This is a genomic window from Xanthomonas albilineans (genome assembly GCF_009931595.1).
Lineage (GTDB): Bacteria > Pseudomonadota > Gammaproteobacteria > Xanthomonadales > Xanthomonadaceae > Xanthomonas_A > Xanthomonas_A albilineans.
Genome location: NZ_CP046570.1, coordinates 3,423,907 through 3,539,249, shown reverse-complemented (window position 1 = coordinate 3,539,249; position 115,343 = coordinate 3,423,907). Strand labels below are relative to the sequence as shown.

Below are 115,343 nucleotides of genomic sequence, written 5' to 3'. Positions count from 1 at the left end.
CGCCGTTGTTCCGTCAGCCCGGCAGCGTCACCGCCGGTAACGCCTCGGGCATCAACGATGGGGCTGCTGCGTTGTTGCTGGCGACGCCGACCCGGGCCCGCGAACTGGGGCTGACGCCGCGCGCGCGCGTGCTCGGCTTCGCCAGCGCTGGCGTGGAACCGGACTATATGGGCATGGGCCCGGTGCCGGCGACGCAGGCCTTGCTGGTACGGTTGGGCCTGCGCCTGGAGCAGTTCGACGCCATCGAACTGAACGAGGCCTTCGCCGCGCAGGCGCTGGCGTGCACGCGCGCGCTGGGCCTGGACGACGCGGCGCCGCACGTCAACGCCAATGGTGGCGCGATCGCACTCGGCCATCCGCTGGGCATGAGCGGCGCGCGCCTGGCACTGACCCTGCTGCGCCAGTTGGAAGCCAGCGGTGGCAAGCGTGGCCTGGCCGCCATGTGCGTTGGCGTCGGCCAGGGCGTGGCGCTGGCGATCGAACGGCTGTAGCCGGCTGCGCGTGCGGACCTGCATGATCCACTTCCAGTCAACCGGCTCCGCCTGGAGCCCGCGAGAATACGACGATGCACGACGATTCCCCGATTGATCCCTTGCTCGGCTACCGTCGCCCGTACCCGGGCACGCAACCGTCCTATCGGCATCCGCCTTATGCCTCCACCGTCAGCCGTGGCCCGACCCGCGACCCGATCATGATCGCGGTGACGCTGTCCGAAGCCACCGGCCCCACGCTGGACCGGATCACCTTGGGCGCGCACGCCGCCGACCTCACCGCCGGATTCCCGGGCGCGCCGCTGGGCGAGCGCATCAGCGTCGGTGGGCGTGTCCTCGACGAGAACGGCAAACCGGTGCGCAACCGCGTGGTCGAAGTCTGGCAGTGCAATGCGGCCGGCCGCTATCTGCATGATGGCGACCGCCACGATGCGCCGCTGGACCCCAACTTCACCGGCACCGGCCAGGTGCTGACCGACGCGCATGGTCGCTACCGCTTCACCACCATCAAGCCGGGCGCGTATCCGTGGCGCAACCACTACAACGCCTGGCGCCCGGCGCACATCCATTTTTCGCTCCACGGCGACGGCATCGGCCAGCGTCTGGTCACTCAGATGTACTTCCCTGGCGACCCGCTGCTGGCCTACGACCCGATTTTCAACTGCGTGGACGACCCCAAAGCGCGCGAGCGCATGGTGTCCGCGTTCGATTGGGAACACGCGGCCAACGAGTATGCGTTGGCCTACCGTTTCGACATCGTCCTGCGCGGACGCAAACAGACCCCTTGGGAGTAAGCGCGATGAGTTTCCAGGCAACCCCCTCGCAGACGGTCGGCCCCTACTACCGGATCGGGCTGGAACCGCTGTATTGCACCGAGATCGCGCCAGCACAGGCGCAGGGCACGCAGGTGGAGGTCGCCGGCAGCGTGTTCGATGGCCTTGGCGCGCCGGTCGGCGATGCGTTGCTGGAGATCTGGCAGGCCGATGCCGCTGGCATCTACGACCATGTCGCCGATCCGCGTCGTGGCGACCACGACCCTGCCTTTCACGGCTGGGGTCGGGTGCCGACCGACGTGCAGGGCCGTTTCGCCTTTCGCACGATCAAGCCCGGTCGCGTGCCCGGACCGAAGGGACCGCAGGCGCCCCATTTGGTCGTGCTGGTGTTCATGCGCGGGCTGTTGCGCGCCGCACCCACACGCCTGTACTTCGGCGACGACGATCTGGACGGCGACGCGATCCTGGCGCAGGTGCCGGTCGAGCGCCGTGCCACGCTCATCGCGCAACTGCGCACGCCTGGGCGCTACCAATGGGACGTGCGCATGCAGGGCGAAAGCGAAACGGTGTTTTTCTCCTACTGACTACGGCGCGCAGCGGTTACGCTGCCCGCCTCGCCATTGCCATTACGCACGATCCGATGAGCGTTTCCGATTCGCTATTGCGTCCGTTGTTCGGCGACCCCGCCGTCGATGCGTTGTTCGACGACCGCGCCCGTCTGCAAGCCATGCTCGATGTCGAGGCGGCGCTGGCGCGTGCGCAGGCGCGTTGCGGGGTGATTCCGACAAGCGCCGTGGCGCCCATCGCCGCCGCGTGCGAGGCCGCGCACTACGACCTGGACAGCCTCGCCGCCGCCACCGCGCTGGCCGGCAATCCGGCCATCCCGTTGGTCAAGGCGCTCACCGCGCAAGTGGCCGCCACCGACGCCGAGGCCGCACGCTGGGTGCATTGGGGCGCGACCAGTCAGGACATCATCGACAGCGGCGCGGTTCTGCAACTGCGCGCCGCGCTGGACCGTGTGGAAGCGCAACTGGAGGCCTTGTGCACCGCGCTGGCAGCGCTAGCGCAACGCGAGCGCGACACCGGCCTACCCGGACGCACCTTGTTGCAACACGCCGTGCCGGTCACGTTCGGGCTGAAAGCGGCCGGTTGGCTGGACGCACTGCAACGCAGCCGTCGTCGCCTGCACGCATTGCGCGACGATGCGCTGGTGCTGCAATTCGGCGGCGCCGCCGGCACCCTGGCGGCGTTGCAGCAGTGTGGGTTGCAGGTGGCCGATGCTTTGGCCCAGGAGCTGCGTTTGCCGCTGCCCGCATTGCCGTGGCATGCGGCGCGCGATCGTGTCGGCGAGATTGGCGCGGCGTTCGCGCTGCTGGCCGGTAGCCTGGGCAAGATCGGTCGTGACGTTGCCTTGCTGATGCAGTCGGAAGTGGCCGAGGCGTTCGAACCCGCGGCAGCGGGCAAGGGCGGTTCCTCGGCGATGCCGCACAAGCGCAACCCGGTCGGCTGTGTGGTGGCGATTGCCGCTGCCACACGCGTGCCGGGTCTGCTGTCGACACTGTTCGCGGCGCTGCCGCAGGAACACGAGCGCGCCGTCGGCGGCTGGCATGCTGAGTGGGAGACCCTGCCGGAGATCGTGCGCTTGAGTGCCGGTAGCCTGGCCCAGATACGCGTGTTGACCGAAGGTCTGCAACTGGACCGTGCACGTATGGCCGCGCATTTGGACAGCCATGGCGGCCTGCTCTATGCCGAAGCGGTCGCGGTGAATCTGGCCGGGCAGTTGGGTAAGGCCGCCGCGCATGCCCTGGTGGAGAGGGCGGTCCACCGCGCGCTGGAGACGCAGCGGCATCTGCGCACGGTGTTGGCCGAGGACGCGCAGGTCGTTGCCGTGTTGTCGCCGACGCAACTGGACGCATTATTCGGCGACGACAGTTGGCGCGGCATGGCGGCGGTGTGGATCGAGCGCGTCCTCGCCGCGCAGGCGCCTGGTTGAACGGGGGGCGATGGCGCGATCTGGGCGGAAAGCCGACTGCAACGCGCCGAGACGGGGGTGCGGCATTTGCCTGGGTGGCACACGCCTTGTCTCAACCCGCTCCAGGTGGCGGCGTACACATTCCAAAGTACATAGCACGCTCTAAAATGCAAGCATCGCCGTCTGCCTGCGGCGCCCCCTTTTTCTGCGAGCTTATCGTCCATGCCCATCCTCGAGCTGCCCGCGCATCGCCTGCATTACCGCATCGACGGCAGCGAAGGCCGTCCGTGGCTGACCCTATGCAATTCGCTCGGCACCGACCTGCACATGTGGGATGCGCAGATCGCGGCGCTGGCACCGCATTTTCGCGTGCTGCGCTACGACCGCCGTGGCCATGGCACTTCGACGACGGCTCCGGGGCCGTATCGCCTGCAGGATCTCGGCGGCGACGTCTTGGCGCTATGGGACGCCCTGTCGATCGAGCGCAGCCATTTCTGCGGTCTGTCGATTGGCGGGCTGACCGGGCAATGGCTGGGCGTGCATGCCGGCCAACGCCTGCTCAGCCTGACGCTCTGCGCGACCGCAGCCAAGATCGGCAGTGCCGAGAGCTGGCAGGCACGCATCGAACAGGTGCGTGCCGAGGGTATGGCGTCGCTGCGCGAGGGTACGTGCGTGCGCTGGTTCACCCCCGCTTTCGTCGTGTCCCAGCCGGCGACGGTCCACGCCATTCTGGACACGTGCCAGGCCACCGACGTGGAGGCCTACATCGCCTGTTGCCACGCACTGGCCGAGGCCGACTTGCGCGACCACCTGGGTGCCATCGAGGTGCCGGTGTTGGCGCTGGCCGGACACGACGATCCAGTGTGCCCGCCTGCTGAATTGCAGGCGATTGCCGCGCGGGTCGCCAACGGCAGTTTCACTGAAGTGCACGGTCGACACCTGTGCAATGTGGAATCTCCGCATGCCTTCAACGACGCGCTGCTGCGCTTTCTGTTGCAGTAGCCGCGCGGCGTGTGTGCTTTCCACTGTCGAGGAGCTATACCGATGGACGAGAACGACCGCTACGACGCCGGCCTGCGGGTGCGCCGCGCCGTCCTCGGTGATACACACGTGGACCGCGCGCTAGCCGCGCGCACGCCGTTTACCGAGGAATTCCAGGATTTCATCACCCGCACCGCGTGGGGCACGGTGTGGACCCGCGAGGGATTGCCGCGGCACACCCGCTCGCTGTTGACCCTGGCGATGATGGTGGCGTGCGGCCACGACGAGGAATTCAAATTACATGTGCGCGCGGCGCGCAACAACGGTGTCAGTGCCGACGAAATCAAAGAGGTGCTGTTGCAGGCGGCGATCTACTGCGGTGTGCCCGCCGCCAATCATGCGTTCGCCCTGGCCGCGCCGATCCTGGCCGAGCAGGCGGCCGAAGGCACGGAGTGACCCACGCCCGCGGGCGTGTTGCCATCCGCGTTGTGCTGGCTGTCAACGCCGATTTAAATCTGACCCACCAGGGTCTTCTTCATCGCGCTGCTCGGCTGCGCAGGGCAAAGCCCTTAGCCGCCCAGCAGCACTACGCCGGTCATGCTGCCGTATGTCCGGCCTTGCGTTTGTCCTTCAATCGGTAGTTCTCCCCGCTGATCTGCACGATGTGGGCGTGGCGACTCTAAGTTGCTGATCAGCGATCAAGGCGGGTCAGTTTGAGGTTGTTGTTGAGGTTGCCAGAAATCTTTATAATTTAAGGGATTTTGGGGCGCATATATTTCCGATTTACTCTTGGTCTGGCTTGCAGTAGCAATTGCCGTCAGTTTGATCACTATTGCGCGGGCATTTATAAAAATGGCCGCGGGACAAATTATTTATATTTCCATGAAAGACAGTTTCCTCGCCAACAGCCCATCGCCGCAGTCGTTGTCCCGCCCCTTGTTCGCCGTCGCCGCGTTGACGGCGACGATGGGCACTGCCCTTACCGCCCACGCCCAGAGCGCGGAGGCCACCGCGCCATCGGCCACCACCACGGCGGCCGGCACGCTGCCCTCGGTGCGGGTGCTCGACGGTTCCGACAGCGACTCCCGCCAAGTCGGCGACCGGTCAGACATCACTCTCAACCCGCAGGCCCTGCCCACCACCGTGCAGCACGTCGGTCAGGAAGACATCGCCAACACCAATGTCGGTCGTGACGTTTCGAATATATTTCGCCGGGTGCCGGGTGTCCTGGCCAACAACATCGACCAGGGGGACACCGGCAATGGTTTCCGGATGCGCGGCTTCGCGACCCAGGGCACGCATGGAGCCGACACGGCCGTGTACGTGGATGGTGTTCCGCAGAATATCCCGTCGATCCAGAGCATCGCTAGCCACGGTGCGGTGTTTCTCGAATGGCTGACACCCGAGTTGATCGGCGGCATCGACGTCATCAAGGGCCCCATCTCGGCACTGTATGGCGACCAGAACCGGGCCGGCGCGGTCGACATCCGTACCCGCGACGGCGGCGACGCGACCCCGTCGAGTGTGAGCGTCAGCGCCGAGCGCTACGGGCTCAGGCGCACGACTCTGGTGCTGTCCAATAAGCTCTCGGAAGTCGACTCCCTGCTGGTGGCCGACCGGTATCGCAACGATGGCTACCGCTATGCGTCCAATACCGACCGGGACAGCCTCTCCTGGAAGCTGTCCACGCAACAAGCCAGCGGAAAATACAGCCTGCGCCTGACACGCTATGTGTCGGATTTCCAGGCCGCTGGCTACTTGGCGCTCTCCGACCTGCAGAAAGGCCTGGACCCGCGCTCGACCCAATTCAACAACCCGGGTTTCGGGGTTGCGCGGCGCACCAGCGTGGTCGTGAATCGGGCGCCGACGACCGGGGAAGAGGGCTGGTACGCGACCGCCTACGGCGAGAGCCTCTACCGCCAGCGCGCCGTCGCGACGAGTGCGACCCGACATCTCCTGGGCGAGGACGACCGCGACATGTATGGTGCCCGCGTCTACCACAACACCGTCTTCGGCGACGCCAGCCTGGCGGTGGGTACCGAACTGCGCAAAGACTCGGGCAGCGCCTTTCGTCGCATCTACGTGAACCGGCTGCCTTCCGCGAACTACCCGAACGACGTCGACCTCGATTTGGTCACCTACGGCTTTTTCGCGCAGGGGCAGTGGAGGGTGACACGGGATCTCAAACTGAGCGCCGGGGCCCGGTACGACCGCTTCGACTACGACATCGCCAACCTCAAACTTCCGGCGGCCAGCACGGGGTACCGGAAAGGCGTCTTCACGCCGAAGCTGGGTGCTTCTTGGACGGCGCTGCCGCAGCTGGAGCTCTTCGCCAACGTCGCCGAGGGGATGCGGTCGCCAGCCACCGAGCAAATCAGCAGCAGCGGCGCGCCCGGACCGCTCGGCGCGCCCGGCGGCGTCATCAGCCTGGTCAAGCCGAGCAAGGTGCGTTCCTACGACATGGGATTCACCGCGAATCCCGCGACGGACGTGATGGTTTCGGGAGCGGCCTATTACATCCTGAACAGCGACGAGATCGTCTCGCAGGCCGACGGCTCGTTCAAGTCAGTCGGCGATACCACGCGCAAGGGCGTGGAACTTGAGACGCGCTGGAAGCTCGGCACCGCATCGAGCGTGTATGCGAGCGTCGGCCGCATCCTGGAGGCCAAGGTCAACAACCCGGCCGCCAATACCGGCGCGAAGCTCTCCGTTCCCGGCGTGCAGTTAAAGGCCGGTGCGCAGCACAAGTTCGGCCTCGGCGCGGGCCAGATGACGCTCAATGCCGACGCGTACCTGATCGACGACATCCCCTACTACGTCGGGACACCCACGACGCAGGAGCGAACCATGCCGCTTTACACACGGTACGACGTACGGTCGACCTACGACTATGGTTCCGCCCAGTGCTCGTTGTACGCGACGTTCCAACCCCAACGTTACGGATCGGAAATCGCCTACGGTACGGCGGCAGGGCTGTTGGTTTCGCCGGTTCCGAAAACCACGGTCGGTGCCACGCTGCGTTATTTCTTCTGATGGGCGACGACGCGACGCTTCAGGCACGCAAGCTCACGGTTCGCCGGGGCGGCAAAGACACGCTCGTCGCGTTGGACTTGCGCATTCCCGCAGGCCGCGTGTATGCGCTCCTCGGCGGTAACGGTGCAGGCAAGACCACGACGCTGAACGCCTTTCTGGGCTTTGTTCCGGCATCGCAGGGCTGCGCTCTGGTGGACGGGATCGATGCGTCGCGGCAACCCGAAGCGGCGCGTGCGCGCCTGGCGTACTTGCCCGAAAACGTGGCGTTGTATCCCTATCTGTCGGGCGTGGAGAACCTGCGGTATTTCTGCGCCCTGTCGGAAGTCGCGCTGACCAAGTCGCAGGCCAGGGCCCTGCTCGACGGCACCGGCCTAGCCGGCGACGCGCACGACCGCCGGGTGGCGGTTTACTCCAAGGGCATGCGGCAAAAGGTCGGCCTGGCCATCGCCCGGGCTCGCAAGGCCACGGCGATGCTCCTCGACGAGCCGACCTCGGGCCTCGATCCGTCGGCATCCAACGAATTCGCACAAGGCATCCTTGCGGCCAAGGCGGGGGGCATGGCGATTCTGATGGCGACGCACGATCTCTTCAACGCGCTCCAGGTCGCCGACCAGATCGGCATCCTGTGCGAGGGTCGGTTGGTCGCAGAGTTGGAAACCGCGGATGTCGCCCACGCCGAACTCGAGCGCATCTACCTCGCGCATGCGCGGGGCACGCCGGAGGCGATGGCGCGATGATGGCCTCGATCGCGCGCAAGGAAACCCTGGCACTGCTCCGGGACGGCCGGCTGTGGGGCCTGGGCCTGACGTTGGCGCTGCTCTTCATCGCGATGCTGTTCACGGCAGCCGATCGGCGCGATAAGGCCGAACAGGAACGCAGCGCGGTAGAACATGCGGTCCGCGACCAGTGGGACCACCAGGGCGAGAAGAATCCGCACCGCGCAGCTCATTTCGGCCTCTATGCATTCAAGCCCAGGACCGCACTTTCCAGCGTAGAACCGGGCGTGGATGCACAGACAGGCCAGGCCCTCTGGCTGGAGCCTCACAAACGCAACATGGCGATGTTCACGCCCGCGGCTGATGCAGCGCCCGCGCTGGGACTGGGGGCCTTCACGCCCGCATTCGTTCTGCTCGCGCTGGTCCCGCTGCTCATCGCGGTGTTGGGGCACAGCACCGTGACGCAGGAGCGCGAACTCGGCACGCTGCGCATGTTGCATGCCTGTGGCGTGCGCGCGACCCCGTTGCTCCTGGGCAAGTGGCTGGGGTTGTGTGCCGGGTTGGCCCTGGTGCTCGCTCCGGCCCTGGTCGTGAGCGCCTGGGGCATGATGGCGGAGCCGCGTGGCATGCCGGCGGCGGCGGTCCTGGGTGCAGCCCTCTTGCTCTATTACGCGACCTGGGCCGCGGGCACCGTGCTCGTCTCGGCTTTCTGCACCAGCTCGCGCGCGGCGCTGCTGGTCATGATCGCGTTCTGGGTCGCGGCTGTCTTCATCGTTCCCCGGTTGGCGGCATCGTGGGTGGAGCGCATCGACCCCCTCCCGACGGGCGAACAGTTCTGGTCGGGCATCCACGACGGTATCGAGAACGGTCTGCCCGGAGACGGCGCAGCCGCAGCACGGCTCGGGGCTTTCGATGCGCGCCTGCTGGCCGAATACCGGGTGGCCCGCCTCGAAGACTTACCGTTCGGCGCGAACGCCAAACGGCGCCTGTTCCGGGATGCGTATTCGACCAAGGTACACGCGCTGCGGTTCAAGGAACTCGCAGATGCGCAGTTGGCACAGCAAGGCCTTCTGCGGTGGTGCACGGTCTTGAGTCCCTACGCGGCGATGCGGTCCGTGGCCAGCGCGCTGGCCGGCACCGACCTGGCGCACCGCCAGCATTTCGAGGAATCGGCCGAAGCGTACCGGCAGCAGTTCACTACGCGGATGGACGAATGGGACCTGGCCGCGACCCGCGGCGTCACCTCGCTCGAAGACAAATACGCTGGCGACCTGCAGTGGCAGGCGATCCCGCCCTGGCGGTACGCAGACCCCGGCCTGGGATTTTCGCTGCGTGCGGTCGTTGCCGACGGCGCCGTGCTGGTGGCATGGTTCGTGGCGGTCGTCGGCGTGCTGTGGCTGGGTTCGCGGAGACTCGACCCATGCAGCTGATCCCGTCCCGGCACTACTGGCGCGCGGAAGGTTCGAAGCTGTGGCGACAGCCCCTGGCGTGGATCGCGCTGAGCGCTTTGTTCGCGGTTCTGCTGGCCTCGGCCGTCTCCGCAGGGCTCGACGCGCGTGCATGGCGCTCTGCAGCCGCGCTGGATGTAGCAGCGAGAGCCGCCGCGATCGACTCCGCAACGGCGCAGTTGCAAACCCCGCCAGGCCCCGCCGCCGCGATCGCCGCCTACGAGCTGGGCTGCGGCGACCTCGGTGTCACGCGCATACCGGTCCAGGCAGGCCTGGGCTTGGGCGTGCAGCGGCTCTCGGTGCTGCCCACGCGTCTGAAGGCTTCGCTCGACAACCGGCTGGTCGAATCGCGGGACCCGGGACCTCTGCGCAATCCTCTTTTGAACGACACCGGCCTGCCCGGCGTACCGGCCATGGTCGCGCTGCTCCTGCCGCTGGTGGCGCTCGTGCTGTGCGGCGGCCTCCTGCAAGAAGAGCGGGAGCACGGTCGCCTCGGCCTGCTGCGTGTGCAGTCGACGCACGGCATGTGGCCCCTGGTGGCCGCAGCGCTGGGTTGGCGCTGCCTCTGCATCTGGGCCGTCACGGCGGTGGCCACGCTCCCGGCGCTGCTGCTGGATCCGGGTTCGAACGCGCCAGTGACGCTGGCCTGGATCGGCGCACTGGCCGTATTCACGTCGGTGTGGGTCGTGCTCGGTGGATGCCTGTCGTGGGTACCTGTCTCCGGCGCAAGCAGCATGCTGGCCGCGCTGGGTCTCTGGCTTGCCTTGACCTTCGCAGTGCCCGCTGCGCTGGCGCTGGCGGCAGAACGCGCCGCGCCGATGCCCTCCCGGCTGCTGTCCATCGTGCAGATCCGCACAGCCCAGCAGGAAAGCGAAGCGCACGAACAAGACCTGGCGAAAGCCTGGTACGCGGCACACCCCGGCGTGCAGGCACCGGCCACCGCCGTCTGGCCTGCGACCTTCGTTGCACGCGCGCTGGGCCAAGAAGCGGCACTCGGGCCGCTCGCGCGATCGTTCGATGCGCGCCGCGCCGAGCAGGCTGCCTTCGTCAACCGCTGGGCCTGGGTGTCGCCGGGCCTGGCCCTGGTGCTGTGGGGCGAATTTCTGGCCGGCACCGACGCGGCGAGCCAGCTCCGGTATCGGGACCAGGTAGACGCATTCGAGCAGCGGTGGCGGCAATTCTTCATGCCCGCCGTCATGGAACGGCGGGGCCTGTCGGCGGAGGACTTGAAAAAGCTGCCGGCGTTCGGGCCTGCGGATTGAGGGTGCAGCAGCCCAAGGCCGACTTTTTACTTCGGCGCTAACAGCTGGTATCCGCCTTCGTCGCCGCAATATCGGGCGAGGATCAATCCAGCACCAGGCGTAACTGCTGTGCCGCGTGTTTCAGCGCAGGCAACACTTTGCTTTGCAGGTGGCCTAGCGTCATCCGCGTCACTGAAGTGCCGACGTTGAGCGCGGCGACCACGCGTTCCTGACGGTTGCGCACTGGCACCGCGACCGAGCGCAGGCCGATCTCCAGTTCCTGATCCACGATTGCATAGCCGTCGCGCTGCACGCGTTCGAGCAGTGTTTGGAACGGCACGCGTTCGGTGATGGTGCGCTCGGTACGTGGACGCAGCGGGTTGCGCTCCAGATAACTGTGCAGGGTGTCAGGTGGTTGCGCGGCGAGCAGCACTCGTCCCATCGAGGTGCAATACGCCGGTAGCCGGCTCCCCGCACGCAGACCGATCGACATGAGCCGCACCGTCTCCGCGCGTGCCACGTACAACAGATCGTCGCCATCGAGCACGCCCAACGAGCAGGACTCGTGCAACGTGTCGCGTAGTGCATCGAGCACCGGCTGTGCCGCCACCGACAGTGCCGCAGTGGACAGATAGCCGCTGCCGATCCCCAGTGCGCGTGGCAGCAGCACATAACCGCGGCCATGCACGCCGACGTAGCCCAGCTTTTCCAGGGTGTACAACACCCGTCGCACCGCCGCGCGGGGGATGCCGGTGTCGGCGCTGAGCTGGGCCATGCTGACGTCGCGGCTGTGCTGACCGAACGCGCTGAGCACCGCCAGGCCACGCGCCAGCGAGGTCATGAAATTCGGATCGCCTTCGCAGGCACCGATGCGGCGCATCAGCTCCGCGGGCAGACCGTGTTCCGGCGTCGTCGCTGACGGGCGGGTACGTGGGCTGCGGCGCACACGGGGTGGAGCTGGAGAATCGGACATGAAAAAGGCAACGGCGGCGTTATCACCGATGGTAGTGTCTGGATTGGGTGGCCTCAAGATTCAACTGCAACGCATCATGCCGAAGGCGAGGATTTTTTCCTGACGTCTCTCACCGAGCGTGTTCCTGTCGAACAAACGCCATGACTTGTAAATCCACCCGCCTACGATTTGACCTCTGCGTTGTACGTGGATGAAACGCGAGAACCCTGGTGCGTCGAATCGAAGTTGATCGATTCACCACTGGCGCGGATATAGAGAAGATAACCCGTCGCACCACAGGATCCGTGCAATGCAGAGCAATGCAATGAGCACAAGCACGTTAGCGGTTTCGATTTTCTTATTGCGGTTGGCATCCACGACAGCGACGCAGTAGTTTTGTTAGCTACTCTAAGCTGCGGACTCGATAAACAGCATGTATGGTGTCGTGGGATATCGCCACCGCATCGCGCATTGTCAGTCGTCTGGTGCTGTCGGTTGGATTGCGGCTACACGTTCAGCCGCACCACCAATTTGCCGAAGTTGCCGCCATCAAGCATGTCGATGAATGACTGTGGCGCGTTCTCAAGCCCATCCACCACCTGTTCGCGGTAGCGCACCCGGCCCTCGGCCAGCCATGCGCCCATCTCGCGCAGGAACTCCGGATAGAGCATGACGAAGTCGCCGACGATGAAGCCGCGCACAGTCAGGCGCTGGCGCAGTATCTGGTTCATCAGTGCTGGTAGCCGATCCGGGCCGGGCGGCGATGCGCCCTCGGCATTGTAGGTGGCGATGGTGCCGCACACCGGTATCCGCGCGAAGTCGTTCAACAGCGGCAGCACCGCGTCGAACACATGGCCGCCGACGTTCTCGAAGTACACGTCGATCCCGTCGGCGGCGGCGGTGCGTAACTGCGCGGCGAAATCCGCGGCGCGATGGTCCAGGACCGTGTCCATACCCAGTTCCTCGCGCAGGTAACGGCACTTTTCCGCGCCGCCGGCGATGGCGATCACGTTCGCGCCGCGCAGCTTGGCGATCTGCGCCACGCTGGCGCCAACCGGGCCGGTGGCGGCGGCGACCGTGACAGTTTCGCCGGGTTGTGGTCTGCCGATCTCGTGCAGGCCGGCATATGCGGTGAAGCCGGGCATGCCGTAGACGCCGAGCGCGGTGCTGGGCGGGAGCGGCGACTGCGGATCGAGCTTGCGCCGCAGGCTGGCACCTTCGGCGACCAGGTGCGTCTGCCAGCCGCCGTTCTGCACCAGGACCAGATCGCCCGGGGCGAGTGCAGGCGCATGCGAGACGAGCACCTCGGCCACGGTGCTGCCGACCATCGTCTCGCCCAGTTGCACCGGCGGCGCATACGAAGGCGTCTGGCTCATGCGACCACGCATGTAGGGATCCAGCGATAGCCAGCGGTTGCGCAGCAGCACCTGGCCCGGACCAGGCGGCGCCAGGGGCACTTGTTCGAGGCGGAAATTTTCCGCGCTCGGCGCGCCCTGCGGGCGCGAGGCGAGCACGATGCGGGTGGTCCAGGGGGCCGTGCTCATGCGCTGTCTTCGCTGGCGGCGTTCAATTGCGCGATGTCCGCGGACGACAATTGCAAGCGCGCGGCGGCGAGCAGGTCTTGCAGTTGCGTCAGGCTGGTGGCGCTGGCGATCGGTGCGGTGATGCCGGGACGCGCGATCAACCAGGCCAGTGCCACCTGGGTCGGGGTGGCGGCATGCTTGCCGGCGAGGTCGTCGAGCGCCGCCAGGATGCGCAGGCCGCGTGCGTTGAGGTAGCGCGCGACCACGCTGGCGCCGCGCGCCTGGCTCTTGTCGGCGTCGCCGGCGTTGCGGTATTTGCCGCTGAGAAAACCGCTGGCCAGCGCGTAGTAGCACAACACGCCCAGTCCGTGTTCGTGCACCAGCGGTTCCAGTGCGGCCTCGTAGCCGGCGCGGTCGTACAGGTTGTACTCCGGTTGCAGCGTCTCGTAGCGCGGCAGGTGGTATTGCGCCGAGATCTGCAACGCTTCGGCCAGGCGTGCGGCGCTATAGTTGGATGCGCCGATCGCGCGCACTTTGCCTTGCTCGATCAACCGCCCGAACGCCGCCAGCGATGCTTCCAGCGGTATCGCATCGTCGTCGGCGTGCGCCTGGTAGAGGTCGATGACGTCGGTTTGTAGACGTTGCAGGGAATCGTCCACCGCTGCGGCGATGTTATCGGCGGATAAACCTGGACGCTCGGCCCATTTGCCGACCTTGGTCGCGATCAGTACCTTGTCGCGCTTGCCGCTGCGTTTAAGCCACTGGCCGATGATGCTTTCCGATTCGCCGCCGCGATTGCCCGGCACCCAGGCCGAGTAAATGTCGGCGGTGTCGATCAGGTTGAATCCGGCATCGACGAAGGCATCGAGCAGGGCGAACGAGGTCTTGGTGTCGGCGCTCCAGCCGAACACGTTGCCGCCGAACGCAAGCGGTGCTGCATGCAGGCCGGAACGGCCGAGTTCGCGTGTGTGCCACATGGCGAAATCCTCCAGTGTGGGGACGGCGACAGGCGTGTCGCGTGTGCTTTCGGAGATGCTGCAATGTTGGCAAGCATAACGTTCTGTCTGCGTGATCTGCGCACGTCGCCGTCGGCGGTGACGCGCATGCGTGCTAGGCTCCTGCCACCTTTGTGTGGACGCCTGCCATGACGCTTCGAACCTCGCTTGCCTGTGTCTGTACGCTGGCCGTTGCCAGCACATTGCTCGCGCCTATGGCGCAGGCGCTCAAGCCCGCTCACAGCACGGGCTTGCCCGCAGCGGATGCGGGGCTGCGGGCGGCCATCGATGGCCGCTGGCGCGCCCCTGCCAACGTCGCGCGCGATGCGTATCGTCACCCCGGCCAGACGCTCGCCTTCTTCGGCATCAAGCCGTCGCAGACAGTGATCGAGATCACTCCCGGCAGCGGCTGGTATGCGGAGATCCTGGCACCGTATCTGCGCGAACGCGGCCACTACATCGCCGCCGTGGTCGATCCGGCGGCGGTACCGGAAGGACGCCGCGATTATCAGCAGAAGGCCCGCAGCGGCCTGGAGCAAAAATTCGCTGCCGCGCCGGCGCAGTACGACCACGCCCGCATCGTGGCGTATTCCCCGAGCGCTCCGGTGTTCGGTCCGCCTGGATCGGCGGATCTGGTGCTGACGTTCCGCAACGTGCACAACTGGCGCACGGCCGGACAGGCCGAAGGTATGTTCAAGGGGTTCTACCAGGTGCTCAAACCCGGTGGCGTGCTCGGTGTGGTCGAACATCGCGCCAAGGCCGACGTGCCTGCCGAAGACAAGAGCGGCTACGTGGGGCAGGCGCAGGTGATCGCGATGGCCGAGGCGGCGGGTTTTGCCCTGGTCGGCAAGAGCGAGATCAACGCCAATCCGCGCGACACCAAGGACTATCCGGGCGGCGTGTGGACGCTGCCGCCGAGCAACCAGCACGATGCGGCCGACAACGCCAAGTACCAGGCGATCGGAGAGAGCGACCGGATGACGTTGAAGTTCGTCAAGCGCTGATGCGGTCGTTGCGTATGGCGGTATGCGCGCGTGCGACATGCCCCGCACCGTGCCGTGCGGCGCGGGTGTAGCGCGGTCCCCACCGTCGTGCTGATTGCCTTCAACAAGCCGTTCAACGTGCTGTGCCAGTTCACCGACCGCAACGCGTCGCCGCGGCGGACGCTGGCCGGATTCGGTCTGCCTGGTGGTGTGTATGTCGCCGGGCGGCTGGATTACGACAGCGAAGGCTTGTTGCTGTTGACCGACGATGGCGCGCTTGCGCATCGTCTCACCGACCCGCGCCACAAACAGCCCAAGACCTACTGGGTGCAGGTGGAGGGCGTGCCGCAGCCGGAGCAACTGCAACGCTTGGGCGATGGTGTGGCGTTGAATGATGGTCCCACCGCGCCGGCTCAGGTCAGCCGGTTGGATGCCGCACCGGCGTTGTGGCCGCGCGATCCGCCGGTGCGTTTCCGCAAGACCGTGCCCGATGCCTGGTTACAGATCGTGTTGCGCGAGGGCCGCAACCGCCAGGTGCGGCGGATGACCGCTGCGGTCGGCTTACCGACCCTGCGCCTGGTGCGCGTGGCGATGGGGACGCACCGGCTCGACGGCCTGGCGCCGGGGAGTTGGCGCGCGTTGTAGACGCTGCTGTGGATGCCTGACGCGATCGCGCATGGATCGTTCGCATCGCAGTGCGTCGTTGTGGGCAATGCGCTGCTGGCGATGCGGGCTGGGCGAGCACGGCAGCAAACAGTATTTCGGTAGCAAAAGCCCGGACAACGGCCTGGTCCCGCATCGCTTCAGCGAAACGTCGCAGCGCTACGTGGATCACCAGACCGCCTTCAAGCATTTCAGCCGCGAGTTGTTTCACGAACGTGGCGCACTGTCCCAGGCGCTGCGCCAGATTTGCGCGCACTCCGGTCTAGCCATCTGCCAGCGGACATCCAGCGGCAGGTGAGCGAATATGTGGCACTCAACGCGGGCCCGTCACTGCACAATGCCATGGAATATAACGCGTCGGTGCAGGATGCGCACACGTCCTGCACAACGACGGAAATTCCATACACGTGATTGGAATTTCCGTATAGTGTATGGGCGAACATGTGGCCTCGGTTGCGCACCAAGCCCGCGCCGCAGCTTTGTCGGTGAACCCTGTCGCGCCGCTGGTTGGGCGAGCGCCAGGCCATGAACACCCCGGCCATAGCCTCGTCGCCCCAGACCGTTGCGGCATCGGCTGCGTGGCGTAAGATCGCAGGTGCAGGGGAGAGGCTTGGTCCAAATCAAAAGGAGAGGTCACGCGCGATGAGCCAGGACACCGACGATCAAGACGATCACAGCGACAATCCCTATCGCCCGCGCAAACTCAAGGTGCGCGATCCGCTGCACGATCTGCAACTGCTGCGCGATATGGCGATCATCAATGCGCGGGTGCGCGCCGAGCTGGGGCCGCTGCCACCCGGCGGATTGCCGGTGGAACCCAAGCGCAAACCCGCACCGTGGCCGTACCGGCCTGCCGCCGCATCCGCGACCCATCCCCCCGAGGACGACCCGATGAAACTGCACCACCTTGCCGCCACCGCCATCATGCCCCTGGCCCTGACCGCTGCGGGCTGCTCCAAAGGCATCGATGTCGGCAATGACGGCGCCACCGGCCACCTCAATCCGCACCCGGTCAAACGCTACGAAGTGATTGCCACCTCCCATGCACCGGGGCCGTGGGATACGATTGAGGCGTACATCGGGTATGACGTCATCAATGAAAAATGCGTGCCGCTGGCCCCGTTCCTTGGTGTACGGCAGACGCCTAATACCGGACTCGATGTTCCTATGACACAGGTGGACGATCACACGTGGAAGGGATATTTCTACCGCGACGCCCTGTTGGACGAGGACTACTTCAAGCTTGGTGTGTGTCACTGGGATGCGACCGGTGCTGGCATCTCGGCGATTGCTAAGGGGGTTAGGTTCAATTGGGGGAACGGGCTTGAACCTCTATTACGTGATGGTGAGCGGCCCTTCTACTTCAGGAAGAGCGCATACGGTGATCGTTCTCTGCACTATCCCCCTCTAGCCCTTACCGCAGAAGACGATGAGGTGATTCAACATCCAGATACTCACTTCCAAGTCACCATTATTGTCAGGGAAGCCAAGCCATGAACCCTGCCGATCAAAAGCCCGCCGATGCGGCCATTGATTCTTATAGAAACCGCTCTCAGAGCGAAGTCGGCAGGCCCAAACACATACCTCTTGGCGGTCAGTACTACACTGTCTTCGGCTACGCGAACGATCCTATCAGCGGTTTTCATGCCACGGCATATCAGACTGTGGAGAAGCCACATCGCATCATCATCGCCTACCGCGGCACCGATCCAGGTCTATTTTCCGGCGAAACCAAGGCGGAAAAGTTGGACCATGCGCTCACCACCGTCCAGGACATCGCCGTCGATGCCACGATGGTGCGCGATGCCGTCAATCCGCAAAAAGCTGCCGCCGATGCGTTCACGGCGCAGATGCTCGCCAAGGCCGCTGAGCAGGGCATCCCCAAAGACCACGTGACCGTGGCCGGCCACTCCCTCGGTGGTGCGCTTGCGCAGATTGAGGCGGCGGAATTCGGCCTACGCGGCGCGACCTTCAACGCTTACGGCGCGGTGAGCCTGCGTCACCACGTGCCGGAAGGTGGCACGGCGGTGACCAATTACGTCCTGGCAGGTGATCCGGTGAGTGCGGCCAGTCGGCATTACGGCACGGTGGTGACCCTGGCGACTCCAGAAAATGTGCAAGCGCTCAAAGACGCGCACTACCTCGACGTCAGCCACGGCGCATCGTCACCCAATCCGTTGCGGGCCATGCGCCTGGGCGATCACAGCGGCACACACTTCACTGGCCCGCAGAGCATGCTGTCCCCGGAGAGGCTGGTGCAGCTTCAAGCCAACTACGCGCACAACAAGGCCGCTTTCGATCATTTCCGCCAGGATGTCCATCAGGACCGCGAGCTACTGAACATGGCCCTGAATCCTGGCGCGACTGCCGCCATGGTGGCGAAGGTGGAAGCACTGGCGGTGCAGGTGCGTGCCGAACATGCCTACGATGCCGATCGTCAAGCCGTGGAGCGCGGCATCCATGCGGTCGAACACACCGCCGGGCAAGCCTACGACACGCTCACCCATCCTGAGCAGTGGTTCCAGCACAGCGGGCCGACAGCGTCCATGCCTCCAACATCGACGAACGCGGACACGTCCTCCTCTTCATCTGCCTCTTCATCCTCATCCTCATCCTCATCCGCTGCCGCGTCCATGCCGCCTCCGGCCATGGACAGGCACACGGCCCAGCAGGAAGAGCATGCCATCCAGCAGCGCCAGGAACACATACGGCAGGCGCAGCAGCAGGCGGCGCACCTGGCGCAAGCACACCGGCATACACAACAGCCACCGGCTCACAGCAACCCGGCCCATGAAAAACCAGCCAGCGTGGACATGCAGGAACAGGCGCGGATCGCGCAATTGCAGCAGCAGGAACAGCAAGCGCAGGCAGTGCGCGAGCAGCAACACCAGCTCGCGCAGCAACATGCGCAGTTGCATCGTCAGGCCGTGGACGCGCAGCAACGCGAACACGAACAGCGCCACAACCAAGACACCCGGTCACATCCACACGAACAGCGCCAAGCGGGCGAGGCGATGTTGTATACCCCGCCGACGCGCCCACCGCGTTCGGATGAGCATCTCCAAGACTTCCGTCAACCGGACCATCCAATGCACTCGCGCTATACGCAGTTCAAGAATGCGCTGGAACAGTCCCATACATTGCCCAGGAATGGCGATAAATTGCCCTACGGTCCGGCGCAGCAGGAACGGTTGGCGGCCGGGTTCACTGACGCCCTCGGCATCGATCCGCAATACGAACATAGCATCAGAGGTTTCAAGCAGCATCAGGGCCAACTGCTGGCTTATGACCAGCCGTATTCGTTCACCGAAAAGAGCCATGTGTTGAGGATCGATCCCGAACAGGCGTTGGCGAAGTCGCCCGAGCAGCATGCCGCGAGTTGGAAGGCGCGTGAAGCATCCCCCCCAGAGCCGCCAAGCCGTGTCATTGCCCCGATCACGATCACCGCCGAGGACATGCGTCATCCCGCGCATCCGCGCCATGCGATGTTCGAACAAGCCCGTAATGCCATCGCCAATGCCAATGAAAGGTGGGGCCGACCGGCACCGGATCCTGAACAGTTGGACCGTCATGCGGCGCACGTGGTGGTGGAGGCGCGCAAGTTCGGTCAGACCGAAGTGGAGCGTGTCCACTTGGGGATGCCACAGGGGTATGCGACCCAGACGCCGAATTACGTGGTGCAATCGGAAGGAAAGATCGTGGCGCGTATCTTTGCGCCGGAACTGGCGCAAGCGCCAGACGTGGCCCAGGCCAGCCAGCAATTGCAGACGGTGGAGCAGCAGAACCTCGCCGAGCAGCAGGCCATGCAGGCCCAGCGCGCGGCGCAGATGCAAGGGCAGGGGCTGGTCATGAAGCTGTAGGCGGTAATCGAAGGTCATCCAGGTATGCCGCATGGACAGCCGTGCGCTGAACCGCACCGCGCCGACGACTTCACCCGCCGCAAGGCGTTGCAGCATCCCTCACGCCCGATTTCCCAAAAAGTTTCCCGCGCTGGCTAGCAATCTATCGACTGCTCGCCGGCACAGACATCAAGCCCGGCCAGTCGCTGCAACATTACCTGGGCGAACGACTCACGCAATCCATACCCAGGCGCGCAGGCGCGGACCGGCCTGAACAACCAGATTGGTCTTGTTTCGGAAACCTTTACCTCCGCCATCGAATCTGCACTGGCGGCGCTGAACATGACTCAGCAGCCCGATGGTGTGCGTGGCGATCCGTCGTAGGCAGGCGTGGTGGATCGCTGCGGAGGTCGTCGCTAGGCTTGGCAGCCGCTGTGCGCACAAAACGCCATCCCGTGGGATGGCCCGGTCGCGGCGCCGTGTCTTGGTGCGGCCGGGCGATGTCGCGACGGTGCGGCTTATTGCTCGGTGGCGTCCTGTGCGGTCCTGCGACGACGCACGCGGTGCGTGGCCGATGCGCTGCGCCGCGTGCCGCCGTTGCTTTGCTTGGTGGTTTCGGTTTCGATGCGCTGTGCCTTGCCCTCGATGGGCGCGGTCTTGTCGCGCTGGCGCTTGCGATAGATGGCATAACCGATCAAGCCCACGCCCACCGCTGCCGCTGCGATCGCCAATGCCGGATTGCGGCGCACTGCATTGCGCGTGGCCTTGCCGCCGGTCTTCACCGCGCCTAGCGCCGCGCCGGCCTTGATTGCGCCGATGGTCATGCCCGACTGTAGCCACTTGTTTGCCTGCGGGCCGAGATGCTTGAGGCTGTCGCCGGCGTGGCTGGCAAGATCCAGGGCGCGGTCGGTGATGATGGTCAGCTTGCTCATGGGCGTTCCTACGTGCAGGAAGGAAGAGGCGTAGTCTCCCTCGCACACCGTATACAGCACGTTAGCGCTGTGATCCCGATGGGTCTGCGGGCTGAATGCCGTTGCGCGCAACCGATCACGTGCTGAAAGTGGCTTGCAAAACCTCGCCAATTGCCGTTGGGTGACAGGTGGTACATGAGGATTCCGATCACTGTCCGCGCTCGTCCGGCAGCGCCGCAGTCGTTTTGTTAGCGACGCTAAGTGCCGCGCGGTTTAGCGCGGTGGCTGGCGGTGGCGGTCCAGGGGTCGTCCGGCCACGGATGGCGCGGATAACGGCCCTTCATTTCCTTTTTCACTTCCGGGTAAGTGTTGGACCAGAAGTTGCGCAGGTCTTGGGTGACTTGCAGTGGGCGTCCGCCGGGCGAGAGCAGGTGCAGTACCAGCGGCACGCGACTGTCGGCGATACGTGGGGTGTCGGCCAGTCCGAACAGTTCCTGTAGTTTGACCGCTAGTACCGGTGGCTGTGGTTGGCCGGCGTGGTCCAGCGCGTAGTCGATGCGCCGCTCCATGCCCGATGGCACGGCGATGCGCGTGGGGGCGTGGCGGTCGATGGCTTGGCGTCGGTCCCACGGCAGGCGTGTTTTCAATGCCTCGGCGAGCGCGTCCTCGCCGAGTGCGTCGAGCCGGGTCTTGCCGACGAAGGCCGGACGCAGCCAGTCCTCCAGGCTGTCCAGCAGCGCTGTATCGCTCAGATCCGGCAGATCCAGTTCCGGCATCCACGCGCGCAGCCCGGCCACGCGCGCACGCCATTGCCGCAGGTCCTCGCTCCACGGCAGGACTTGCAAGCCCAGTTCGCGCACCGCTTCGGTCAGTGCCGTCGCCGCATGCGCCGGGTCGACGCGACCGGCAGGGCGGCTGTCGAGCACGATGCGATCGAAGCGGCTCTCGCGCAGCGCGCTCAGCGCACGCCGTTCGGCATCCCAGCGCACCACGTCTTGCTGCACGAATCGTTGCGGAAACTGTGCACGCAGAGAAGTTTCGTCCACTGGCGCGGCGCGCAGCAGCAATGCGTCCTTGGCCTCGTGGCGCAGTTCGGTGGCGACCAGCCAGGGTTCGCCGCGCAGCTCGCTGTGTTCGAACAGGCGCGCGCTGCGCCCGTTTGCGAGCAGATAGCGCAGCGGATCGTGCGGGTGGCGCACGCCGATACGGTCGGGAAACGCGTGGGCGAGCAGGTCGCCCAACACATGCGCGTCCACGCTCTCCGGCGCGACGGCCTTGCCGCGCAAACGTCGCCGCCATTGTGTGGCGGCGGCGTCGATTGCGGCCAGACCATCACGGTGGGCATCGTGCGGTACGCGGCCGCGACGGAATGCGGCCAGCGCGCGCCAACGTGCCGCCAGCGCATCGCCGCCTTGACGCAGCGGGTCGCGCGCTTCGATCAGCGCGGCCAGGTCGCAGGCCAATGCTTGCGCGCGCGCATCCGTGGCGGCCAACAGCATCGCCGCCAGGCGTGGATGCGTGCCGAGTGCCAGCATGCGCCGGCCATGGGCGGTGATGATCTGGTTCGCGTCGAGCGCGCCGAGCCGCTGCAGCAGTTCGCGTGCGGCGGCCAGTGCGCCGGCCGGCGGCGGATCGACGAAGCGCACTCCGTCGCTACCCCAAGCGGCCAGTTCCAGTGCCAGGCTGGCCAGTTCCACTTGCAGGATTTCCGCGCGCCGCTGCGCCTCCAGGCGCTGCGATTGCGGCCATAGCCGATACGCCCAGCCGCTGGCAACGCGACCGGCACGGCCAGCGCGCTGGTCGGCGGAAGCCTGCGTGATGGTGGTCACGTCCAGACGCGAGAAACCGCTGTTCGGATCGTAATGCGGTTCGCGTGCCAGCCCCGCGTCGATCACCACGCGCACGCCGGGCAGGGTGACCGACGATTCGGCCACGTTGGTCGCCAGCACCACGCGTCGCCGGCCATGCGGATCGGCTTGCAGGACCTTGCTTTGCTGCTCGACCGGTAACTCGCCGTGCAAGGGCAACACGTCCACGCCGTGAGTTGCTCCCATGTGGAGCGCAGTGTGTACAGCATCGTGTGCTGACGGGGCCGCCGCCGGATGCGTCACGATGGCATCTGCGCTGCTGCCCGTCGCAATCCCGCCTGCTTCCAGTGCCGCTTTTACTCGCGCGATCTCGCGTTGCCCGGGCAGGAACACCAGCACATCGCCGGGATGCTGTTGCAGCGCGTGGTCGATGGCGCGGCGCGTTTGTACTTCCAGCGATTCCTCGCGCCGTGCCGGGAAATGCGCAATCTCCACCGGAAAGCTGCGTCCGGCGCTGGACAGCCGTGGTGCATCGAGGAACTGCGCCAGGCGCTCGCCGTCCAGCGTCGCCGACATCACCACGATGCGCAGGTCCTCGCGCACTTGCGCCTGCACGTCCAGCGCCAGCGCCAGGCCAAGGTCCGCGGCCAGGTGGCGCTCGTGGAACTCGTCGAACAGCAGTGCACCGACGCCATCGAGCAGCGGATCGTCTTGCAGCATGCGGGTCAGGATGCCCTCGGTGACGACCTCGATGCGGGTGCGCGCGGAGACCTTGTTCTCGAAGCGGATGCGGTAGCCCACCGTCTCGCCCGGAGCCTCGCCGCGCTGTCGGGCCATGAACGTGGCGGCGCTGCGCGCGGCGACTCGGCGCGGTTCCAGCATCACGATGCGACGGCCCTGTAGCCATGGCGCGTCCAGCAATGCCGGTGGCACCTGAGTGGTCTTGCCGGCGCCGGGCGGGGCTTCCAGCACCAGGCGCGGGTGGGCGGCGAGACTGTCGCGGATCTGCGGCAGTAGTGGATCGATCGGAAACACGGCGGACGTCATCGGCCAAGGATACGGGGCAGGCGCGCCGCTGTAGAGCGGCAGTGTCGGCCTGGCCCCGTACAATCGTCTGCTTTCTTGCTGATCTTCCGCGTATCCGTATGACCTTGATCGATATCGGCGCCAATCTCACTCACGCCTCCTTCGACCGCGACCGCGACGCGGTGCTACAGCGTGCCCGCGCCGTTGGCGTCGCGCAGATGGTGGTCACCGGCGCCAGCCGCGAACACTCGCCACTTGCCTTGCAACTGGCGCAGCAGTATCCCGGCCTGCTCTACGCCACCGCCGGCGTGCACCCGCATCATGCGCTGGAATACACCGCCGAGTGCGACGCCGAGCTGCGCGCGCTGCATGCACATGCCGAGGTGGTGGCGGTGGGCGAATGCGGGCTGGATTACTTCCGCGATTTTTGTCCGCGTCCGGCGCAGCACCGCGCCTTCGAGCGGCAGCTGCAACTGGCCGCCGACATCGGCAAGCCGCTGTTCCTGCATCAACGCGACGCACATGCTGATTTCCTGGCGTTGATGCGCCAGTTCGACGGCAAGCTTGGTCCGGCGGTGGTGCACTGCTTCACCGGCACGCGCGAGGAATTGTTCGATTATCTTGATCGCGATTGGTACATCGGCATCACCGGCTGGCTGTGCGACGAGCGTCGTGGCGAGCACTTGCGTGGGTTGGTCCGGCACATTCCCGCCGCACGGCTGATGATCGAAACCGATGCGCCCTACCTGCTGCCGCGCACGCTCAAACCGACACCGAAAGACCGACGCAACGAGCCGGCGTTTCTTGCGCATATTGCCGAAGAAGTGGCGCGCGACCGTGGCGAGGACGTGGCGACCACCGCGATGACCAGTACCGCAGCGGCGCGGGCGTTCTTCCGTTTGCCGGGCGTGGCGTGAGCAGTCCTTTGGGGCGGAATGCGATTTTCAATTCCCGCCTTTGTGCAAACCAGGCGCATGCACGAGTGGCTGGCGCCTCGGATGCTGCATGCGCTGTGTTGGCGCTCGGATGCGATCCGCTGGCGGCGCCAGTGCAACGCATGTTCTAGCGCTCAGGGAGACTGGCCTGGTACGCCTGCAGATGGCAGTACGCGGCCATCAGGAGCGGTGTGCTGTGACCGGCGCTGCGGGCACGCTCCAACATATCGCCGACGATGTGTTGCGCTTCCACTTGGCGCCCTGCTTCCAGATCGCGCAGCATCGAGGCTTTCATCGGCGAGCCGGGCTGGGTCAGCAATTGCAGCGCGCGGGCCTGCGCCGTGTCTGGGATCGGCTCGCCGGCTGTTTCGGCGACCGCGATGCACTCAGCATACAGCCCGCGCAACAGTGCCACGCCGTCATCGCTGGCGACGATCGCCCCGATTGGCGCGCGCATCAGGCAGGTCGCTGCGGCCAGCGTGGTCAGGAACGTGTACTTGATCCATTGCTCCTGTGCGATCCGTGGTGTGGCCAGGTGATCCAGTCCGGCTTGCGTGCAGGCGGCGGCGAAGGCGCGCACGCGCGCGCTGTCGCTGTCGCGTCCATCGCGCTCGCCGAAGGTGAGCGATGCGGGTTTGGCCAGATGTTGTACCGTGCCATCGTGGTCGAGCACGGCATTGATGAAGCACAGTCCGCCCAGCACATGTTCGGCGCCGAAGCGGGTATCCAGCAGGGGATAGTGGCGTAGGCCATTGAGGATCGGCAGCACACTGGTATCGGTGTGCATGGCTGGAACGACTGCCTCCAATGCGTTGCCCAGGTCATAGGCCTTGCAACTGAGCAGGAGCAGATCGAACGGTTGCGCATCGATAACCGACGCCAGCGTGTCGGCGGTGAGTGCGGTCACCGCGATCGTCGCGTCGCCACGTGGACTGCGGATGCGCAAGCCGTTGCTGCGCAATTGCGCAGCACGCGCTGGCCGCACCAGGAAGCTGACATCGACCCCGGCCTGTGCCAGACGTCCGCCAAAGTAACCGCCGGTCGCGCCGGCGCCGAGGATCAGGATGCGCATGCGGTCTTGTTCGCCCCTTTTAGCTGCGCAACCCGACCCCACGTCGTAGCAGCCACAACGCCAGTACCGCCAGTACGGCGACGAAGCCCAGCATCAGCGTATAGGCCACCCAAAGCGGCACGTCGCTGCTGCCAAGCAAGCCATAGCGGAAAGCATTGACCATGTAGAAGATCGGGTTGGCGTGGGTGGCGGCTTCGGCCCAGCCCGGCAGCAGCTTGGTCGAGTAGAACACGCCGCCAAGGTAGGTCAGTGGGGTCAGGATGAAGGTCGGTACGATCGCGATGTCGTCGAACTTTTTCGCGTATACCGCATTGATGAAGCCGGCCAGGGAGAAGATGGTCGCGCCGAACAGGACGGTGCTCAGGGTCACCAGGGGATGCGGAATGCGCAGCGGCGTGAAGCACATGGCGATGATCAGCACGATCACTCCGACCATCAGCCCGCGCAGTACCGCACCGGCGATATAGCCGCACAGAATCACCCAGTTGGGCATGGGGCTGACCAGCAGTTCCTCGACATGGCGACCGAACTTGGCGCCGAAGAACGAGGAGCTGATATTGCCGTAACTGTTCTGGATCACGCTCATCATCACCAGGCCGGGCACGATGAATTGCATGTAACTGTAGCCGCCCATCTCGCCGATGCGCGAGCCGATGAGCCCGCCGAAGATCAGGAAGTACAGGGTCATGGTGATCGCGGGCGGCACCAGGGTCTGGCCCCAGATGCGCAGAATACGCTTGACCTCGCGGCGTACGATGGTCAGCAGCGCAACCCAGTTGCGTTGCGCGGGTGTTGAATCGGAGAAGCGTTGCGGGGATAAGGGAGGCGTGGTCATGGTCGTCGCCGTGTGGTCAGGAGGAGGCGGGCGGTTGCGGCGCGGCGGTATTGCCCGATCCGGCGTTGCGGTGTTCGCCGGTGAGGCGGACGAACAGTTCTTCCAGACGGTTGCTCTTGGTGCGCATGGAACGCACGCGGATGCCGGCATCGCCGAGTGCGGCGAACACCCGGTTGAGGTCCATCGCGCGCGGCATGTCCAGGTCCAGGGTGTGCGGGTCCTGCGCCAACAGGGTGGTGCCTTCGATGGTCGGCAATTGCGTTGGCAATTGGCCATCGATGTCCAGCAGAAAACCTTCCACGTCCAGTTTGGCCAGCAATGTGCGCATCGGGCCTTGTTCGACGATGTGGCCCCGGTCGATGATCGCCAGGTTGCGGCACAGATTCTCCGCTTCCTCCAGGTAATGCGTGGTCAGGATGATGGTGGTGCCCGCCGCGTTGATCTCGCGTAAAACGCGCCACATGTCGCGGCGGATTTCGATATCCACGCCGGCGGTGGGTTCGTCCAGGATCAGCAGGCGTGGCCGGGTCATCATCGCGCGGGCGATCATCAGGCGCCGCTTCATGCCGCCAGACAGCGTGCGGCTCATCATCTGTGCCTTCTCCCACAGGTGTGCGCGGCGCAGTTCTGCCTCGGCCAGTTGTTCGGCCTCGGCGCGCGGCATGCCGTAGAAGCCGGCGTAGTTGACCAGGATGTCGAACGGTTTTTCGAACAGATTGAAGTTGATTTCCTGCGGCACCAGGCCGATCAGGCGCATTGCGGCGCTGCGCTGGCTGCTCAGGTCGGTGCCGAACACCTCCACCTGACCGGCGCTGAGATTGACCAGCGAGCTGATGATGCCGATCAGGGTGGATTTGCCGGCGCCGTTGGGGCCAAGCAGGGCGAAGAAGTCGCCGGGCATCACGTCCAGCGATACCCCGCGCAAGGCTTGCACGCCGTTGCCGTAGGTCTTGCGCAGGTCGCGTACCCGCAGTGCGGGCGTTGACGAATCCGAGGGCGGGGGGGATGCGGGAGTCAAAGTGGACCTTCGCGCCGCGTCGACGGCGCTGGAGAAGTGCAGCGGGTATTATAGAAGACCGCGTGGGGTTGCCCACGGCCATAGACTGTTGCAACGACGTGCCTGCCCAATTCCCGCTGAAGCTGGTCGAACGCCGTATGCTGGCGCCATCCGTCGGCCATTACCGCTTCGTTCGCGACGACGGAGAGCCTCTGTCGTTCCTGCCCGGCCAGTTCGTACAGGTGCATTTCCACTATGCCGATGGCACCGCGACCAAGCGTAGCTATTCGCTGGCGACTCGCCACGACCCGGCGCAAGCGGCCGATGCGACGGTGGAGATCGCGGTCAGTTTCGTCGCCGGTGGCGCGGCCACCGCCTTGTTCGAGGGGCTGGAGATCGGCGGCCAGCTGTCGGCCAGTGGCCCTTATGGGCGTTTCTGTCTGCAAGCGGGCGATGTCAACCGCCGCTACCTGCTGATCGCCACCGGTACCGGCGTCACCCCGTACCGCTCGATGTTGCCGTTGCTGGAGGCGGCGATGGCAGAACGTGGCGTGGAGGTGGTGCTGCTGCTGGGCGCGCGTACCCCGGCCGAGTTGTTGTATGGCGACGAGTTCCGCGCCTTTGCCGACGCGTATCCGCGTTTCCGCTTCGTGCCGTGTTTTTCGCGCGAATTGCCGCAGGCGCCGCATGCCGATGTGCGCCATGGATACGTGCAGCAGTGGTTGCCCGAATTCGCACCGCAGGCAGAGGGCGACATCGCGTATCTATGCGGCAACCCGAACATGGTCGATGCCTGCTTCGAGGCGTTGAAGGACGCTGGTCTGCCGGTGCAGCACATTCGTCGCGAGAAGTACGTCAGCAGCAAATGAGCGTGTCGCCGAAGCATCGCGGTGGCCCATCGTCATCGGTGGTGCGTTACGCTGGCGGTTGCGCAGCAACGAGTTGATGCCCCAGGATGGCATCCTGTGCGGCATGACCTCAAGGATGCGACCCATGCGATACCGTTCCACGCCGTTGGCGATCGTCGCGGCTACGTTGTTGCTTGCCGCTTGCCAGGCGAATCAGACGCCGGGACGTACCTATGGCGCGTTGCGCTTCCATCCCTGCACGCTGACCAATCCGCTCGCCGCCAACAACGTCGAGGCGCAGTGCACGCGCATGCCGGTTGCTGAGAATGCGCAGGTACCGAACGGGCGCAAGATCGCGCTCAACATCGCCTGGTTGCCGGTCACGGGGCAGGGTAGCAGCGACCCGGACCCGGTGTTCTTTCTGGCCGGCGGCCCGGGTCAGGCCGCCACCCAGGTCGCCAGCATTGTCGATCTGGCGCTGTACGAAACGCGCAAGCGTCGCGATGTGTTCCTGATCGACCAGCGCGGCACTGGGCAGTCCAATCCGTTGACCTGCCTCGGCGCGGACGGCAAGGCGTTGCCGCCGGCCGACCCGGTGCGCGCGCCCAGCGCTGCCGAAGTGCTCGATTACGCCAGGCGCTGCGCACAATCGCTTCAAGGTCGCGCCGATCCGCGCGACTACACCACCACCCAGGCGATTGCCGATCTGGATGCGGTGCGCGCAGCGCTGGGCGCGGACAAGATCAATCTCATCGGTGGTTCCTACGGTACCCGTGTCGCCCAGCAGTACGCGCGTGGCTATGCGGCGCATGTGCGCAGTGTGGTACTCGACGGCGTGGTGCCAAACGATCTGGTGGTCGGCGGCGAATTCGCCACCACCTTCGAAGATGCGATCACCCTGCAGGCACAGCAGTGCAAGGCCACGCCGGCGTGTGCCAAACGCTTCCCGGTCGATACGCGCATGCAGTTGCGCACGGTGGTGGAGCGGCTGCGGCAGACGCCGGTGGAGGCGGACTATCGCGATCCGGCCAGTGGGCAGAGTACGCACAACCGGGTCACTGCCGACACTGTCACCAGTCTGGCGTTTTCCTTCTCCTATGCGCCGCAGACTTCCGCGTTGCTGCCGCTGACCCTGGACGAGGCCGCTCATGGGCGCTATGCCCCATTGATGTCCTTGGCACGGATGATGAGTTCGCAGATGCAGGATCAAATAAACCGTGGCATGCAGTGGTCGGTGATCTGCGCCGAAGACGCCGACCGTTACCGCGAACCGGCCAAGCACGACACCCTGCTCGGGCCGGAGGTGGCGCGGATGTTCTTCGCGGCCTGCCCCGCCTGGCCGACGGGCACTCGTCCTGCCGACTTCACCGCGCCGTTGATCTCCAACCTGCCGGTGTTACTGACCTCGGGCGAACTGGATCCGGTAACCCCACCGCGCTACGCCGAGCGTGTGCTACGCGGTCTACCCAACGGCCGCCATCTGCTGCTGCGCGGACAGGGGCACGGCACCATGACCCTGGGCTGCATGCCCAAGTTGCTGGGTCGGTTCTTCGAAACCGCCGATGCCAAGCATCTCGATGCCAGCTGCCTGGACGCGATGCGCGGCGTGCCGGCCTTCACTTCATTCAATGGATGGGAACCATGAGCTACGCATCATTCGATCGGGAGAGCCGTGCATGATCGTCGCCGACAACTTGCATAAGGCGTTCAAGACCAAGGCCGGTATCGTGCAGGCGGTGCAAGGGGTCAGCTTCGAGGCCGCGGATGGCCAGATCACCGGCTTGCTCGGTCCCAACGGCGCTGGCAAGACCACGACCTTGCGCATGCTCTATACGCTGATGGCACCCGACCAGGGCCAGGTGCGCGTGGATGGCATCGACGTCGCTCAGGATCCGTTGGCGGTGCGTCGCGCGCTGGGTGTGCTGCCGGACGCGCGCGGCGTGTACAAGCGCTTGACCGCGCGCGAGAACATCGCTTACTTCGGCGAATTGCATGGTTTGTCGGCGGCGCGCATTGCCGAGCGCACGCGGCTGTTGTCGGCGGCGCTGGACATGGACGACATCCTCGACCGGCAGACCGAAGGCTTCAGCCAGGGGCAGCGCACCAAGACCGCGATCGCGCGCGCGCTGGTCCACGATCCGCGCAATGTGATTCTCGACGAACCCACCAACGGCCTGGACGTCATGACGACCCGCGCGCTGCGCGGTTTCTTGCGCGGACTGCGCGCGCAGGGACGCTGCGTGATCTTTTCCAGCCACATCATGCAGGAGGTGGCGGCGCTGTGCGATCGCATCGTTATCGTCGCCAACGGCACGGTGGTGGCCGCTGGCACCGCTGACGAGCTACGCGCCCTGACCGGCGAGGACAATCTGGAAGATGCCTTCGTCAAGGCGATCGGCAGCGAAGAGGGATTGCACGCATGAGCCTGCTCCATACCGTATTCACCGTGATGCGCAAGGAACTGCGCGATCTCGCGCGTGATCGTCGCACCTTGGCGCTTGCCTTGTTGGTCGGCCCGCTGCTCTACCCGACGCTGATTCTGGGAATGGGGGCGCTGGCCGAGAGCCGGGTCCGCACGCAGATCGACAAACCGCTGGACATTCCGGTGATCGGCCGCGAGCGCGCGCCGAACCTGGTGGCGTTCCTCGCCATGCAAGGATTGAATGCGGTCGCACCGCCCAAGGACCTGACCGAGGCGATCCGCAGTCAAGCTGTGGATCTGGTGTTGAAGATCGACGAGGACTATCCGAACGCCTGGCACCAGGGACGCCCGGCGCTGGTGGAGATCATCAAGGACAGCACCCGCCGCGATGCCGATATCCCGACCACCCGGGTGCAGGCGGCGCTCAGCATGTACAGCCAGCAGGTCGGCGCGCTGCGGTTGATGGCGCGTGGTATCGACGCACAGGTCGCGCGGCCGCTGGACGTGGCCACCCAGGACCTGGCCACGCCCGAAGCCAAGCGTGCGGCGTTGCTGGCGATGTTGCTGCCGGTGTTGTTGACCATTACCTCGTTCATCGGTGGTGCCCACCTGATTCTCGATGCCACCGCCGGCGAGCGCGAGCGGCAGTCGCTGGAGCCGTTGCTGGCCACGCCGGCCTCGCGCAGCGCCATCGTCAGTGGCAAGATCGCCGCCGCCTGCGTGGTTGGTCTGGTTTCGCTGCTGTTGACCTTGCTCGCGTTCAAGCTCAGCGCGCAAGTCGCCAGCGGCATCGGCCAGCAACTCAATGTCAGTGTCGTGGCCATGTTGCAGATGCTGTTCGTGTTGTTGCCGATGTTGTTCATCGGGACCTCGCTGCTGACTGTGCTTGCCGCAGCGGCCAAGAGCATGAAGGAGGCGCAGAGTCACATGACCTGGCTGATGCTGTTGCCGATGCTGCCCGGTTACGCGCTGATGGTGTATCCGTTGAAAACCATGCCATGGCAGTTCGCGGTGCCGTTCTTGGCGCAGAACCAGATGTTGTTGAAGATCATCCGTCGCGAGCCGATCGACCCGCAGCTCTGGGCGGTGTACCTGGTCGCCGGTTTCGGTCTTGCCGCATTGCTGTGGTTCGCTGCGGTCCGCCGTTACCGTCAGGAGCAGTTGGCGATTGCCGGATGAGAAACGGTTGAGCGGATGCGGTCTGCCTCTGGTGTGCTGCGTGCCTTGGTGTCGTTGGCATGTATGGCACAGCATTGATTGTGCGCGCACACATCGATGGCGCGCGCGTTGGCTCAACCGCCGGGATTGAAGGCCAGTGTGCGTCGCGTGGTGACCGGTGCGCTGACCGGCTCGAAGCGCCAGCGCTTGGTCGCGCTCAACGCCTCGTGGTCGAACACATGCGCCGGGGTGGAACGCAACACGCGCGCGTTGGTGACCGCGCCATCGGTGCCGACGGTGATCTCTACCAGCACTTCGCCGGCGATGGCCGAGCGCAGCGCTTCTGGCGGATAGCGAGGCGCCGGAGTACTGATCGGACGCAACGTCTGTGCGCTGGCCGTGGGTGGCGCGGGCGTTGGCGATGGAGCCGGCGTCGCGGCTTGTTGTTGCTGCGCTGCCGGTTGGTGCGCGGCAGCCGTGGCGCTAGGCGCGAGCTGGCGTGGTGTTTCCTGGCGCGCGCTTTCGCGGTGTGCGGCCTCCTGCTGCTCTGCCATCTGTGGCGATACCTGCGCCTGGCTGGTCTGCGCTTGCGCCTGTTTCTGTTGCTCGCTCGCCAGTTTGGTTTTCTGTTCGGCGGCTTTCTTGGCTTTTACGGCTTCCTCCTGGTTGCGCTGTGCCAGTGTCTGCATGCCTTTGCTCACGCCCTGTTTGAGCCGTGGCAAGGCCGGTGCCTGGCTGTCCATCTTCTCGATCAAGTCGATGAGGCGCTGGGCTTCGGCGAAATCCTCGCGGTTGATGCTCTGTTCGGCGGCGATCAAGGTGTACGGCATCAAATCGGTCAGTGCGCTCTTCACCCCGGCATCGTCCGGTTGCTTGCCGCGTAGCGCCAGGTAGTACTCCACGGCGTTGTTGCCGACGGGTGCATACATGCGGTTCTCGCGTAGCGCTTGGCTGGCCGAGGCTTGCAACTGCTCGGTGTCCATCGATTGCACTTTGCCCGATGCCGCGGTCATTTCCGGCGCATTTGCCGCAGTGGGGGCCGGTGTGGCGTCGGGCGCGGCCTCTTCTTGTTTGGAACACGCCGTTAGCGCGGCCAGCAGCAGGATCGCTACGATGCGCCGTGTCCTGGCGAATGTGGTGTCGTGCGGCATGCTTGTCTCTGATCCCCGATGGTGACGATGTAACGATGCCAATGGTGTTGCTGGCGTGTTTGCGACGGCATTTCCATTCCCCGTGCCGTCAGTGCGCTGCGTGAGTCAATCTAGCATCCGCTGGTATTGCATGCGTGCCCGTTCTCGCCGGGTGGCGGAAAAAAAGCGTGATCCCGGGCACGCTGGTCAGTGCGCTGGTTTCGCTGGCGAGGCCATCAGCCGGTCGGTCCAGGCGATGCCGATCGCCGATAGGATAAAGATGGCATGGATGATGGCCTGCCACATCACTCCGGCCTGTGTCAGCGTCGCGCAGCTTTTCAGGTCCACTGTCGCTGCGGCACTCGCTAATTGATCCGTTGAACACAGCGGCATAGCGCCGAGCGCACCGACGGCGATGAAGGTCTTGAGCAGGTGGATCGAAGAGATGCCGATAATCGATAGCGCGAGCTTCACCTTCAGCACACTGGCGTTGACGTGGCTCAGCCATTCCGGCTGGTCGGGATGACCTTCCAGGCGCAACCGCGAGACAAAGGTTTCGTAGCCACCGACGATCACCATCACCAGCAGGTTGGAGATCATCACCACATCGATCAGGGCCAGCACGATCAGCATGATTTGCTGCTCGCTCAGGCTCGGCGCTTCGTGGATCAGGTGCCACAGTTCCTTGCCGAATAGAAAAACGTACACCCCCTGGGCCACGATCAATCCCAGGTATAGCGGCAATTGCAGCCAGCGCGAGGCGAAGATCAGGCTGGACAGTGGACTAAGGCGGGGGTGCGGGCGCTGGGGCGTCATGGTGGCGGGATGTCGCGTTGCGTCAAACGCTCAGGTTACCCGGCCTGCGGCAATGCTGCCAAGCGCAGGCGGCGGCTACACTGCGACTTTATCTCCAGGACAGGACTGCCGTCATGATCGATCTGTATTACTGGCCGACGCCCAACGGGCACAAGATCACCCTGTTCCTTGAGGAGGCCGGGCTCGATTACACGCTCAAGCCAGTCAACATTGGCGCTGGGGACCAGTTCCAACCCGCGTTTTTGTCGATTTCGCCGAACAACAAGATACCGGCCATCGTCGATCATGCGCCGGCCGATGGTGGCGCGCCGCAGCATGTGTTCGAGTCCGGCGCGATCTTGCTGTATCTGGCCGAGAAGACCGGCCGTTTTCTGCCGAACGATCCGCGTCGGCGCAGCGTCGCATTGCAATGGTTGTTCTGGCAAATGGCCGGTCTTGGCCCGATGACGGGACAGATGGGCCATTTCAACGTCTATGCGCCGGAAAAGATCGGTTATGCGATCGAGCGCTATGGCAACGAGGTACGGCGTCTGCACGGCGTGCTCGACACGCGTCTGGCGCACAGCGCGTATTTGGCTGGCGAGGAGTACGGCATCGCCGACATGGCCAGCTACCCGTGGATCGAGGTGTACAACGGGTTGATGCCGGACTACGCGGCATTCCAGCACCTGCAACGCTGGCACGATGCGATTGCCGCGCGTCCGGCCACGCAACGCGCCTATGCGTTGAAGGAGCGGGTCAACCCCAACGCCGGCAAGCCGCTGAGCGAGGCCGAGCGCAAGCAATTGTTCGGCCAACGCTGAGCTGGCGCACTTCTCAAATGCTCTGCGCACGCGCATCATCCCTGCGCTTGCTGCTCCATCAGGAACCTTCATGCGCTCTCTGTTCGCCGCCCTCGCCCTCGTGCTTGCCATGCCTCTCGTCCCCGCACATGCCGAAAAACTGACCCTGGAGGCCATCACCGGCAGCAAGCCGCTGTCCGGGCCGACGCTGATGAAACCCAAAGTGGCGCCGGATGGCTCGCGGGTGACTTTCCTGCGCGGCAAGGACAGCAACCGCAATCAGCTTGACCTGTGGGAGTACGACATCGCCAGCGGCCAGACCCGCTTGCTGGTCGATTCCAAGCTGGTGCTGCCTGGCGCCGAGACCCTGAGCGACGAAGAAAAAGCACGGCGCGAGCGTCAGCGCATCGCGGCCTACACCGGCATCGTCGAATACCAGTGGGCGCCGGATGCGCGCGCGCTGCTGTTCCCACTGGGTGGCGAACTGTATCTGTACGATTTGTCCAAGACCGGCAGCGCCGCGGTGCGCAAGCTTACCCATGGCGAAGGTTTCGCCACCGATCCGAGGATCTCGCCCAAGGGCGGCTACGTGAGTTTCGTGCGTGGGCGCAATCTGTGGGTGATCGATCTGGCCAGCGGCCAGCAATATCCGCTGACCCACGACGGCAGCCAGACCATCGGCAATGGTGTGGCCGAATTCGTCGCCGATGAGGAAATGGACCGCCACACCGGCTACTGGTGGGCGCCGGACGACTCGGCGGTCGCCTTCGCGCGCATCGACGAAACCGATGTCCCGGTGCAGAAACGTCAGGAGGTCTACGCCGACCATAGCGATGTGGTGGAACAGCGCTATCCGCAGGCTGGGCAGCCCAACGTCAAGATCAAGCTGGGCGTGATCGCGCCGCACGCGGGCGCTCAGCCGCAGTGGATCGACCTGGGCAAGAACCCGGATATCTATTTGGCGCGGGTGGACTGGCGCGATCCGCAACGGCTGACCTTCCAGCGTCAATCGCGCGACCAGAAACGACTGGAATTGATCGAAACCACGCTGGCCAACGGCAAGCAGCGCGTACTGGTCACCGAGACCAGCAAGACCTGGGTGCCGCTCACCAATGACTTGCACTTCCTCAAGGACGGGCGCTTCGTCTGGGGTTCGGAGCGTAGTGGTTACGAGCACCTGTACCTGGCTTCGGAAGATGGCCGCACCTTGCATCCCCTCACGCAGGGCGAATGGGTCGTGGACGCATTGCTCGCAGTGGACGAAAACGCCGGCAAGGTCTATTTCTCCGGGACCAAGGAATCGCCGACCCAGGCCAATGTCTATGCGGTGCCACTGGCTGGTGGCGCGATCGAACGGCTGTCGCAACCCGACGGTATGCATGCGGCCAGTTTCGCCACCAACGCCAGTGTCTACGTCGATAGCTGGTCCAACACCACCACGCCACCGCAGATTGGGCTGTTTCGCGCCAATGGCGAGAAAATCGCCACGCTCCTGGTCAACGACTTGGCCGATCCACAACATCCCTTTGCCAAGTATCGCGATGCGCAGCGCCCGGTCGAATTCGGCAGCATGACCGCCGCGGACGGTAAGACGCCGTTGCACTATCTGCTGATCAAACCGGCTGGTTTCGACCCGAGCAAGCGCTACCCGGTGGTGGTCCACGTCTACGGTGGTCCGGCGACGCAGACCGTGCTCGATAGCTGGCCCGGCCGTGGCGATGACATGTTCGACCAGTATCTGGCCCAGCACGGCTACGTGGTGTTCTCGCTCGACAATCGCGGCACGCCGCGCCGCGGCCGCGACTTCGGCGGCGCACTGTATGCGCGCCAGGGCACGGTGGAAGTGGACGACCAACTGCGCGGCATTGCCTGGTTGAAGGCGCAGCCATGGGTGGATGCGGCGCATATCGGCGTGTACGGCTGGTCAAACGGTGGCTATATGACGCTGATGCTGTTGGCCAAGCACAGCGACGCCTACGCCTGCGGTGTGGCGGGTGCGCCGGTCACCGATTGGGCGCTGTACGACAGCCACTACACCGAGCGCTACATGAACCTGCCGGCAGCCAATCCGGATGGCTACCGCGACGGCCGCGTGGCCGCGCATCTGGATGGCCTGACCTCGCCATTGCTGCTGATCCACGGCATGGCGGACGACAACGTGCTGTTCGCTAATTCCACCTCGTTGATGAGCGAGTTGCAAAAGCGCGGCAAGCTGTTCGAGCTGATGACCTATCCCGGCGCCAAGCATGGTCTGTCCGGCACCAATGCCCTGCATCGCTACCGCACCACCGAGGCGTTCCTGGCGCGTTGCCTGAAACCCTGAGGTCACGCGCACACGAAGTTGCAGGTACGGTTCGATGCCGACCCCGATGTGGTTGCTTGGCGGGTCAGCGACCGGTTCGGATCGCTGGCGACGCCGTCCGCTTCATCGCCCTGCCGGTGGCGCAGTGGCTGGTTTGCCTGCGCCTGGCGGTACCCAGATCGCCATGCCGGCGGCGCGTTTCTGCGTCGTCGGGATGCCGATGCCCAGGCCGCCGCCGACGTGCCCGCCGTAGCTGCCGCCCCCGAGCGAGACGCCGCCCCCGGAGCGCTGCGAACTCACGCCCATCAGCACCACGCCGTTGGCACCGAGCTTGGCCGCCTCCTGTTTGAGTCGCGCCAGCGCCGCGTCGGTCTGGCCCTGGGTGCCGAAGCCGGCGGCACTGGAGGCTTCCAACTGGGCGATATCGACCGCGCCCGTCGGCGGGGTCGAATAAATCTGCACCAGGGCCGGGTCGATCGGTGGACGCGCGGCACCGACCATCACTTTGGAAGAACTGGCGCAGCCGGCCAGCGCGAGCAGCAGGGCCAGCGGCAACAACGGACGGACGTGCATGGCATTAGCTCCGTGGGCGGATCACCACGCGATCATAGGCGGGCCGGGTGAATCGCGCCGAACCCGTCGTCGCGTCATCGTGATGCGTGTGCCGTGCATGCCTTGCCAGCTGTGGTGTTGACCCGTTTCCCGCAGGTGCTATGGTCGTGGCCAGCTTTTTTGCGGAGCCGGGCATGGGCCTGATCAGTCTGTTGTGGGGCATCGTGGCGTTGTTGTGGATGATTCTGGCTTTCGTGCCCTTGCTGGGCTGGGGCAACTGGTTCGTGATTCCGTTCGCTGCGGTCGGGGCGATCATCGCGGCGATCGGCCTGCTCTTCACCCAGGCGCCGAACCGTGGCCGGGCCAAGACCGGCCTGTTACTCAACGCGCTGGCGATGGTGGTCGGCGTGATCCGCCTGAGCCTGGGGGGCGGGGTGATCTGAGCCGCTGTGCGTCTGCGCGCGGGGCATGCCCTGGCGCGATGCATCGGCGTGCTGTGTGTGCCGTCGGCAGGAGTAACATGTCGCAGCCGGCGGCTGCCGGCGCGTGCCTCCTTGCATGCACGCTGATGTTGGCGAGGCGTGTCTGGCGGTGCCGGGCCGCTTCCGCCATGCTCCGTATCCGCTCTCAAGGAATCTGCCCGTGGCGCATCCCCACTATCGGCCTCGGCGCATGCGCCGCGATGCGTTTTCGCGTCGCCTGATGCGCGAACACACCTTGACCGTCGACGACCTGATCTGGCCGGTGTTCGTGCACGAACTGCCCGGTCGCGCGCCGATCGCCGCCATGCCCGGGGTGGAGCGGCTGTCGATCGACGCGCTGCTGCAGGAGGCCGAGGTGGCGCTGGAGCTGGGTATCCCGGTGATCGATCTGTTCCCGGTGATCGACCCGGCCAGCAAGCGCCTGGATGCGGCCGAGGCCTGGAACCCCGACGGCCTGGCACAGCGGGCGGTGCGGGCGCTGAAGACGCGCTTCCCGGAATTGGGGGTGATGACCGACGTGGCGCTGGATCCGTACACCACCCACGGCCAGGACGGCATCATCGACGCGCGCGGCTACGTGCTCAACGACGTCACCGTCGAGGCGCTGGTCCAACAGGCGTTGTCGCATGCGCAGGCCGGTGCGGACATCGTTTCGCCCTCGGACATGATGGACGGACGCATCGGTGCGATCCGTCGCGCGTTGGATGCCGATGCGCATCTGCACGTGCGCATCATGGCCTATTCGGCCAAGTATGCCTCGGCCTTCTACGGCCCGTTCCGCGAGGCGGTCGGCAGCGCCGGCAACCTCGGCAAGGCCGACAAGACCACCTACCAGATGGACCCGGCCAACGGCGACGAGGCGCTGCGCGAGATCGCGCTGGACCTGGAGGAGGGCGCGGACATGGTGATGGTCAAACCGGGCATGCCATACCTGGATGTGGTGCGGCGGGTGAAGGACACCTTCCGGGTGCCGACTTTCGCCTACCAGGTCAGTGGCGAGTACGCGATGCTCAAGGCGGCGGCCGGCAACGGTTGGCTGGACGAGCGCGCCTGCGTGTTGGAATCGCTGATGGCGTTCAAACGCGCCGGCGCCGACGGCGTGTTGACCTACTTTGCGCCGCAGGTGGCGCGCTGGCTGCGCGAGACCCGCTGAGGTTTGCGTGAGGGTGTGGCCGTGGATTGATCGCCACACCCCGGCCCCGGCGTAGCGTGCGACTGACGTTCCAGGGCGCTGGTTTGGATGACCGCCCTGGGTTCTGCCGACTCTGCAACCCCAGCGGTCACGGCAGAGTCAGTGCGATCGGATTGGCTTTCATGCTCGCGCTGAGCGACGGGAACGGATCCAGCTTGGTTATAGTGATCAAGTCGTTGATCGATACCACGTCGCAATGGATGCTGCTGTCGTTGACGCACAGGTAGGCGGCCGCGCCCATGCCTGGCACGTACACCGCTTTCCACACCTCGTCCGGCACCTCGACGTTGTCGGTGCCGATGTCGCGGCGGGTGCCGCTGACGAACGCCGGCCCGGTCACCACGTAGATTTCGCCGCGCTGCGTGGCCAGCTGTCGTACTTGCTCTTCGATCTGCGCCCATTCGCCGGCGTTGAGCATGTGGTTCTGCGGCACCACGTTGGCCATCGAGAACGTTTCCTTCTCCGCGTTGATGGTGGAGGCATCGCCAGCCGGGGTCATGTGGCCACGGTCGTAGCCGGAATTGGTGTAGTCCGAACTCTTGGAGCGATCCGCGACCGGGATTGCGGTTTCGTCGTGGAAGCTGCCGACCCGACTGATCGTCTTGGAGCCGGCGACCTGTTGGTCGGTCAGGTGCTCGGCCGAATACAGCGGGCCCTTGGTCACGCCCGAGGCGAGCAGGACGTATTCGGTGTGGCACACCTCGGTAGTGCTTGCGCTGATCGACGCGTCCAGGTTCGGTGCCTGGCCGTCGGCATAGAGCGTGGGACAACCGGTGGTGGCGTTCGCCGCATGCGCTGCGGACAGCGCCATCAGCGCAACACAACTGCGCAGGAAAACGGACATGCGCAACCTCCTTTTCGTCTCAGAAGTGAGGTGAGCAAAATGACTAGGATGGGTGACGTTTTAGCGACAGCTCGATGTGGTCGGAATGCAAATCAAAGTATTTATCACGCTTAACGGTGGACGCGATGTGCAAGCGAGTTTTCGAATTCGATAAGCATTCTCATCTACAATGCGTGATCGTTCTTCGTTCCGCTTTGCGCCGTGATCAAGAGGCTGTTATTCCAGTTGCATTGGTTGCTCGGTATCAGTGCCGGACTGGTGTTGTCGGTGATGGGGCTGAGTGGGGCGACGCTCGCTTTCGAGGACGAGATCGTGCGTCTGGTCAATCCGCCGCTGGCCGCCACGGCGGCGCGGTATGCGGCCGGCGAACAGCCGCTGCCGTTGGCGGAACTGGCACGGCGGCTGGATCTAGGCGGCGCGCACCGGACCAACCGGTTGCTGGTCGATCCCACCGGCACGCGCCCGTCGAACCTGCGCCTGCCTGGGCGCGCGGGCGAACGGGTGTACTTCGATCCCTACACCGGCGCGATTGTGGCGGCGCCGCGTCTGAGCGGCTTCTTCGCGTTCGTGGAGAACCTGCATCGTCGGCTGGCCGCTGGCGAGCGCGGCAAGGCCGTCACCGGGGCCTGCGTTATCGCGTTGTTCTTTTTTTGCCTGTCCGGCCTATACCTGCGCTGGCCGCGGCGCTGGTGGAACTGGCGCGCATGGTGGGTGGTGGAGTGGACGCGGCAGGGACGCAATTTCCTGTGGAGTCTGCACTCGGTGGCCGGCACCTGGTGTCTGGCGATGTACCTGATGACTGCGGCGACCGGGTTGTACTGGTCCTACGATTGGTACCGGCAGGGGCTGGTGGCGATGTTGGGGGGCGATCCGGCACCCAAGGAGGGCGGTGACGGCGGTTCGCCGCTCCTGGTCGACTATGTGCGCTTGCAGGCCGCGCTGGACACGCTGCCGGCCGCCCATCGCGCCTATCTGGACATGCGTCTGCCCAGCCGTCGCGACCAACCGGTGATCGCGCGTTACCTGCCATCGGACCCGCCGCACAGCCGGGCCTATGACAGCGTGGAGATCGATCCGTCCACTGGCCGTATCGAGCGGCGCCAGGACTACCGCCGGCAACCGCTGGGGCGACAACTGCTGACCAGCATGTTTGCACTGCATACCGGCAGTTTCTTCGGTCTGCCGGGACGAGTGGCGATGCTGCTGTCGAGCCTGTGCATGACGCTGTTCTGCGTCACCGGCTGGATGCTGTACCTGGACCGGCGCCGTAAACAACGGGAGTTGCGCAGCGTACGCGGCGATCTGGCGGTGCCCTCGACCACTGGCTCCGGTGACTGGCTGGTAGGTTTCGCCAGCCAGAGCGGTTTCGCCGAACGCCTGGCCTGGGAGGCGGCGCGCCACCTGCAAGTTGCTGGCCTGGGGGTGCAGGTGCGTGCGCTGGCGCAGCTGGATGCCGCGCAGTTGCGCAACCGGCAGCGCGCGTTGTTCGTGGTCAGCACCTTCGGCGACGGTGAGTCGCCGGATACGGCACGCGGCTTCGCCAAGCGCGTGTTGCGTCAGGCTCAGGCGCTGCCTGAGTTGGACTACGCGATATTGGCTCTGGGCGATCGTCATTACCCGCACTTCTGCGGCTTTGCACGGCAACTGGAGCGGTGGCTGGACGTACAGGGCGCACGGGCACTGTTCCCAACCGTGGAGGTGGATCGTGCCGACCCGCAGGCACTGGCGCAGTGGCAGCGGCAGGTGTCCGATCTCACCGGTGTGGCGATGGCGACGTCGGTGTTGCAGGTGCCCGAGTCGCTGGACTGGCGTCTGCTTGAGCGGCGTTTGCTCAATCCTGGCAGTGCCGGGGCACCGCTGTGGTGGATCGCGTTGGCGCCGCCAACGTCGGCGCACTGGCAAGCCGGCGACATTCTGGAAGTGCAGCCTTGCCATGCCGAGGACGCGCTGCGTATCTGGCTTGCCGCACAGGCGCTGGATGCGGATGCGCCGGTGCAGGCCGAGGGCGTGTGGCGACCGCTGTGGCAGGCGCTGGCCGATCGGGTGCTGTCGCCGCCGGTGGCGCCGACGCAGGCCTTGCAAGATTGGTTCGAGACACTGCCGCCGTTGCCGTTGCGCGAGTATTCGATTGCCTCGACCCTGGCCGATGGCGTGCTGCACCTGGTGGTGCGGCTGCGCCTGCGCGATGACGGTCGCATCGGCTTGGGGTCGGGCTGGCTGTGTGTGCATGCGCCAGTGAATGCGGTCCTGCGGGCGCGGGTACGCACCAATCCTGGTTTTCGCCGCCAGGGCGCTGTGCCGATGCTGTTGATCGGCAATGGCACCGGCATCGCCGGCTTGCGCAGCCTGCTGCGCGAGGCCGAACAGGCCGGCGTGCACGGGCATTGGCTGCTGTTCGGCGAACGCAATGCGGCCCACGATGCGCTGTTCGCCGATGAACTGCGGGCATGGCAGGCCAGTGGTCATCTGCAACGCCTGGAGTTGGTGTTTTCGCGCGACCAAGCGGGCAAGCAGTATGTGCAGGATCGCTTGCGTGACGCGGCCGAAACGGTGCGCGACTGGATCGCGCGCGGCGCCACCGTGCATGTCTGCGGCAGTCTGGATGGCATGGCGCATGGCGTGGAGGCGGCCTTGCACGAGATCCTGGGCGAGGACGCCCTCGACGCGCTGAGCACGGCCGGGCGCTATCGGCGCGACGTGTACTGAGCGGGCTGGCGTGTTGCTGTTGGTCTGGCCAGCCGTTGTGCATGCAGCCACGTTCGCCATGTGAGGGATGGCAAGCCGGCCATCGCCGCGTCGCGTGCGGATGGTATGGACAGGAGCGATGCGTTTAGCGATCCACCACGACGCGATCGCCGGTCAACGGGTTTCCATGCAGTCGCCGCTGCCGCTGGCGCGCGGGGTTTTCATCCGGTACACGTCGCGTTTGCCGGCCTTCGGCGCACGCGCGCTGCCGGTCAGCAGCAGTTCGCCTGGCTTGGAGGCATCCAGCACGGCGCCAGCGGTATGGCCATCGGCGTTGTTGAACGACAGCGTCAGTGGCTGCGGTGACGCATAGCGTCCGTCGGCGCATTGCGCGAGCAGCACCTGGCTGGCCTGGCCGTCGCGTGCGCGGGCGAACAGCAGCGCGCGGCCATCGCCCAGCCAGGCCGCATCGGTCTCGTCGTCGGCGCTGTTGACCCCGACCAGCGCTTGCGGGTGCGCGAACGTCTGGCCGTCCAGGCGTGCGACGAACAGATCCAGGCCGCCGGCGCCGCCGTGACCTGTGCTGGCGAACAAGAGCCGTGTCCCGTCCAGCGAGAGCGTCGGTGCGCGTTCGTCGCCGCGCGAATTCACCGCCGGCCCCAGGTTTTGCGGGGGTCCGTAGCGGCCGTCGGCCAGTACAGGGGCGCGATACAGATCGCTGCCGCCGTTTCCACCGGGACGGTCGGAGGCGAAATATAGCCATCGCCCATCGGCGCTGAAAAACGGATCGGTCTCGGCGCTGGCCGAATTCACGGGCGGCGGCAGCGGCTGTGGGTCACGCCAGCGGCCGTCGCGCAATACGGCCTGCCAGAGATCGCCGCCGCCTGGGCCTCCGGCACGGTCGGGGCTGGCCCAGACGATGTGCTGGCCATCGGCCGCCACGCTGGCGCGGGTCTCGTCGTCTGCGGTGGAAACCACGCCCATGCCTTCCATGCCGAATTCGGAAAGCGCGAACGCCGACGGTGCGCAGAGTAAACTCGCCGCCAGCGCGATTGGCAAAGCATGGGTCCGCATCTGGAATTCCGTGAAATGTCGCCTCCAGTCTAAAACAACCAACGAGCGTTCCATGCCCAACTCCCGTTTTGCCGTGTTCGGTCACCCTGTCGCCCACTCGCTGTCGCCACGTATCCACGCCGCGTTTGCCAAGCAGACCGGCATCGCCATGCAGTACGACGCGCTCGACGCTTCCCTGGAGGGGTTCGCGTCGGCGCTGGCCGCGTTCGTCGCCGAGGGTGGGGTCGGCGCCAACGTGACCGTGCCGTTGAAGGAGGCCGCGTTCGCCGTTAGCGCGGTTCACAGCGAACGTGCGCAACGCGCCGGCGCGGTCAATACGCTCAGTTACCGCGATGGGCAGTGGCACGGCGATAACACCGATGGCGCCGGTCTGGTACGCGACCTGACCGGGCGCCAGGGCCTGGACCTGCGCGGCCGTCGTGCCCTGCTGCTGGGCGCTGGCGGTGCCGCGCGCGGCGTGGCGCCGGCGTTGCTGGAAGCCGGCGTGCAGCGATTGGTGGTGGTCAACCGCTCGCCGGAACGCGCCGACGCCCTGATCGATGCGTTGGGCGAACCGGCCCGCGCGATCTCGCGTTATTGGGACGACCTACGCGACCTGGGCGATTTCGAACTGATCCTCAATGCCACCACCATCGGTCGCGATCCGACGGTGGGATTCGCCCTGCCGTTGTCGTTGGTCAACAGTATGACGTTGGCGGTGGACCTGAATTACGGCGAAGTCGCGATTCCGTTTCTGGCCTGGGCGCGCGCGGCGCACTGTCGCGATACCGTGGATGGCCTGGGCATGTTGGTCGAACAGGCGGCCGAGAGTTTCGCGGGCTGGCATGGTGTGCGCCCGGAGACTGATCCGGTGTATGCCGCGTTGCGCGAACGCGAAGCCGTGCTGGTCAGCGCCAATTGAGCGTTTCGCTGTTGCGACGGCGATGACCGAAACTCCTACGCCGTCGGCACCGCGCGCGCCTGTGCCATCTCCGCGTCAGCTCACCGAACCGGTCAAGCTGGCGATCCGCGATGCCTACGCCAAGTTGCAGGCCAATACGCCAGGATTCCGCGTGCGCCGTGCGCAGAGTCAGATGATCGGCGTGGTATCGCGCGCGCTGGGCACGTCTGGCGGTGTGGGGGTGGCCGAGGCGCCCACCGGCGTCGGTAAGAGTCTGGGCTACCTGACCGCCGGTGTGCCGATCGCGCTGGCGAGCAAGAAGAAACTGGTGATCAGCACCGGCACGGTGGCGCTGCAGGCGCAGTTGGTGGAACGCGACATTCCGGCGTTCCTCAAGGCCACCGGGCTGGAGGCCACGGTGGCCTTGGCCAAGGGGCGCACCCGCTACCTGTGTCCGCGCAATGTGGCCGAACTGCACGGCGAAGCGGCGCAAGACAGCATGTTCGAGGACGAGACGCCGCTGTACGACCGCCCGCCTAGTCCAGCCGAGGCCGAGCAGGCACGCGCGCTGGCCAAGGCCTATGCCGAAAAAACCTGGAACGGCGATCTGGATGCCGCGCCGGAGCCGATTCCGCCGTCGCTGCGTGCGCGCATCACCACCAACGCCGCCGGTTGCGCCGGGCGCCGCTGTTCGTTCGCGGCGCAGTGCCCGGTGCTGAAGGCGCGCGGCGAGGTGCGCGACGCGCAGATCGTGGTGACCAACCATGCATTGCTGTTGTCGGCGCTGGCGTTGGGCGACAGCGACAACGGCCAGCCGCTGATCGCGCCGCCGTCGGACATGTTGTTGGTGCTGGACGAAGGCCATCATATCGGCAGTGTCGCCATCGATCAGGGCGCCGCCAGCCTACCGTTGGACGAGATGGCGCAACGCACCGGGCGCTTGCAGACGTTGATCGCTGCGGCGTATCGACTGACCGACAAGGACACCATCGGCCAGCAGTTGCCCAACGAGGCGATCGAGTTGGCTGCGCAAGTGGTCAAGGGGCTGAAGGCGTTCCGTGCCGAGGTCGAACGCGTGTGGGTACCCGAGCCGGACCACGACGCGCCGATGTGGCGCGCGCCCAACGGACGCCTGCCGCAGGAGTGGATGCCACTGATCGACGCGCAGGCGCAGGACACCGCCGCGTTGCTGAACTGGGTGCAGGCCGCGCACCAAATGGTGGTCAAGTCCAAGCAGGAGGACGCGGCCAAGGAACGCCTGCAGCGGAATCTCGGCATGGCCCTGGAGATGGTCGAGCAGCAGTACGGGTTATGGCTGGGCTGGCGCCGCGAGGATCAGGAAGGCCAGCCGCCGATGGCGCGCTGGATCACCGCCTCGCGCGATGCCGACGTGATCTGTCATTGCTCACCGGTTTCGGCTGCGCAGGTGTTGCGCTCGCTGTTGTGGAGCGAAGTGGATGCGGCGGTGCTGACCTCGGCCACGCTCACCGGCGGCGGCGATTTTCAGTCCTTGGCGATCGACAACGGCCTGCCCGACCACGCCGAAATGGTGTCGCTGTCCTCGCCGTTCGACCTGCCCAATCAGGCCGAACTGATCGTGCCGGCGTTTCCCGTGGCGCCGGACGATCGCGATGGCCATCCGCGCGAAGTGGCGCGCTACCTGGTCCGTGAACTGGACTGGGGCAAGGGATCGATCGTGCTGTTCACCTCGCGCTGGAAGATGCTCAAGGTCGCCGATCTGCTGCCCATCGCGCAGCGCAACCGGGTGCTGGTGCAGGGCGAGGGTTCCAAGTCGCAGATGATTGGCGAGCACCTGCGCCGCATCGGCGCCGGCGAAGGGTCGGTCCTGTTCGGGCTGCATTCCTTCGGCGAAGGCCTGGACCTGCCCGGCGAGGCGTGCACCACCGTGGTCATCACCCAGGTGCCGTTCGCGGTGCCGACCGATCCACAGACCGCCACCCTCGGCGAATGGTTCGAAAGCCGTGGTCTCAACGCTTTCAACCTGATCGCGGTGCCGCATGCACTGCGCACCTTGACGCAGTTCGCCGGCCGCCTGATCCGCACCTCCAGCGACCATGGTCGCGTCATCATTCTCGATTCGCGCCTGCTGACCAAGCGCTACGGCAAACGCATCATCGATGCGTTGCCGCCGTTCAAGCGGGTGATCGGCTAGATAACGCCGCGATAGACATCGCCGGCAGGAATGTAGCGACACCTCGCTTCACCATCGTGTTGCAGCCGAACGCGTTGCCGGTCTGCGCGTGCCGTTGTTCGAGTTGTTTGAGCACGGTAGATGGCGTTGTGGCGTCTACATTTTGATGTCAATGCGCATCGTCGTGGCGATCGTCATAGCGTGCTACTTGCTGTAATTCATGGCGAATTATGCGTTTCAAGGGCGATCGCCATCACGTTGTAGTGCATGGATTGAACGTGTCGATGGCAGCGATTGCAACGAACGAATTCTCTGCATGCGAAGGCGTTGCGATGCTGCAATTCCCCAAACGCGAGCCGATGCCATGCGCACTGTTCCCTTGCTGATAATCGTCTTGCTGTCGCAGTTCCTGATCGTTTCGACGGGAGCCGCGCAGTCCACGCTCACCCGCGACAACGGCGCGCCGGTGGGCGACAACCAGAACTCGCAGACCGCCGGTCCCAATGGCCCGACCCTGCTACAAGATGTGCAATTGATTCAAAAGTTGCAGCGCTTCGACCGCGAGCGTATCCCGGAACGCGTGGTGCATGCGCGCGGCACTGGGGCGCGTGGCATTTTCACCGCCACAGCCGATATCTCCGACCTGAGCAAGGCCAAGGTATTCGTGCCGGGCGAGATCACGCCGGTGTTCGTCCGCTTCTCCTCGGTCGTGCACGGGAACCATTCGCCGGAAACCATGCGCGACCCGCACGGTTTCGCGACCAAGTTCTACACCCGCGAGGGGAACTGGGACCTGGTCGGCAACAATTTTCCGACCTTCTTCATCCGCGATGCGATCAAGTTTCCCGACATGGTGCATGCATTCAAGCCGGATCCGCGCACCAATCTGGACGATGACGCGCGTCGCTTCGATTTCTTCTCGCACGTGCCCGAGGCCACGCGCACGCTGACCCTGCTGTACTCCAACGAAGGCACGCCGGCCGGTTATCGCTTCATGGATGGCAACAGCGTCCACGCCTACAAACTGGTCAACGCGCAAGGTCAGGTGCATTACGTCAAGTTTCATTGGAAGTCGTTGCAGGGCATTCGCAATCTCGATCCCAAGCAGGTCGTTGCGATGCAGGGCAAGGCCTACAGCCATTTGACCAATGATCTGGTCGGGGCGATCGCGCGTGGCGATTATCCAAAGTGGGATCTGTACATCCAGGTGCTCAAGCCGGAAGACCTGGCCAGCTTCGATTTCGATCCGTTGGATGCGACCAAGATCTGGCCCGGTATACCCGAGCGCAAGATCGGCCAGTTGGTCTTGAACAAGAACGTGGAGAATTTCTTCCAGGAAACCGAGCAGGTCGCGATGGCGCCGGCCAATCTGGTGCCCGGCATCGAGCCTTCCGAAGATCGGCTGCTGCAAGGACGACTGTTCTCCTATGCCGATACCCAGTTGTACCGGGTTGGCACCAATGGTCTGAGCCTGCCGGTGAACCGGCCGCGGGTGCCGGTGAACAACGGCAATCAGGACGGTGCGATGAACGCCGGCAGCACCGTCGGCGCGGTGAACTACGAACCGAGCCGGCTCGCTCCGCGTCCGCAAGATCCCAATGCCCGTTATAGCCAACTGCCGCTTTCCGGTACGACCCAACAGGCCAAGATCGCCCGCGAGCAGAACTTCAAACAGGCCGGCGACCTGTTCCGCAGCTATAGCAAGAAAGAGCAACAGGATCTGATCCAGAGCTTCGGCGAATCGCTGTCTGGAACCGACGATGCCAGTAAGCACATCATGCTGTCGTTCCTGTACAAGGCCGACCCGGACTATGGCACAGGGGTGACGCGTGTCGCCAAGGGCGATCTGGCGCGGGTCAAACAGTTGGCCGCGCAGTTGCAGGACTGAGCGTTCACCGCGCAGCGCGGCGGCACTTCCCCGCCGCACGCGTTGCGCATTTTCACCGAGACGGAGACCGAATATGCGCCGTTTTGCTGTTCTCTTGGTCAGCCTGGTCACTGTGGCGACCGCCACCGCCGCACCTCCTGCGCTTGTGCCGCCGGATCCGGCGAGGATCCAGGCGCAACTGCGCGATTATTTCTTCGACGCCGCACGCGAAGGCCGGCAGGACATGCTGGCCGAATTCATCCGTGCCCACTACGATCTCGATACTCGCGACGACAAGGGGTATACCGCGCTGATTCTGGCCGCCTACCACGGCCATCAGGCAGCGGTGGAACAGTTGCTGCGCGCTGGCGCCGACCCGTGCGCACAGGACAAGCGCGGTAACACCGCGCTGATGGGCGCGATCTTCAAAGGCGAACTGGCGATTGCCAAGCGCCTGATGCAAGCCGACTGCGCACCGGACCAGCGCAACAACGCAGGACAGACCGCGGCGATGTACGCAGCATTGTTCCAGCGCACCGAGGTGCTGAAGGAACTCGCTGCCAAGGGCGCCGACCTGCAGGCCAAGGACGCGCAGGGCAACGACGTGGCCAAACTGCGGCACGGCCAATTCGCGCCGTTACCTGCGCGTTGAGCGAACCGCGATTGGGCTGGTGCGCCGTCGGCTGGCGCATCGGCGGGCGCAGCCCATGCCGCGATGGGCAAGGGCGGCATGGCATCGGGCCCCTCGGATCGGCGAAAATACCGACGTGGCCGGTTTCCACTGGCCACGCGTCGTCGCTATCTGCGCTGTTACGCCTCCCGCTTGCGATGATGGGTTGGTGTGCAACGCGGTAGCGCGTTACCCATGCCGGCATCGTGCCGGCCTTTGCCACGGTTCGCCGTCGCCCACCCCGGATCTGTCTTGAACACCAACGCCCCTGCTTCCACCGACGAGCTGCCCTTATCCGAGCGCCTGCGCATCACCCTGGAATTGCTCGACGCCATCGAGGCCGACCGCACTGTCCTCGATGCCCTGCCCGAAGCCGAGCGCGTGCGCCTGCATCAGGCGGTGGCCAAGGTTTTCCATCCCGAACCCAAGACACGGCGCAAGTTGCTCAAGCAACAGGCGCGCGAACGCCATCAGGAGAAAGTGCGCAAGGCCGAGGCGTTGCTGGAGCAGACCGGTATCCGCGCGTTGCGCCGCAAACCGGTGTTCAGTACGCCTAACTATTTTCCCCCGCAGTCGCCCACTGCGCTGAGTTGCGTGCAGGCTGTTGCGCAAGAGCCTGCGCCGCAATCGCCCGAGTTGCGTCACTGCTATGTGTGCAAGCAGAAGTTCACCCAGCTGCATCATTTCTACGACCAGATGTGTCCGCCCTGCGCCGAGATGAATTACCTCAAGCGCACCGAAACGGCAGATCTGCGCGGACGCGTGGCGCTGTTGACCGGTGGACGGGTCAAGATCGGTTATCAGGCTGGATTGAAACTGCTGCGTGCCGGTGCCGAGTTGATCGTGACCACACGCTTCCCGCGCGATTCGGCTGCGCGCTATGCGCAAGAGCCGGATTTCGCCGATTGGGGGCATCGGCTGCAGGTGTTCGGCCTGGACCTGCGCCACACGCCCAGCGTTGAGGCGTTTTGTAGCCACTTGCTCGCCACCCGTGCGCGTCTGGATTTCATCATCAACAACGCGTGTCAGACCGTGCGTCGACCACCGCAGTTCTATGCGCACATGATGGCTGGCGAAACCGCCACGCTGCAAGAATTGCCCGAGCACGTGCGCCGGTTGGTCGGCAGTTACGAAGGGTTGCGCGGCCCGGAACTGCTGCCGGCGGTGTCGGCGACCACGCTGCAGACTAGTGCCGGGTATGGTCTCAGTGGTACAGATGGCTTGTTGCATGCAGCGGCGTTATCGCAGATGCCGCTGCTGGCCGACGATCTGCTCGGCCAACAGCATGTGTTTCCGGAAGGGCGGCTAGACCAGGATCTGCAGCAGGTGGATCTGCGCGGGCGCAATTCCTGGCGTCTGCTCTTGGCTGAGGTGTCGTCGGTGGAACTGTTGGAGACACAGTTGGTCAACGCGATTGCGCCGTTCGTCATCAATGCGCGGCTCAAGCCGCTGTTGCTGCGCACGCCCGAGCGCGACAAGCACATCGTCAACGTGTCGGCGATGGAAGGACAGTTCTATCGCAACTTCAAGACGACCCGGCATCCGCATACCAACATGGCCAAGGCCGCGTTGAACATGATGACCCGCACGTCGGCGGCGGACTACCACAACGATGGCATCCACATGAATAGCGTGGACACTGGCTGGGTCACCGATGAGGATCCGGCGGAGATCGCTGCGCGCAAGGTGCACGAGGAACGCTTCCATCCGCCGCTGGACATCGTCGATGGTGCGGCGCGCATCGTCGATCCCATCATCCACGGCTTCAACACCGGTGAGCACGTTTGGGGCCAGTTTCTCAAGGATTACGCGCCGACTGATTGGTAACGCGCCAGTTTGCCGATGACTTGAAGCGTTGCTTCCGCCTCGTGCAGGAAGCCGATGATCTATTATTCGGAAAAGCGCTTCTTTAGGAATTGGATTCCAAATCCGGATGCTGCTCGGGACTCGGGGACGTCTGTCTGGCAACGGATGCTTGCAGGTTGCCGATCCCGATTTGCAGCATGTTAAGACTCAGAGATCAAATGACGCTACTGCTTTTGATTTCCCATGCAGCCACACGGCGTGATTGCAGGACGTTGTGCATGAAATTTGATTATAAGCCATCTATATTGATGCCGCCGGCCTGCGATCGGCTTGGCATATTGTTCGAATCCTTGCCTTAGAGTAGACCGCAAAACTACTGCGCAGCCGCCAAGCGGGCGCGGACGGTGCTCGGAATCCTCATGTACCACGCGTACACTGCGGTTCCTGCGCGCTGTCCGCACCCTAGTGGCGGCTGCTCACGACGTTTTGTTAGCCACTCTTAGAGTTGGACATGATCCAAATCTACGTCACCACTAATGCCAGGAACATTTCCTTTGCTGGTGTACTGCCAGATCGACCAGGTTTTACCAGCATCACTCCACACCTTCGGGATTCTAGGTTGATCGACATCCCAGCTGGCAACCCATAATGGATATTGACTAAAATCGTGCTTGTCTCCAGCCACATGTTCGTCCCAGAAGCGTGCTGCGCAATAAATCAGTGGTTTTTTGCCTCCAAGTATTGCCTCGTTTTCGAGTAGCTGAAGCAATGCATAAAGGTTGTCGGCCATCAATTCCGGCGTTGCATTTTCATTACCGGTGAGCTCCACATCTATCGCGAAATGTTCGCAAGATGCGTCGAAATCATTTTTGCTAAGTGTTGAAACGATATTGTCCCGTTGCTCTTCGGGGGTGCTACTCAATCCACGGAAGTAATGATAAGTCCCGAGCCGCAAATTTGCAGACAATGCATTGCCACGATAAAGCCCATAGTTTGGATCCTGATATGTTCCACCTTCTGTGGCTTTCATAAAAACATAATTTACATCCGCATCTGCAACTTTTTCAAAATCTATATTTCCATTTTTATGCGAAATATCAATGCCTTTGCTGTACATGTCAAATCCTCTTGATTTTATAAGCGGTTGGGTGATAAGCATAGCCCAGGAAATTTGAATAGATGCCGACTAGGAAAATTTTTAAAATTCCAAGATAAACATCAAAATTAATTGGCGGAAAATCACTTTGAATTCACATTGCGATAACTTCGCTGGGGTGATCGAAGAGAATTTTTCCTCTATAACTTGCCAGTGAAGTGTTGAATCATCCATTTTTTCCTAGACATCGCATGATCATGGGGAGTGTTGAATTCGGAGCTGTCGCTGCGCAAGTTCGGTAAGTCGGGTGTCGTGCAGCGGTCTGAAGTCGGTCCAAGTGCCGAGGCTCTGCGTCTGAAGGCCGAGCTGCGCCGGGTCACCGAGGAGCGCGACACACTAAAAAAGCCGCCGGCTACTTTGCCAAGGGGGAGCGGGAAAGTAAGCTTTCATGTACGCACATTGTCAGGAGTTCGGGCGACTGAGGATGTGCCGGGTGCCACGGGTAAATTGGTCTGGCGACGACTCTTGGCTGCGCTCGCCGATGAGTGAGCGAACCAGGGAGGATGCGGCTGATTAAGCAGCAATGCTTGGCCAGCGGCAGTGCATACGGGCATTGCAAAGCGACCCAGGACTTGCGGGATCTGAACGAAAGCTACAGCCGCCTTGAGGACATCGTTTGGTGCGCGCGGAAGGCCTGCCTGCTCAGGCAGGCGACGGGGGCAAGCCACGTTTCCTGCGCAGAGCGACATGCGCGGTGGCGAGCAATCTACTCGAGCCGGTTTGAGGTGACCTGGCGGCGTAAGCCCAAGCTCGGTGCCTTGGTTCATTCGGACCAAGACTCGGTCTACACCCGCGATGACGAACAGAGCTTCCTGACGGCTCATAGTTCAAACGGCGACCTGTCGCCTTTAGAGTTCGAGCGGCGCTACGCACAACGACGGTTCTGAGTGCCTACAAAACCGCTGGACATTCAGATGGTGAAGCTCAGTTCTTCCAGCCATCGCCATCGCCATCGCCATCGCCCTGCGCTCGCTGAGTCCTTTCGTCTTCCGTAGCACGCGCCTGCTCGTGCCGGGCGGCGCTCCCATCGTTTTTCCCAGATGAAGATCTGGCAAGAGCAGCTACTGGGGATCGCATGATAACGTGGCAATAGCCGCGTATCCTGCGCGGATGGCGGTGGCGGTGAATGCCTCCTTTAAACATCCGCCGTGCCGACCGTTTCCGCCAGTATTTGGCCCACCTTCGATCACACAACACCCGCCATGCCCGACTATCGCTCCAAGACTTCCACCCACGGCCGCAACATGGCCGGCGCCCGCGCGCTGTGGCGCGCCACCGGCATGCAGGACGCCGACTTCCACAAGCCGATCATCGCCATCGCCAATTCCTTCACCCAGTTCGTGCCGGGCCACGTACACCTGAAGGATCTCGGCCAGTTGGTTGCGCGTGAGATCGAGCGCGTCGGCGGCGTGGCCAAGGAATTCGACACCATTGCCGTGGACGACGGCATCGCTATGGGCCACGACGGCATGCTGTATTCGCTGCCCAGCCGCGAGATCATCGCCGACTCGGTGGAGTACATGGTCAATGCGCATTGTGCCGACGCACTGGTGTGCATCTCCAACTGCGACAAGATCACGCCCGGCATGTTGATGGCCGCGCTACGCCTCAATATCCCCACCGTGTTCGTTTCCGGCGGGCCGATGGAAGCGGGCAAGACCAAACTCGCCGATCACAACCTGGACTTGATCGATGCGATGGTGATCGCCGCCGATCCCAATGCATCGGACGAAAAAGTCGCCGCCTTCGAACGCAGCGCCTGCCCCACCTGCGGCTCGTGCTCGGGGATGTTCACCGCCAACTCGATGAACTGCCTCACCGAAGCGCTCGGCCTGGCCCTGCCCGGCAATGGCACCGTGGTTGCCACCCATGCCGATCGCGAGCAGTTGTTCCTCAAGGCTGGACGCATCGCCGTCGAATTGTGTCACCGCTGGTACGGCGCCGAAGATCCGACCGCCTTGCCACGCGGCATCGCCACCTTCAAAGCCTTCGAAAATGCGATGACCCTGGATATCGCCATGGGCGGTTCCACCAACACCATCTTGCACCTGCTCGCCGCCGCGCAGGAAGCAGAGGTGCCATTCACCCTGTACGACATCGATCGTCTGTCGCGGCGCGTGCCGCAGCTGTGCAAGGTCGCGCCGAACACGCCGAAGTACCACATCGAGGACGTGCATCGCGCCGGCGGCATCGTCGCCATCCTCGGCGAACTGGCGCGCGGCGGCTTGCTGCACACCGATCAACCCACCGTGCACAGCCGCAGCCTGGCCGACGCCATCGCCCAATGGGATGTCACGCAAAACAACGACGACGCCGTGCACACGTTCTACAAGGCCGGTCCGGCAGGTATTCCCACCCAGGTCGCCTTCAGTCAGGCCACTCGCTGGCCGAGCCTGGACATCGACCGCACCGCCGGCTGTATCCGCGAGGTGGCACACGCCTACTCGCAGGAAGGCGGCCTGGCGGTGCTGTACGGCAATATCGCCCGCGACGGCTGCGTGGTGAAGACCGCTGGCGTGGATGAATCGATCCACGTGTTCGAAGGCAACGCCAAGGTCTTCGAGAGCCAGGACGCTGCGGTCAAGGGCATCCTCGCCGACGACGTGCAGGCCGGCGACGTGGTGGTGATCCGCTACGAAGGCCCCAAAGGCGGCCCGGGCATGCAGGAGATGCTCTATCCCACCTCTTATTTGAAGTCCAAGGGCCTGGGCAAACAATGCGCCTTGCTCACCGACGGCCGCTTCTCCGGCGGCACCTCCGGTCTATCCATTGGCCACGCCTCACCCGAAGCCGCGGCCGGCGGCGCTATCGGCCTGGTCCGCGACGGCGACAGGATCCTCATCGACATCCCCAAGCGTCGCATCGACCTGCTGGTCTCCGATGAGGTACTGGCTGCCCGCCGCGTCGATCAGGATGCCCGTGGCTGGAAACCGGCCGAATCGCGTCCGCGCAAGGTCAGCACCGCGCTGAAGGCGTATGCGCTCCTGGCCACCAGTGCGGACAAGGGTGCGGTGCGGGATCGGGCGATGCTGGAGGGGTGAAGCGGCGACGCCATCGGATCGGGAAAATGCATGCGACACGTTTTCTCGGTGCCGACATCCCAGCGGCCCGAGTCGCAGTCGGGCGTAGCGTGCTGGATGGATGATCTTGGTATTGCCTCGCAAGATTGAGTGTCGGCAGGACACGGTGTGTTTGGCGGCTGTCATACCGCACGCACCACGCCCGGACTTATCATGGCCGAGCGCGTCGTGGACATCGAGCACAGCGCTGTCCACGACCACACGCGATGCAGGAGCGCGATACGCTCTGCACAAGTGGACGAGCATCGCTTTCGATCCGCAACGAAAGTTCCGGTACCAAGCCGCGCAGGCCATCTTCGCCCACCTTCCACCGACATGGCGTTACTGTCTCCATCACGATCAACTTCGATCTGCATCTGCACCCATATGAACACCAAGGCCCCCAGCATCGCCTCTCCTCTACGGCCATTCGTGGCACGTGTCCTGGTCGTCATGGCGCTCGGCGGGCTCGCGTTGCTCGCCTGGCAACTGTCCGAATTGCTGCTGATCGTGTTCGGCGCCATCGTGGTCGGTGTGCTATTGCACGGCCTGGCATCTGTACTGTGCAAACGGCTGCCGGTCCCGGAGTGGGCGGCGCTAGCGCTGGTGATCTTGTCGTTGTTGCTGGCGCTGTCGGCGATCGTGCTGCTGTTCGGCTCCGAAGTCGCCGCGCAGATCGACGCCTTCCGCACCACCCTGCCGGCAGCCTGGAACAAGTTCCATGCCTGGTTGCAATCCGGCCCGCTGGGGCCGCAGATCGATCGTATCCCCGAACAATTACGCAATGGGGCGTCAACCGTCGCCGCGCATGCCGGCGCCATCGTGATGTCCGCTGGCGGCGGCGTCACCAACGCGGTGCTGATGACGGTTGGCGGCATCTATCTGGCAGCGCAACCGCGGCTGTATCGGCAAGGGTTGCTGCGGCTGCTGCCGCGCGACCAGCGCGGTGTTGCCGATGCGGCCCTGGGTGCCAGCGGCCAGGCCCTGCGCGCCTGGCTGGCGGGTCAATTGCTGGCGATGGCGGTGATCGGCACTTTGACCGGGGTGGGCTTGTGGCTGCTGCACGTGCCAGTGGCACTGGGGATTGGCTTGCTGACCGCATTGTTGGATTTCATTCCGATCGTCGGCCCAATCGCGGCCGCGGTCCCGGCGATCCTGCTGGGCTTCACCGTCAGTCCGCAGGTGGCGCTGGGCGCGTTACTGCTGTTCGTGGTGCTGCAGCAACTGGAGGGGCATCTGCTGCAACCGCTGATCCAGGCACGCGCGGTGGATCTTCCGCCGGCGCTGCTGCTGTTCTCGTTGTTCGGGATCGGCATGCTGCTCGGGCCGATGGGCGTGGTCCTGGCAGCGCCCCTCACCGTCGTGACCTTCGTGCTGATCAAGCGCCTGTACGTCCAGCATGCGCTGGGCGATGCCGAGGAAGCCGAGTCCGCCGCGACGACGGTGTAATGCGGGCGACGGATAGCTGGTTGCCCGTCGCGCGGCTGAACCCGCACGATGGCGCATCTCCACTGGCCTGCGAGACGGACACTGAACGCGTCATACATATCCCGCTTCACGTGCTTCCGCTTGTCATTCACCCAGCCCACACTGGTGGCTGTCCTTTTCCGCCCTTTATGACATCGTGAAGAAATCGCCTCAGGACCCAATGTCCACACCCACCGACCCTACTCCCGAGAACCCGCAACGCCGGCGCCTGCTCGGCGGCATGGCCTTGGCCGGCGGCGCGTTGGCGATCGGCCCGGCCCAGGCGCGCACCGACACCGCGCAGCACACGCCCAAGCGTGCGTTGTCGGCCACCGCGGTGGACCGGCAGTTGCAGGAGAAGATCCAGCATGTCGTGGTGATCTACGCCGAGAACCGCAGCTTCAATAACCTGTTCCCGGACTTTCCAGGACTGCAACACCCGCTGTCGCAGGTGACGCCAGCGCAGGCGCGGCAGGTCGACCGCGATGGCAATGTCCTCGATATCCTGCCGCCGATCTGGGGCGGGCTGGCGCCGAACGAACAGGTGGTGGAGCACCGCCGCTACAAGATCGGCGAGGACGCGATCGGGCCGTTGCCCAACGCGCCCTACCCACTGCGCACGGCCGACGGCAAGCCGTTGCCACACGGCGTGGTGACCCGCGATCTGGTCCACCGTTTCTACGAGAACCAGATGCAGATCAACGGCGGCCGTAACGACCGCTTCGCGGCCTGGAGCGATGCCGGCGGTTTGGTGATGGGCCACTATGGCGATGCGCCGGCGACCTTGCGGCTGTGGAGCTTGGCGCGCGAGTACACGCTGTGCGACAACTTTTTCATGGGTGCGTTCGGCGGTTCGTTCCTCAATCACCAATACCTGGTGGCCGCACAGGCGCCGTACTACCCGAACGCCGACAATAGCCCGGCGCGGCTGCAAATCAGCAAACTGGCTAGCGACCGGCCCGACGAAATCCATCTGGCGGAGCAGCAAGATTCGCCCGCTTCTGCCCTCAACGGCAAACCGCGCTTCGTGCGCAGTGGCGCGTTGACCCCGGACTTCTGGGCGATCAACACCATGAGTCCGCCGTTCCAGCCCAGCACCAGCCAGGATCCGACGCGCCGGGATTACGCCGCAGCGGACAGCCCCAACACCTTGCCGCCGCAGACCCATCGCCACATCGGCGACGCGCTCGACGCCAAGGGCGTGGAGTGGGCGTGGTACGCCGGCGGTTGGGGTCTGGCAGTGCAAGGCAAGGGCGACACCGGCGACACCAGCGAGTTCCCGACCAGCCCCAATTTCCAGATCCACCACCAGCCGTTCAACTACTTTGCCAATCTGGCTCCCGGCACGCCTGCGCGTGCGCAGCGCCTGCGCGACAGCGGGCTGGGCGACAGCGCTCCGGATAACCGCTTCCTCGCCGACGTGCAGGCTGGCACGCTACCAGCCGTCACCTTCTACAAGCCGCAGGGCAACCTCAACATGCACGCCGGCTATTCGGACGTGGCCGCGGGTGATCGCCACATCGCGATGGTGATCGACGCCCTGCGCAAAAGTCCGCTGTGGGAGAAGACCGCCGTCTTCATCACCTTCGATGAGAACGGCGGCTGGTGGGACCACGTGGCACCACCGAAAGCCGACCGCTGGGGTCCTGGCTCGCGCATCCCGGCACTGGTGGTCTCGCCGTACGCCAAGCGTGGTCATGTCGATCACACCGTGTACGACACCGGCTCGATTCTGCGTTTCATCACCCGCCGTTTCGGGCTGGAGAAGCTACCTGGTCTGGCCGAGCGGGAACGCACGATGCATGCTGCCAGTGGCGTGGTCCCGGGCGATCTGACCGCTGCGCTGGACCTCGGCTAAGCCAGCCGAGGCCAAGTTGCACGCAGCATGCACGCCGTTGCGAGCGTGCTGCATGCTCCGCATCGCATCGGCACCACCGCATTGCTCGCGCTATGCGGCAGTGGCGTGCTGGCAGCACACGCTCAACCGGCGCTGGCGCTCAGCATGCCGCGCTGACGACGGAACAGCAGCAACGAGCAGCTCAGGCCGATCAGCGCCGCCAACGACAGCCATAAGGCGGGCGCGGCCGGACTGTGGGTGGTGTGGATCAACCACGTGCACACCACCGGGGTGAAGCCGCCCATCGTCGCCGTGGCCAGACTGTAGGCCAACGAAAAGCCGGTGGTGCGCACCTCTGCCGGCATCACTTCGGTCAAGGCCACCACCATCGCGCCGTTGTAGGCGCCATACAGTAGCGATAGCCATTCGCCGACCAGCAGCAGCCGCGCGAACGAAGGAGCGTCGACCAGCCAATGCAGCGCCGGCCATACCGTCAGTAGCATGGTCACCGTGGCGAACACCAGCAACGGCTTGCGACCGATGCGATCGCTCAGCGCGCCCATCACCGGTAGCCACACAAAGTTCGACAGACCGATGCAGCCGGTGACCACCAGGCTGTCCAGCTCGCTCAAGTGCAGCTCCGAGCGACCATAGGTCGGCATGTAGGCGGTGATCAGATAGAACGACACGGTAGTCATCAGCACCAGCCCGACGCCAGCCAGCACCAACCCGGCATTGGCGCGCAGCGACTGGGCGATGCCAGCCAGGTCTGGCGCTTGGCGCGCGGCGAACTCCGGCGTTTCTTGCAGCGAACGGCGGATCAGGAAAATCAACGGCAAGATCAGGCTGCCGATGAAGAACGGGATGCGCCATCCCCAACTGTCCATCGCGCTCTCGGATAGCAGCGTATGCAGGGCGACGCCGAGTGCCGCGGCAAACACCACCGCGACCTGCTGGCTGGCCGATTGCCAGGCCACATAGAAACCGCGTCGGCCCGGCGTGGCGATCTCGGCCAGATACACCGACACGCCGCCCAGTTCCGCGCCAGCGGAAAAGCCCTGTAGCAGGCGACGACCGAGCAATACCAGCGCCGGTGCGAGTATGCCGATGCTGGCGTAACCCGGCACAAAGGCGATCAACAAAACGCCCACGGACATCAGGCTCAGGGTCAGACCTTTGCGGCGCCCATGCCGATCGATGTAACTGCCCAACACCAAGCCACCGATTGGGCGCATCAGGAAGCCGGCGCCGAACGTCGCCAGCGACAGCATCAGCGAGGAGAATGCGCTGTGCGCAGGGAAGAACGCATGACCGATGGCGGTGGCATAGAAGCCATAGACCATGAAGTCGTACATTTCGAGGAAATTGCCGGTGACCACGCGGAACACAGCGGCGGCGCCATGGGGTGGAGCATCCATGGCGGCAGGTGGCATATCGGAAGACATCATCGGTCGTGGTCTGTTGAAAATGAGAGGTGTTGCCGCGCAATGATACGCAAATGCAATGCTGCGGCCGCCCTTGCGCTTTCACAGTACAACACGCCACAGACACCTTTCGCTACGTGTAACAGGTCATGCTCGGTAGCGGAGGTGGCGTGCGTTAGACCCACAACAGTCCACCCATGCAGTGGTGCTCGGGCGTATGAATGCATTGCTATGAAACGGTCTAACACGACAGCACGCTTGCATAGTAGCGATGATGATGGGGTTTTTCCTCTCGCAGATGCCCAATGACAACTGCGTTGGAGTAGTAACGGTCAGATGATTTATCAACAGTAGGGAGTTGCCTTTATTAGCCGATGAGCGGGTTTGACCCTGGCGAAGCGGTGTGTCGTGGCTTGTGGACGGACCATCGATGCATACCAGCACCGCCGCCCGGGCGGCAGCGGTGCGAGTTGCAGATGCTCGGGTCTGGCGACAGGATCTGGGTAGGGATGTCGTAGATTGGCAGGAAAAGCGTTCGCCGCAGCGCCCACATTCACCGCATGGACCCGCCTGTCAAGCTGATATCGGCCGCGTGGATGAATGCCATCGCACCGACGGGGAGCGCCACCCTTGGCGTGGGCGAGGTGATCCCCATACCGTGCGGTGCCGGCAGTGGGCCGGTCATCACATTCGGATACGCGTATGACTCCGCAAGAGCAGCAGCTTCTCGAAGACTTCCTGGCGCGCTTGCGCAGCGCTGGCGGGGTGGTCAAAGACCCGCAGGCCGACGCGTTGATCCATGCGCGCCTGGCCGATCAGCCTGATGCGGCTTATTTGCTGGTGCAGCGGGCGTTGTTACTGGAACACGCGCTGGAGGCGGCCAAGGCGCAGATCGCGCAGTTGCAGCAAGCCGCTCCACCCCCGCCGCCGCCGACCAGTTTCCTGGGTCAGGGCTTCAATGCCGCGCCGCCGCCGATGCCGTCCGCGCCTGCCGCCGCGGCTGCGGCACCAGGGTGGCGTGAGCGCTGGTTCGGTGGTGGTGCGGCGGCGCCCGAACCGGCACCCGCACCTGCGGCGGCCCGTGGTCCGAGCTTCCTCAGCACGGCGGCCACCACCGCAGCGGGTGTGGCCGGTGGCATGTTCTTGTTCGAGGGTGTGGAAAGCCTGCTCGGTGGACACCACGGTGGTGGTCTCTTCGGTGGTGGTGGTGGTGGTGGTGGTGGGCAGCAGGATGTGGTGGTCGAGAATGTCACCAACAACTACTACGACGCACCGATGCAGAATGACCAGGACGTCGGCCAGGATTACCAGGACGATGCCGACATGGGCGGCGACGACTGGGTCTGAGAGGCCTGCTGATCGGGCATTGCAGGCTTTTCGGTTCACCTTGGCCGAGTACGACGCTTGGCCGTCGGTGCCGCGCGCGCGATGTCTAGGCCAGTGGCATTAGGCCGTCGCCACTGGCCTGTGGCTGTCAGTGGCAGTGGCGTTCTCGTTGCAGACTGCGCGCGTGCGGTTATTCCCCGGATCAGGGTGACGACGTTCTGTGGATCGCCCTAGAACACGGGTTGCCCTGCATTCCAAGATACATGCTGCTATCGCCGCACAATGCGGTGATTGTGATTGTCCGCATGCCTCTGCATGCGGGGTGATTGTGCGTAGTTGCGCACCAGGGTGCGGCAATATGCACAAGTGCCTGCGGGTGTGGACGCGCACAATGCCTGGGCGCCGCGCGTTGCACGATGACGTGCGGGCTTCCGCCATCTGACGAGTGCTCTATGCCCCAGTCCCGGTTTCCGCAACGCGTGGGCGTTGCGTTGTGCGTTGCGCTGTTGCTCGCCACTTGCCTGATGCCGTCGCTGCACGCGCAGGCGACACGCTATCGCCAGGCGCCACCGCTGCTGCTCGGTGCGGCTTGGTATCCGGAGCAGTGGCCGGAGCCGCAATGGGAGCGCGATCTGGCGCTGATGGAAGCCGCGCATATCCGGGTGGTGCGGATCGGCGAGTTCGCCTGGAGCCGGATGGAGCCGCGCGAAGGACAGTACGACTTTGTCTGGATGGACCGCGCGATCGCCGCCGCCGCGCGCCATCACATCATGGTGGTGCTGGGAACGCCGACCGCCGCGCCGCCGGCATGGCTGACCCAGGCCTATCCGGAGACCTTGCGGGTGAGCCAGGACGGTGTGCGCGACGAACACGGCAACCGTCAGCAGTTCTCCTTCGCCAGTGCGCGCTACCGTCGGTTCGCGCACGCCATCGCCGAGCAGATGGCGCAGCGCTATGGTCACACCCCAAATGTGGTCGGTTGGCAACTGGATAACGAATATGCGCAGGCCTCGTTCGATCCCGAGGCCAAGGCGCAGTTCCACGCGTGGCTGCAACGCAAATACGGCAGCATCGACGCATTGAACCAGCGCTGGGCGACTGCGTACTGGAGCCAGACCTACAACGATTTCGCGCAGATCCCGGTGCGCGAGAACGAGGAAAACCCGGCGTTGCTGCTGGAGTGGAAGCGCTTCGTCAGCGACACCTGGGCCGATTATTCGCGCAATCAGATCGAGGCGATTCGCCCGCATGCCGATCCGCGCCAGTTCATCACCACCAATACCATGGGCTGGTTCGCCGGTTTCGATGCCTACACCGTGCATGCTCCGCTGGATATCGCCGCCTGGGACGATTACGTCGCCGGCGAGCGCTACGACTGGGTGGACAACGCCGCGCGCCACGATCTCGCCCGTGGCTACAAGCGGCGCAATTACTGGGTGATGGAAACCCAGCCGGGTTTCGTCAACTGGCGCGCGACCAACGTGGCGCTGCACAAGGGGGAAGTGCGGGCGATGGCCTGGCAGGCGGTGGCGCATGGCGCCGATGCGGTGTCGTACTGGCAGTGGCGCGCCGCGCCCAACGGGCAGGAGGAATACCACGGCACGCTGGTGGGTGCCGATGGCGAGCCGGTGCCGGTGTATGCCGAGATCCAGCAGATCGGTGCGGAGTTCGCCAAGGCCGGTGCCGCGCTGGCGGGGACCACGCCGCAGGCGCAGGTGGCCTTGATCAACGACTTCGACAGCCGTTGGGCGATCGGTTTCCAGAAGCATGCGGCCGATTTCGATCCGGTCGCGCAGATGAAGGTGTTTTATCGCCCGCTGCGCCAGCAGGCGCAGGTGGTTGACGTGGTCTCGGCGCTGGCGCCGCTGGATGGCTACAAGCTGGTGGTCGCGCCTTCACTCAACGTGCTCAGCGAGGTGCAGGTGCAGCGTCTCAAAGCGTATGTCGAACACGGTGGGCACTTGGTGCTGGGGCCGCGTAGCGCGATGAAGAACAGCGACAACGGCCTGTATCCGCAGCGTCAGCCCGGCCCGCTGGCGGCGTTGCTCGGTGGCCGTGTGCAGCAGTTCTATGCGTTGGACACACCGATTCCGGTTGTTGGCGACGGCGTCGACGGCAGCGCCAGGATCTGGGCGGAACAGTTGCAGGCGACCGGATCCGACACCGAGGCACCGATGCACTATGGCACGGCCAATGGTTGGCTGGACGGCACCCCGGCGCTGTTGACCCGGCGTGTCGGCAAGGGCCGTATCACCTATGTCGGGGCTTGGTTCGACGAGGCCACGCAGGATCGCCTCACCGCTGCGTGGTTGCGCCAGGCGCAGGTGCGTGCGCCGCTGGCGGATGTGCCAGCGGAAGTGGAAGTGGGCGAGCGTAGCGCAGGTGCGCGCCGTATCGTGGTGTTGATCAACCACGGCGCGGTTGCGCAGACGGTGCGCTTGCCAGCGCCGATGCGCTCGTTGTTGCATGCGGACACCATCAGCGAGGTGGTGCATCTGGGCCCCGACGACGTGGCGGTAATGGAGCAGCGCCGCTAAGCATGCGCCAAGTTCGTGGGCTCGTCCGCAGCGTTGCGGGATGGGGAGCCCTCGGGCACACCGGTGATGGCGACTTCGGTCTGGCAAATCGTGCGTGCGCTGGGCGTGGGTGTCGCAGCGATGATGCAGCCCCCGAGCCCTGCGGCGCTGCATACCGCGCGCCGGCGAACGAGGGCGCATTCACCCGCGCGGGCAATCCTGCTGCGCTGTGTCTATGTCATCCACAGGCTTAGACTCAACTTCTCAAGTGCAACACCGCGCAATCACGTAAGGCGTGTATGCCATCAAAACTCCGTCGTCTGCGGGATTTTGTGCGGCGACACTGACATCGGCAACGCGGCGGCCCGTGACACGATTGGCCGCCGCGCGTATTAACGGTTGTTGTCTGTCACTTTACGGGTTGAAGTAGAGTTTCGTGGCGGTAATGGCAATAACTACACGATTAGTATCCGGCACTGTGTAATTTTTACTGTACATGTTTTGTATGCGTTGACCGCCATTTGCGCATTCGGTTGAACTCAAGGCATATGCGCTGAATTTACTGCCGATTAATACTCCTGGTCCAGGGGTTTCGCCGGGGCTTGTCAATGGAAAGCACATCCATCCGTTAGGATTATTTTCGTTTTGTATCCAAATTCCTTTCACGTTGGAGTTATAACTTCTTATGCGAAGCTGCGCGGCTTGTTGTGCATCAGCCCATGTGGATGCGCCTGTCGCCACCAGTGCGAACACGATTAACAGCGCGGATTTGCGGAAATTACGAATGGACGAATGTATTTTCATGATGATTGCACTCAATTTGACGGGGGATGCGGCCTGCTTGTCAATTGTTGTGGGCACTGCACTAATGGCAAGTGCTGATGATGCTTGTCAAATTATTTGCCATTGCGTCTACCGCAAAGGAAATTTTTAGAGAAAAATTGAATTTTGCATCACAAAAAAATTGTGTTGCACTTTGTGCAACGGTTTCCATGTGCAGTCGTATTGTCCCGGCCTGCCAAGATGCGCACCAGGGGGCACGACGCAATGCATCTTAGAATCAACTTCCAACTGCAACGCCATGCAATCACGTAGGGTGTGTGCATGGGGAAACAATATCGCCATATGAGTTTCGAAGAGCGCGCGTTGCTGCATATCGAACTCGGTAACGGTGCGAGCATCCGCTCCATTGCGCGCGGACTCGGACGAAGCGCGTCCACTCTTACGTGTTGCGCTTGCAAGTCGAGACCGCCATGCCCTGTGCCGCGACTTTAGCGACGCGTCGCCAGCACCCCGTCCAGCGCCAGTTGCGCGGTGAACCCGGCTTTCTCCAGGCGTTTGGCGACCTCCCGCGGCACGTCGCGGCCACTGGTGAGCCTATTCGGACTGCCGGTGTAGTGGAACAAGCGGCCGCCGCGACGCAGCACCCGCGCGAGCTGATCGTAGAATGTCTGCGCGTAGAGTTCGCCGGCGATGCCGAAACGCGGTGGGTCGTGCAGGATTGCGTCCATCGCCGCATCGGCGATCCCGGCGATGCCCTCGACGATATCGGCGTGGGTCAGTTGCAGGCGACCGTCGCTCGCGGCAGGGTCCGGCGACCATGGATTGAGCGTGCGCAGCCACAGCACGTCGGCGTTCTTTTCGAACGAGTGCATCCGCGCCACATCCGCCTCCAGCGCGCAGGCAGCGAAGTAGCCCAGCCCGCCGCAGGTGTCTAACACCTGTTTGCCGCGTGGTTCGATCAGTGCGACTTTGCGCCGCGCATCTTCGAACGGCGACAACTGCGCGCTGGGTAGCATCTTGATACCGTCTATCTCGAAGGTGGGCGCACCCCATTCGGTCGGCACCAGCTTGATCAGCGCGTCGCCAAAACGCGAGACTGCCGCGAAGTCTTCGCCGTCCCAATAGTAAAGCGTGCGCTCTTTGAGCTTGGGCGGGTAGGGATAGTTCTGCCTGCGCCACTGCCAGTGGTCGTCGGCGAGCTGCGCTTGTTGTTCGCTGCGCTGCAGATCCAGCGATCCGGACCAGAGCGCGTCACCGGCATCGCGGGCGGCGAGCAGCGCCGCAGCGAGTGGTCTGGTCAGCAGGGGGCCGCAGTAGTGGGTCACGTCGGATCTGCCGACGCGGACGGCGCGGCATGCTGTTCGGAAGCGGGAGTGCATCGTAACCGATGCCTCTGCGTCGGGGCATCGCCATGGTCGCTGCGATCGGCTACGCCACCGTGCGCAGTGCCGCTTGCGCGCGATCTGGACTCCAACCGAGCGCGCGGTGCCAGGGCCGGCTTCACCGTCATGGTCCATTCAAGTGGAGATTGCAGGTGGCCGCTATGGCGGATCCCGTTCCGACTGCGCCTCCGCAGCGTGGTGGCTGGCCGCGGCGGCAGACGCGTGGGAAAAAAGGGATACTGCAGCTCCTCCATCTGCAGGGCGTCGCGGTGTCGCGGCGGTCGATATCGTCGATGATTAAAGGTGTGTTGCTTGGTTTCGCCTGTTATGCGGCTTATTCGATCAGCGATGCGTTCGTGAAAGGCCTGGAGGGTACGCTGCCGGCCTATGAAGTGGTGTTCTTCGGTGCGCTGCTGATGCTCACGGCGCTGCCGTTCCTGAAGAAGCCGGGCGACCGCTGGCGCGAGGTGGTGGTGGCCCAGCGGCCGAGTATCTGGCTGCTGCGCGCGTTCACTGGCGCGGCCGGCAATCTCTCGGCGGTGACCGCGTTCACCTTGTTGCCGATGGCCGAGGCGTTCGCGCTGATTTTCCTGATGCCGATCTTCGTCACTGTACTGTCGGTGTTGCTGCTCAAGGAGGAGGTGCATTGGCGGCGCTGGCTGGCGGTGATCGTGGGTTTCATCGGCGTGCTGATCGTGTTGCGCCCAGGGTTCCGACACTTGAGCGAGGGGCATGTCGCGGCCATCGTCTGCGGACTGGTGGGTGCGGTGTCGGTCATCAGCTTGCGCATGGCCGGGCCGGGCGAGAAGCGGTTGACCCTCTACGGCGCCAGCGTGTTTGGTCCGTTGCTGATGGGTGGGTTGTTGATGTTGCCGCACTTCGTCTGGCCGAGGCTGACGCAATGGGGATTACTGATTGGCTACGGCTTGTTGGCCGGCCTGGCGGCGATCTTCATGATGCGTGCTTCGCACGCGGCGCCGGTCAGCGCGGTCGCGCCGACCCAGTACAGCCAGATGCTGTGGGCCATCGGCTTCGGCTACTGGGTGTTTCACGATCGCCTGGATTGGCCGATGGCGGTGGGGATCGCGTTGATCCTGGGCGCCGGGTTGTTCACGCTCGTGCGCGAGGAAAAAGTCACCCAATGGTGGCGGCGGACCAAGATCGTGTAACTGAATCCTGTCAGCGTTTCAGGCACAACGACGCGCAGTCCGGCCAGACCGGCATCGATCAGGAAATCGCCATACGCCCGCGTGTGCAACGCAGCGATGCCATCGCCGCCGGGAGCGCTTGCAGGCCCGCTAAGGTGCGCTAATGCTGGCGCGCGCTGTCACCATCTTTTATGTTGGTAGGCCATTCCCCCGCGATGGCCTGTGCCCATGACCGATCCATCCGCTCTACCCGACCACCTGCAGCGCAGCCTGTCCAACCGTCACTTGCAGTTGATCGCGATCGGCGGCGCGATCGGCACCGGCCTGTTCATGGGCTCGGGCAAGACCATCAGTTTGGCCGGGCCGTCGATCCTGTTCGTGTACCTGATCATCGGGGTGATGCTGTTCTTCGTGATGCGCGCCATGGGCGAGTTGTTGCTGTCGAACCTGGAATACAAGTCATTCATCGATTTTTCTACCGACCTGCTCGGGCCGTGGGCCGGGTTTTTCTGCGGCTGGACCTACTGGTTCTGCTGGATCATCACCGCCATCGCCGACGTGATTGCGATCGCCGCCTACGCGCAGTTCTGGTTCCCGACGCTGGCGCCTTGGATTCCGGCGGTGCTGTGCGTGCTGGTACTGTTGAGCTTGAATCTGGTGACGGTGAAGCTGTTCGGCGAAATGGAATTCTGGTTCGCACTGATCAAGATCGTCGCCATCTGCGCGCTGATCCTCACCGGTGCTGGTCTGGTCGCCTGGGGCTTCCACGCGCCGTCCGGGCACGTGGCCTCGTTGGCGAACCTGTGGAACGATGGTGGCCTCTTCCCGAAGGGTCTGAACGGCTTTTTCGCTGGTTTCCAGATCGCGGTGTTTGCCTTCGTCGGCATCGAACTGGTCGGCACCACCGCCGCCGAGACAGCCGATCCGCACCGCAACCTGCCCAAGGCGATCAATTCGATCCCGGTGCGGATTTTGGTGTTTTACGTATTGGCGCTGGTGGCGATCATGGCGGTGACGCCGTGGCGCGAGGTGGTGCCGGGCAAGAGCCCGTTCGTGGAATTGTTCGTGCTCGCCGGCGTGCCCGCCGCCGCCAGTCTGATCAATTTCGTGGTGCTGACCTCGGCCACTTCCTCGGCCAATAGTGGCATTTTTTCCACCAGCCGCATGCTTTATGGTCTGGCCGAGGAGCGGCATGCCCCGCGCGGTTTTGCCCGGCTCTCGCAGGCGGCGGTACCGGCACGCGGGTTGCTGTTCTCGTGTGCTTGCTTGCTCGGCGGCACGTCGCTCGTGTATCTGATCCCGAACCTGGTCACCGCCTTCACCCTGGTCACCACGTTGGCGGCGGTGTTGTTCATGTTCGTCTGGTCGCTGATCCTGTGTGCGTACATCGCCTACCGACGCAAGCGTCCGCACCTGCATGCCGCGTCTGCGTTCAAGATGCCGGGCGGCGTGGCGATGTGCTATGTCTGCCTGGCGTTCTTCGCCTTCGTCGTGGCGTTGCTGACCTTGCAGACCGACACCCGCCAGGCACTGCTGGCCAGCCCGGTGTGGTTCCTGATTCTCGGCGTGGGCTATGCGCTCAAGTGTCGCAACGACGGTGCTTGAGCCGATGCGCGCGCAGCCGTCGTTGACGCTGCGCACCCGGCAGCGGATGCTCGCGCTCATGCCGTCTGCGAGCCGCGCCCGATGATGACGATCCACCGCATTGGCGGAACTGCCGACGCGTCAGTGTGCTGGGTGGATCTGTGCCAGCCCAGCGCCGAGGAGTTGGCCGAAGTCGATCGTAAGGTCGGCTTTGCCGTGCCCACGCGTGCGGCGATCGGCGAGATCGAGTTCAGTAGCCGGGTGCGCATCGAGGGCGATGTGATGTTCCTCAACGTGCCGCGCTTCCAGGATGACGATGGCCCGACTGCGCCGCTGGGGTTTGCCGTGTCGCCGCGGGTGCTGGTGATCCAGCGCGAGCAGCCGATGGAGTCGTTTGATGCGGTGGCCGCGCAGTTGCAGCGTAGCCCGTGCCGCAGCAGCGATGACCTGCTGCTGCGCCTGCTCGATCAACTCGTCGGACGTTTGGCCGACCGGCTGGAAGCGCTGGAGGTGCAAATCACCGAGACCACACGCTTGGCATTCGACAAGCCGCATGCGCGGCACAAGTCGCGCCATCTGGAGCGGATGCTGCGCGATGTCGGCGACATGGGCCAGCGCCTTGGCGGGATGCACAACGCGGGTCATGGGTTGCTGCGCTTGACCACGTATCTGGACGATGCCGCGCCGGAGTGGTTCGGCGCGGATGCGGCCAAACGCATCGGCTTGCTGCGCAAGGATCTGGTCACCTTGAGCGAATTCGAGCAGCAATTGAACGACCGCATCGAATTCCTGCTCGACAGCGTGCTGGGCATGATCAACGTGGACCAGAACAATGTGATGAAGGTGATGGCGGTGGCGTCGGTGGTGGGGATTCCGCCGACGGTGCTGGTGGGTATTTGGGGCATGAATTTCGCGCACATGCCCGAACTGAAATGGCACAACGCTTACTACTGGGCATTGGGTGTGATCGTCCTGAGCATGCTGTTGCCGCTGGCATGGTTCCGTCGTCGCGGTTGGATCTGAGCGCGCCGCGGCGCGCGGTCGCAGGTCCGGCACCCTGGCGCGATGCGAGCGGCGTTCCCCGGCGCGACGCTCTGCTCGCAATGATGTCCTGGTCGACCTTCGGGCATGCCTTGCACGATGGTCGTACTTGCTCGATTCGACAGCGAATACGATTGCGATACGACCACCACGCGCGTTAGCGTGAATGCACCCGAATCGGTTATTCATGCCGATTGTTGGTTCGACTTGCTTATTTTTCTGGCGCGAACGCCGCTGGCCTGGACGGCGACATGTCTGTTTCTCCCAGCCAATCCGCAACGATCCGTGCGTAGGCGCCGCTGGCCTTGCTCAGGTGCAGCCACTGATCGACGTAGGCTTTCCAGGCGACGTCGTCGCGCGGCAGCAGGAACGCCTTTTCGCCATACTGCAGTGGCTGTTGCGGATTCACCGCGCATAGCCCAGGCGTGCGTCGCTGCTGGAAGCGCGCTTCCGAGGCGTCGGTGATCATCACGTCGGCGTGGCCTTCGCGCAGTTCATTGAAAATCGCCGGGTTGTCGTCGGACAAGATCAATTGCGCGTGCGGCAATACGCGGTGCGCGAAGGCTTCGTTGGTGCCGCCGCGCGGTTCGATCACGCGGACCTCGGGGTGGTCGATCTGAGCGACGGTGCGGTAACGATCACGGTCGATGCAACGCAGCAGCGGGATCTTGCCGTCGACCTCGAGCACGGCGCTGAACCCGGCCTGGCGTTGCCGCGGCAACGACACCGAAATGCCACCGACCGCGATATCGCAGCGGTCCGCAAGCAGATCCGGCAGTAACATCGGCCAGCGCGTGGGCACCCACTGCACCGGGACGTCCAGACTGGCCGCCAACGACTGCGCCAGGGCGATGTCGATGCCTTCGTAGCCGCCGTCCGCACGCAGCAAACTGTACGGGGCATAGTCGCCGGTGGTGCACACGCGTAGCGCGCCATTGTGCACGATGGTGTCCAGATGCGACGGGGCGGCGTGTAGCGGCAGCGCGAGGACGGTGGCGAGCAGGCCGGCGGCGAGGCCTCGGGTCATGCGGTTCTCCTCGATGGCATGCGGATGTCTGTGTACGCTGACGATTCGATGGCTGTCGCGCTGCCGACGCGTATTACCTTATCTGGTTTCTGCGCGATCCTGCACGACTGGCGGTGGCATGGCAGTTTGCGGACATGCCTTTCAAAGCGGCCTTGCATTGTAGAGAGCAGCAACTAGAGAGCAGCAACCTCGGCAGCGATGCCGCTGATCCTGTTGATAAGGCCGCGCCGATTGCGTTCGAAAAAGCGTCTGGGCTGGGCGGTGAGACCAGTGGCTTTACCCGTCAGGCGCTGGTCGAGTTTGAGCAGCGCCGCGATGTATGCCTGGCAGCGCCGTGTGCGTGTCTACTCAGAGCATGGCCGGTTCCAACATCGCTTCAGACACGGGTTGGTGCTGAGACTGTGGCGATGTAGTGCTCCCCGGCGCGTACAGATCCAGCAGCAACAAGGTCACGCCGTTGGTCCAGCCGAAGCCATCCTGTAGCGGGTATTCGCCGCCGCCGCCGCCGTTGGTCTGGCCATCGACCGCGTACTTTTCCACCAGTGTGTGCCGCTGCGCGAATAATGCCTGCACTCGTGCCAGAAAGCGGCTGCCGATGCGTTGGGCGATGGCGTCCTGGCCGTAGCGGCGCAGGCCGTCCACTGCGATCCACTGCAGCGGCGCCCAGCCGTTGGGTTCGTCCCATTGTTGGCCGGTATGCAAGCGGGTGGTGGCCAGGCCGCCTGGGCGCAGCAATTGCGCTTGTACGGTGTCGGCGCTGCGCTTGGCGCGATCCTGTGAGGCGAGACCCACAAACAATGGGTACAGTGCCGCTGCGGTGACCTGCTCGCGCAACTGGCGCTTTTGCCAGTCGTAGTCGGCGTAGTAGCCGGCGCTGCTCCAAAGATGCTTGTCGATCGCGGTTTTGCGTGCGCTGGCCAGGGCTGCGTAGTCGGTATCGCAGCCGGCAGCGCCCGGGTTCTTCGCGCAGGCCAGGGCCAGGGTGCTTTCCAAGTGATAAAGCAGACTGTTGAGGTCGACCGGGACGATGGCGGTGGTACGGATGCTGGCGAGCGTCTTGCGGTCGCCCAGCCAGCGGCTGGAATAGTCCCAGCCGCTTTCGGCGCCGGCGCGCAGATCGCGGTAGACCTCCGCGGCAGGGCGGCGCTTGGCCGCGGCGGCGGTGCGCACATCATGCAGCCAGGCTTCCGGACGCGGGGTGTCGCGCGCATCCCAGTAGCGGTTGAGCAGGCTGCCGTCGGTCAGCCGTACCACGTGCGCCTGTGCGTTGCCCGGCGCCAGCGCTTGCGCGCCGTCCATCCAGTACGCGTATTCCTTCTGCAACTGCGGCAGATAGCGCGCATAAGCCCCATCGCCTTCCACCTGCGCCTGCAATTGCACCATGTGCGAGAAGAACGGTGGCTGCGAACGGCTCAGGTAGTAAGTGCGGTTGCCGTTGGGGATGTGTCCGTAGGTGTCGATCAAATAGGCAAAGTTGTCCAGCATCTGTCGGCTACGTTCGGTCTGGCCGCTGTGCACCAGGCCGAGCATGGTGAAGTAGGAGTCCCAGTAGTAGATCTCGCCGAAGCGTCCGCCGGGCACCACGTACGGGTGCGGCAGTGCCAGCAGACTGCTGTAGGCCGGCACCTCCGTCTGATGCCGCACCAGCAGCGGCCACAGGGCGTCGATATGGGTGCCCAGGTCGCTGTCTTGGTGGATCGCCTCGGGCAGCGCCGGGCCGGACTCCTCGAAGTTGGCTGCGACGAAGTGGCGCAAATCGAAGTCGGGTTTCTGGCGTTGCGCCAAATAGTCGGTATTGATGAGCGCCGGATCACGTCGCGGTGTCGCATCGACGAAGTGCTTCTGGTCGTCGAACAGTGCTTGTTCCTGCACGTCCTGGAAAAGTTCCGGGTAGGCCAGATCCGGTGTCTGCGGTGGTTCCTGCTTGGCTTGTGTGAGCGCCGGCACGGCCTGTTCGGCAGTGGCGTCGCAGTTGCCGAGTAGCAGGCCGAGCGACAAGCTCAGCAGCGGTGTGCAGGAGGGAGGAGCAGCATGGCTCATGTTCGGTCCAGAGCAGGATGCGTGGGGCATGGTAAACGACGGAAATAACAATGTGAGTACGAACGGATGCAGGCCGATACTTGGTCGCGATGCAACGAGATGCAAGAAATGTGCCTTACGCGGCCAATGGCCGTATATCGCCGGGATGTCCGATGCCGTCGCCGCATGTGCGGCGGAGGGGCGTCGAACGCCTAGGTGGTGTTTTGTTGATAGCGGTCTTTCTCGCCACTGAGTGCGGCTTCGGCGCGCATAAATACTTGGCCGATTGGTTCGTCAGCACAGGTGGCTTCGGCATCGCCCATCAGCACGGTCAGTCCCAATGCACGTTGCCGTGCTGCGATCTGGCGTAAGCCGTGCAGTTTCCGCTCGGCATCTGTACCGTGCAGCATGACGATGAACTCCGCATGCTCGGTCGCGCGATCCACGCTGTCGCTCCCTCCGTCTTGCACGTAGCTGGTGAGGGTGCGGTCGAGCTGTTGCAGGGCACTACCTAGCAGGCGTTCGCTTTGTTGATCGGCCAGTGCGGCCAGTTCCTGTACTTCCAGGATGACCACCCAATAGCGACTATCGGCGTCGGTGTGCTGGACATCGGTCGGCTGGTGCGGTTGCAGGATCGCCTCGCGCTCACGTTGCAGTGCGTGCAGGCGCTCTTCCAGTAGCCGCATGGTCATGCGTCCCAGTGCGTGCAGGCCCTCGCGCTGGGTATCGTTGAGTAGGCGTGGTGCGATATCCAACACACACACCGTGCCTAGTGCGATGCCCTCGCCGGTGACCAGCGGCATGCCAGCATAGAAGCGTGCGCTGATGTCGCCGTTCACCAGGAGGGGCATGTCGGCGAAGCGCGGATCCTCGGCAAGGTTGGGGATTTCCAGCAATTGTCCGGGTTGGCGGATGGCGTAATCGCACACCGCCTGGCTGCGTTCAATCTGCTGTGCTTCCAGTCCCACTCGTGCCTTGAACCACTGCCGGTTGCGGTCCAGGAGCGAGATCAGTGCGATAGGCGTATCGCATAGCGACGCGGCGACCTGCACGATGTCTTGGTAGGCGTCATCGGGCGGGCTGCCGACGATGCGATAACGGTCGAGCGCGTGCTGGCGTCTTGCTTCGTCGGTCATGGCGCTGGTGTTCATCAATTCTGGTAAAGATCGCGCAACGCCTCATACCATAACTCACACGACTGCAGTAAGGCATCGATGGGCAGTCAAGCGTGATGGTGCGTCCGCCGTGTATCCTCCATGGTCGTGGTCATCTCGACGGGTGCTGTGTCCGCGCTGCGATTTAGGCGCAGGCGCGGCGCACGCGGTCGTGGATCAGTGCTTGATCGGTTGGCCGTCGCTGTCCAGCACCTGTACTTCGCCGAGTTTCAGTGCGCGCACCGGAGCTTGGATCTGTTTGAGGTCGCCGACGATGACCCAGGTCATCGCCTGCGGCGCGACGATTTCCTTGATTGCCGCTTCCGCAGCGGGTTGATCGACCGCTTCCAGACGGGTCTTCAAGGTTTGCACATCGTCGTCCGGACGCCCGTATTGGACGATGTCCTCCATTGCGCCGAGTACCGCGCTGGTGGTCTCGAAGCTACCCGGCAGGGCACGGATGAGCTGGTTCTTGGTCTTGGCGATCTCCTCGTTGGTCAAGGGTTTGTCGCCGATCACCGCCTTGGCCTCCTTCAGAATCTCCGACGCGGACTCGGCGGTCTTGTCGGTCTGCACCGGCGCGAAGAACAGGAACGGACGCTGTCCCAGCGCATCCTGCATGAAGCTTTCGGCGCCATAGGCCCAGCGCTTGTCCTCGCGCAGGTTCATGTTCAACCGGGAGGTGAAGCTGCCACCGAATGCGCTGTTCGCGACGTCGATGGCCAGATTGTTCGGTGTCTTGGTCGAGGGCGCCAGCAGGCCGGCCAGGATTAGCGATTGCGGCGCGTCGTCGCGGTTGAGCAGGAACACCCGCGGTTTGGGTTGTGCGGCGACTTGCGGCAGTGGCTTGGCCGGGCGCTTGCTCTTCGGAGGTTGCCAGTCACCGAAGACGGCGTCCAACTGCGGGATGATCTGCGCCAGCGTCGTATCGCCCGCCACCAAGATGCGCAGGTTGTCCGGACGCAGCCAATTGTTCTGGAAGGCGCGCAGGTCGCTGGCATTCAATTCCTTGATTGCCGCTTCGGTGCCGGTGCCGGTGAGCGGCACGCCGTAGGGATGCTGCGGACCGTACAGCAGCGGTGGCAGGATACGCAGCGCCAGGCTCTTTGGTTGGGCTTTTTCCTGCGCGATGTAGGCCAGCCATTGGCTGCGGATGCGCGCGATGTCCTCGGCCTTGAACGCAGGGTTGCGCACGATGTCTGCGAACAGTTGCAGCGACGGCGCCAATTGGTCGTTGAGTGCGTTGAGCGAGGCGTCGCAGCTGTCCAGTGCGCAGGACACGCTGGTCATCGCGCCCAGGCGCTGGCGGCGCTGTGCCACGTCCACCGAATCCAGGTTGCCGGTGCTCTCGTTCATCAGCGCCGCGGTGAAGTTGGCGGTGCCGAGCTTGTGGCCCTGGTCGGTCGCGTAGCCGGCGTCGAACAGCAGTTCGATCTGGGTGACCGGAATGGTGTGGCGCTCGGCCAGTACCACCTCGATGCCGTTCTTGAGCTTGCCGCGCTGTAACTGCGGGAAACGCAGGCTAGGGAACTGGGTGATGTTCGGTACGCCGATGGTGCGATCAACCTGGTTCTTGCCGACGCTATAGTTGGCTTTATATCGGTTATCGCCGGTGCCAGCAAGAAAATGCATTGCGCCGGATGCAGATCGGCACGGCTGTATCTGCTTCGCCCTTGATGATCGGTGGCTGCAACGTGTGTGGCCAACGCGTTGCGATGATCCAAAGTGCCAACGGCAGCGTCTGGCGAGGCTGTCGTTGGCAAGTCACCGTGCAGTGAGCACGGTGAAGGTATTACCCTATGGAATCAGCGATTGGCACAGAAGCCGAACTCGGTCATTTGGCCGGACGCCAGGGTCTTGTTCGAATCCAGGCCACTGGTGTTGAGCGTGGTACCTGACTGTGTCCACTTGGCATTCCACAGGTTGTTGACCGTACCGCTGATCGTCTGAGTCACTGTCCAGTCGCCTGCAGTGGTGCCGTTGTTGGTGACTTGCACGCGCTCGCAATAGCCAGCCTGCCAATCGTTATCGACGATGACATGAGTGCTGAAGCTAGGGCCACCCGTGGAGCCGCCACCACCCGTGGAGCCACCACCACCTGTGGAGCCGCCACCACCCGTGGAGCCGCCACCACCCGTGGAGCCGCCACCACCTGTGGAGCCGCCACCACCCGTGGAGCCACCACCACCCGTGGAGCCACCACCACCCGTGGAGCCACCACCACCCGTGGAGCCACCACTACCCGTGGAGCCACCACCGCCTGTGGAGCCGCCACCACCGGAACCGTCGGTGCCCCACAGTTTATGCAACAAGGCAACCTTGTCGGTGCGCACCGTAGTCCAGTCGTCATTGAGGATGCCGCCGGTGTCGGTGCTGTTCGGATTCCACGCCCAGTAGAACGCGCTGTTGATCTGCTTGCCGATCAGGTAATCGACCAGCGCGTTCTGCCAGGTCACGTCCTTCGGGTCGCCCTGGCCGTATTTGCCACCGAACTCGCCCAGTATCACCGCATTGCTGGGCGAGAACTGGCCGAAGTGCTGTTCCCAGATGGCCTTCATATTGTTCGGGAAGTTCGAGTCGCTGAAGTACGGCTGCCCGTACACGTCCGGGCCGTACACGTGCGGGCTCAGCACCAGGTGATCTGCGGGAATGTTGAGCGGGGCGCACTTCTGCGGCTCCAGGTCTTCACCCCAGAAGTGGGCGTTGTTGGTGGAGCAGCTCGGATTCGAGGCGATACCTTCGACAAAGATCAGCCAGTTCGGCGCAGCGCTCAGTACGACCGCGGAGGCGCGCTCTGCCGCCGAGTTCCAGTCGGTGGCGGCGTTGCCGGTGCCCCATGTCGCTGCGCCGTGCGGCTCGTTCTTCAGGTCGAGACCGATCACGCCCGGCACGTTGGCGTAGCGCTTGGCGACGAATACCAGATCATCCTTCCACTGCGCTTCGCTGTAGGAGTCGGTGTACCACAGTTCGGAGATCGCATTGCAATCGGGCCTGTGGAAATCGAGCAGCACATACATGCCGCGGCTGCTGAATTCGTTGATGATCTTGTCCATCACCTGCAACGAGCTCATTCCTTGCAGGTCTGAGTTTTGGCTGTAGTCGATGCTGCCGGGCGATGCGCCATGCAGTGTCTGCGGGCAGAATGGCACGCGCATGGCATTGAAGCCCAGGCTTTGCATCTGCGTGATCATGTCCTTCCAGTTGCGCGTCCATAGACCATGCGCGATATGTTCCGGGGTCTCGAAACCGAACCAGTTCACGCCGCGCAGCTGCACGGCGTTGCCGCTGTCGTCCACGATCTGCCCGTTTTTGACGGCGTAGCTCCATGCCGAACTGCTGGCCACCATTAACGCCGCTGCCAACAGGCAGCGGGTAATGCGGGGTTTCATCGACCTAGTCATCGTGTTTCTCTCCAATAATGGTCGGCCCGAAATGGACCGGCCTAAAGTCGTGTATGTGGGTGGGCTAGTGGTAGGTAACTAACTTGGTGTTTTGCAATTACCTGAGGATAATGATCGGGAGTATCAGAAAAAGAAGTCGTGAATTTCCTTGCATCGGTTTTGCTTGTCCACGGATTGCGTATCAATAACGTGACGCTGATGCTTTTTGTTTTTCTTCATTTTGCAAGTAGTTCGGATATTGTGAACTGCGCCGCTATTTTGACGTTTTTGTTGATCGCATCGCCGGGCACTGGAACTGCGGCAGTCTGATTATTTGCTCACGTGGGGGCCATACGTATGCGAGGACAGGAGCGGTTGCTTGGTCGGTACACCAAGCCTGATGCTGTCAACGCCGATTAAATCTGAGCCACTTTCCGTCGGATCGTCGAAGTAAATCTGACCCACTTGTGGGCTTCTTCATCGCGCTGCTTGGCCGCTTCGGGCTACGCCCTGTGCGGCCGAGTAGCACGCGCGTCGCTCAAGCGAGCGCCGTCCCCTTCATGGCCGTCTGGTTGACCTTGCATTTGTCCTTCAATCGGTAGCTTTCTGAGGTGATCTGCACGATGTGGGCGTGGTGCAGCAGCCGGTCGAGCATCGCAGTGGTGAGCGTCTTATCGTTGGCAAAGGCGTTTTGCCACTGCGTGAAAGGTAGGTTGCTGGTGAGCAGCATCGAGCCGCGCGTGTAGCACTTGGCCACGACGTTGAAGAACAGATTCGCCTCGTCGCACCCGAAGTGCAGGTAGCCGATCTCGTCGATCACCAGCAGCTTCGGTCCGAGCACCGCGCCATTGAAGTCGTCCTTCAGCCAGTTCTGCGCCTTTGCCGCGGCCGGTTGCATCATCAGGTCGGCGGCCGTGATGAACCATGCCTTGTGTCGTGCCAGCATTGCGCGCTGACACAGCGCCAGGGAGATGTGCGTCTTGCCGACCCCGCTGGGGCCGAGCATCTTCAAACGCGAGGTGAAGATGCCGCCGAATGCGCCGTTCGCGACGCCGATGGCCAGATTGTTCTGCGCCTTGCTCCAGGGCGCCAGCAAGTCGGCCAGGATCAGCGATTGCGATGCGTCGCCGCGGTTGAGCAGGAACCCCCATGGTTTGGTATGCCTGAGCGCGCGTATGGACGCCTTCCTGCAAGCGTTGGCTGATTGATTGACCGGGATGCGCGATGTCAGTTGCAACCGGCGCCAGTGAGAGAATGCATTTTGCCCAATATGGATCGGCACTGCTGCGCTTGCTTCCCTCTTCATGGGCGGTGTTTGCAATGTGTGGTCAACGCGTTGCGATGACCAAAAGCACCAACGGCAGCGTTTGCGACGCTGCCGTTGGCAAGTCACTGTGCGGTGACGGTGTTACCGCATGGCATCAGCGTCCGGCACAGAAGCCGAACTCGGCCGTGGCGCCGGGCGCCAGGGTTTTGTTCCAATCCACGCCGTTGGAGCTGAGCTTGGTACCGGACTGTTTCCACTTGGCATTCCACAGGTTGTTGACCGTACCGCTGATCGTCTGAGTCACTTTCCAGTCGCCTGCAGTGGTGCCGTTGTTGGTGACTTGCACGCGCTCGCAATAACCAGCCTGCCAATCGCTATCGACGATGACATGAGTGCTGAAGCTGGGGCCACCTGTGGAGCCACCACCACCTGTGGAGCCACCACCACCCGTGGAGCCACCACCACCTGTGGAGCCACCACCACCTGTGGAGCCACCACCACCTGTGGAGCCACCACCACCTGTGGAGCCACCACCACCGGTGGAGCCACCACCACCCGTGGAGCCACCACCACCCGTGGAGCCACCACTACCCGTGGAGCCACCACCACCGGTGGAGCCACCACCACCGGTGGAGCCACCACCACCGGAACCGTCGGTGCCCCACAGCTTATGCAACAGGTTAACCTTGTCGGTGCGCACCGAGTGCCAGTCGTCGTTGAGGATGCCGCCGGTGTCGCCGCTGTTCGGATTCCACGACCAGTAGAACGCGCTGTTGATCTGCTTGCCGATCAGGTAATCGACCAGCGCGTTCTGCCAGGTCACGTCCTTCGGGTCGCCCTGGCCGTATTTGCCACCGAACTCGCCCAGTATCACCGCATTGCTGGGCGAGAACTGGCCGAAATGCTGTTCCCAGATGGCCTTCATATTGTTCGGGAAGTTCGAGTCGCTGAAGTACGGCTGCCCGTACACGTCCGGGCCGTACACGTGCGGGCTCAGCACCAGGTGATCTGCGGGAATGTTGAGCGGGGCGCACTTCTGCGGCTCCAGGTCTTCGCCCCAGAAGTGGGCATTGTTGGTGGAGCAGCTCGGATTCGAGGCGATACCTTCGACAAAGATCAGCCAGTTCGGCGCGGCGCTCAGCACGACCGCGGAGGCGCGCTCTGCCGCCGAGTTCCAGTCGGTGGCGGCGTTGCCGGTGCCCCATGTCGCTGCGCCGTGCGGCTCGTTCTTCAGGTCGAGACCGATCACGCCCGGCACGTTGGCGTAGCGCTTGGCGACGAATACCAGATCATCCTTCCACTGTGCTTCGCTGTAGGAGTCGGTGTACCACAGTTCGGAGATCGCATTGCAATCGGGCCTGTGGAAATCGAGCAGCACATACATGCCGCGGCTGCTGAATTCGTTGATGATCTTGTCCATCACCTGCAACGAGCTCATTCCTTGCAGGTCTGAGTTTTGGCTGTAGTCGATGCTGCCGGGCGATGCGCCATGCAGTGTCTGCGGGCAGAATGGCACGCGCATGGCATTGAAGCCCAGGCTTTGCATCTGCGTGATCATGTCCTTCCAGTTGCGCGTCCATAGACCATGCGCGATATGTTCCGGGGTCTCGAAACCGAACCAGTTCACGCCGCGCAGCTGCACGGCGTTGCCGCTGTCGTCCACGATCTGCCCGTTTTTGACGGCGTAGCTCCATGCCGAACTGCTGGCCACCATTAACGCCGCTGCCAACAGGCAGCGAGTAATGCGGGGCTTCATTGACCTAGTCATTGTCCTTCTCTCCAAAATAGATGGTCGGCCCGGAATGGGCCGACCTAAAGTTATGTGTGGTAATTACCTCGTGGTAGGCAATTACCTATTGGAAATTACCTGCAAGGTAATAATTGAGAGTTTCAGAAAAAGAAGTCGTGAATTTCCGCACATCGGTTTTATTTGTCCACGGATTGAGTATCAATAACGTGACGACGATGCTTTTTGTGTGGCGCCAGTCTGTAATCGGTTCGGAAAGTGCGAACTGTGCCGCTATTTGGAGGCGGCTGTTGATCGCATCGTCGCGCACTGGAAGTGCGGCAGTCTGATTGTTTGCTCACGTCGGGTCATAGGCGCGCGGCGACAGCCGCAGACGCTTGGTCTGGTCGGCGCGCTTAACTTGATCCAAGCTGTGTGTCAACGCCGATTTAAATCTGACCCACCCGGGGTCTTCTTCATCGCGCTGCTCGGCCGCTTCGGGCTACGCCCTGTGCGACTCCGTCCGAGTAGCGCACGCGTCGGTCAAGCGACCGCCGCTACCCTCCTTGCCGTCTGGCCTGCCTTGCGTTTGTCCTTCAATCGGTAGCTCTCTGCGGTGATCTGCACGATGTGGGCGTGGTGCAGGAGCCGGTCGAGCATCGCTGTGGTGAGCGTTTGATCGTCGGCGAATGCGATGTCAGCTGCAACCGGCGCCAGCGAGAGAATGCATGGCGCCTAATACGGATCGGTACGGCTGTGCTTGCTTCGCTCTTCATCGTCGATGTCTGCAACGTGTGTTCAACGCGTTGCGATGGCCAAAAGCGCCAACGGCCGCGTTTTGCCACGCTGCCGTTGGCAGTCACCGTATAGTGCGCACGATGACGCTGTTATTGCGTGGGATCAGCGCACGGCACAGAAGCCGAACTCGGCCGTGGCACTAGGGGGCAGGGTCTTGTTCCAATCCACGCCCTTCACGTTTAGGTTGGTGTCGGGTTGGTTCCAATTGCCATTCCACAGATTGTTGACCTTGCCGCTGATCGGCATGGTCAGTTCCCAGTTGCCTGCGGTGTTACCGGTGTTGGTCACCTGCACGCGCTCGCAATAGCCGGCATGCCAATCGCTGTCGACGATGACATGAGTGCTGAAGTTGCCACTGCCATTGCCATTGCTATTGCCATTGCCACCACCACCACCACCACCACCACCACCACCACCACCACCACCACCACCACCACCACCACCGTCGGTGCCCCACAGCTTATGCAACATCGCCACCTTGTCGGTGCGCACCGTGGTCCAGTCGTCGTTGAGGATGCCGCCGATGTTGTCACTATTCGGATTGAGCGCCCAGTAGAAGCCGCCGTGGATGTTCTTGCTGGTCAGGTAATCGACTAGCGCGTTCTGCCAGGCCACGTCCTTTTCCTTCGTTTTGCCCTGGCCGTAATTGCCGCCGAACTCGCCCGGCACCAGCGCATAACCGGCTTGCACGAACTGGCCGAAGTGCTGCTCCCAAATGGCTTTCATGTTGTTCGGGAAGTTGGGGTCGTTGAAGTAGGATTGCATGTACCCGTCCGGGCCGTATATATGCGGGGTCAGCAGCAGGTGATCGGCCGGGATTTTGAGCGGGGTGCAGGCCAGCGGTTCCAGGTCTTCGCCCCAGAAGTGGGCGGCGGTGTTGCTGGAGCAACTCGGATTCGTGTAGATACCTTCGACAATGATCAGCCATCTCGGCGCGGCGTTCAGAACGACCGCGGAGGCGCGCTCTGCAGCCGAGTTCCAGTCGGTGGAGGTGTTGCCGGTGCCCCAGGTCGCTGCGCCGTGCGGCTCGTTCTTCAGGTCAAGACCGATCACGCCTGGAACATTGGCATAACGCTTGGCGACGAAGGTCAAATCGGCCAGCCATTGCTGTTCGCTGTAGGAGTCGGTGTACCACAGTTCGGTGATCGTATTGCAATCGGGCGAGTGCTGATCGAGCAGGATGTACATGCCGCGGCTGCTGAGTTCCTTGATGATCGTGTCCATCAACTGCAATGAATTCATCCCTTGCAGGTCTGGGTTAAGCCTGTAGTCGATGCTGCCGGGCGACACAGCCTGCAGGCTTTGCGGGCAGAATGGCAGGCGCACGGCATTGAAGCCCAGGCTTTGCATCTGCGTGATCATGTCCTTCCAGTTGCGCACCCACAGACCATGCGTGGTGTGTAGCGGGGTTTCGAAACCGAACCAGGCGACGCCGCGTAGTTGCACGGGCTTGCCGCTGTCGTCCATGACCTGGCCGCCCTTGATGGTGTAGCTCGATGCCGAACTGCTTGCCAGCATTAACGCCGCTGCCAACAGACAGCGGGTAATACGGGGTCTCATTGACCTACTCATCGTGCGTTTCTCCAATAATGGTCAGCACGAAATGGGCCGGCCTAAATTTGTATAGGGGGAGTTGATTACATGAAGGTGATGATCGAGAGTGTCGGAAAGAGAAGTCGTGAGCTTCCGCACATCGGTTTTACTTGTCCAAGGATTACGCATCATTAATGTGACCGCGATGCGTTTTGTGGATCGCCAGCTTGCAATCGGTTGGAAAAATGCGAACTGTGCCGCTATTTGGAGGCGGCTGTTGATCGCATCCTCGCGTATTGGAAGTGCGGCAGTCTGATTGTTTGCTCACGTCGGGGCATAGGCGCGCGGCGACAGAGCAGCAGATGCTTGGTTGGCACGGGCAGCTTGATGCAAGCTGCGGCCCGAGGTTGCCACCCCGGGAGTCAGCGTCGTTGCTGGATCAGGTCGGATTGCCGAGGATCTTCTCGACCACGCTCCATCATTCCGGCGCCGGCTTCAGCATCGCTGTCGAGGCCGGATCATGTTGATGCCAAACAATTCACCGCGTTTGCGCGTTGATCCAGACGCGGGCCTTGTATTTTGACGAAGTCCATGAGCTGGAGGTATCGGCCTTAGCGGGTGCTGGCCTGCTGCAGCGACGGGGTGCGCCATCCAGAGCGCACGCCCCAGAAATAGAACCCCAGCGCGACCACGCCGACCACGATCAGGTCCGGTCCGTAGGGCAGGTAGCCATGTCCACCGAAGGTGGTGCTGCCGGCCCACGACAGCAGGGCAATGGTTGGCATGTAGAGGATCAGCCAACTGGCTCCGCGCAGGTGCCGTTGGAAGTCCTGCCAGCCCTGGCGATGCTGGTAATAGGCATACACCGGCAGGGCCACCAGCATCAGCAGGATGATTTTGCCGGTCAGCGGCCAGCGTGCCCAGTACAGCAGTTCGGTGGCCAGCACGAAGGCTACCGCGGCCAGCACCGGCAGGCCGGCCAGGCGTAGAGGCCGGTGTATTTCCGGTGCGTGCAGCCGCAGTGCCATCGCGCTGATCGGGCCAGTGAGGTAGGAGATGATGGTCGCCACCGAAATCACCGCCGCCAATGTGCCCCAGCCGCGGAAGAAGAACAGGAATAGGTAGGACACCGCCAGATTGAAGAACATCGCCGGGCGCGGTACGCCCCAGTGCGGATGCACTTGGCCGAGCACCTTGGGCATGGTGCCATTGCGTTCCATGCCGTAGATCATCCGCGCAGTGGTGGCGGTGTAGGTGATGCCGGTGCCGCTAGGGCTGATGAAGGCGTCGACGTACAGCAGCATGGCCAGCCAGTGGAGGTTGACGATGATCGCCAACTGCGCGAACGGCGAGCGGAAATCGATGCCGTGCCAGCCGGCCTTGGCCAGCAGATCGGGCGGCACCGCGCCGAGGTAGGCCACCTGCAGGAGCAGATAGATTACGGTTGCTAGCGCGATCGAGCCGAGCACCGCGAATGGGATGCTGCGCCCGGGATTGCGCGCCTCCCCGGCCAGGTTCACCGGGCTCTGGAAACCGTTGAAGCTGAACACGATGCCGGCGGTGGCCACCGCGGTCAGTACCGCAGCGAAGTCGATGCTGTGAGCGCCCCCGTGCAGTCCCACGTGCAAGTTTTCGCTGTGGAAGCCGCTGGCGATCAGTGCCACGCCGGTCATCGCCGGCACCACCAGCTTGAACACGGTGATGAGGCTGTTGGAGCGTGCGAACAGTTTCACGCTCCAGAAGTTGAGCAGGAAATACACCAGCACCAATACCGCGGCGATGATCAGGCCGGGGACCGACAACTCGCCGTGGCCGCCGGCTTGCTGCATATACAGGTTCTGCGCCCATTGCCAGGGCCAGGACGCCATGTATTGCACCGAGGCCTCGGCTTCGACCGGGATCACCGACACGATCGCAATCCAGTTCGCCCAGCCGGCGATGAAGCCGACCAGCGAACCATGCGAGTAATGGCTGTAGCGGACCATGCCGCCGGATTCGGGGAACATCGCCCCCAGCTCGGCGTAGGTCAGGGCGATGGTGGTGATGATTAAGGCGCCCAACACCCAGGCCCAGATCGCGCCGGGGCCGGCCAGCCCGGCGGCGCGCCAGGCGCCGAACAGCCAGCCGGAGCCGATGATCGAGCCCAGGCCGGTCAACATCAGAGCGAATGGGCCGACATCGCGGCGCAGAGCGGTTTGGGTCATGGCGGGGTCCGGACGCAGCAGCAGGCCCGAGATGATCGCAGATACATGACGAGGTCGCACCAGCGATTGTGCTGGGAGCCCCGCTTTCGAATCCTATGGTCTTACGCAAGCTTTATGTCCACGAGCCCATCTGACCATAGCGCGCTTACGCCGCAGGGGCCTAGAGTGCGGCACGTCGTTTCCGTTGGATGTATTTCATGTCGATTCTGCTCATACAGGGCCCGCATCGCGATGCGCCGGCCATCGCCGCGGCACAGCGGCTGGCCGCCTCGCACGCTGCGCATGTGGTGCCAGTGGCCTGTGCCGATGCAGCGCAGATCGTGGCCCGGTTGCAACAAGGGGCCCACGACGAGACCGAACTGGTGTTGCTGGATTCGGGTGAACTGCCAGCCGCAGACCTGGCCGATCACGCCCCGCAATTGCGCGCGGCACTCGATGCGCTGGGCCATCCTTACATCGAAGTGCACGACGCCAGTGCACAGGCGTTGGAGCCATTATTGCAGCCGCACCACGCGCCGTTGCTGACGGTGATCGCCAATGGCGCGCTGGCCGATAGCTATGCGATTGCATTGGGCGTGGCCGAGCGTCGTCTCGGCGCGCGTGCGGCACTGGCAGGTTGAGGATGCGCCCATGGCGATTGTGTTGCTTCGAGGCCCGGAGAGCGTGGCCGGTCATCGTGGTCGCCCGGCACGTATCGCTGCGCCGGTGATGACCCATTTACTGGACCATGCTGGCCGGGCCGGCAAGAGTCTGGCGGTGCGCAGTTGCGCCAGCGAGAAGGAACTGTTGCAGGCGCTGACCCAGGCCGATCGGAGCGGGGTGGAGGTGCTGTTGCTGGATCCGGGCGCGTGCTCGGATAGCGCCGCGACCGCTGCCGCTGTGGCGCAGTTGCGGCGGCCATACGTGGAAGTTCACGACGATGCTTGCGACTGTCGCGAACCGTGTCTGCTTACGGCATCGCCGCAACGTCTGGGGCAGGTCGGTGGCGATTGCGCGCAGGGCTATGCGCTGGCGCTGTCGATCGCGCTCGAACATCTTGGCTACCATGGTGACGAAGGCGATGTCCACGTCGGTCCTTGAGTACACGCGTCACTACCTGGCCGACTACGACGCCTATAGTTACGGCCAACGCGTTGCCTGGGGGACATTGGCGCACAGCTGGTGCGATGACGCGCCGCTGGATCCGGGCCTGTTGTTGCAGCGCATGCGCGATCAGGCTGCGCGGCGACATGGTGTGGACAGTGGCGATATCCGTATCCGCAGCGTCAGCCGTTTGTAACGGTTGCGGGCGTGTTGCCGTCAGCCCGGCGATGGCGGTGGTGTCACGATATAGCGGTGCGCTTGCGCAGCGATCATTGTCTGTGCATCCGTATGCTCAGTAATCCACGCCTACCGAGAACAACAAGGTGCGCGGATCGCCCAGGGCGACAGCGCGTTGCAGGCCGCCGGTAAAGTAATCGTGGTCGAACGCGTTCTTCAGGTTCAGCGCGTAGTGCCAGTGACGCTGGCGATAAGCCAAGCCGGCATCGAACACCATGTAGCCAGGAATGCGGTGGCCATAGGCGCTCTTCTCGCCCTCGGCGCGGGCGCCGCCGCTGATGCTCCAGCCATCGGCCGCGCCGTGTGCGGCGTATTGCAGCCACAGCGAGCCGCTGTGTCTTGGCACGTTGTTCAGACGCTGTCCGACGCTGCTGATGCGCTGTCCGCCGTCGTCGGTGACCACTGCATCGGTATAGGCGTAGCCGCCGAACAGGCTCAGTCCGCTGCCCAGGTCGGCGGCGGCATTGAGTTCCACGCCACGGCTGCGTTGTTCGCCCACCGCGATGCTGTAGCCGTCGTGGAGCGGATCGTTTTGTAGCACGTTGCGTCGGCGCAAGTCGTATAACGCCACGCTCAGGCTGGTGCTGGCACCCACTTCCATCTTCGCGCCCAGTTCCACCTGGCGGCCGTGTTCGGGACCGAACGTGGCTCCCTGCACATCGGTCCCGACGTTGGGATAAAACGAGGTGGCGACGCTGGCGTAGGGGTGTACTCCACCGCCGGTATCGAACATCAGCGCGGCCGAGCCGGTGGTTGCGTTGGTGTCGTTGCGCGTTTGGGCGCCGGCGCCGCGGTCCTCGCTGCGGTTGTGACTGAGATCGTGGCGCAGGCCCAGCAGCAACTGCCAGTCGGGGGCGAACTGGATGCGGTCGCGCAGATACGCGCCGCCGGAGGCGACCACGTTGAGGGTGTCGCGGCTGGGTGTGGTCGGGCACACGATCGGTCTGCCGTAGACCGGCGCGTATACGTTCAACGTGCCGACCTGGCAGGTGGATTGCACGTTCCACTCCCAGGTTTTGAACGCGTCGGCGCCGGCGGTCAGCGTGTGCTGCCAGGAACCGGTGAGGAAATCGCCCTGGAGATAGGTGTCCTGCACCCAGGTGCGTCCATCGAATGCTTGCTGCATGCCGGTACGGCGCAGGGTGCGCAGGTCGGGCGCCAGGCCGTTGCTGGCGATCAGCAGGCCATCCAGGCCGAATGCCTGCCAGCGTGCGGCATGGTGCAGGCTCCAGCCGTTGTCGAAACGATGGTCGAGTACGTAACTCAAGCGGCTCTGGTGGCTATGGTAGGGCGTCTGTCCAGGTTCGCCGGTGAACAGGGCACGGTCGATCCTGCCGTTGCGATTGGGGTCGACGCTGCCTTCCCAGGGCAGCCCCTGCTGGCGGATGTAGTCGCGCTCCTGGTAGCTGGTCAGCAGCACGAAATCGGTGCGTTCGCCCAGGTCCAGCGCCAGCGCGGGTGCGATCCAGCGACTGCGGAAATACACGTGTTCGGTGGGGTCGTCGCTGTTCATCGCCAATGCGGTGAGCCGCAGTGCGGCCTTGCTGTTGGCCGACAGCGGCTGGTTGAGATCCAGGCTTCCCTGGCGCAGGCCATCGCTGCCGAGGCCCAGATCGACCCGGCGCATGGGTTCGGTGCCGGGGCGCTTACTGATCAGGTTGACCAACCCGCCCGGCAGCACCTGTCCGTAGAGCAGCGACGCCGGGCCTTTGAGCACTTCCACTTGCTGCATGCCGAACAGTTGCTCGGCGACGCGATTGCTGCCGGCCGTGCGCAGGCCGTCGACAAACAGTGCGTCCGAAGCGGTCTGGCCGCGGATGATCAGGTCGTCCCAACCGCGCCGGCCGTAAGTGTTGGCGACCACGCCGGAGACGTTGTGCAGGGCGTCGACCAGGGTCAGCGATTGCTGGCTGTCCAGCAGCGCGCGCCGCACCACGGTGATCGAGAGCGGGGTCTGCGCCAGCGGCGTGTCCGACTTGTCGGTCTGCACCGGGGCCGCGCTGTGGAAACCGTTCTGGGTGTCGGCGTGGATTTCGATGGTCGGCAGGGCGGTCGCCTGGGGGACGGCGCTGGCAGCGGCGACATCGGTTGCGTGGGCAGACGTACAGATCGCCATGCCCAGCAAGCAGGCGAGCGAAAGAGGGTGCATGGTCATTGAGAGGGTCGGGGGAGGGCCTAATCGAGAATGATTATATTTCGCGAAAGGCCGATTGGGAATGCCCTGACGCCATGTGGACATGGCCGACAGGCGATGCGTGGTCGGTCATGCCGACATCGCCCCGGCCAGACACCTGACCGGGGAGAGTTCGGTTTGCTATCCAGACGCCTTGCGTGCGGCTATGGCGTCTGCGGTGACCGTCGCGATGGCCGGTCGTCGTACGTCATCATCATCCAGTGCGATGGCCTACGCAGCGTGTGCAAGCCGCGTAGGCAGGTTGTTGACTGCTGCACTAAGTCTTGCGACCAAGTTAGCTGGCGACGCGGAACACGCCGCTGTGGCCACCGGGCGGCGTGCCTTCGAACTGGATCAACGAGGCGACCAATTCGGCATGCAAGCGGATACGGCCCATCTCGCGCATGATGCGGATGTCCTCATGGCGTAATTCGCGACGGGCCACTACTTCGCGCTTGTAGTCCAGGATTTCCGGATACTTGCGCGCCATGTTCAGTGCATCGGCGACGCACTCCACGGTATCGGCGTCGGCGGAGAGCTGCTCGCGGCTATTGAACGCGGTGAGCCAGCGCTCGAAACCGGCCGTGCGGTCGAACATGTTGGCGATGAACCAGATCACGAACAGGATCGCGACCCACGAGGAGAAGACGATGACGATGCGCGAGAAGGTCAAGTGATAGTCGTGCTGCCACAACTGCGCGGTGATCACGCCGAGGAGGATCAGCGAGATCGCCTGCCAGCCGATGATCGATGCCACCAGCCACTGTTGCTTGGCCTTGGCCAGTAGCGCGACTTCCTCGTTTAGCTGTGCCTCGCTCTTGTGCTGCCAGTGCGCGACTTGTTCTGGAAACGAGCGCTGGTGCAGCGCATTGTCTTCGAGCAGCAAACCCAACCCTTTGAACAAAGCGATCATGACAGGCTCCTTGGTAGATGCGGTGCCGGAGGCGGAATGTCGTTTTCGATCTTCAAGCGCCTTCTTTCTAGCACAGTGGCCGGCAAACGCATGCTGCGACCGCACATGGGTGCGGCGCCTGGTCGCTGGTGAGTCGGGTCATCACAGAACGTCGACCCCCATTGAGATAGATCGCCGCATTGCGACGCTTAACTTGCTGCTTCGTCCACCCGACCCTTGGATCCGGTGCAGGATCCGCAGCGCATCCTCGGGCACGACGACGAGGGGTGGGGGGGCGTGCCGCTGAGGTCTTGAGTGCCGGTGTAGCGCTGTTGTCGCCGTATCGGTATCGGGCCACGGGGATTGGCACATCGGTCGCCGTGAGCGGACAGGTCGTGATGCCTTTTTTACATGGCTGAACAAAGCCGTATTGCGCACAGTCAAGATACGTAATTTCAGGCCGTTGTATGCCAGACCAACTCAGCGTCCAATCTTAATGCCGCACACTCTGATCGCTGACAGGAAGCAAGACATTCGCTTTGGGCACAGCCTGCGGCGCATCGTGCGTGCGCCATTGCGTGCGATCGTGGTCTGGGGGGCGTTACTGGCCGTGCTATTGGCATGCGCAATGGTGCTGGTATTGGCGCAGGATCACCATAACCGGCTGGCTACGGCGCAGCGGCAGAGCCTCGCCTTGGCGACCAGCGCCGACGGTCTGTTGCAGCTGGAATTGGCCAATCTCAGTCGGTCGCTGCGCGGCCAGGGTGTGAGCGCACAGACATTTCTGGCCGATGCTCCGACGCGTGCACCGGGCTTGATCGAGGCTTCGCTGCGCGGATTGCTGACACGGCATCCGGAGTTGCGCGCGGTGGCGGTGCTCGATGCTCAGGGACAGCGACGTTTCGGAGGCGCTGGCGATCCGCAACTTCCTACGTGGACCACGGGCGCGCACTGCGGCGGCAGCCGGGTGTGCGTCGGGCCGATGCAACGGTTGGCCGACAGCGAGGTCGTGCTGCCCATCGCAGTATCGTCGGCAGGCGGAAACTGGATTGTGGCGCAACTGCGTGTCGCTGCGCTGCAACACATCGTGCGCGATGTCGACATCGGACCCGATGGGGTGGTCGCATTGATCGACGCACAGGGCATGCCGCTGGTCACGAACCGTCCACGCGCCGACATGCAGGAACGGCTGCAACCGTTACTGCATGGGCGATTGACGCCGCGCGCCGCGCTGGGGGTGCGCGAGGAGGTGTTCGACGCCGAACCCAGGATGCTGGCGATCAGTGGAGGGCAGGCATATCCATTACGGGTGGTGGCCGGGTTGGGAGTGCGCGAGGCGCTGGTGCGTTGGTGGTGGTTCGTCGCTGCGGCCGCATCGGCCTATTTACTCTACTTGCTCGGTTTCGCTTACCTGCTGGGGAGCCTGCGTCGCGCTGAACGTCGTCAGCGGCACTTGCTGCAGCGGCTGAGCCGTGGCGACGAAGAGCTGCGCCTGGCATGCGACATGGGTGGCATCGGCACCTGGTGCATCGATACGGAACGCCGTCTGATGTCGCTGTCCGAACCCACGGGAGCCATGTTCGGCCTGCAGCGGATGCAGCTGAGCGTGGATGAATTCCTCGCACAGGTACACGGCGAAGATCGCATGCGGGTGGCGCAACTGTATGAAGATGCGGTGCATGGCCGTGGCGAATACAACGCCGTGTATCGCATCCACATGCCCGATGGCCGGGTACGCTGGTTGGCCGCGCGAGGCGCGCTGGTGCAAACGCAAGACGGTCTGCGCATGACCGGTGCGGTACAGGACGTCACCGAGCGGCTCGCGGTGCAGGCGCGCCTGCTCGATGCCGAGCGTCAGTTTCGTTTGATGTTCGATCGCAATCCGCTGCCATATTGTGTATTTGCAGTGGACAGTCTGCGCTTCCTGGAAGTGAATCGGGCCGCCGTCGGCCACTATGGCTACAGTCGCGATGAATTTTTGGGAATGAGCTTGCTCGATTTGCATCCGCGCGAGGATGCAGTGCGGTTGCTGTGCGATGTGCGGACGTCGCGGGTGGGCTTTAGCGCACCGGACGTATGGACGCATCGGCGCAAGGATGGCAGTTTGTTGTCGGTGTGCGTCCACAGTGCCGATCTGGAGTTCGCCGGCATGCCGGCGCGACTGATTCTGGCAGAAGAGGTCACGCAGCGTTTGGAACATGAGCGCGAACTGGCGTTCCGCGCCAGTCACGATGTCGCTACCGGGCTGTTCAATCCGCACGCATTGGCCGAAGCCTTGCGTGCGCATAAGTGCCACGCCTATGCGATCGCCTACGTGCAGTTGCGCGGGTTGGCGCTGATCGGAGATACCCTCGGTCGGGCGACCGGCGACGCGGTACGCTGCGCGGTGGCCGAACGTCTGCGCGGCCTGGGGGAGCGCTTCGGTCTGGCCGCGCACCAGCCCGCAGAGTATTTCGTGCTGGCGGTACTGGAGCCGCAGGCGCTGGAGCAGGCGTTGCAGGCGCTGTTGGAGGCAATGTCGGCGCCGGTGCAGGGCGGCGATTTTAGCTTGCAACTGCAGGCTCATATCGGCGTGGCATTGTGCCCGGAGGATGCCGTCGATGCCGAAGAAGCCATCGGTTGCGCCGCGCAGGCCGCACATGCGGCGCAGGCCGATGGGTGTAGCCTGGTGCGCTTCGACCGGTCCATGTCCGTGCGCATCGGCGAACGTCTGCGCTTGGCCGGACGTTTGCACGAAGCGATCGAGCGTGAGGAATTCGTGCTGTACTTCCAGCCGATCATGGATGCCGACAGCGGCGCGCCGCGTGTGCTTGAAGCCCTGATCCGCTGGCCGCAGGCCGATGGCAGTTTCATTCCGCCGGACCAGTTCATTCAGGTGTGCGAGGACACCGGCCTGATCCTGCCGCTGGGGCGCTGGGTGATGCGGACGGCGGCGCAAGCGCGACGCGAGCTGGCGCGGCATGGCTGGTCGGATTTGCCAGTGGCGGTGAATGTGTCGGCACTGCAATTTTTCGATGGCGATCTGGTGGCGGACTTGGTACAGGCGTGCGCCGATGCCGAGTTGGGCATAGACGGCTTGCATCTGGAGTTGACCGAGAGCAGCCTGATGCGTCAGCCGCAGCAGGCGCGCGAAGTGTTGCAGCGGTTGCGCGCGCTGGGCGTGCGAGTGGCGTTGGATGATGTCGGTACCGGATTTTCCAGCATGGCCTATCTGCGCGATTTGCCCCTGGACACGCTGAAGATCGACCGCAGCTTTATCGACGGCGTGGATGGCGATGCGCGTAATGCGTCCATTTGCGATGCGTTGCTGACTCTAGGCAGCAGCCTGGGGCTTGACGTGGTTGCCGAAGGTGTGGAAACCCAAGCGCAACTGCAGTGGTTGCGCGCACACGGGTGCGGCAGCGTGCAGGGTTACCTGCTCGGTCGTCCAGCGCCGCTGGAGCAGGTGCTGCAAATGCTCGGTGCGGTTGCCGCATGAGGTCGACGCGGTGGTGGTCGGGCAGCGACAGCGATTCCGCCGGTCTATTAGCGGCGTGGTGGCTTGCAGAGTAGATCCAGGGTGGTCGAAGCCCCGGGCATGCCGAGATAGCGTGGTAAATAGGACGATTGCCGTGCGCGCATGTGTCGATCTTGTTCGCCGCTCAGCTGAGGACCGTCCCCGTCACGCGATTGCGTCCGTTGCGCTTGGACGTGTATAGCGCCTGGTCGGCGGCCACGACCAGCGTTTGCCATTCGGCCTGCGCTTGGATGGAAATGCAGTAGCCGATGCTCACGGTACACGTCAGCGTGTCGCCAGATGGTTCGGGAACCGGCTGTGATTCGATGGTGCGCCGCAGGCGCTCGGCCAATGCGTGCACAGCCGCTTCGTCGCCATGGGGAACCAGGATCATGAATTCCTCGCCGCCGACCCGAGCCAACAGGTCTGGGCGATGGATCTGCTGTGACATTAAATTGGCGATCGTCACCAGGGCGATGTCGCCTACGGCATGGCCGTGGCGATCGTTGATGGCTTTGAAATTGTCGATGTCGACCATCAGTACCGCCACGGGCTCACTTTTGCGTCGGGCTTCCTGAGCGCTGGATTCGCCGTGTTGCCACATGACGCGCCGATTGGCAACCCCGGTGAGAGCATCTTGCGAGGCATGACGAATCAATTCGTCGTTCATCTTATGGGTCAGCATCCACAGAAAGCCGGGCGTGATGATGGAGGTCAGCACCATGCGCGAGAGCAGTCCGAAGGTGGAGGTAGGATCGTAGTCAATATCCACATTGGGATGGGTCGACCACCAGCCGATGCGCGACAACAGCATCAATGCCCAGAGAAAATGGAAGATGGCGGTGAAACGTGCTGCCATGCATGAGATCTTTCTGCCGTGGTGCCAGAGCATGATCCCGGTGGCGATAGTCAGCAGGCCGCGCAGGCTGCAGCCGAAGATCACCATGATGAAATAGTCTTTGTCCGATTTTTGCAGTAAGTAAACCTCGGCGACGCCGATTGCCGCGACGGGAAGCAGCACCCACCATTGCAGTAGCGGCCTGCGTAAGTAGGCGCTGACCGCGAACAGGACCAGTATGGTGGCCATGTCTAGGGTGAGGTTGCCCATTATGTTCACATGTGGGAAGTCGATGCCGAACGCCGGCAGCATAATCACTCCGAAGCCGGCGGCGTATGCGGCATAACTCACGCTGAGTATGAGTAGCCCCCTGACTCGTTGTACCTTGCGACCGGTCATGTACAGTGCAAGGAACATCAGGGACGAGACCGCCGCTAGCAACGCGTTGACAATAAACAACGTGTCATTGCTGACTAAATGGGTAATCCATTCCACAGGTATCCCAGTCCGCGGCTGCGAGAAGATTCAGAATGAGGTCGATTATAGGGCAGTTTAGAGGCCCCAAAGGCTTGACTTGCCTGGTGTTTAGGGGGAGGGCTGGTCCCTCGGCATCACCTGTTCGTCACTGTCGTTGTGGCAGGGCATATCTGTCTCGACAGCCGTGGTTGTGCGCTCAGCGCCTGCGGCGAGGCCCGTACCAGAAGTCGAGTCTCTCGCGTGAACGCAGCATGCCGCGGCCGTGGCGTAGCAGTTGCAGCAGTAATGTCAGGTGTTCGCTCTTGCTGAAGCTGCGCAGTTTGCGATCGGAGCTGTACACCTGTTCGCGCAGGATTACGAAGCGTCCCTGCCGTGCCAATGTGCGGCTCAATGCCACGTCCTCGCCAGCGTAATAGCGCTCGTCGAAGCCCCCGGCGGCGAAGAACGCGCGACGCGTGCAGAACAGGAAGCAGCCGGGTGCGATGCCGGTGCAACGGAACAGCCAACCGAATGCGGCTAGCCCCATGCGCTCGTGCCAGGCGATGTCGCCGAGCATGCGTACCCGGGCGCCGCCGCCGACCGCGCCGTTGTGCAGGGCACGCAACGCGGCCGCCAGCAGCGGCGTATTGACCTGGGTATCGGCGTCGACGAACACCAGGTGGTGGCCGTGGCTGGCTGCGGCGCCGGCATTGCGTGTTGCAGCGATATGCCGTAACTGCACCTCCAGCACCTGCGCGCCGTGCCGGCGGGCGATCTGTGCGGTGTCGTCGGAGCAGGCATCGGCGACGACCAGCGTCTCGTACTCCAGCCGCAACGCCTGCGCGGCGATGTGGAGCGAGGCGAGGGTGTCGCCGATCAAGGCGGCTTCGTCGTGGGCGGGGACGATGAACGAAATCACGTCGGTATGATGCGATTCGGCGACGGTTCAGCCCTGCAGCGTGGCCATCATGGCTGTCGGGTAGCGGGTGCCGGCGGCGGCGTCAGCCGGGAAGATCGTTTCAATCTGAGCCAGTTCTTCGGCGTCGAGCATCACCTGCAGCGCTCCCAAGTTTTCCTCCAGGTAGGCCAGGCGCTTGGTCCCCGGGATCGGCACCAAATCCTCGCCTTGCGCCAGTACCCAGGCCAGCGCCAACTGGCCTGGGGACACGCCCTTGGCTATGGCCAGGGAGCGTACCTGTTCCACCAGTTGCAGGTTGCGGGCGAAGTTTTCGCCTTGAAAGCGTGGCGAATGACGGCGGTAATCGTCGGCCTCGAAATCTTCCGGCGTGCGAATCGCGCCGGTCAGGAAGCCGCGGCCCAGCGGCGAGTAGGGCACGAAGCCGATGCCCAGTTCGCGCACGGTGTCGAACACGCCATCGTGTTCTGGATCGCGCGACCACAGCGAATATTCGCTTTGGACGGCGGTGATCGGGTGTACTGCATGGGCGCGGCGGATGGTCGCGGCGGCTGCTTCGGACAGGCCCAGGAAGCGCACCTTGCCTTGTTCCACCAACCGCGCCATGGCGCCCACGGTGTCCTCGATCGGTACGTTCGGATCCACCCGGTGCTGGTAGTACAGGTCGATGTGGTCCACGCCCAGGCGGCGCAGGCTGGCTTCGCAAGCCGACTGTACGTACTGCGGACGTCCTTCGATGCTGCGCGCGGCGGGATTGGCCGGATCCAGCTTGATGCCGAACTTGGTCGCCACGATGGCCTGCTCGCGGCGTCCGGTCAGCGCCTTGCCGACCAGCACTTCGTTGGTGTGTGGGCCGTACATGTCGGCGGTGTCGATCAGGCTGACGCCGCGTTCGAGCGCGGCATGGATCACTGCGATCGCGGCATTGTCGTCGCTGCGACCACCGTAAAAAGCACTCATGCCCATACAGCCGAGGCCGAGGGCGGAAACGCGAGGGCCGTTGCGGCCAAGGGCACGGGTTTGCATGCGGACGTACTCCTTTAGAGCAGGGGCGTGGTGTTGTGCTTGGATAATGCGCGAACGGCGGGTGGCGAGGTTGCGCATGCACTGGGCTTACCCGAGCATGGTCAATACGCAGGCCGCCGTGCCGCTGCAGCCGGCATGCCGCCGCGACGTGACCGTGCCGCGGCGGCGTGATGCGCGATCGGCCTTGTGGCTCAGTGCTTGAGCTTGGCCGCAAACTCCGCTACCCGCTTGCCCAGCAGGCGGGCGGTTTCCAGATCGCCGCGGCGTGGCGCCTCGTCCGGCGACGCGTCGGCTGGCGAGATCGCCAGCGCACCGCCGGAGCCGGCGGTCCAGTTCACATCGTCGGGACCGTGCGCCTTGGTGTTGGATGGCATTACGCCGGTACCGACCCAGAGTTGGCCGTGTTGCTGCGACAGCGTCCAGAAATAGGCGATGGTGGAGAACTTATCGCCGTTGACCGAGGCCGAGTTGGTGAAGCCGGCGGCGATCTTGTTCTTCCATGCCTGCGCGTACCAGGGTTTGGAGCTGGCGTCGGCGAATTTCTTGAACTGCCAGGCAGGGCCGCCCATGTAGGTTGGGCTGCCGTAGACGATGGCGTCGGCCTGGCCGATCGCCTCCCAGGCGCCATCGGGCAGGTTGCCGTCCTGGTCGATCCGATACAGCGTCGCCTCGCCGACGCTGGCGGCGCCGGCGTGCACGGCCTCGGCTTGTTTGACCGTGTGGCCGTAGCCGCTGAAGTAGACGATTGCGATCTTGCTCATGGGGGGGCTCCTGAGAGTGAAGGCGGTATGCGCGCGCATTGTGCGCAACCGCAGTGGCCGCCATCATTGCTATCGGCGGAATATTGTGTTCGACCGGTGCGTGCGGTTCACGCGCCTGGTGCGATGTGCATGTCGCGCTCGATGCCGACGTCGACCAGATAGTCGATGAAACTGCGTACTTTCGGTGCCAAATGGCTGCGGTTGGCGTAGACAGCGTACACCCCGATTGGTCCGAGCTGGTGGTCTGGCAACACCCGCACCAGGCGTCCATCTTCCAGTGCGGCTTCGGCCATGAAGTCGGGTTGCAGCACGATGCCCATGCCGGCGATGGCCGCTTCGCGAAGTACGTCGCCGTTGTTGGCGCACAGGCTCCCGTGTACCCGCACCTGGGTATCGCCGTCCGGGCCGTGCAGAATCAGGGTATCCAGCGGCATGTAACTGTAGTTGAGGAACGCGTGGTCGGCGATCTCGGTGGGCATGCGCGGTGTACCGGCACGCGCCAGATAGGATGGCGCTGCGCACAGGTACACCTGCGCTTCGCCGAGCTTGCGCGCGATCAGTGTCGGCGCCACGTGGCGGGTGATGCGAATTGCCAGATCGAAGCCCTCTTCGACGATGTCCACCACCCGGTCCGACAGCGACAGGTCCAATGCGACCTGCGGATAGCGCGCGCTGTAGCCGGCCAGACGCGGCCCCAGCCGGGCGATGCTGAAACTGAAGGGGGCGTTGATCCGCAACGTGCCGGACGGGGTCAGTGCCTGTTCGCCGACCGCCGCTTCCATATCGTCGAACTCGGCTAGCAGCAGTTGGCAGCGCTGGTAGTACGCAGCGCCGACGCTGCTCGGGCTGACCCGCCGAGTGGTGCGGTTGAGCAGGCGCGATCCCAGCCGCTGCTCCAGCCATGCGACTTGGCGAGTGACGCTGGCGGTGGAGATGCCTAGCGCGTCGGCGGCGGCATTGAAGCCATTGCGATCGACCACGGCGACGAACACACGCATCGCCTCGAGCGTATCCATTGTTGCTGTTCCTGAGATGGATCGTCGGCCTGAGGGTAATTTATTCCGCATATGTCAGGGAATACCCTGCGTTCCTGCATGGGCGCACCGATGTTGCACTCCTGCGTTGCGCGTGTGGTGTCCCATCGCTTGGAAGCCTGTCCATGGTCCGTTTGCCTTCGCTGTACATTTCGCATGGTTCGCCGATGACCGCCTTGCAGCCTGGTCTGGTCGAGATCCGGCTGGCGGAACTGGCCGCGACCTTGCCGCGACCACGCGCGATCGTGGTCGCCTCGGCGCACTGGATGGAGAGGCAACCGATGGTCGGCGCCGCGGCGCGGCCGCGGACCATTCACGATTTCGGCGGTTTTCCCGACGCACTGTATGCGATGCAGTATCCGGCGCCGGGCGCGCCGGCACTGGCGCAGACCGTCGCCGGGTTACTCGAACGCGCGGGCCTGCATCCCGGCATGGACGAGAGCCGTGGCCTGGATCACGGCGTGTGGGTGCCGTTGTCGCTGCTGTATCCGCAGGCCGACATCCCGGTGGTGTCGCTGTCGATCCAGCCGCAGTTGGGCCCGGCCCATCATCTGGCCCTGGGGCGCGCGCTGGCGCCGTTGCGTGCCGATGGCGTGCTGGTGATCGGCTCGGGCAGCATCACCCACAACCTGCACGACCTGGGTCGTTACGCCGAGGGAAAAGAGGCGCACTACGTGCGTCCGTTCATCGAATGGACCGAGCAGTCGTTGCGCCGCGACGACCTGGCGGCGCTGCTGGACTACCGCCGTCAGGCACCATTCGCCGAGCGCGCGCATCCCACCGACGAACATTGGTTGCCGATCTATGTGGCGATGGGAGCGGCCGGCACCGTCGGTCTGGGCGCGCAGCGCATCGATGCCGGCATCGATGCCGGGTTGTTGGCGATGGACATCTATCGCTTCGACGGTGCGTCGGCCTGAACGCGTCTCCAGCAACGTGCGTCGTGTGCGTGCCACCTCTGCCGGACTGGTCAAGCTGACGATAGAGTTCTACACGCGGTAGGACATCGAGGATCTGTTCCTCTCCAACAGTGGCATCATCCGCAGCAGCGCTTATGCCCCGGAACAGATGCTGGAGGTGGTGAGGCAGTGGCGCCAGACGCATCGCTTCGCTTCCCGGCGCCGTGTTGGCATGGTGGGCTGCCATCGACCGTCAGCGCGTGTCGAGGGCGGCGTGCGTGCTTATTGTGGTTTCGCCGAGGACTTGAGCGCTGGTGGGGCCAGCGCAAACGCCATGCGTCGCGGTTGCATCGAAGCACCGCTGATCGCGGCCGCGCGTCGTCGCGCCATACCTCACAGGCGCTGCAACACGTAGCTATTCTCGAACCCGTGCACGCAGCCCAGCACGTGGAAGCCGTTGAAGTAGCCGGTCGCGCGCAGCAGGTCCACGGCGGGGCCGACTTCCGGCGAATATTCGTGGTCGCCGTAGTCGTCGAACACCACGAACCCACCGGTCACCACGCTGGGGCCATACAGCAGAAAATCCAGTAACACATTGCGTCCGGTGTGCCCACCGTCGATATGCAGCAACGCCACCTGCGGCGTCATGTTGTAGAAGTGCTGTGCGCAAAACTCCGAGTAGCCACGGATAAACAGTGCGTTGGGTAGCAGCAGCTGACGATAGTGGTTGAATTCCTCGAACTGGTTAGGCAGCGCGAACGGATCCAGGCCGATGATCCGGCGCTGGCGATTGCAGACCTCGTTCATCAGCGCCAGCGACTTACCTTTCCACACGCCGATTTCCACCAGGTCGCCGGGTACGCCCTCCAGCAGCAGGCACAGGTAGGCCAGCAGTTGCACGTGGTCATGGAACGACAGTTCGCGTCGCTGCATCGCCTGTTCGGCTGGCAGGCTGGCCTGGGCGTGCTCGAAATTCTCGCCGATCAATTTCCAGATCTGCGTAATGCTGCCCTTTGCCGCCTGGGCGTCGATGAAACCATTGAGTTTTTGGATGGTCAGCATGGGGTTTCCGGTGGAGAGGCATTCGGCGCGCGGAGTTGGGCGTAGCAGCCCCATACTAGACGAAGCGTAAAAGGCAGTGCATGCGCGGCGCGATTGGCTGCGGGCGGGCAAGTGTGTGCATGTGCATTGCCGAGTTGCGCGACCACCGTCGCCGATACGGTGTCGTGTCCGCACCGTGCGTGCGCAAGCCCCCGGCGCCACGACCAACCCGATTTCAGCACGCCACCTGACTCCACGCCGCCCCGCCACTGGACAGCGCGCCTGCGGTGCGCTTTGCTTGCATGCTCACTCATGTATGGACAGTGCTGTTGGCGCGGTGCTGATGTCTGGACGAGCATGCATTCGATCGAAGTAGTCTTGGCGATGTTGCTGGCGGTGGTGGCCAGCGGCTATCTGGTGCGTGTGTTGCCGTTTTCTTTGCCGTTGCCGCTGGTACAGATCGGCTTGGGCGCGATCATTGCCGGCGTGTTCAAGAAAGGCTACGCGCTCGAGCCGGAACTGTTCTTCCTGTTGTTCCTGCCGCCGCTGCTGTTCCTGGACGGCTGGCGCATTCCCAAGCAGGGTCTGTTCCGCGACAAGGGGGCGATTCTGGAACTGGCGCTGGGGTTGGTCGTCTTCACCGTGGTCGGTGTGGGTTGCCTGATCCACTGGATGATCCCGACCATGCCGCTGGCAGTGGCTTTCGCGCTGGCTGCGGTGGTGGCGCCGACCGATCCGACGGCGGTGTCCTCGATCGCCTCGCGCGCGCCGATCCCCAGGCGGCTGATGCACATCCTGGAAGGCGAATCGCTGCTCAACGATGCCTCCGGCTTGGTCTGCTTCCAGTTCGCGGTGGCCGCGGCGACCACCGGCACGTTCTCGCTCGCCGCTGCTTCGCTGATGTTCCTGTGGGTGGCCTTGGTCGGCGTGGCGGCTGGTGTTGTGGTGGTCCTGGGCACTAGCTTGGCGCAGCGCTGGATCTGGCGGCAGGTTGGCGAGGAGCCGGGCGCGGCGATCCTGGTCAACTTGCTGCTGCCATTTGCCGCGTACTTGTTGGCAGAGTCGATCAACGCCTCCGGCATTCTCGCCGCGGTCGCCGCCGGCATCAGCATGAGTTACGTGGAGTTGAGCGGCCGTGCCCCGGGTAGCATGCGCGTGCAGCGCTCGGCGGTGTGGGACATGGTCCAGTTCACCCTCAAGGGCATCATGTTTGTGCTGCTCGGCGAGCAGTTGCCGGGCATCGTGCAGGGGGCCATGCACAACATCGACGAAGCCGGGCACCTGAATCCATGGTGGTTGCTCGGCTATGCGCTGGCGATCTACATCGGCCTGTTGCTGTTGCGCTTCTTGTGGGTCTGGTTGTCGCTGCGCTGGAATTTGCTCAAGGCGCGGCGTCGTGGCGAGCATCGGCGCAGTCCGCCGTGGCGTGTGGTGGTGGCGACATCTCTGGCTGGGGTACGCGGTGCGATTACCCTGGCCGGCGTGCTGACGTTGCCGTTGGCGTTGCCCAGTGGCGCCGCGTTCCCGACGCGCGATTTGGCGATCTTCCTGGCCAGCACGGTGATCGTCACCTCGTTGTTGGTCGCCAGCTTGGCGTTGCCGCGGCTACTACGCGGCCTGGAATTACCCGAAGAATCCAGCGACCGTCTGGAGGAGGATCTGGCCCGGCGCGAATCCTCGCGTGCGGCGTTGGCGGCGGTGGAAAAACTGCGTCAGCGGCTGGTGCAGGACAGCGAACATGCCGATCTCTACAACGAAGCGGCCAATCGGGTCAGCATGCTGTATCAGCGTCATCTCGACCATGGCGATGCGATGGAGAGCGATCCGGAAGAAGCGCGACGCTTGGACAACGTGCTGCGTCAGTTACGCAATGCCGGCCTGCAGGCCGAACGTCAGGAATTGTTCAAGCTCACCCGTCAACGCAAGATTTCCGACGAAATCGCGCGGCGCTTGATCCGCAACCTGGATTTGCTGGAAGCCCGGCGCAAGAGTTGAACGGCCGTGGTATGCGGAAGCGGTAAACCGCACGAACGGGTTGGTGGTGAATGTGGCCTGGATATCGGTTGCACGCCAACGCGGTTCGCCGGCCAGGCCGGTGGGTTTTTCCGCGTCCGCATCGCTCGGCCAGGCGCTTACTTGATTTCGAGCCAATACGCTTCGACGCTGCCCTTGATCTTCATCTTCATCGGTTTGCCGCGCCGATCGCGCGATTTTCCGAAGGGCGCGATCGACTGGAGCGCCGGTTTCTACGTGGACTGCAACGATCGCGAGGCGCTGATCGGGGCGATCGATGAATTGGCCGCGCGCTGGAACCTGCGCATCGATTGGGAGGCTACGTCGACGACGAGGACTTGTCCGCGGGCCAGGATGCCGTGTCGCTGTTGACGCTGGCCGATGACCGCCTGCGCGGATACGGCGACAGCGTCTGGTGCTGGGACACCGGCAGTGAGTTCCGTGCCGATTGGATGGCACGCAGCCGCGACGATCAGGAGATGCAGCGGCTGGCCGCAATGCTTGCAATCGACCTGTGCCCACGCAGCGAGCCGTTTTGATGGATCGAATGTGTTGGATCAGGTCCGGGCCGCGAACGGCCCGGACCGCCTCTGCCGGAGCCTCAGTTCTTTGCCGTCTTGGCGATCACCTTCGAACTTACCTTCGCCCCGCCCTTGTTGATGGACACGACCAGGAATTGGTAGGTCGTGTCCGGTGTGAAGCCTTGCAGCATGGATTGCGTGTCGCGGGTGACCGCATACGAGACGATTTGGCTGGTGGGGCTATAGGCGAGTATCAGGTAGCCGGTCGCGTTGGCCGCCGCGCTCCATTGCACCGTGCTGGTCGTCTTGGTGGTGCTGACGCTGACGCCGCGCACCTGACCGGGCGGTGGCGTGTTGCGGTCGTTGCCATGCAGCAGTGAGTTGAACAATAGCGACCAGGATGCCATCGAGCCCAGACCGGTCGTGTTGTCGTAGCCCAAACCGGCGGAAAAGCCGGCGACGCCGTTGAACAGGCTGGCGATGCCGTTGCTGCCTTCGAGGATATCGTGGGTGCCCGTGGAGACGGTACCCTTGACGTTGCTGTAGAGGAACGGATTGGCGAAGCCGATCCCGTCCAGGCCTGCATACCGGCGTGCCTGATTGGCGATGGTCATGAAACTTGCCCAGATCGGCGCCGAGAGACTGGTGCCGCCCACGATCCTCCAGCCGCCCTCCAGTTCGGAGTAGATCGCAATCGCCGTGGCTGGGTTGCCAGTGGCGGCCACGTCGGGGAAATTGCGCCGTGTGGACGAACCACCGTTAGGCGTGGCGATCGACACCTGCTTGCCGTTGCTGTCGGGGATCAGTTGGTAAGCGGGGATCGGCCAGTAGTTGCTGACGCCGCCGCCGGTCGCGCCTAATTGCTCGCCGAGCAGATTCCAGGTTTCCTCGGCCAGATAGCTGCCGTCCTGTTGAGTGAACAGCGTGGTACCGCCCACCGAGGTGACCAGCGGTTGGGTGCCCGGATCCGCGCCGTGCAAGCCGCTGCCAGTGCGCCCGTAAGCGCCATGGTCGCCGGAACTGGCATAGACGCCCTGGCCCTGTGCCACCATCTGTGTCAGCACCTGCCCTTCCGCGGCCAGTGCCTGAGTGCCCATCAGCTCCTCATCCTCGCCGTAGGAAATGCTGACCGTCTGCGCCGTATTGTCGTCGGCCATCGCGCCCAATGCCGCCAGCAACGCCACCGGGTACGCGTCGTCGCCTTCCTCGTAGATCAGGATCTGCTGCAACTGCGGATTCACTGCGATTGCTGTGTCGATGTCTAGTGCTATCTCGCCGGCCACAATTTCATAGTTGACCGCGCCGTTATAGCCGTTGACATTGCGCACCTTCACCGGCACGTTCGGCAGCCCGAAGGTCTTTTCGTAAGTGGCGATGTCGCTGCTCAGGAAGCCGCCTTGCGCGAAGATCGCCAGAGTCTCCGACTTGCCCGGCGCAAGTTGATTGGGGATGGTATAGGCCTTGCGGATGTCCTGCGGGCTGAAGCCGCCATTGGGGCCATGCCCTATGTTCTCGGGAACTGCTCGCAGGCCGTGCGCGGTGCGTTCCTGGTTCATGGCCGCGCGCGCCGCCGGATCGGTCGGTGCGTGGATGGCCAACGTTCCCAAGCGGTCGGCGTCGTGCAGTCCGACGATGCCGCCGACGTGGCCGACGAGTTCGCTGGGCAACTGCGGTTGCTGATCGGCTGAGAAGAAGGCTTTGCCGTTCTGATCCTGATAGCGGTTGAAGTTCACCCCGAGCTGCTTGGAGAAAGCGTCGGCCGGCGCGCTCACGGTGATCAGCGAACCTGCGCCACCGATACTCTTGATCCGCATGCCATGGGCTTGCGTGTAAGCCTTGACCGCATCGATGTCGCTCTGGCGCGCGCCGAAGCGCTTGGCGAATTGGCTGCTGGTGAGGTAATGCCCGTAGAGCGGATCGCCTGGTTGCGAGACGTGCATCGCGTAGTCGTAGGCACCTGCGCCGTCCTTCAACGGCAGAGTCATCACCACGTTGATCGGCGTGCTTGGCGCCAGTGCGCCGAGTTTCTTCGCGCTCTGCAATTGCGTCGGCAGATGGGCCAACTCGGACGTGATGGTCTGGTTTTGCTGTGATGCAGCGATCGCGTTCGTGGAAAGAGCGGCAAAGAAGGCGATGTACAGGGGGAGGTGACGGAACAGTGCAACATCTTTCATGCAAAAGTACCTTCGTGATGAGAGGGACTGCGAATCGCATTGCTGGAACGACATGCACAGGCACGCCGCAGCGCCGGCAGGCCGGGATGCGAGGAGATGTATGGAGCGTGAAGAGTCGCGGCGACTCTGTTCCGAGTATAGGTATACACCCGTCACTAAAGTAGACAAATAGCGGGCGCGTTTGGACAGCGCATGCACAGCGAAATACTGCCCGAATGCACGCGCGGCGGGCATTTGATGTTGTCCATCGGATGTCGGCCTGTTGCTGTTGCACTTTTTGTGGGCATGGCTATCGCAGCCATTGACGCTGTTTAAGGCACGGCGGTGTGTGGCGCAATGCCGGCTTGCAGGCCGAACGTCAGGAATTGTTCAAGCTCACCCATCAACGCAAGATTTCCGACGAAATCGCGCGGCGCTTGATCCGCAACCTGGATCTGCTCGAAGCCCGGCGCAAGAGTTGAACGACCGCGGTGTGCGGGAGCGGTAAACCGCACGAACGGGTTGGTGGCGAACGTGGTCTGGATATCGGTTGCACGTCGAGGGGATTCGTCGGCGTGGCCGGTGAGTTTTTCCGCGTCCGCATCCCTCAGCCAGGCGCTTACTTGGTTTGGAGCCAGTACGCTTCGACGGCGCCCTTGATCTTCATCGTCATCGGGTTGCCGCGGCGGTCGCGCGATTTTCCGACTTGCACGCGGATCCAGCCCTCGCTGATCGAATACTCTTCCACGTTGTCACGCTCCACACCGTTGAAACGGATGCCGACACCGCGCGATAGCGCCTGGGTATCGTGGAATGGGCTGTGCGGGTTGATGGCCAGGTGATCGGGGGGCGTCTCGGACATCGGGTCAGGTGGCGTGTGGCGGCGGACAGCGCCGTCTTCCGGTGGCGAAGCATAAACGCTCGCGGCACGGTTGCCGAGTTCCGCCGCGCTTCCGTCGCCGCGCCGGGCACGGCACACTGGTGGCCCCGTGATGCCGATTGCACCGCTATGCCCGATAACAGTGTCGACTACGACGATCCCGAGGACGGGTTCGGCGATGTGGACGAGGACGACCCGGACACCCAACAGGGGCTGATCTGGAACCTGCTGCTGCTGATCAATCCTGGCGATGAGGAAAGCGCCCTGCGTCAGTTCGATGCCTACCGCGAACTTGCTGGCGAGACTGAGCGCGAGGGCCAGGATTGGCTATGGGCGCTGAAGGACGCGATCGACTGGAGCGCGGGTTTCTACGTGGACGGCAACGATCGCGAGGCGCTGATCGGGGCGGTCGATGAATTGGCCGCGCGCTGGAACCTGCGCATCGATTGGGGTGGCGACGTCGACGACGAGGATTTCTTCGAGGGCCATGATGCCGTGTCGCTGTTGACGTTGGCCGATGACCGCCTGCGCGAATACGGTTACAGCATCTGGTGCTGGGACACCGGCAACGCGTTCCGTGCCGGCTGGATGGCACGCAGCCGCGACGATCAGGATATGCAGCGGCTTGCCGCGATCCTCGGGATCGACCTGCGCCCGGGCAGCGACCCGTTTTGATGGAATGCGCTGGATCGGGTCCGGGCCGTTCACGGCCCGGACCGCCTTGCCTGTAATGTCAGTTCTTGGCCGTCTTTGCGATCGCCGCTTCGCTCACCCTCGAACCGCCCTTGTTCACGGAGACGACCACGAATTGGTAGGTCGTGTTGGGCGTGAGGTCCTGTATCGTGTATTGCGTGCCACGGGTGACGCCGTATGAGGCGATTTCACCGGTGGTGTAGTTCTGTGCGACCACCAAGTAGCCTGTCGCGTTGGCCGCAGTGGTCCATTTCAGCGTGCCGCTCGCCTTGGTGGTGCTGATGTTGATGCCGCGCACCTCACTTGGCGGTGTCGTGCTTCTGTCGTTGCCATCGACGAGTGCGCTGACCAATAGCGATGTGGATGCCAATGAACCAAGGCCGGTCGTGTTGTCGTAGCCTATGCCGGCGGAGAAGCCGGCGGCGCCGTTGAACAGGCTGGCGTTGCCGTTGCTGCCATCGAGGATATCCCTGTTGATCGTGGAAGTATTGCCGTTGACGTTGCTGTAAAGGAACGGATTGGCGAAGCCGATCTGGTCCAGTCCAACGGTCTGGCGCGCCTGGCTGGCGATTGTCATGAAGCTGGCCCAGATCGGCGCCGAGACGCTGGTGCCGCCAACGATGATCCAGCCGCCTTCCAGTTCGGAGTAGACCGCAACCCCCGTGCTGGGGCTAGCGATGGCGGCCACGTCGGGGAAATTGCGCAGCGTGGACGAACCGCCGTTGGGTACGGCGATCGAGACTTTGTTGATTTTGCCGGGTGTCCCGCCGTTGCTGCTGGGGACCATTTGGTAATCGGGGATTGGCCAGTAGTTGCTGAAGCCGCCGCCAGTCGCACCATATCCGATGCCAAGCAGATTCCAGGTTTCTTCGCCCATATAGCTGCCGTCCTGTCGAGTGAACAGCGTGGTGCCGCCGACCGAGGTAACCAGCGGTTGGCTGCCCATATCTTGGCCACTCAAGCCAACACCGAGGACCCCGTAGGCGCCCGAGTCGCCGGCACTGACGTAGACGCCCTGACCTTGTGCCACCATCTGTGTCAGTACTTGGCCTTCCGCAGCCAGGGCCTGAGTGCCCAGCATCCCCTCATCCAGGCCGTAGGAGATGCTGACCGTCTGCGCCGTATTGTCGTCGGCCATCGCGCCCAATGCCGCGAGCAGCGACGTCGGGTAAGCGTCGTCGCCTTCCTCGTAGACCTGGATCTGCCGCAACTGCGGATTCACTCCGATCGCCATGTCGATGTCCAGTGCTGCCTCGCCAGCTATGCCTGGATTATTGACCGCACCGCCATAGCCGTTGACGCTGCGCACCTTCACCGGCACGTTCGGTAGCCCGAACGTCTTTTCGTAAGTGGCGATGTCGCTGCTCAGGAAGCCGCCTTGCTCGAATAGCGCCAGGGTCTGCGACTTGCCCGGCGCCAGTTGGTTGGGAATTTGATAGGCCTTGCGGATGTCCTGTGGGCTCAAGCCACCATTGGGACCATGCCCAGCGTCCTGGAGAACGGCTCGCAGGCCATGCGCGGCGCGATCCTGAGCGATGGCTGCGCGTGCTGCTGGATCGGTGGGCGCTTTGATGGCCAGTGGTGCGAAACGGTTGGCGTCGTGCAGTCCGACGATGCCGGAGACGTGGCCGACGAGTTCGCTGGGCAACTGTGGTTGCTGATCGGCCGAGAAGAATGTCTTGCCGTTCTGATCCTGATAACGGTCGAAGTTCACCGCGAGCTGCTTGGTGAAGGTGCCGACAGGCCCATTGAGGGTGATCAGCGAGCCGGCACCACCGATACTTTTGATCTGCATGCCATGGGCTTGCGCGTAAGCTTTGACCGCATTGATGTCGCTCTGGCGCGCGCCGAAGCGTGCGGCGAATTGGCCGGTGGTGAGGTAATGCCCGTAGAGCGGATCGCCTGGTTGCGAGACGTGCATCGCGTAGTCGTAGGCACCAGCGCCGTCCTTCAACGGCAAGGTCATGATCACGTTGATCGGCGTGCTGGGTGCCAGTGCACCGAGCTTTTTCGCGCTTTGCAACTGCGTGGGCAGATGGGTCAACTCGGGCGTCGCGCTCTGGTTGCCTTGTGGTGCGGCGATCGCGTTGGCGGAAAGTACCGCGAGGAAGGACAGGTACAGAGGGAAGTGGCGGAACAGGGCGACATCTTTTTTCATGCGTAAGTACCTTCGTGACAGGAGGGACTATGAATCGCATTGCCGGAATCGCATGCACAGGCACGCCGCAGCGCCGGCAAACCGGGATGCGAGGACATGGATATAAAACGTGAAGAGTCTCGGTGACTCTGTTTCGAGTATATGTCTGCGCCTATTGATGCCGTAGACAAATGGTGAATTTGCTTGGGTAGCGGATGCGTAGCGGAAGACTGCCGAAATGTGCGCGTGGCTGGTGTTTGTGTTGCGCATCGGCTGTCGGCCATGTTGCTGTGCGGTGCTTGGAGCGCGTTATGGCACTGTTGTCATGGCGGTTTTCAATTGGCCTCGCCGCGGGCTTGCGCCCGGGCTTGGTGGATCAGTGCCTTCATCTGTTTGCGATGGGTGTGTCGCGACACCGGGATCGCGCCCAGGCGGATTACTTCCTCGCGCAGCGGGGCGGGGATGTCGTAGTGTGCGCCGCTGCGTTTGTTCTGGAAGGCGCGGCGGGGAATACCGAGTTGCGCCGCCATTGCGTGGAGTTCGTCCAGCGTATCGGCGAGAAGATGCCCCCAGCGCTGGCCGCGCCAGGGATGCACCGCATCGTCGATGTAGACCGCCATCGCGTCCGCTCAGGTGTGGGGTTGCGTGTCGTCTGCATGCAATGCGTCGGTGGCGTTGCTCGCTGTTGCGTCTGCCCCTGCAATCGCATTCGCATTGTGCTCGGTACCAGCGTGGTCGTCATCGCTGCGCTGTGTGTTGTCTTGTTCGGCGAACTCGGCGACCAATGCGTCGAGGTACTCTGCTGCGGTCTTGCTTTCCGCGGCGGCCAGGACGTCGATCATCTGTTGCAATTGCGCTGAATAGTCGAGCGTGATGGTGTTGCCTTCCTGTTCCTGCAGGTTGGCTAGATGCTTGAGCATCGCCAGCATCGGCACCGGGTTGTCGGCGTTACCCATACTCTGACCACCGACCGCAAGCAGCCACTGCCGCCCCTGCAGGCCGATTGCGGCCAGCACGCGACCGTTCTCGTCCTGCAGCACGGCGTGGTTGGCGATGGGTTGCTCGCGATCCAGACGGGTGAAGGCGCGCTGCGGCTGCTGCTTCTTGCGCTTGTCGCGCTTGGCTTTGGAGGTTTTGGACACGGTGGTCTCGTCTGCGAAGTCGCGTCCATTGTAAACGCCGTTGCGCGGACGATCTCCACGTAGTGGCGACCGATCACGACGCCGTCGATGCAATTGCAGCGGGGTCAGCGTTGTGCGGTGGTCTCTGCGCTGGGGGTCTTTGTCACCGTGACGGTGCCGTTGATCGTGCGCAGCGCGTCGCGGGCGGCCGCAGCGGCCACTTCCGGCGAGGTGGTGCGCGGCGGCGCGGTTTGCACTTCCGGCTTGGCCGCCGTCGTGGGTGCTGCCGCAGGTGTGGCTGTCGGCGGCGTTGCGGGCACTGTGGCGGGGATGGCCGGGGCCGTACTCAGGTCCGGTACCTTGGTGTCGGCATCGGGTTGCAGTTTGCCAAGGGCGACGCTGTGGTCGGCGTCGGTGCTCGCGGCTTCTTCCGCATCTTTGGTCATCACCACGATGCTGATGCGGCGGTTGATGGGATTATTCGGCACCTGCTTGTCGAACAGCACCGAGGATGACAATCCGACTACGCGCGAGACTTTGTCTTCGCTCATGCCGCCGGCAACCAGTTCGCGTCGCGCCGCGTTTGCGCGGTCGGCGCTGAGTTCCCAGTTGCTGTAGCCGTTCTTGCCGCTGTATTGAGTGACGTCGGTGTGGCCGGTGATGCTGATGTGGTTGGGGACCTGATTGATAAACCCGGAAAGCTCGTGGAGGATGCCGCGTGTATAGGGCTTGAGCACCGCACTGCCGAGATCGAACATCGGGCGGTTTTCCTTGTCCACGATCTGGATGCGCAACCCGTCCGGGGTCAGGTCCAGCAGTAACTGGTCTTTGAATGGTTCCAGTGCTTGACTCTTGTCGATGGCTTCCTTCATCTCCTGCATCAGCGATTCCAGACGCTGTTTTTCTTTTTCGCGTTGCGAGATCTTGCTGTCGTCCCCCTTCAGACTCTTGCTGCCGAACGGATCCTTGTTGTTGCCACGTTGCAACTCCCCGGAGCCGCCGAGCTTAATCATCGAGGTGCTGGCGCCGCCGGGCCCGGCCATGCCGGGGCTTGGCGCTGGGCTCTTGCCCGCCAATGGGCTGGGATTGCGAAAATACTCGGCGATCGCCGCCCGCTGTTCCTTGGTGGTGGCCGCGACCAGCCACAGCACCAGGAAGAACGCCATCATCGCGGTCACGAAGTCGGCATAGGCCACTTTCCACGCGCCACCGTGGTGACCGCCGCCCTGGACCTTTTTGACCCGACGGATGATGACGGTGGATTTGGTCTCGGCCATGACCGCGTTACTTGATCGTCTTCAGGTGCGACTCGAAGTCGGCGAAGCTCGGACGCACGTTGGTCGGCAGGGTTTTGCGCGCGAATTCCAGTGCGATCTTCGGGTTGTAGCCGCGCAGGCAGGCCAGCAGTGCGGTCTTCACCGATTCGTAGATGCGCCCGTCTTGTTCGGCGCGCGCTTCCATCGCCGCCGACAGCGGCGAAACGAAACCATACGCCATCAAGATACCCAGGAAGGTACCGACCAGCGCAGCGCCGACGTGGTGGCCGATCTCCTCGATCGGGCCGCCGATCGAACCCATGGTGATGACGATGCCCAGCACCGCAGCGACGATGCCGAAGCCCGGTAGACCATCGGATACCTTGCTCAGTGCGTGTGCCGGCGCCAGTGCTTCGTGGTGGTGCTTTTCCAGTTCCAGTTCCAGCAACGGTTCGAGTTCGTGCGGTTCGATATTGCTGCCGATCATCAGCCGCAGACAGTCGGTGATGAAGTCGAGCAGGTGATGGTCGGCCAGCACTTTCGGATAATTGCCGAAGATCGCGCTGGAGGCAGGATTCTCGACATGGTCTTCCAGCGCCATGAAGCCATCGCGCCGAGCCTTGTTCAGCAGTTCGTAGATGAGGGTGAGGGTGCCGCGGTAGTCGTCGGCTTTGTACTGCGGTCCTTTGAACACGCCGATGATGCCGCTAATGGTTTCCTTGACGATCTTGCCCGGGGTGCTGACCAGGAACGCGCCCAACGCCGAACCGCCGATGATCATCAGCTCGTAAGGCTGCCACAGCGCGCCGAGTTTGCCGTGCGAGAGCACGTAACCACCGGCGACGCTGACGAGGACGACGATGAAGCCAACGATAATGAGCATGGCAGGGGGGCCTGCGGGCCGAAACGGGGATACTCTGATGTCGGCCCGGCGGCCTGTTTCTGAAGGTGCGACCGATGGCCGAAGCGGCGGCCGACCTTGGATGCGGGGCGGCGTTGGCCCCGTGTGTGCTCGCCGAGGCGGTGGTTCAGCCGATCGCGCCGCTGCCGCGGCGGACGCATTTGAGCGTTTCCCCCTGCCCGGACAAGGTCAGCGTGGCCTGGTCAGGCAGGGGCTGCCAGAAGGTGTTGCCGAGCGCATCGGCATAGCGTGCTCCCGGTTCGGTACCGGTCCCGGCACGGTGCAGGTCCAGGGTGATGCCACGCACCCGTAGGGTCAGGCGCTCGCCGGTTGCGTCGAGCGCGGCGGGGACGAGCTCCTCGCCGCAACGCCATTGCACGGGCAGGACGTCGGTCTGCCGTTCGACCGCCGTAGCCGGTGGCGCCATGGTCGCTGCGGGCCCTGCCGGTTTGGCCTGCGGCGATGTCGGTGTGCGCTGGCAGGCGTTCAGCGTCAGTAACAAGGGCAGGCAGAGAGTGAAACGGAGTAACGCGCGCATGCTGGTTCTCCCATGGGGCGGAGGTGTCGCGGATCAGGCGGGTTCGGTCTCCCCGCCGCTGCGGCGCAACGGATTGGGCAGCGCTTGGCCCTGCTCGGTGAATTGCAGCGAGACCGAATTCAGGCAGTGGCGTTCGCCGCTGGGGGGCGGACCGTCCGGAAACACATGGCCGAGATGGCTGTCACAGCGTGCGCAGACGATCTCGGTGCGGATCATGCCGTGGCTGGTGTCGCGCACCTCGCGCACGTGGTCCGGGTGGTAAGGCGCGAAGAAGCTGGGCCAGCCCGTGCCGGAGTCGAACTTGGCGCTGGAGCGGAACAGCGGCAATCCGCATAGCCGGCAGGTGTAGACGCCATCGCGCTTGTTGTCCAGGAACGTGCCGCAGAACGGTGCCTCGGTGCCATGCTGCAACAGGACCCGCCGTGCTTCGGCATCGAGTCCGGCGATCAGACGCTCGCGTTCGGCGGCGCTGAGGGGCGTGAGGTCGAATTGGCGCATGGCATGGCCCGTGGCAGCGTGTGAGTGCAAAAGATGAGGGCTGTCGGCAGGGGATCAAGCCGTTGCCGTTGGCACCGACGCAGCGCCCAGCGGCGATGGGTAGTGCATTCAGATGCTGGATCGGTCCCGGCGTGGACTGGCGCAGGACGATGGCCATCTGCAACGCGGTGCAGACCAGCACGGCGGGCATGGTCGCATCCACACCCCACGATCTTGCGCGAATACAGGTCCAGCGCGGCGGGCAGATACAGCTGGCCGCGTTCGTTGCGGACGATGTCCCCCCAATTTTGAATAGCCCCCAGTTTGGAGTCCAATGCCCTATCCCGAGGAGATTGGGCGTGAAGAAGCGTTTTCCCGAAGAACAGATCATTGGTTTGCTGCGCGAAGCCGAAGCCGGCGTGGCGATCAAGGACCTGTGTCGGCGGCATGGCTTCAGTAAGGCTTTCTACTGCCTGCTACCTGTGGCGCAGCAAGTTCGGCGGCATGAGGGTGACCGATGAATCCTTGCAATGGTCGGCTACGCGACGAATGCCTCAACGAACATTGGTTCCCAATACTGCTGCACGCGCGCACCGAGATCGAACGTTGGCGACGCGACTACAACGAGCACCGCCCAAAGAAAGCGATCAGGGGCATGAACCCGGCGGCCTACGCCCAACAGTTGGCCAATCGCGATATCATCAACCACGGACTCTAAACCCGACTGCTACTCAGGAAGGGGGGCGTCGGCTCCTTTCGGCAACGCGAAGGAGCTGGGTAAACTATTAAAGGGAAAGTTAGCTATGGAATATGAGCGGGTTAATTGTGTTGCACGACATTCTGCCGGCATAATCATACAGTCGCGGCCGCTCGATTTGAGGGGCGCAAATGACTAAATATGCATTTAAACGGCGACATCTTTTGGTTCTTATGGTGGTTGCCGTTTCATTTCTCGGAATTGCCATCTGGATCAACTACAGGATGAACCTCCATAAGTTCGTATGGGCTTGGTCGGCCGTCAATAACCTGTATTATGATGATCACTTCAATGGATATGACTGGGGTGAAGTCCGTGAGACCTATGAGAAAAAAATCCCTCTACTTGATTTTAGCCACAATAAAACAACGGATGTCATTAAAGAAATGCTGGAGTTGTTGGAGTCCTCGCATCTGACATATTTCACGCCTTCTGAGGCTGCGGTTAGCCTACCCAAGAAGGAGGATATGGTGGGGCTGCTATGGCCGAATGTCTCGGTAGGAGCAGGGATCCTGATGTCGGAGCCCCGCTCAGCGCGATATTCGCTTGTTAAGAATATAGAGCCAGCCTCTCCTCTTTATTTGCAGGGCGTGCGCGAAGGATGGCACATTTTTCTTGGGTCAGTCGCTGGTTTAAATTATAAAAAGGGGAGTGTGGATATAGGTGTGGATGTAGTTTCGCCGGGGGGTAACAAGAAATACTTTATCTCTTCCGTCCCAATTACTCAAAGTCTTCCTGGTGATGTTGAGAAAGATAAGGGTTTAATTAAGTTAAATAAGTTTAACTCTGCGGCATTTTTAGAATTGGGAAAGGAGATAAATAATAATTCCGGTGCATTCAGCGAGATTATCTATGTGCCCTTAAAATTGACGATCACGGGTCTTGATGGTGGGAAGGGCATAAAGGTAATAGATGTCGTCAATAGATCCAGTGCAGAGCGAGCAGGTGTTGTGCCAGGTGATGAGGTGATAGGGATCAAGCCAGCATCAGGGTCTGGACAGAAATCACAAGAGCTGAACTTTAGCGTCAAAAATGCCAAGGGAGATATTATCAATCTAGTAACAGAGCCCAATGATTCCGACGTGGCCAAACTGCTAAATGTAAAGATTACTGAGCGAACTGCGTATGCGTTCAAGGGTTCATGGGTGATCAAGTTCAACAGTTTCAACACGAGTAATGCGACTTGGGTTGCGCAGCAGGTAAGTACTCATCCAGGGATGCCTATCATCATCGATCTGCGATTCAATAACGGAGGTGTGGAAACTTCCATAGGGCGTATAGCAGGAAACTTCCTGCCGCCTGGAATTTTGATTGGAACCAAGCAAGGGCGTGCGCCGTACAGTGATCTACGTATACCTACAGGGACACAGGCCACGCAAGCTCCCGTGGAAATACTTGTTAGTGAGGCGACAGCTAGTGCCGCGGAGGTTCTTGCTGCGACTTTGCAACACTATGGCCGGGCCCGAATTGTTGGCACAAGAACGTCGGGGCAGGTTCTGATCGCACGCTTGTACGATTTGGGAAGTGGGGCCTTCATTCATATACCCGTTGCTTCTTTTAAGGATCCGTCCGGAATTTCTTTAGAACGAAGAGGCGTGATGCCGGATTATAGCGTAATGAATTCATTGGCTGATATTCGAAGCGATCGCGACGCTGCCCTCGAATGCGCGGCTGCGCTGAATAATGGGATGGATTGTTCAAGGTGAACGTTGCAGTCGCCATCGGGTGCATCGGCTCATGCGCACGCAGGGGCTGTGTGCCCAGGTGGGCTATGGTCGCAAACCACGCTTCCATGCTGGAACGCCGTGCAAATCGGCGGCCAACCTGCTTGATTGGCAGTTCGAGGTGACTGAGCCGGACACCGCCTGGGCGAGCGATTTCACCTTCATCCGCACGCATGAAGGCTGGATGTACCTGGCGGTTGTGATCGACCTGTTTTCCCAGGCAAGTCGTCGGCTGGGCGATGCGCGATCGGGCCGATACCGAGTTGGTCGTGCAGGCCGTGTTGTCGGCGGTCTGGCGGCGCAAACCCGCATCCGGTTGTCTGGTTTACTCGGACCAAGGATCGGTCTACACGAGCAATGACTGGCGCAGTTTCCTGGCATCCCATGGGTTGATCTGCCGCATGAGTCGGCGCGGCAACTGCCACGAGCGCGAAGCCTGCCCTTGGGGCACAACGCCCCGGTGGAAAGCTTCTTCGGCCTGCTCAAACGCGAGCGGATCAGGGGCCATGTGTGTGAGTCTCAGAGTTTTAACCTACCGTGCGAGCCAAAATTGGGGGAAAATCCCGGGGGCGGCTGCCTAGACTGCGGCTAAACCCATCCATGGCCCTATTCAGCCAGGGATTTGATCCAGAC

Annotated in this window: 93 protein-coding genes, 1 other RNA gene and 7 pseudogenes (1 of these 101 running past the window's edge); 56 read left to right on the top strand and 45 right to left on the bottom strand. The window is 63.5% G+C overall.

The features are described from left to right. The 10 genes from pcaF to XaFJ1_RS14790 all read left to right on the top strand — a co-directional run. A protein-coding gene (pcaF, locus tag XaFJ1_RS14835) for a 3-oxoadipyl-CoA thiolase (RefSeq protein ID WP_012917501.1) crosses the window boundary here: on the top strand, positions 1–491 show its 3' portion. The gene continues 718 nt to the left of window position 1, outside the view; only the last 491 of its 1,209 coding nucleotides appear in the window; its start codon lies off the left edge, out of view; it ends in the stop codon at positions 489–491. Between the two features lie 74 nt (positions 492–565). Then, on the top strand, positions 566–1,285 hold the full coding sequence (gene pcaH / locus XaFJ1_RS14830; protein WP_012917500.1) for a protocatechuate 3,4-dioxygenase subunit beta: 720 nt from the start codon (positions 566–568) through the stop codon (positions 1,283–1,285). Between the two features lie 5 nt (positions 1,286–1,290). Beyond that, positions 1,291–1,848 carry a protocatechuate 3,4-dioxygenase subunit alpha gene (gene pcaG, locus XaFJ1_RS14825; protein WP_012917499.1) on the top strand — a complete coding sequence of 186 codons (558 nt, stop codon included), beginning with the start codon at positions 1,291–1,293 and terminating at the stop codon, positions 1,846–1,848. Between the two features lie 56 nt (positions 1,849–1,904). Next, positions 1,905–3,257 (top strand): 3-carboxy-cis,cis-muconate cycloisomerase, encoded by a 1,353-nt coding sequence (locus tag XaFJ1_RS14820; RefSeq protein WP_012917498.1) that lies wholly within the window; start codon positions 1,905–1,907, stop codon positions 3,255–3,257. A 201-nt stretch (positions 3,258–3,458) separates the two neighbouring features. Next, a complete protein-coding gene (gene pcaD, locus XaFJ1_RS14815; RefSeq protein WP_012917497.1) occupies positions 3,459–4,238 on the top strand; it encodes a 3-oxoadipate enol-lactonase in 780 nt (259 codons plus the stop codon). A gap of 42 nt (positions 4,239–4,280) precedes the next feature. Continuing rightward, the gene (pcaC, locus tag XaFJ1_RS14810) at positions 4,281–4,673 is read left to right on the top strand and encodes a 4-carboxymuconolactone decarboxylase (RefSeq protein ID WP_012917496.1); all 393 of its coding nucleotides are present in this window, start codon (positions 4,281–4,283) and stop codon (positions 4,671–4,673) included. Positions 4,674–5,006: 333 nt separating this feature from the next. Next, positions 5,007–7,250, top strand: coding sequence for a TonB-dependent receptor (locus XaFJ1_RS14805; protein ID WP_230606197.1), 2,244 nt, complete (start codon positions 5,007–5,009; stop codon positions 7,248–7,250). Beyond that, positions 7,250–7,987 carry an ABC transporter ATP-binding protein gene (locus tag XaFJ1_RS14800; RefSeq protein WP_012917494.1) on the top strand — a complete coding sequence of 246 codons (738 nt, stop codon included), beginning with the start codon at positions 7,250–7,252 and terminating at the stop codon, positions 7,985–7,987. The genes XaFJ1_RS14805 and XaFJ1_RS14800 overlap by 1 nt, the downstream gene beginning before the upstream one ends. After that, positions 7,984–9,396 (top strand): ABC transporter permease, encoded by a 1,413-nt coding sequence (locus XaFJ1_RS14795; protein ID WP_012917493.1) that lies wholly within the window; start codon positions 7,984–7,986, stop codon positions 9,394–9,396. The genes XaFJ1_RS14800 and XaFJ1_RS14795 overlap by 4 nt, the downstream gene beginning before the upstream one ends. After that, positions 9,387–10,676 (top strand): DUF3526 domain-containing protein, encoded by a 1,290-nt coding sequence (locus tag XaFJ1_RS14790; RefSeq protein ID WP_012917492.1) that lies wholly within the window; start codon positions 9,387–9,389, stop codon positions 10,674–10,676. The genes XaFJ1_RS14795 and XaFJ1_RS14790 overlap by 10 nt, the downstream gene beginning before the upstream one ends. A gap of 82 nt (positions 10,677–10,758) precedes the next feature. Here XaFJ1_RS14790 and XaFJ1_RS14785 read toward each other — a convergent pair whose 3' ends face one another. From XaFJ1_RS14785 to XaFJ1_RS14775, 3 genes are all read right to left on the bottom strand, one after another. After that, positions 10,759–11,628, bottom strand: a complete 870-nt coding sequence (locus XaFJ1_RS14785; protein ID WP_080931572.1) for an IclR family transcriptional regulator domain-containing protein — start codon at positions 11,626–11,628, stop codon at positions 10,759–10,761. A gap of 485 nt (positions 11,629–12,113) precedes the next feature. Further along, positions 12,114–13,151, bottom strand: a complete 1,038-nt coding sequence (locus tag XaFJ1_RS14780; RefSeq protein ID WP_012917490.1) for an NADP-dependent oxidoreductase — start codon at positions 13,149–13,151, stop codon at positions 12,114–12,116. Then, positions 13,148–14,107 (bottom strand): aldo/keto reductase, encoded by a 960-nt coding sequence (locus XaFJ1_RS14775; protein WP_012917489.1) that lies wholly within the window; start codon positions 14,105–14,107, stop codon positions 13,148–13,150. Before XaFJ1_RS14775 ends, XaFJ1_RS14780 begins: the two co-directional genes overlap by 4 nt. Before the next feature lie 167 nt (positions 14,108–14,274). Between XaFJ1_RS14775 and XaFJ1_RS14770 the strand changes: the two genes are divergently transcribed. The 5 genes from XaFJ1_RS14770 (at position 14,275) to XaFJ1_RS14750 (ending at position 19,631) form a co-directional block, all read left to right on the top strand. Continuing rightward, positions 14,275–15,129: a class I SAM-dependent methyltransferase gene (locus XaFJ1_RS14770; protein WP_012917488.1), complete on the top strand. Its 855-nt coding sequence runs from the start codon at positions 14,275–14,277 to the stop codon at positions 15,127–15,129. An 87-nt stretch (positions 15,130–15,216) separates the two neighbouring features. After that, a complete protein-coding gene (locus tag XaFJ1_RS14765) occupies positions 15,217–15,753 on the top strand; it encodes a pseudouridine synthase (protein WP_012917487.1) in 537 nt (178 codons plus the stop codon). A gap of 31 nt (positions 15,754–15,784) precedes the next feature. Further along, positions 15,785–16,069, top strand: a complete 285-nt coding sequence (locus XaFJ1_RS14760) for a hypothetical protein (RefSeq protein ID WP_012917486.1) — start codon at positions 15,785–15,787, stop codon at positions 16,067–16,069. Between the two features lie 344 nt (positions 16,070–16,413). After that, positions 16,414–17,268: a hypothetical protein gene (locus XaFJ1_RS16000; RefSeq protein ID WP_012917485.1), complete on the top strand. Its 855-nt coding sequence runs from the start codon at positions 16,414–16,416 to the stop codon at positions 17,266–17,268. Then, positions 17,265–19,631 (top strand): XVIPCD domain-containing protein, encoded by a 2,367-nt coding sequence (locus XaFJ1_RS14750; RefSeq protein ID WP_161525205.1) that lies wholly within the window; start codon positions 17,265–17,267, stop codon positions 19,629–19,631. The genes XaFJ1_RS16000 and XaFJ1_RS14750 overlap by 4 nt, the downstream gene beginning before the upstream one ends. A 497-nt stretch (positions 19,632–20,128) precedes the next feature. Here the strand turns inward: XaFJ1_RS14750 and XaFJ1_RS14745 are convergent, their stop codons facing one another. Both XaFJ1_RS14745 and hrpB read right to left on the bottom strand, forming a co-directional pair. Beyond that, positions 20,129–20,542 carry a hypothetical protein gene (locus XaFJ1_RS14745; protein WP_045757057.1) on the bottom strand — a complete coding sequence of 138 codons (414 nt, stop codon included), beginning with the start codon at positions 20,540–20,542 and terminating at the stop codon, positions 20,129–20,131. Positions 20,543–20,778: 236 nt separating this feature from the next. Then, positions 20,779–23,376 carry an ATP-dependent helicase HrpB gene (hrpB, locus tag XaFJ1_RS14740; protein ID WP_045757056.1) on the bottom strand — a complete coding sequence of 866 codons (2,598 nt, stop codon included), beginning with the start codon at positions 23,374–23,376 and terminating at the stop codon, positions 20,779–20,781. A gap of 98 nt (positions 23,377–23,474) precedes the next feature. On the opposite strand from hrpB, the gene XaFJ1_RS14735 reads away from it, so the two are divergent. Next, on the top strand, positions 23,475–24,272 hold the full coding sequence (locus tag XaFJ1_RS14735) for a TatD family hydrolase (RefSeq protein ID WP_012917481.1): 798 nt from the start codon (positions 23,475–23,477) through the stop codon (positions 24,270–24,272). A 145-nt stretch (positions 24,273–24,417) separates the two neighbouring features. On the opposite strand, the gene panE is transcribed toward XaFJ1_RS14735, so the two are convergent. Genes panE through XaFJ1_RS14720 form a run of 3 tightly spaced genes read right to left on the bottom strand, consistent with a single transcriptional unit; the run spans position 24,418 to position 27,215 of the window. Beyond that, positions 24,418–25,362, bottom strand: coding sequence for a 2-dehydropantoate 2-reductase (panE, locus tag XaFJ1_RS14730; protein ID WP_012917480.1), 945 nt, complete (start codon positions 25,360–25,362; stop codon positions 24,418–24,420). Positions 25,363–25,381: 19 nt separating this feature from the next. Then, positions 25,382–26,197 (bottom strand): ABC transporter permease, encoded by an 816-nt coding sequence (locus tag XaFJ1_RS14725; protein ID WP_012917479.1) that lies wholly within the window; start codon positions 26,195–26,197, stop codon positions 25,382–25,384. Positions 26,198–26,213: 16 nt separating this feature from the next. Next, positions 26,214–27,215, bottom strand: a complete 1,002-nt coding sequence (locus tag XaFJ1_RS14720; RefSeq protein WP_012917478.1) for an ABC transporter ATP-binding protein — start codon at positions 27,213–27,215, stop codon at positions 26,214–26,216. On the opposite strand from XaFJ1_RS14720, the gene XaFJ1_RS14715 reads away from it, so the two are divergent. The 4 genes from XaFJ1_RS14715 to XaFJ1_RS14700 all read left to right on the top strand — a co-directional run bounded on the left by XaFJ1_RS14715 (position 27,203) and on the right by XaFJ1_RS14700 (position 31,643). After that, positions 27,203–28,063 carry an FAD-binding oxidoreductase gene (locus tag XaFJ1_RS14715; protein WP_187388415.1) on the top strand — a complete coding sequence of 287 codons (861 nt, stop codon included), beginning with the start codon at positions 27,203–27,205 and terminating at the stop codon, positions 28,061–28,063. The two genes, XaFJ1_RS14720 and XaFJ1_RS14715, sit on opposite strands and share 13 nt — an antisense overlap. 124 nt (positions 28,064–28,187) lie before the next feature. Then, positions 28,188–29,687, top strand: a complete 1,500-nt coding sequence (locus XaFJ1_RS14710; RefSeq protein WP_045757055.1) for an alpha/beta hydrolase — start codon at positions 28,188–28,190, stop codon at positions 29,685–29,687. 31 nt (positions 29,688–29,718) lie between these two features. Further along, positions 29,719–30,465 (top strand): ABC transporter ATP-binding protein, encoded by a 747-nt coding sequence (locus XaFJ1_RS14705; protein ID WP_012917475.1) that lies wholly within the window; start codon positions 29,719–29,721, stop codon positions 30,463–30,465. Then, on the top strand, positions 30,462–31,643 hold the full coding sequence (locus XaFJ1_RS14700; protein ID WP_012917474.1) for an ABC transporter permease: 1,182 nt from the start codon (positions 30,462–30,464) through the stop codon (positions 31,641–31,643). The genes XaFJ1_RS14705 and XaFJ1_RS14700 overlap by 4 nt, the downstream gene beginning before the upstream one ends. 113 nt (positions 31,644–31,756) lie before the next feature. Here the strand turns inward: XaFJ1_RS14700 and XaFJ1_RS14695 are convergent, their stop codons facing one another. Then, entirely contained in the window at positions 31,757–32,773 is a 1,017-nt protein-coding gene (locus tag XaFJ1_RS14695; RefSeq protein ID WP_012917473.1) for an energy transducer TonB, read from the bottom strand. A gap of 186 nt (positions 32,774–32,959) precedes the next feature. Further along, positions 32,960–33,568, bottom strand: a complete 609-nt coding sequence (locus XaFJ1_RS14690) for a TIGR00645 family protein (RefSeq protein ID WP_012917472.1) — start codon at positions 33,566–33,568, stop codon at positions 32,960–32,962. A gap of 113 nt (positions 33,569–33,681) precedes the next feature. On the opposite strand from XaFJ1_RS14690, the gene XaFJ1_RS14685 reads away from it, so the two are divergent. Together XaFJ1_RS14685 and XaFJ1_RS14680 are read left to right on the top strand one after the other, a co-directional pair. Beyond that, the gene (locus XaFJ1_RS14685) at positions 33,682–34,371 is read left to right on the top strand and encodes a glutathione binding-like protein (protein WP_012917471.1); all 690 of its coding nucleotides are present in this window, start codon (positions 33,682–33,684) and stop codon (positions 34,369–34,371) included. Between the two features lie 70 nt (positions 34,372–34,441). Continuing rightward, complete coding sequence (locus tag XaFJ1_RS14680) at positions 34,442–36,673, top strand: S9 family peptidase (RefSeq protein WP_012917470.1); 2,232 nt, start codon at positions 34,442–34,444, stop codon at positions 36,671–36,673. A 102-nt stretch (positions 36,674–36,775) separates the two neighbouring features. Here XaFJ1_RS14680 and XaFJ1_RS14675 read toward each other — a convergent pair whose 3' ends face one another. After that, positions 36,776–37,225 carry a hypothetical protein gene (locus tag XaFJ1_RS14675; protein ID WP_012917469.1) on the bottom strand — a complete coding sequence of 150 codons (450 nt, stop codon included), beginning with the start codon at positions 37,223–37,225 and terminating at the stop codon, positions 36,776–36,778. Between the two features lie 173 nt (positions 37,226–37,398). Here XaFJ1_RS14675 and XaFJ1_RS14670 point away from each other — a divergent pair, with 173 nt between their 5' ends. Both XaFJ1_RS14670 and hemB read left to right on the top strand, forming a co-directional pair. Continuing rightward, positions 37,399–37,647, top strand: coding sequence for a hypothetical protein (locus XaFJ1_RS14670; protein ID WP_012917468.1), 249 nt, complete (start codon positions 37,399–37,401; stop codon positions 37,645–37,647). Between the two features lie 199 nt (positions 37,648–37,846). Continuing rightward, positions 37,847–38,839 (top strand): porphobilinogen synthase, encoded by a 993-nt coding sequence (gene hemB / locus XaFJ1_RS14665; protein WP_012917467.1) that lies wholly within the window; start codon positions 37,847–37,849, stop codon positions 38,837–38,839. A 127-nt stretch (positions 38,840–38,966) separates the two neighbouring features. Here the strand turns inward: hemB and XaFJ1_RS14660 are convergent, their stop codons facing one another. Further along, a complete protein-coding gene (locus tag XaFJ1_RS14660; RefSeq protein ID WP_012917466.1) occupies positions 38,967–39,722 on the bottom strand; it encodes a DNA/RNA non-specific endonuclease in 756 nt (251 codons plus the stop codon). Positions 39,723–39,923: 201 nt separating this feature from the next. On the opposite strand from XaFJ1_RS14660, the gene XaFJ1_RS14655 reads away from it, so the two are divergent. After that, positions 39,924–42,428 (top strand): PepSY domain-containing protein, encoded by a 2,505-nt coding sequence (locus tag XaFJ1_RS14655; RefSeq protein WP_045757054.1) that lies wholly within the window; start codon positions 39,924–39,926, stop codon positions 42,426–42,428. Between the two features lie 153 nt (positions 42,429–42,581). Here XaFJ1_RS14655 and XaFJ1_RS14650 read toward each other — a convergent pair whose 3' ends face one another. Next, entirely contained in the window at positions 42,582–43,481 is a 900-nt protein-coding gene (locus tag XaFJ1_RS14650) for a TolB family protein (protein WP_012917464.1), read from the bottom strand. A gap of 52 nt (positions 43,482–43,533) precedes the next feature. On the opposite strand from XaFJ1_RS14650, the gene aroE reads away from it, so the two are divergent. The 6 genes from aroE (at position 43,534) to XaFJ1_RS14620 (ending at position 51,351) form a co-directional block, all read left to right on the top strand. Then, the gene (aroE, locus tag XaFJ1_RS14645; RefSeq protein ID WP_012917463.1) at positions 43,534–44,382 is read left to right on the top strand and encodes a shikimate dehydrogenase; all 849 of its coding nucleotides are present in this window, start codon (positions 43,534–43,536) and stop codon (positions 44,380–44,382) included. A 22-nt stretch (positions 44,383–44,404) separates the two neighbouring features. Beyond that, a complete protein-coding gene (gene dinG, locus XaFJ1_RS14640; RefSeq protein ID WP_012917462.1) occupies positions 44,405–46,534 on the top strand; it encodes an ATP-dependent DNA helicase DinG in 2,130 nt (709 codons plus the stop codon). A 343-nt stretch (positions 46,535–46,877) separates the two neighbouring features. Then, positions 46,878–48,401: a catalase KatB gene (gene katB, locus XaFJ1_RS14635; RefSeq protein ID WP_012917461.1), complete on the top strand. Its 1,524-nt coding sequence runs from the start codon at positions 46,878–46,880 to the stop codon at positions 48,399–48,401. A gap of 73 nt (positions 48,402–48,474) precedes the next feature. Then, positions 48,475–49,032, top strand: a complete 558-nt coding sequence (locus XaFJ1_RS14630; RefSeq protein ID WP_012917460.1) for an ankyrin repeat domain-containing protein — start codon at positions 48,475–48,477, stop codon at positions 49,030–49,032. 270 nt (positions 49,033–49,302) lie between these two features. After that, a complete protein-coding gene (locus XaFJ1_RS14625) occupies positions 49,303–50,877 on the top strand; it encodes an SDR family NAD(P)-dependent oxidoreductase (protein WP_012917459.1) in 1,575 nt (524 codons plus the stop codon). Between the two features lie 398 nt (positions 50,878–51,275). Continuing rightward, positions 51,276–51,351, top strand: a non-coding RNA gene (locus XaFJ1_RS14620) — sX9 sRNA. 4 nt (positions 51,352–51,355) lie between these two features. Here XaFJ1_RS14620 and XaFJ1_RS14615 read toward each other — a convergent pair. Continuing rightward, positions 51,356–51,973 carry a glycoside hydrolase family 25 protein gene (locus tag XaFJ1_RS14615; RefSeq protein ID WP_080928228.1) on the bottom strand — a complete coding sequence of 206 codons (618 nt, stop codon included), beginning with the start codon at positions 51,971–51,973 and terminating at the stop codon, positions 51,356–51,358. Between the two features lie 542 nt (positions 51,974–52,515). Here XaFJ1_RS14615 and XaFJ1_RS14610 point away from each other — a divergent pair. The 5 genes from XaFJ1_RS14610 (at position 52,516) to XaFJ1_RS16410 (ending at position 58,552) form a co-directional block, all read left to right on the top strand. After that, positions 52,516–52,899, top strand: a complete 384-nt coding sequence (locus XaFJ1_RS14610; protein ID WP_049887197.1) for a hypothetical protein — start codon at positions 52,516–52,518, stop codon at positions 52,897–52,899. Between the two features lie 315 nt (positions 52,900–53,214). Further along, entirely contained in the window at positions 53,215–55,053 is a 1,839-nt protein-coding gene (ilvD, locus tag XaFJ1_RS14605; RefSeq protein WP_012917455.1) for a dihydroxy-acid dehydratase, read from the top strand. Between the two features lie 471 nt (positions 55,054–55,524). Beyond that, positions 55,525–56,520 carry an AI-2E family transporter gene (locus XaFJ1_RS14600; RefSeq protein ID WP_045757053.1) on the top strand — a complete coding sequence of 332 codons (996 nt, stop codon included), beginning with the start codon at positions 55,525–55,527 and terminating at the stop codon, positions 56,518–56,520. A gap of 199 nt (positions 56,521–56,719) precedes the next feature. Then, the gene (gene acpA / locus XaFJ1_RS14595) at positions 56,720–58,396 is read left to right on the top strand and encodes an acid phosphatase (RefSeq protein ID WP_012917453.1); all 1,677 of its coding nucleotides are present in this window, start codon (positions 56,720–56,722) and stop codon (positions 58,394–58,396) included. Between the two features lie 27 nt (positions 58,397–58,423). Further along, a complete protein-coding gene (locus tag XaFJ1_RS16410; protein WP_268988930.1) occupies positions 58,424–58,552 on the top strand; it encodes a hypothetical protein in 129 nt (42 codons plus the stop codon). Here XaFJ1_RS16410 and tcuC read toward each other — a convergent pair. Next, positions 58,519–59,823 (bottom strand): MFS transporter, encoded by a 1,305-nt coding sequence (gene tcuC / locus XaFJ1_RS14590; protein ID WP_155393700.1) that lies wholly within the window; start codon positions 59,821–59,823, stop codon positions 58,519–58,521. The genes XaFJ1_RS16410 and tcuC overlap by 34 nt on opposite strands. Before the next feature lie 678 nt (positions 59,824–60,501). On the opposite strand from tcuC, the gene XaFJ1_RS14585 reads away from it, so the two are divergent. After that, entirely contained in the window at positions 60,502–61,146 is a 645-nt protein-coding gene (locus tag XaFJ1_RS14585) for a DUF2076 family protein (RefSeq protein WP_012917451.1), read from the top strand. Positions 61,147–61,577: 431 nt separating this feature from the next. After that, positions 61,578–63,662 carry a beta-galactosidase gene (locus XaFJ1_RS14580; RefSeq protein WP_045757052.1) on the top strand — a complete coding sequence of 695 codons (2,085 nt, stop codon included), beginning with the start codon at positions 61,578–61,580 and terminating at the stop codon, positions 63,660–63,662. A 393-nt stretch (positions 63,663–64,055) separates the two neighbouring features. Here XaFJ1_RS14580 and XaFJ1_RS14575 read toward each other — a convergent pair whose 3' ends face one another. Beyond that, positions 64,056–64,502, bottom strand: a complete 447-nt coding sequence (locus tag XaFJ1_RS14575; protein ID WP_012917448.1) for a hypothetical protein — start codon at positions 64,500–64,502, stop codon at positions 64,056–64,058. A gap of 243 nt (positions 64,503–64,745) precedes the next feature. Here XaFJ1_RS14575 and XaFJ1_RS16600 point away from each other — a divergent pair. Then, positions 64,746–64,868 (top strand): annotated as a pseudogene (locus tag XaFJ1_RS16600) (helix-turn-helix domain-containing protein); the annotation flags it as partial. A 44-nt stretch (positions 64,869–64,912) separates the two neighbouring features. On the opposite strand, the gene XaFJ1_RS14565 reads toward XaFJ1_RS16600, so the two are convergent. Next, entirely contained in the window at positions 64,913–65,803 is an 891-nt protein-coding gene (locus XaFJ1_RS14565; RefSeq protein ID WP_012917447.1) for a class I SAM-dependent methyltransferase, read from the bottom strand. A 296-nt stretch (positions 65,804–66,099) separates the two neighbouring features. Here XaFJ1_RS14565 and XaFJ1_RS14560 point away from each other — a divergent pair, with 296 nt between their 5' ends. From XaFJ1_RS14560 to XaFJ1_RS14550, 3 genes are all read left to right on the top strand, one after another. Then, on the top strand, positions 66,100–66,975 hold the full coding sequence (locus tag XaFJ1_RS14560; protein ID WP_012917446.1) for a DMT family transporter: 876 nt from the start codon (positions 66,100–66,102) through the stop codon (positions 66,973–66,975). A gap of 207 nt (positions 66,976–67,182) precedes the next feature. Further along, entirely contained in the window at positions 67,183–68,559 is a 1,377-nt protein-coding gene (gene cycA, locus XaFJ1_RS14555) for a D-serine/D-alanine/glycine transporter (protein ID WP_012917445.1), read from the top strand. An 81-nt stretch (positions 68,560–68,640) separates the two neighbouring features. Then, positions 68,641–69,561, top strand: coding sequence for a CorA family divalent cation transporter (locus XaFJ1_RS14550; protein WP_045757050.1), 921 nt, complete (start codon positions 68,641–68,643; stop codon positions 69,559–69,561). Positions 69,562–69,790: 229 nt separating this feature from the next. Here the strand turns inward: XaFJ1_RS14550 and XaFJ1_RS14545 are convergent, their stop codons facing one another. The 5 genes and pseudogenes from XaFJ1_RS14545 to XaFJ1_RS14525 all read right to left on the bottom strand — a co-directional run bounded on the left by XaFJ1_RS14545 (position 69,791) and on the right by XaFJ1_RS14525 (position 77,168). After that, positions 69,791–70,606 (bottom strand): transporter substrate-binding domain-containing protein, encoded by an 816-nt coding sequence (locus tag XaFJ1_RS14545; protein WP_012917443.1) that lies wholly within the window; start codon positions 70,604–70,606, stop codon positions 69,791–69,793. Positions 70,607–70,954: 348 nt separating this feature from the next. Beyond that, the gene (gene treA / locus XaFJ1_RS14540) at positions 70,955–72,646 is read right to left on the bottom strand and encodes an alpha,alpha-trehalase TreA (protein ID WP_012917442.1); all 1,692 of its coding nucleotides are present in this window, start codon (positions 72,644–72,646) and stop codon (positions 70,955–70,957) included. 191 nt (positions 72,647–72,837) lie between these two features. Then, entirely contained in the window at positions 72,838–73,776 is a 939-nt protein-coding gene (locus XaFJ1_RS14535) for a GAF domain-containing protein (protein WP_045757049.1), read from the bottom strand. A gap of 180 nt (positions 73,777–73,956) precedes the next feature. Continuing rightward, positions 73,957–75,342: pseudogene (locus XaFJ1_RS14530) on the bottom strand (M16 family metallopeptidase); the annotation flags it as partial. Between the two features lie 242 nt (positions 75,343–75,584). Further along, positions 75,585–77,168 (bottom strand): cellulase family glycosylhydrolase, encoded by a 1,584-nt coding sequence (locus XaFJ1_RS14525; RefSeq protein ID WP_425509561.1) that lies wholly within the window; start codon positions 77,166–77,168, stop codon positions 75,585–75,587. 150 nt (positions 77,169–77,318) lie between these two features. Here XaFJ1_RS14525 and XaFJ1_RS14520 point away from each other — a divergent pair, with 150 nt between their 5' ends. Then, complete coding sequence (locus tag XaFJ1_RS14520; protein WP_155394565.1) at positions 77,319–77,489, top strand: hypothetical protein; 171 nt, start codon at positions 77,319–77,321, stop codon at positions 77,487–77,489. Positions 77,490–77,697: 208 nt separating this feature from the next. Here XaFJ1_RS14520 and XaFJ1_RS16595 read toward each other — a convergent pair whose 3' ends face one another. From XaFJ1_RS16595 to XaFJ1_RS14495, 5 genes and pseudogenes are all read right to left on the bottom strand, one after another. Continuing rightward, a complete protein-coding gene (locus XaFJ1_RS16595) occupies positions 77,698–78,441 on the bottom strand; it encodes an ATP-binding protein (protein ID WP_425509560.1) in 744 nt (247 codons plus the stop codon). A gap of 139 nt (positions 78,442–78,580) precedes the next feature. After that, the gene (locus XaFJ1_RS14510) at positions 78,581–80,182 is read right to left on the bottom strand and encodes a cellulase family glycosylhydrolase (protein WP_425509559.1); all 1,602 of its coding nucleotides are present in this window, start codon (positions 80,180–80,182) and stop codon (positions 78,581–78,583) included. A 513-nt stretch (positions 80,183–80,695) separates the two neighbouring features. Beyond that, positions 80,696–80,845: pseudogene (locus XaFJ1_RS14505) on the bottom strand (ATP-binding protein); the annotation flags it as partial. A gap of 207 nt (positions 80,846–81,052) precedes the next feature. Beyond that, on the bottom strand, positions 81,053–82,510 hold the full coding sequence (locus XaFJ1_RS14500) for a glycoside hydrolase family 5 protein (RefSeq protein ID WP_238988313.1): 1,458 nt from the start codon (positions 82,508–82,510) through the stop codon (positions 81,053–81,055). A 584-nt stretch (positions 82,511–83,094) separates the two neighbouring features. Next, complete coding sequence (locus XaFJ1_RS14495) at positions 83,095–84,687, bottom strand: APC family permease (RefSeq protein ID WP_012917436.1); 1,593 nt, start codon at positions 84,685–84,687, stop codon at positions 83,095–83,097. 197 nt (positions 84,688–84,884) lie between these two features. Between XaFJ1_RS14495 and XaFJ1_RS14490 the strand changes: the two genes are divergently transcribed. From XaFJ1_RS14490 to XaFJ1_RS14480, 3 genes are read left to right on the top strand one after another with little or no spacing between them, the layout of a single operon-like run. Further along, entirely contained in the window at positions 84,885–85,307 is a 423-nt protein-coding gene (locus XaFJ1_RS14490; RefSeq protein WP_012917435.1) for a hypothetical protein, read from the top strand. Positions 85,308–85,317: 10 nt separating this feature from the next. Beyond that, on the top strand, positions 85,318–85,767 hold the full coding sequence (locus tag XaFJ1_RS14485; RefSeq protein WP_012917434.1) for a type II 3-dehydroquinate dehydratase: 450 nt from the start codon (positions 85,318–85,320) through the stop codon (positions 85,765–85,767). After that, positions 85,748–85,966, top strand: a complete 219-nt coding sequence (locus tag XaFJ1_RS14480; protein ID WP_012917433.1) for a hypothetical protein — start codon at positions 85,748–85,750, stop codon at positions 85,964–85,966. Before XaFJ1_RS14485 ends, XaFJ1_RS14480 begins: the two co-directional genes overlap by 20 nt. A gap of 96 nt (positions 85,967–86,062) precedes the next feature. Here the strand turns inward: XaFJ1_RS14480 and XaFJ1_RS14475 are convergent, their stop codons facing one another. Further along, positions 86,063–88,162, bottom strand: a complete 2,100-nt coding sequence (locus tag XaFJ1_RS14475; protein WP_045757047.1) for a TonB-dependent receptor — start codon at positions 88,160–88,162, stop codon at positions 86,063–86,065. Positions 88,163–88,475: 313 nt separating this feature from the next. Then, positions 88,476–89,093 carry a hypothetical protein gene (locus XaFJ1_RS14470; protein ID WP_012917431.1) on the bottom strand — a complete coding sequence of 206 codons (618 nt, stop codon included), beginning with the start codon at positions 89,091–89,093 and terminating at the stop codon, positions 88,476–88,478. A 475-nt stretch (positions 89,094–89,568) separates the two neighbouring features. Between XaFJ1_RS14470 and XaFJ1_RS14465 the strand changes: the two genes are divergently transcribed. After that, positions 89,569–92,550: a bifunctional diguanylate cyclase/phosphodiesterase gene (locus tag XaFJ1_RS14465; protein WP_012917430.1), complete on the top strand. Its 2,982-nt coding sequence runs from the start codon at positions 89,569–89,571 to the stop codon at positions 92,548–92,550. Between the two features lie 163 nt (positions 92,551–92,713). Here XaFJ1_RS14465 and XaFJ1_RS14460 read toward each other — a convergent pair whose 3' ends face one another. The 5 genes from XaFJ1_RS14460 to XaFJ1_RS14440 form a co-directional block, all read right to left on the bottom strand. Next, a complete protein-coding gene (locus tag XaFJ1_RS14460) occupies positions 92,714–93,901 on the bottom strand; it encodes a GGDEF domain-containing protein (RefSeq protein WP_045757045.1) in 1,188 nt (395 codons plus the stop codon). 178 nt (positions 93,902–94,079) lie between these two features. Beyond that, on the bottom strand, positions 94,080–94,781 hold the full coding sequence (locus XaFJ1_RS14455; protein WP_012917428.1) for a glycosyltransferase: 702 nt from the start codon (positions 94,779–94,781) through the stop codon (positions 94,080–94,082). A 27-nt stretch (positions 94,782–94,808) separates the two neighbouring features. Then, positions 94,809–95,804, bottom strand: coding sequence for an aldo/keto reductase (locus XaFJ1_RS14450; RefSeq protein WP_012917427.1), 996 nt, complete (start codon positions 95,802–95,804; stop codon positions 94,809–94,811). A gap of 191 nt (positions 95,805–95,995) precedes the next feature. Next, positions 95,996–96,565, bottom strand: a complete 570-nt coding sequence (locus XaFJ1_RS14445) for a flavodoxin family protein (protein WP_012917426.1) — start codon at positions 96,563–96,565, stop codon at positions 95,996–95,998. Between the two features lie 107 nt (positions 96,566–96,672). Further along, complete coding sequence (locus tag XaFJ1_RS14440) at positions 96,673–97,581, bottom strand: LysR family transcriptional regulator (protein WP_012917425.1); 909 nt, start codon at positions 97,579–97,581, stop codon at positions 96,673–96,675. Between the two features lie 143 nt (positions 97,582–97,724). On the opposite strand from XaFJ1_RS14440, the gene XaFJ1_RS14435 reads away from it, so the two are divergent. Next, positions 97,725–98,519 carry a DODA-type extradiol aromatic ring-opening family dioxygenase gene (locus tag XaFJ1_RS14435; RefSeq protein WP_012917424.1) on the top strand — a complete coding sequence of 265 codons (795 nt, stop codon included), beginning with the start codon at positions 97,725–97,727 and terminating at the stop codon, positions 98,517–98,519. Positions 98,520–98,891: 372 nt separating this feature from the next. On the opposite strand, the gene XaFJ1_RS14430 is transcribed toward XaFJ1_RS14435, so the two are convergent. Further along, entirely contained in the window at positions 98,892–99,560 is a 669-nt protein-coding gene (locus XaFJ1_RS14430; RefSeq protein WP_012917423.1) for a class I SAM-dependent methyltransferase, read from the bottom strand. Positions 99,561–99,896: 336 nt separating this feature from the next. On the opposite strand from XaFJ1_RS14430, the gene XaFJ1_RS14425 reads away from it, so the two are divergent. Continuing rightward, complete coding sequence (locus tag XaFJ1_RS14425; protein ID WP_012917422.1) at positions 99,897–101,534, top strand: Na+/H+ antiporter; 1,638 nt, start codon at positions 99,897–99,899, stop codon at positions 101,532–101,534. 137 nt (positions 101,535–101,671) lie between these two features. Here the strand turns inward: XaFJ1_RS14425 and XaFJ1_RS16590 are convergent, their stop codons facing one another. Further along, the gene (locus XaFJ1_RS16590) at positions 101,672–101,725 is read right to left on the bottom strand and encodes a hypothetical protein (RefSeq protein ID WP_367507111.1); all 54 of its coding nucleotides are present in this window, start codon (positions 101,723–101,725) and stop codon (positions 101,672–101,674) included. A gap of 31 nt (positions 101,726–101,756) precedes the next feature. On the opposite strand from XaFJ1_RS16590, the pseudogene XaFJ1_RS16290 reads away from it, so the two are divergent. Then, a pseudogene (locus XaFJ1_RS16290) lies at positions 101,757–102,091 on the top strand (DUF6630 family protein); the annotation flags it as partial. Positions 102,092–102,153: 62 nt separating this feature from the next. Here the strand turns inward: XaFJ1_RS16290 and XaFJ1_RS14410 are convergent. Next, positions 102,154–104,247, bottom strand: a complete 2,094-nt coding sequence (locus tag XaFJ1_RS14410; RefSeq protein WP_012917419.1) for a protease pro-enzyme activation domain-containing protein — start codon at positions 104,245–104,247, stop codon at positions 102,154–102,156. 326 nt (positions 104,248–104,573) lie between these two features. Here XaFJ1_RS14410 and XaFJ1_RS16405 point away from each other — a divergent pair, with 326 nt between their 5' ends. Beyond that, a complete protein-coding gene (locus tag XaFJ1_RS16405) occupies positions 104,574–104,708 on the top strand; it encodes a hypothetical protein (protein ID WP_268988882.1) in 135 nt (44 codons plus the stop codon). Positions 104,709–104,845: 137 nt separating this feature from the next. On the opposite strand, the gene XaFJ1_RS14405 is transcribed toward XaFJ1_RS16405, so the two are convergent. Further along, positions 104,846–105,088: a DUF3297 family protein gene (locus XaFJ1_RS14405; protein ID WP_045757044.1), complete on the bottom strand. Its 243-nt coding sequence runs from the start codon at positions 105,086–105,088 to the stop codon at positions 104,846–104,848. Positions 105,089–105,235: 147 nt separating this feature from the next. Between XaFJ1_RS14405 and XaFJ1_RS14400 the strand changes: the two genes are divergently transcribed. Continuing rightward, positions 105,236–105,781: a DUF6630 family protein gene (locus XaFJ1_RS14400; protein WP_012917417.1), complete on the top strand. Its 546-nt coding sequence runs from the start codon at positions 105,236–105,238 to the stop codon at positions 105,779–105,781. Positions 105,782–105,839: 58 nt separating this feature from the next. On the opposite strand, the gene XaFJ1_RS14395 is transcribed toward XaFJ1_RS14400, so the two are convergent. From XaFJ1_RS14395 to msrB, 7 genes are all read right to left on the bottom strand, one after another. Continuing rightward, entirely contained in the window at positions 105,840–107,957 is a 2,118-nt protein-coding gene (locus XaFJ1_RS14395) for a protease pro-enzyme activation domain-containing protein (protein WP_012917416.1), read from the bottom strand. Positions 107,958–108,271: 314 nt separating this feature from the next. Next, a complete protein-coding gene (locus XaFJ1_RS14390) occupies positions 108,272–108,556 on the bottom strand; it encodes a DUF4031 domain-containing protein (RefSeq protein ID WP_012917415.1) in 285 nt (94 codons plus the stop codon). Between the two features lie 9 nt (positions 108,557–108,565). Next, positions 108,566–109,078 (bottom strand): hypothetical protein, encoded by a 513-nt coding sequence (locus XaFJ1_RS14385; protein ID WP_045757419.1) that lies wholly within the window; start codon positions 109,076–109,078, stop codon positions 108,566–108,568. 104 nt (positions 109,079–109,182) lie between these two features. Continuing rightward, entirely contained in the window at positions 109,183–110,334 is a 1,152-nt protein-coding gene (motB, locus tag XaFJ1_RS14380) for a flagellar motor protein MotB (RefSeq protein ID WP_012917413.1), read from the bottom strand. 7 nt (positions 110,335–110,341) lie between these two features. After that, positions 110,342–111,196 carry a flagellar motor stator protein MotA gene (gene motA / locus XaFJ1_RS14375; protein ID WP_012917412.1) on the bottom strand — a complete coding sequence of 285 codons (855 nt, stop codon included), beginning with the start codon at positions 111,194–111,196 and terminating at the stop codon, positions 110,342–110,344. Between the two features lie 145 nt (positions 111,197–111,341). Beyond that, positions 111,342–111,752, bottom strand: a complete 411-nt coding sequence (locus XaFJ1_RS14370; protein ID WP_049887195.1) for a hypothetical protein — start codon at positions 111,750–111,752, stop codon at positions 111,342–111,344. A gap of 33 nt (positions 111,753–111,785) precedes the next feature. Further along, a complete protein-coding gene (gene msrB / locus XaFJ1_RS14365; protein ID WP_012917410.1) occupies positions 111,786–112,250 on the bottom strand; it encodes a peptide-methionine (R)-S-oxide reductase MsrB in 465 nt (154 codons plus the stop codon). A 338-nt stretch (positions 112,251–112,588) separates the two neighbouring features. On the opposite strand from msrB, the pseudogene XaFJ1_RS16285 reads away from it, so the two are divergent. From XaFJ1_RS16285 to XaFJ1_RS14345, 4 genes and pseudogenes are all read left to right on the top strand, one after another. Continuing rightward, a pseudogene (locus XaFJ1_RS16285) lies at positions 112,589–112,748 on the top strand (transposase); the annotation flags it as partial. A gap of 10 nt (positions 112,749–112,758) precedes the next feature. Continuing rightward, positions 112,759–112,947, top strand: a pseudogene (locus XaFJ1_RS14355) (integrase core domain-containing protein); the annotation flags it as partial. 170 nt (positions 112,948–113,117) lie between these two features. Further along, positions 113,118–114,692: a S41 family peptidase gene (locus tag XaFJ1_RS14350; protein ID WP_012917407.1), complete on the top strand. Its 1,575-nt coding sequence runs from the start codon at positions 113,118–113,120 to the stop codon at positions 114,690–114,692. Beyond that, positions 114,688–115,221 (top strand): annotated as a pseudogene (locus tag XaFJ1_RS14345) (IS3 family transposase); the annotation flags it as partial. The gene XaFJ1_RS14350 and the pseudogene XaFJ1_RS14345, both read left to right, overlap by 5 nt. Positions 115,222–115,343 lie beyond the last annotated feature (122 nt).

Excerpts from the sequence above, each read along its gene's own strand:
- acpA (WP_012917453.1), top strand. The coding sequence starts at position 56,720 with ATGTCCACACCCACCGACCCTACTCCCGAGAACCCGCAACGCCGGCGC.
- XaFJ1_RS14495 (WP_012917436.1), bottom strand. The coding sequence starts at position 84,687 with ATGACCCAAACCGCTCTGCGCCGCGATGTCGGCCCATTCGCTCTGATG.
- XaFJ1_RS14525 (WP_425509561.1), bottom strand. The coding sequence starts at position 77,168 with ATGAAACCCCGCATTACCCGCTGCCTGTTGGCAGCGGCGTTAATGGTG.
- XaFJ1_RS14780 (WP_012917490.1), bottom strand. The coding sequence starts at position 13,151 with ATGAGCACGGCCCCCTGGACCACCCGCATCGTGCTCGCCTCGCGCCCG.
- XaFJ1_RS14775 (WP_012917489.1), bottom strand. The coding sequence starts at position 14,107 with ATGTGGCACACACGCGAACTCGGCCGTTCCGGCCTGCATGCAGCACCG.
- XaFJ1_RS14795 (WP_012917493.1), top strand. The coding sequence starts at position 7,984 with ATGATGGCCTCGATCGCGCGCAAGGAAACCCTGGCACTGCTCCGGGAC.
- XaFJ1_RS14585 (WP_012917451.1), top strand. The coding sequence starts at position 60,502 with ATGACTCCGCAAGAGCAGCAGCTTCTCGAAGACTTCCTGGCGCGCTTG.
- XaFJ1_RS14350 (WP_012917407.1), top strand. The coding sequence starts at position 113,118 with ATGACTAAATATGCATTTAAACGGCGACATCTTTTGGTTCTTATGGTG.
- dinG (WP_012917462.1), top strand. The coding sequence starts at position 44,405 with ATGACCGAAACTCCTACGCCGTCGGCACCGCGCGCGCCTGTGCCATCT.
- pcaC (WP_012917496.1), top strand. The coding sequence starts at position 4,281 with ATGGACGAGAACGACCGCTACGACGCCGGCCTGCGGGTGCGCCGCGCC.
- XaFJ1_RS14475 (WP_045757047.1), bottom strand. The coding sequence starts at position 88,162 with ATGACCATGCACCCTCTTTCGCTCGCCTGCTTGCTGGGCATGGCGATC.
- pcaG (WP_012917499.1), top strand. The coding sequence starts at position 1,291 with ATGAGTTTCCAGGCAACCCCCTCGCAGACGGTCGGCCCCTACTACCGG.
- XaFJ1_RS14650 (WP_012917464.1), bottom strand. The coding sequence starts at position 43,481 with ATGCGGACCCATGCTTTGCCAATCGCGCTGGCGGCGAGTTTACTCTGC.
- XaFJ1_RS14485 (WP_012917434.1), top strand. The coding sequence starts at position 85,318 with ATGGCGATTGTGTTGCTTCGAGGCCCGGAGAGCGTGGCCGGTCATCGT.
- XaFJ1_RS14430 (WP_012917423.1), bottom strand. The coding sequence starts at position 99,560 with ATGCTGACCATCCAAAAACTCAATGGTTTCATCGACGCCCAGGCGGCA.
- XaFJ1_RS14675 (WP_012917469.1), bottom strand. The coding sequence starts at position 37,225 with ATGCACGTCCGTCCGTTGTTGCCGCTGGCCCTGCTGCTCGCGCTGGCC.
- katB (WP_012917461.1), top strand. The coding sequence starts at position 46,878 with ATGCGCACTGTTCCCTTGCTGATAATCGTCTTGCTGTCGCAGTTCCTG.
- XaFJ1_RS14745 (WP_045757057.1), bottom strand. The coding sequence starts at position 20,542 with ATGAGCAAGCTGACCATCATCACCGACCGCGCCCTGGATCTTGCCAGC.
- XaFJ1_RS14735 (WP_012917481.1), top strand. The coding sequence starts at position 23,475 with ATGACCTTGATCGATATCGGCGCCAATCTCACTCACGCCTCCTTCGAC.
- XaFJ1_RS14700 (WP_012917474.1), top strand. The coding sequence starts at position 30,462 with ATGAGCCTGCTCCATACCGTATTCACCGTGATGCGCAAGGAACTGCGC.
- XaFJ1_RS14710 (WP_045757055.1), top strand. The coding sequence starts at position 28,188 with ATGCGATACCGTTCCACGCCGTTGGCGATCGTCGCGGCTACGTTGTTG.
- XaFJ1_RS14800 (WP_012917494.1), top strand. The coding sequence starts at position 7,250 with ATGGGCGACGACGCGACGCTTCAGGCACGCAAGCTCACGGTTCGCCGG.
- cycA (WP_012917445.1), top strand. The coding sequence starts at position 67,183 with ATGACCGATCCATCCGCTCTACCCGACCACCTGCAGCGCAGCCTGTCC.
- XaFJ1_RS14500 (WP_238988313.1), bottom strand. The coding sequence starts at position 82,510 with ATGAGACCCCGTATTACCCGCTGTCTGTTGGCAGCGGCGTTAATGCTG.
- XaFJ1_RS14610 (WP_049887197.1), top strand. The coding sequence starts at position 52,516 with ATGCGGCTGATTAAGCAGCAATGCTTGGCCAGCGGCAGTGCATACGGG.
- XaFJ1_RS14450 (WP_012917427.1), bottom strand. The coding sequence starts at position 95,804 with ATGCAAACCCGTGCCCTTGGCCGCAACGGCCCTCGCGTTTCCGCCCTC.
- XaFJ1_RS14465 (WP_012917430.1), top strand. The coding sequence starts at position 89,569 with ATGCCGCACACTCTGATCGCTGACAGGAAGCAAGACATTCGCTTTGGG.
- XaFJ1_RS14785 (WP_080931572.1), bottom strand. The coding sequence starts at position 11,628 with ATGTCCGATTCTCCAGCTCCACCCCGTGTGCGCCGCAGCCCACGTACC.
- treA (WP_012917442.1), bottom strand. The coding sequence starts at position 72,646 with ATGAGCCATGCTGCTCCTCCCTCCTGCACACCGCTGCTGAGCTTGTCG.
- XaFJ1_RS14695 (WP_012917473.1), bottom strand. The coding sequence starts at position 32,773 with ATGCCGCACGACACCACATTCGCCAGGACACGGCGCATCGTAGCGATC.
- XaFJ1_RS14790 (WP_012917492.1), top strand. The coding sequence starts at position 9,387 with ATGCAGCTGATCCCGTCCCGGCACTACTGGCGCGCGGAAGGTTCGAAG.
- XaFJ1_RS14670 (WP_012917468.1), top strand. The coding sequence starts at position 37,399 with ATGGGCCTGATCAGTCTGTTGTGGGGCATCGTGGCGTTGTTGTGGATG.
- XaFJ1_RS14580 (WP_045757052.1), top strand. The coding sequence starts at position 61,578 with ATGCCCCAGTCCCGGTTTCCGCAACGCGTGGGCGTTGCGTTGTGCGTT.
- XaFJ1_RS14680 (WP_012917470.1), top strand. The coding sequence starts at position 34,442 with ATGCGCTCTCTGTTCGCCGCCCTCGCCCTCGTGCTTGCCATGCCTCTC.
- XaFJ1_RS14565 (WP_012917447.1), bottom strand. The coding sequence starts at position 65,803 with ATGCACTCCCGCTTCCGAACAGCATGCCGCGCCGTCCGCGTCGGCAGA.
- XaFJ1_RS14705 (WP_012917475.1), top strand. The coding sequence starts at position 29,719 with ATGATCGTCGCCGACAACTTGCATAAGGCGTTCAAGACCAAGGCCGGT.
- panE (WP_012917480.1), bottom strand. The coding sequence starts at position 25,362 with ATGCGCATCCTGATCCTCGGCGCCGGCGCGACCGGCGGTTACTTTGGC.
- XaFJ1_RS14470 (WP_012917431.1), bottom strand. The coding sequence starts at position 89,093 with ATGATCGCTTTGTTCAAAGGGTTGGGTTTGCTGCTCGAAGACAATGCG.
- XaFJ1_RS16000 (WP_012917485.1), top strand. The coding sequence starts at position 16,414 with ATGAGCCAGGACACCGACGATCAAGACGATCACAGCGACAATCCCTAT.
- motA (WP_012917412.1), bottom strand. The coding sequence starts at position 111,196 with ATGCTCATTATCGTTGGCTTCATCGTCGTCCTCGTCAGCGTCGCCGGT.
- tcuC (WP_155393700.1), bottom strand. The coding sequence starts at position 59,823 with ATGATGTCTTCCGATATGCCACCTGCCGCCATGGATGCTCCACCCCAT.
- XaFJ1_RS14600 (WP_045757053.1), top strand. The coding sequence starts at position 55,525 with ATGGCGCTCGGCGGGCTCGCGTTGCTCGCCTGGCAACTGTCCGAATTG.
- XaFJ1_RS14550 (WP_045757050.1), top strand. The coding sequence starts at position 68,641 with ATGATGACGATCCACCGCATTGGCGGAACTGCCGACGCGTCAGTGTGC.
- XaFJ1_RS14425 (WP_012917422.1), top strand. The coding sequence starts at position 99,897 with ATGCATTCGATCGAAGTAGTCTTGGCGATGTTGCTGGCGGTGGTGGCC.
- pcaH (WP_012917500.1), top strand. The coding sequence starts at position 566 with ATGCACGACGATTCCCCGATTGATCCCTTGCTCGGCTACCGTCGCCCG.
- XaFJ1_RS14660 (WP_012917466.1), bottom strand. The coding sequence starts at position 39,722 with ATGTCCGTTTTCCTGCGCAGTTGTGTTGCGCTGATGGCGCTGTCCGCA.
- XaFJ1_RS14630 (WP_012917460.1), top strand. The coding sequence starts at position 48,475 with ATGCGCCGTTTTGCTGTTCTCTTGGTCAGCCTGGTCACTGTGGCGACC.
- XaFJ1_RS14760 (WP_012917486.1), top strand. The coding sequence starts at position 15,785 with ATGGATCGTTCGCATCGCAGTGCGTCGTTGTGGGCAATGCGCTGCTGG.
- XaFJ1_RS14445 (WP_012917426.1), bottom strand. The coding sequence starts at position 96,565 with ATGAGCAAGATCGCAATCGTCTACTTCAGCGGCTACGGCCACACGGTC.
- XaFJ1_RS14820 (WP_012917498.1), top strand. The coding sequence starts at position 1,905 with ATGAGCGTTTCCGATTCGCTATTGCGTCCGTTGTTCGGCGACCCCGCC.
- XaFJ1_RS14725 (WP_012917479.1), bottom strand. The coding sequence starts at position 26,197 with ATGACCACGCCTCCCTTATCCCCGCAACGCTTCTCCGATTCAACACCC.
- hrpB (WP_045757056.1), bottom strand. The coding sequence starts at position 23,376 with ATGACGTCCGCCGTGTTTCCGATCGATCCACTACTGCCGCAGATCCGC.
- msrB (WP_012917410.1), bottom strand. The coding sequence starts at position 112,250 with ATGCGCCAATTCGACCTCACGCCCCTCAGCGCCGCCGAACGCGAGCGT.
- motB (WP_012917413.1), bottom strand. The coding sequence starts at position 110,334 with ATGGCCGAGACCAAATCCACCGTCATCATCCGTCGGGTCAAAAAGGTC.
- XaFJ1_RS14545 (WP_012917443.1), bottom strand. The coding sequence starts at position 70,606 with ATGACCCGAGGCCTCGCCGCCGGCCTGCTCGCCACCGTCCTCGCGCTG.
- XaFJ1_RS14405 (WP_045757044.1), bottom strand. The coding sequence starts at position 105,088 with ATGTCCGAGACGCCCCCCGATCACCTGGCCATCAACCCGCACAGCCCA.
- XaFJ1_RS14410 (WP_012917419.1), bottom strand. The coding sequence starts at position 104,247 with ATGAAAGATGTTGCACTGTTCCGTCACCTCCCCCTGTACATCGCCTTC.
- ilvD (WP_012917455.1), top strand. The coding sequence starts at position 53,215 with ATGCCCGACTATCGCTCCAAGACTTCCACCCACGGCCGCAACATGGCC.
- XaFJ1_RS16410 (WP_268988930.1), top strand. The coding sequence starts at position 58,424 with ATGCACGCCGTTGCGAGCGTGCTGCATGCTCCGCATCGCATCGGCACC.
- XaFJ1_RS14615 (WP_080928228.1), bottom strand. The coding sequence starts at position 51,973 with ATGTACAGCAAAGGCATTGATATTTCGCATAAAAATGGAAATATAGAT.
- XaFJ1_RS14395 (WP_012917416.1), bottom strand. The coding sequence starts at position 107,957 with ATGAAAAAAGATGTCGCCCTGTTCCGCCACTTCCCTCTGTACCTGTCC.
- XaFJ1_RS14370 (WP_049887195.1), bottom strand. The coding sequence starts at position 111,752 with ATGCGCGCGTTACTCCGTTTCACTCTCTGCCTGCCCTTGTTACTGACG.
- XaFJ1_RS14390 (WP_012917415.1), bottom strand. The coding sequence starts at position 108,556 with ATGGCGGTCTACATCGACGATGCGGTGCATCCCTGGCGCGGCCAGCGC.
- XaFJ1_RS14480 (WP_012917433.1), top strand. The coding sequence starts at position 85,748 with ATGTCCACGTCGGTCCTTGAGTACACGCGTCACTACCTGGCCGACTAC.
- XaFJ1_RS14715 (WP_187388415.1), top strand. The coding sequence starts at position 27,203 with ATGCGGGAGTCAAAGTGGACCTTCGCGCCGCGTCGACGGCGCTGGAGA.
- XaFJ1_RS14490 (WP_012917435.1), top strand. The coding sequence starts at position 84,885 with ATGTCGATTCTGCTCATACAGGGCCCGCATCGCGATGCGCCGGCCATC.
- aroE (WP_012917463.1), top strand. The coding sequence starts at position 43,534 with ATGCCCAACTCCCGTTTTGCCGTGTTCGGTCACCCTGTCGCCCACTCG.
- XaFJ1_RS14435 (WP_012917424.1), top strand. The coding sequence starts at position 97,725 with ATGGTCCGTTTGCCTTCGCTGTACATTTCGCATGGTTCGCCGATGACC.
- XaFJ1_RS14510 (WP_425509559.1), bottom strand. The coding sequence starts at position 80,182 with ATGAAGCCCCGCATTACTCGCTGCCTGTTGGCAGCGGCGTTAATGGTG.
- XaFJ1_RS14770 (WP_012917488.1), top strand. The coding sequence starts at position 14,275 with ATGACGCTTCGAACCTCGCTTGCCTGTGTCTGTACGCTGGCCGTTGCC.
- XaFJ1_RS14560 (WP_012917446.1), top strand. The coding sequence starts at position 66,100 with ATGATTAAAGGTGTGTTGCTTGGTTTCGCCTGTTATGCGGCTTATTCG.
- XaFJ1_RS14440 (WP_012917425.1), bottom strand. The coding sequence starts at position 97,581 with ATGGATACGCTCGAGGCGATGCGTGTGTTCGTCGCCGTGGTCGATCGC.
- XaFJ1_RS14535 (WP_045757049.1), bottom strand. The coding sequence starts at position 73,776 with ATGAACACCAGCGCCATGACCGACGAAGCAAGACGCCAGCACGCGCTC.
- pcaD (WP_012917497.1), top strand. The coding sequence starts at position 3,459 with ATGCCCATCCTCGAGCTGCCCGCGCATCGCCTGCATTACCGCATCGAC.
- XaFJ1_RS14690 (WP_012917472.1), bottom strand. The coding sequence starts at position 33,568 with ATGACGCCCCAGCGCCCGCACCCCCGCCTTAGTCCACTGTCCAGCCTG.
- XaFJ1_RS14685 (WP_012917471.1), top strand. The coding sequence starts at position 33,682 with ATGATCGATCTGTATTACTGGCCGACGCCCAACGGGCACAAGATCACC.
- XaFJ1_RS14400 (WP_012917417.1), top strand. The coding sequence starts at position 105,236 with ATGCCCGATAACAGTGTCGACTACGACGATCCCGAGGACGGGTTCGGC.
- XaFJ1_RS14750 (WP_161525205.1), top strand. The coding sequence starts at position 17,265 with ATGAACCCTGCCGATCAAAAGCCCGCCGATGCGGCCATTGATTCTTAT.